Raw genomic sequence first — 115,343 nt, forward strand, 5'->3', positions numbered from 1 at the left:
AAAGACTTCCGCCGGGATTGGATCGAAGATCAAGAATAAGCGCCTTCATTCCTTTTGACCTCAGCTCAGTCATACCCTCGGTAAACTGCCCCGGTGTCACGGAATCGAATTCAGTAATGCCAAGATATCCTATATCGTCTTCGAGCATCGTGGTATTAACCGTCTGGGTCTCCAGCTTATCTCTTTCAACCTCGAATTCCAGATAATCCGGCTCTCCTTCGCGGTAAATGGTAATCTTTACCTTGGTGCCGATCTCGCCGCGTATAAGCTGTACTACTTCATTCAGAGTCAGTCCCTGTACGTTCTCTCCGGCAACCTTATAGATTACATCATTTGCTTTAATGCCGATCTTTTCGGCAGGTGAATCCTTAATTGTTCCTGTTACTCTCGGAAGATTGGTGTCCTTGTCCATGCTGACATAGGCACCTATACCATAGTAAACACCCTCTGTATCCGACATCAGGTCCTCGTACTCGGAAGTGGTATAGTACTCGGAATACGGATCCTGCAGTGACGCAACGACCCCCTTGTAAATAGCATCCGCTTCAGCGGCCCGGTCAACCTCGGTCTTGTAATAGTAATTATTTATTGTATCCTCTATGACCTTAACCTTATTGATGGTATCATCGCTCATAGCGGTATTGGTACTATCCTTTTTCGAACCGAAAATCGAAAAGCCCTTCGCCCTTATCACAAACAGTCCTGCAACTATCAACACAGCAGACAGAAGAAAACCTGCTGCAAGTCCAATAAAAAGCAGACTGATCTTATTTTCCTTTGGTTCCATAGTGGTACTTCCTTTCAGTCTCAGTCAGCTCCCATCAGAGGAGTGGCTGAATAAAAATGTATCATTTCAGATAATTCCACGGGCTTACATAACTTCCGTTAAGTCTTACTCCGAAATGAAGGTGCGGTCCCGTAGATCTGCCGGTCGAACCGACAGAGCCGATTCTCTGGCCCTTAGTCACCTCAGCTCCTGTTGAAACGCTGAGCGAGGATGCATGCATATAAATCGTATACAGTCCGCTTCCATGGGATATCATAACATAGTTTCCCATTGTCGAATTATAAGCAGCCGCCACAACCTTGCCGTCATAAGCCGCAAGTATGGCAGAACCGCTTGCTGCAGCGAGATCGATGCCGTTATGCATCTTCTGGATTCCCAGTGTGGGATGCATTCTCATACCATAGTTATCCGATATTCTTGTATATGAAGGACAGGGAAAAGTGAACATTCCTCCGTCATACTTTCTTGCATTCTGAGCCGCAAGCTCAGCCTTTTCTGCCTCAACAGCCTTCTCAAGAGCTGCGATTGTGGCATTTTCTTCCGCAATCTGTTTCTCATACTCCGCGATGGCAGCCTCTTTATCCTGAATGTTTGCGGAAAGCTTGGTTACTTCCGTATTCTTCTCAGCGATAAGAGTCTGAAGATTGCCTTCCTCTATGACAACCTCTGCCTTGGCTTCATCAAGAGTTTTCTTTTCCTCCTCAAGGGCCTCTTTTGTAAGAGTGGTGAGTTCCGTCTGTGCTATATACTCATCGAGCTTACCCTTGTCATAGGCTGACAGTTCCTCTATATACTCTACCTTATTAAGCATATCTGAAAAGGTCCCCGTCTCCAGTAAAAGCTGGAAGTAAAGTGTATCTCCCCTCTCATACATGAAACGGATTCGCTTTTTCATAGCTTCATACTGCTCGTTCTGGATTCTGATATCCTCCTCGAGCTCAGCCGTTGTCTCTTCTATATCTTTTTCTTTCTGTTCAATCTTATCACCGAGATCCTGTATCTTCTTCTGAATGTCATCAAGGCTTGCATCCAGCTTGGTGATATAGGAATTCAGATCCGACTTCTCTTTTTCAAGAGATTTCTTAACAGACTGCAAATCGGTGAGAGAGCTCTTCATGGAATCCCTCTCCTTCTTCGCATCTTTGATCTGTCCCTCTTTTTCCTTTATACTCTCCGCAGTTACAGCGGCGCGCACAGGTGTCCCCGCAAAAGAAACTGTGCCTGCAAGCAGGCACAGAACCAGAACTGACCCTGTTATTCTTTTCCCAAATGTCGTACTAATCAAAATCCGGCAGCCTCCCCATAAACTCCGTTGCTCTTATACATGAAGGTGTTTGCGTACAGTTGTAACACTTCCAAGGAAACCGATTCCCACTCCTATAAGAATTGAAATAGGTGTAAGAGCTTCAAAAATCTTTCCTACCGGAAGAATATCCAGTATTGAATTAAGCATTGAAAATCTGATTGCCAGGAATTCTTTTGCCTTATTGTAGATAAAATAAATTATCACAAGCGGAAAAAGTGAACCTATAAGTCCGATAATAATACCCTCTATGACAAAGGGCGCACGTACGAAAAAGTCCGTGGCACCGATGTACTTCATGATATTTATCTCTTCTTTTCTGACCGAAATTCCTATCGTAACCGTGTTGCTGATAAGGAAAATTGAAACCAGTAAAAGGATTCCGATTATTCCGAGTGATACATAAGCTATCAGGCTGTTGATTCCGCTCAGCGTGGAAGCCGTAACCTCAGATCTGTTGACCATCCTTACGCATTCTATCGATTCGAGATAGGTTACCAGCGCAGGCTGCATGGACACATCATTTAAGTAAATCTGAAGGTTCGCAGAATCCTCCAGCGGGTTCTCCGTAAAGCCGTCCGCATACTCTCCAAGGTAATCGGTTTTAAATCCCTCCCAGGCATCCAGAGCAGAAATATACTCAACCCTGCTGACCTCAGGTCTCTTTTCAATCAGAGATTTGGTCGCAAGGATTATATCCTCCGTCGTTCCCTCATTGAAAAATACCGTAACGGAAACTCCCTCCTCAGCTGTCTGAACCACATGCTGAAAATTGGTTACTATCGAATAAAATATACCAAAAAGGAACAGGCAGGCACTGATTGTTGCAATTGATGCAAGCGTATACCATCTGTTACGACCAAGGTTCCTAAAGCCCTGTCCTATTGTATAGAAAAAACTACTCATCCTCATCGTGATACTCACCCTCTTCTTCGTCGTGAATCACGACGCCTTTTTTCATAGTAATAACGCGCTTATGCATCGCGTTAACAATCTCCCTGTTGTGTGTAACAACAATTACCGTCGTCCCGTTAAGGTTGATCTGCTCCATGAGCTTCATGATCTCCCAGGTATTACCGGGATCGAGGTTACCCGTAGGCTCATCCGCAAGAAGTATCTCCGGCTTATTTACAATAGCTCTTGCAAGGGCAACTCTCTGCTGCTCTCCGCCTGCAAGCTGAGTTACCTTACTCTTGTATTTTCCTGCAAGTCCCACCATTGCGAGAACCGAAGGAACATTTCTCTTGATATCTCTGTTGGACTTCTGGATTATTCTCTGGGCAAAAGCGACATTTTCATAGACATTTCTGTCCTTCAGAAGTCGGAAATCCTGGAATACTATTCCAAGCTTTCTTCTGAACTTCGGGATGTTTCTGTGTCTCATTCTGCCAAGGTCCTGTCCCATAACGGTGATAGTTCCGTCAGAAGGAACAAGCTCCCTCAGAAGCAGCTTTATCAGGGTGGATTTACCCGATCCGCTGTCTCCTACTATAAAAACAAATTCACCCTTCTTTATGTGAAGGGTGACTCCATTTAAAGCTGGTGCTCCCGTAGAATAAGATTTTGTCACGTTATCGAGCGTGATGATCTCATCCTCCGAAACCGGTCCGGCGGCACGTTTTCTTCTGTAAACTTTTTCCATACTTATTACTCCTACTACTTAACTGTATCGCGATCCTACGGATTCTTAGTATCGCTCCATGTATTTCATGTATCGTACAACCATCAGTGCAATCTTGAATGTGATGGCGTCATCGAATACACGAAGATCAAGACCTGTGCTCTTTTGGAGCTTATCAAGTCTGTAAACCAGAGTGTTTCTGTGAATAAACAGCTGTCTGGAAGTCTCTGAAACATTGAGGTTATTTTCAAAGAACTTATCAATCGTCGCAAGTGTCTCCTGATCGAATCCATCGGGATTTTTACCGCCGAATATCTCACGGATAAACATCTTGCAAAGCGGGATGGGCAGCTGATATATAAGTCGTCCGATGCCAAGCTCCCCATAGCTTATAACCTTACGCTCATCGAAGAAAATTCTTCCTACGTCGAGCGCCATCTTGGCCTCTTTATATGAACGGCTGACTTCCTTAATCTCTCCTACAACAGTACCGATGGCAATATGAACATTGGTTATGCCAAGGGACTCAAGATGCTCCTGGAGCTCTCCCGCAGACTTTGAAATCTCTTCGGGTTTGCTGTATTCGGACACATCCTTAACGACAATAACATTGTCCTCATCCACTTCTGTCACAAAATCCCCGCCGTTACCGGTGCCATGAGTTCTTATAAGCTCAAGCACATTGTTCTCACGAACCTTATCCGCGGAAACAATCATGGTTACACGCTTGGAATCGGACGGAATGTGAAGTTTCTTAGCTCTACTATATATATCCACCAGAAGAAGGTTGTCAAGGAGCAGGTTCTTGATGAAATTGTCCTTATCAAACCTCTCTTTATAAGCAACAAGCAGTCCCTGGATCTGATATGCGATCATCTTGCCAATAGTATAGGTGCTCTCACCGCTTCCCGCAGCGATCAGTATATACTCGAGCTGCTGCTCATCATATACTTTAAAAAACTGATAGCCCTGCACTTCCTGAGAATCAGCAGGTGATCTGACAAAATCACGAACAGAATCACCCATGTTTGTAAAGTCGGGTCTTGTTGCGGCAACCTCGTTTCCATCTACGTCAAGTACGCATAAATCCACATGTGCTATGCCTTTTAAGCCGTCTATGGTATTTTGAAGGATCTGATTTGAAATCATAATTAATCTCCCAAAATTAATTTTTCATTGTTCTTATTTTATTCTACTCGATAAATGCATAAAAATCCACAAATTTTATCTGTTTTTTTGTTGATTTTCCATAATAATTTTTGAGAGTGTTTTTTCCGATATAAGAAATGGATAAGGATACATGTGCAGTGGTGTGATTTTACACCAAAGCAGTACCCAAAAATGCCTAAGGAGGTGCCTATGGACATACCTGAATTATCAATGGCATTATCGGCAAGCAAGCTTCAATCTGACTGGGGAACAGCTATGCTCTCCAAGAATCTTGACGCTCTGCAGGATGTCGGCAACACCATTGAAGAAATGATCGATGTGTCCGCCCTCGAAAGGTCAGTCAACCCGAACCTGGGTGGCACAATCGACATCCGGCTGTAAATTCAGCCACGAACGGACACCCCACACATATCATATTATTGTTTCAGCCTCGTTACGCAGAGCGTATAATCGGCTGAAAAATAACACGATATGTGTGGGGTGTCCTGTTTCTTGCCTTTATTATCCCCTCATCCTTATCTCATCTGTGCCAATCTCGATTCTGCCTTCCTTGAGGAGGTGGCCGATGGCGCGTTTGAATTCGTTCTTGCTCATGGACATTTCGTCGCGGATGAGTTGGGGGTCGGCTTTGTCGGTGAAAGGAAGGCGGCCGCCGTTTTCCTGCATAGCTTCGAGGATAGCCTCCGCATCAGAGCCGATCTGAAGATATGCTTTCTCGCGAACACTGAGAGTGAGCTTTCCGTCGTCGCGAACCTCTACCACTCTGGCGGTTATCTCATCGCCGATCTTGATATCTCCGTACAACTCCTTCTTGGGAATGAGAGCTGAGAAAATATCGTCAACAGCCACGAAAACTCCGAAGTTTGAACTGGTCTCATAGACCGTTCCGCGAACTCTGTCATCCTTGTGATAAGGGCTGTCGGTTCTAAGGAACTCATATACATTCATAGTAACCGCAAGTCTTCCGGATTTATCCACATAAAGGGCACAAAGAACACTCTCGCCCTTCTTCACTTTTCTGGTCTGCTCTCTGAAGGGAAGAAGCACGTCCTTCTCAAGTCCCCAATCCATAAATGCTCCGATTTTTCCTACATCGGTGACAGTGAGCATATTGACGTCGCCCAGCATGAGCTTGGGAGTCTTGGTCGTGGCGATAAGTCTGTCATCCGAATCCTTGTAAAGGAAAACGGTAAGCTTATCTCCTATCTCGGAGCCCTCGGGCACCTGCTTTTTTGGCAAAAGCACTTTGTCCTCGTCGCCCTGCTTCTCTGCAAGGTAAACTCCGAAATCCACCTGTTTAATAATTATCAGTTCCTGTTTTTCTCCGATTCTTAACATTTCTATAATCCTTTTATTTCTATTATTGCATATGGTTTGCCGGCATCATCGTTTATATACGTGAGATAGCTGTCTTCCCCCACATAAACCACCGGTTGTACCTCATCTCCCAGATGCGCCTGCTGCCTGTACTCCGCTCTTATCTGGATCTTTTCCCTACTCTTGGCGAGTTTACGAAGCTTATCAAGATCATTTTTCTCCGCCACATAATCGAAAGCCTGAAGCGCAATACGTATGTACTGCCCGTTGTTCACATGAAGGTTTGAATCAAGATGATGCATCCCGATTATCTTAGAAGGCGCCTTGAATATCTCTGCCCCCTCCACCGGGCGGATCTTTCTTGAAGCGTAGTCCATGGGGAGCTTCTCATCAAGAGGATAGGTAGCAATTATATCATCGTCTATCCTAACCGGTGTCCCTTTTTCCATATTTATCAGTGTCCACACGGAATTCGCAACCGCAAGCCTCTCGCCATCCTCGGTATCCATATAAAAATTTCTGAGTCCGAAAAATCCGTTAAGCTCATAGGGTACGGTACCCGTCACAACCCTTTCGCCAAGCCCCGGCAATCTGTTCACCACCACCTGCCAGCTGTTTAAAACCCAGGCCGTTCCCTTTTTTGCCATCTCCTCTATGGTCGCAGGGCCTTCCTGTGTCTGAAAAGTCGAGCAGTCCTGGAAATAATCTATAAGCGATTCAAATGTAAGATAATTTTCTATATCCGTTTCCGAATACCGTATTCTTGAATTAAATGAGTACATTTTTTTAAATCCTCTTCTTAATTATCATAGCACAAATCGCTGCCGTTAGCGGCATAAGCATCACGACGCAGTATTCGTACCTAAAGTCCACCACCGGAGCTGCTATAAGGAGCGTAAGCACAAGCGCTGCCTGCAGTATCACAAATACCGAAAGCTTTCCGCCCATAGTCTTTTTCTTCCAGAGCATCATAAAAAGAACAAAAACCACAAGCCATGTGTAAGCCCCGGCGCACCACAGCATCCCGTAAAGCGGCACAAAGCTTCCGAGCTTGATAAGAATTTCCTTTCCCTTTACAACCGCTTTTCCTCCTATAAGAGGCGTAGGCACAAGCCCATAGGAATTGCCCATTATGCCGTCGATATTTCCCACGTCATAGGAAACATCAGGATACACGTATCCGCCCTCAAGGTCAAACCAGGCTCTTATATAATGCGCGGGATGCACCAGTCCAAGCCGCATCCACAGCCCAAGATAGGCACCTTTGTTATTCTCGATAACCTCGGGATGCCCTGCCCTTACAAGTTCCTTGATATTATCCGCAAAATCCGGAGCATAAAGCTCATGGATATAGGTGGTATCTATGACCGCCTCCACCAGTTTCCTGTCACCGGAAGATAATTCCTCATCCTCCACCAGAACTCTCGCCACCTGCTGAAGAGGCAGTGATAGCGATTCCGTAAAATCTGGCTGCACAACACCTGCAGCATTCATAACAGGTCCCTTTATCAAAAGAGCAATCACCACTGCGGCTATTACAGAGACAAGCGCCTGCCTCATATTTTTCCTGAAACCATAGATGAAAAACGGCGCACATACCAAAAATGCATACCAACCGTTCGATCTGAAAACAGACATCAAAACCGAAAGAACTGCAAAACCGGCGAAATCCATGGCTCCCGGATTTTCCTTAAAGCTCATCTCACAGAGCCTGCATCCAAGCAGCATAACTATCCCCGCAAATGGAATGTCCTTCCAGATGGTAACTGAAAACACCGCATTAAACGGTACCAGTGCAAAGAATGCAAGAGATAAAAAAGCAGGGACAGCTTTTCCCGTAACCCTTTTTACCTGCACCACAACTCTCGAACAGCAAATAGCAAAAAAGATCATCTGTGCCACTGTATAGAAACTTATCGCTTTATTCACATCACCCGTGACCGACATGCCAAGCTTATAAAACAGTGCTATCAACATCGTATGCGCTATCGGATGATGATTGGAAAGTGGATTCACTCCGATAACCTGCTCATATTGCACGATGGAATCTGCGGTCATGATCCCGGGATATTCATATAGAAAGTATGGGAGCCAGCACAGAAAGCAAATCGCTGCGGCCAAAAAGAAAACTGCTGTGTCACTAAGAGTATTTACCCCGGTGCCTGCCTTTTCTGCAATCTCGTCATCACCTTTTGCAGGACCCTCTTTCGGAATAGGAAACGGATTCCCAACCTTCAAAACCAGCTGAAACACCCTGAAATACGAAAGGAAAATTCCCACCAGCATAATTGCAATTCCAAGAAGCCTGAACAGGGCACTGTCAAAACGAGCCACCGCTCTTTTCCCGTACAAAAATATCACTGCGGCCGTCAATATCGCGGACATCGCATATATAGGCAAAAAGAGCTTCCGCTTTCTGTTTTTCCTCGCCTTCACCCCCATCGCACAAAACAGCGCAAAAAAGACAAGTGTCAGCGGATTTCTGACTGTGATCCCCAGCATGAGCTGAAGTCCCCATGTACACAAAAATGCCACAAGAGCATTATTCAATTCTTTTTTCTCCAAAACTTCCATATCTGTTATAATCCTTGTAGAAATAGCGGGCCGAAAGGAACTACATTATCGCATGAACAGTCAAAACTTACCATCAGACAACACAATAAAAGTCCATGAGCTTATTTACTACATATATTTCCTTTTGCTTTTTGGCGCAAGAGCCATCGGACTCTATGACGGACAGCCCGTTTACAACGCCTGCCTTGTCCTTGGCATGCTCGCTTTTATCATCAAAATCGCGGCCACAAGGCATACACTTTACGAATACATCGCAGGAATTGCCTTTCTGGGAACCGGCGCACTGACCTACCTCTGCTCCGGGGAAAAAGGTCTCCTTATCTACTTTACCATGATGCTCGGCATGAAGGGTATACGTGAAAAAAAGGTTGCAAAGCTGGGGCTCATCATCCTTTCCGTCTCCTACTTTGTCCTCTACCTGCTCTCCGTCACCGGCATCATCTCCGAGCTAAATCACATGAACAAGCGCAGCGGCTACGGATTTCTCCTCCGTCATTCTTTGGGATACCCTTATCCCAATACTGCGCATACAACGCTTCTCATACTGATAATCTTCTTTTTCTATCTCTATGAAGCCAAAAATCTCAGAAGCCTCCTTAAGGCTTCTGTTATTGCTATGCTCCTTAACCTGTATGTGTATCTTTATACCGTAAGCCTCACCGGACTCATATCCATCAGCTTATATCTTATTATAAACATATATTTACAGCTTAGAAAAAATCGCACCAAAGCAGAAAATGCACTTATTTTACTTCTCTTTCCCGCGATAGTTATCTTCTCGATCGCAGGACCTCTCCTTGCAACCGGAAGTGCTTTCGAATTCATGAACAAACTCCTTCACAAGCGCTATGAATTCGCTCTGTATTTTCTGACCACTGAAAAGATAACACCCTTCGGTTCATATTTTAAAGCACCGCCCACCAACTGGTATATGCTCGACAACTCCTTCCTGTATCTGTTTTTGCAGCTTGGAGTGGTACCTTTCGCTCTGGTCTGCGCTCTCTATATTATGTGGATTGGAAATCTCGTAAAGGAAAACAAAACCCGCGAACTGGCGGTCATCATAACCTTCTGCTTTATCGGAATGAGTGATCCGTTCCTGTTTAACCTAAGCTTCAAGAATCTGACCTTCATATTCCTTGGCGCTTACCTTTATGATTCTCTGAAAAAAATGGAGAACACGCTTCCCGCCGCACTGAGCAAGGAAATAATTATCCTTCCGTTTGGCGAAAAAGAAATATCTGCTTTCAAAAACGGATTTGCCATCCCCGGAAAAATCCTGTCAAAAAGCTTTTATGAAATCAGCATACACCTCGTAAGGTATGCGCTCATTTTCGCAGTAATCGGGCTTATCGGGTGCGCTTTTTATGCAAAAACTCACACTGAGCCCAAGGTTCTGTATGTTGAAACCGAAATCGCAGATCCTTATTTCAATCACAAGAACATCGAAATGACTCAGGCCGACGTCGATGCCGCTCTTGCAGCCGGTGACCTCGTCGTAGGATATGACAGTGAAGATCCCACTATGTATGTGTTCAAGAAAAGTGCTCCGCATATGGAATATATACGAAGCACTCTGACCTTCGGTATCTGGGCCGGTCTTATTGCGGCTCTGATAATATCAGTTATCGGATCCGCCCGCAAACGATGAGATTTCTCTTACATACTCATCGTAGTCTCTAATGTATTCATTTGCGTCATAGTGCTCGCTTGCAAGGACAAGCAGCACGGAATCGGCGCTGAAATCGTACATCTCCTTCCAAACCATGTTAGGAAGATATATTCCGGTATTCGGTCTGTTCAGACAGAAAATCGTCTCATTCCCCGCTCCGTCCATAACCTTAACCTTACTGGTTCCCGCCACGTTTATAAGCACAAACTCAGTCCTCTTATTCGCGTGCTGACCGCGGACAACGGTTGCGTCACTTCCATACATATAGAAGGCTCTCTTTATATCGAAAGGGATATCCTTCCCACCTTCCACGATGACAAGCTGACCTCTCTCATCACCCATGTCCTTGAATTCTATCATCTTTACGCGGTCCATATGATTAAGCATAACTAAACTCCCACACGTCAATAATTGAACGAAACTTAATACTTTTTTAATTGAAAGACTCTTTATATAAGACTAAAATTATAAAAGAGGCTACGTTACATTATAAATTAAGATTGGGGGTTTGTGCAATTTAAGCACAAAGGACAGACATGAATTTCTTCAAAAAATGCATAAACCAGAAATGGTTTCCTTACACAGTGGCATCCTGTTCCGCAGTACTTGTTTATCTTGGCGTGTCACACATTAACCTGCTGTTTAAAGGAATAGCTGTACTCGGGAAATATTTTTCACCGGTAATAACTGGACTGATCCTGGCATATGTTCTGCATCCGCTTGTTGCCTTTTTCGAAAGGACTATCCTTTCAGGAATAAAACAAAACGGAATAAGAAGGTCTCTGGCAATACTTCTCTCTGTCATGGTTGTACTGTTGTTTATCGCAATACTGATGATTGCCCTGATTCCTCAGCTTGTAGACAGTATTACGACTTTTGTGTCAAACCTGGACAGCTATGCACGTTCGTTGGAAAACCTGCTCAATAACTTAAATGTCCAGGCAGGTAACTTCCATATCAACCTTTCCGGAATCATAGGCAAGATCAATACCTTCCTGTCGCAGTTTGCACAGAAGCTCCCTCAGGCCATGTCCCAGATAATAAATGTATCTGCCGGCATAGGTAAGGGATTCTTCAACTTTATCCTTGGCTCTATCCTCGCCCTGTACTTTCTTGCAGGCATGGAAAAGCTGCAGGCCGGAAGTGTCAGACTTATGAAGGCATTTATTCCTGACAGCTTTTATCAGAGAATGAGCACATTCTGGAGCACCTGCAACGATATCCTGAAGCGCTACATCGCAGGAGATCTTCTGGATGGACTCATCGTCGGAATAGTAAACTGGTTCTTCATGACAGTGACCGGCATGTCCTACTCAGTGCTGATCTCACTGTTTGTCGGAGTAACCAATCTCGCACCTACCTTCGGACCCATAGTCGGTGCCATTATAGGTGCTTTCATCCTGGTTTTGGTAAATCCTATACATGCACTTATCTTCCTCATCTTCACGATAGTGCTGCAGACAGTTGACGGATATATTATCAAACCCAAGCTTTTCGGAAATACACTTGGCGTCTCAGCCGTTTGGATACTTGTTACTTTGGTAGTCGGCGGGCGCATGTTCGGCGTTGCCGGAATCATGCTTGCCATTCCGTTTGCCGCTATCTTTAACTTTACATATCAGAATTGGATTCAGAAAAGAGAGGCTGCTCTTGCCGATAAAGCAGAACCCCCTGAAGAGGAATAATTATGAAGGTAGAGGAGTACACTTATCAGGAACTTAAGCACATGCTCGATTACATGAAGCGGATGTACGATACCGTCCGCCTCGTTGACCCTGTCGAATGCCGTGTGATCAGTGTGGACACCTCAGGAGAACTCCACTACGAAAAGGAGTGTTATTCCGCATGGAATGCCGCTTCCCGCTGTTCCAACTGCACCAGCTACAGAGCGGTTATGAGCAGTCAGCGCCAGACCAAGGAAGAGGTGTATGACGGTCACAGGTTCTTAGTACAGTCTATTCCGATAAAACTGGTACTCCCGGACAGAAATAATTTTTCCTGCGTAATGGAACTGATCACTGTCGATGACAAGGAAGGCGAGACATTACCGCCTACTCATCAGATATTAACCGGTGAGGATGAAAAACAGGTCTCCCAGGGCATGACAGAGACCGATTATCTCGTTACTCACGACCTTCTCACAAGACTCAATAACCTTGACGGAATCTGCCGCGAGGTCAGAAGAATTCTTGTGGAGGATCCGGATACCAGAAGAGTTCTTATCACGGGAGATATCCGTCACTTCCGCACCCTCAATGAACGCTACGGTGTTCAGAGAGGCAATGAAGTCCTGATTGCCATCGCTGATATGCTACGAAGAAACTGCGGCGAGGATACTGTTTACGGCAGAACCCACGCGGATCACTTTGTTCTTTGCATGCCTGAAGAACGATTCGATGAGGGCGTTTTTATGAACGCTGTGGAAGAAATAGGACAGATGATAGACACAGAGAATTATCACCTGTTTTTCCATCTCGGAGTTTTCAGGATTGATGATCCCGATATCCCGGTAACTGTTATGATAGAGCGTGCAGACCTTGCTCTTAAGTCCCTTCACGACAGAAGAGAAAACGTTCTGACTTTCTATACCAATAAGCTCCTTAAACAGGCTGAAAATGAAATAGAATTCCTGAACGCCTTCCCCAAAAATCTTGAGGACGGTCAATTCCATATTTTCCTTCAGCCGATTTTCGATCAGCAGCAGCGTGTAACAGGAGCCGAGGCTCTGACCAGATGGATAAAGCCCGATGGCTCGATTACTCCGTCGGATAAATATATTCATATCCTTGAAAAGAATGACAATATAGCAAAACTCGACTGCGAGAACTGGGAGCGCGTTATGAAACAGCTTCGCTCCTGGCAGGCCACGGTGAGAGACCACCTTGTTATCTCGGTGAATGTATCTCCGAAAGATCTCTTCTACATGGATGCGCTCAAAAAGGTCAAGGAACTGGTACATGCTTACAGCGTTGATCCTAACAAGCTTATCCTTGAGTTTTCAGAGAGAGATCTTATGAATGACACAGAGCTTCGACTTGAGATCCTGAACAAATTCAGGGCAGAAGGCTTTAAGGTAGCGATAGACAATTTTGGCGCAGGTGATTTCTCCATAAATATGTTAAAAGAGCTCCAAGCCGACTATGTAAAACTGGACAAGTCCTTCATCGACGATGCCTTAGCGAATCCCCGGAGCAAGATCGTACTTGAAGCCTGTGTAAAGCTTATCCATCAGCTTGGCATGAAGGTTGTGGCAGAGGGTGTTGAAACACAGATGCAGTTCGATTACCTGAAATCCATCGACTGCGATAGATTTCAAGGTTATTATTTTACCCCGGCCATTCCAATCCAGGAATTCGAAGAGAAGTATTAAAATGAAAACGCCCCGTGCATTGCACGGGGTTTACTATTACCGCAAGGAGATGCGGGCCACATCATAAATTATTAATGGCAGGTGCTGGTACATCATGAAGAGGATGTGCACCGTAATGGGTACGTATATGTTTCTGGTCCAGAAGAATGCTACTGCGTAGGGAAGGGCAAGCACCATGGCTTCCACAACACCAAGGGGCAGATAAGCATAACTGAAACCGCAAAGTATAAGTCCCAGTGAAAAGCTCACAAGAGCTGATGTACAGGAATCAAAATTCATTATTGCTTTTCTGAAGAACAGTTCCTCTGAAATAGGACAGAGAAAAAGAATTGTTATGGCATACAGGAATTCTCCGATATAGCTGTTTTCCCAGGTAATACCATAGGTTCCGTCCAGCGCTCCGATGAAACTGGGCTGGATGAGACGGAACTTTATCATGTAGCAAGCCTGCGCTGCTAAGACAGTAAGTGCAACGGGTATCCAGAATTTCTTGATACTCTTAAAATTTTGCGTATATTCTCTGATTGAAAAATCTCTGGCGAAATAAACAGCCAGTACCAGATAGAACACAAAAAATATGTAAAGCGTCTTAAACGGCTTTATTATACAAAATATGATAAAAAGCACTTCCCATATAATCGGAAAGGCCAAATTCTTAATCTGAGATTTCACAACCCACCTCTAAGTGTATAATATCTGATTGATTATACCACATTACTCCGAAGTCTGCTCAAATACGGTAAAAAAAATCCTCAGAGGAACTCTCTGAGGAAAAACTGGGCTAGTAGGATTCGAACCTACGAAATGACGGAGTCAGAGTCCGTTGCCTTACCGCTTGGCGATAGCCCACCGACAAGATTGTATTATACGTATGTTTATCCATTAATGCAAGCACTTTTTTTAAATTTTTATAATTTTATTTTTCGGTTTCCTAAAACACTATTCCATAAGCCAATTTTCGCATTATTTTCAAAAAAGGTGTTTGAAATTTAATTATACATGTATTATTATAATCCAGACGAGGACGTCAATTTTGACGCCCTCGTTTTTTTGTTTTTTCAGGAAAGGGTGATTCTTATGTTACGCGAAGCAAAATATGTAAATGCAATTTATAAAAGCGGAAGCTTTTCAAAGGCTGCTGCGGCTCTGTTTATTTCCCAACCCTCTCTCAGCGCCACTATAAGGAGGCTGGAAAATGAACTTGGGACCACCAGCTTTTATTGCTGCTATTCACTTCCGATACATCTCAATCCATTCCGCAGCAAGTATCCCAACATAAGTATCAACCTGAATGAAAATACCAGCAGTGAAGAGATGATCAAAACACTCCGCCTGGGCCAGATTGATTTTGCTTTGAGCAGTAATCCTGTAGGCTTTGAAGAATTCAAAAAACTCTTCTTTCTTAAGAAACAGCTTATTCTCGCTGTCCCCGGTGCCTGGGAGGTAAATGACAGCCTTATAGACTATCAGCTTTCCTTTAAGGATGTCCTTAACGGAAGGCAGCGAAGCCAGACCTGTCCCAAGGTATGGAATTGACAAGTGATATTCCCGATACTGCTTCCTCACCGGCTCCCGATACCATGATCATGTCTGCCATGCCTACCGTAACTGCCAGGAGCTGTTCTATTACCATCGGGATGATCAGCTTCATAAGTTTTTCTCTGCTAAACATTTCCTGCTCTCCTCCCTGTCAAACTTTCCGAATCTTTATAACAAAAAAGGCGCCGGATGTTTTATCTCCGACGCCGTTGTCTTTGCTATGGGTGTATTATATGGGCATCTGTTTTGTATGACAAATACCTGTTAATTTATACCTCATAACTATTTAGTTATAGGGTTCTGTCATTATCCGGGATGCGATATGTTTTATATCAGCCTTCAAAGAGAAGATCCGCATAGGTTGGGAACGGCCAGTCGTTCTTATCCACAAGCATTTCAAGCTTATCTGCGGGAGTTCTGAGCGCTGTCATTGCAGGAACTACCTTATCCTTGCAGTAATATGCTCTCTTTCTGGGTTCGGATATGCTTCTTGCCTTCTCCTCTTCCTTAATAAGCTTATCAAGAGCTTTCTTCATTGCTCCGAGCTGCTTTGTAACTTCTGTAAGTTCACTTGTCATAACCGAAACATCGCAGCCTGCTGTCTTAACTTCGTTGATATTTGAAGCAAGCCCGCCTGCGTACTTCATAACCGCAGGAATGATCTGCTTACTTGCCATATCAATCATGGTGAGTGCTTCGATATTGATAGTCTTGGAGTATGTCTCGAAAATAATCTCCTGACGTGCCTCCAACTCTGTTTTTGTAAATACGCCGAACTTCTTAAAGAGATCGATTGCCTTCTTTGTTGTGAGGACTTCAGCTGCCTCGATGGTTGAAGGGATGTTGGGAAGGCCTCTTCTCTCTGCCTCCTTCTTCCACTCCTCGGAGTAACCGTCGCCGTTGAAGATTACTCTCTGATGCTTTGTCAGGTACTCCTTGATAATATCGTGTACTTCCATATCAAAATCGGAAGCCTTCTCAAGTCTGTCTGCTGCCTCACTGAAAGCCTCTGCAACAATTGTATTAAGCGCTGTATTTGAGCTTGCCATAGAGTCGGAGGAACCAACCATACGGAACTCAAACTTATTTCCGGTAAAGGCGAAGGGTGAAGTACGGTTTCTGTCCGTAGCATCCTTCTCAAATTCGGGAAGGGTTGAAACACCTGTCTTGAGCTTTCCGCCGCGCTTGGATCTCTTGGCTTCACCTGTCTCAATAAGCTGGTGAACAACATCCTCAAGCTGCTCTCCAAGGAACATGGAAATAATAGCCGGAGGTGCCTCATCAGCGCCGAGGCGGTGGTCGTTTCCAACGTCGGATGCGCTCTGTCTAAGGATATCAGCATGTCTGTCGACAGCCTTAACTATGCAGGCAAGGACAAACAGGAACTGAATATTTTCATTTGGTGTATCACCGGGATCAAGAAGATTAACTCCTGTATCCGTGCAAAGTGACCAGTTGTCGTGCTTACCTGAACCATTAACGCCCTGGAACGGCTTTTCATGCAGAAGACATCTCATGTTGTGATGCTCCGCAACTCTCTTCATGGTCTCCATGATGATCTGGTTGTGATCTACTGCGATATTAGCTTCCTCATAAATCGGGGCAAGCTCGTGCTGTCCGGGAGCAACCTCGTTGTGCTGAGTTTTTCCGGGAACTCCGAGCTTCCAGAGCTCGTTGTTAAGATCCTTCATGAACTCTCCGACGCGCTCTCTGATTACGCCGAAGTAATGATCCTCCATCTCCTGTCCCTTGGGCGGCTGAGCTCCGAAAAGTGTACGGCCCGTGAAGATAAGGTCGGGGCGCTGCAGGCTCTTCTTCCAGTCCACAAGGAAGTACTCCTGCTCGGGACCAACTGATACATTTATTTTCTTTGCCTCGGTATTGCCGAAAAGATGAACGATCCTTAAAGCCTGCTCACTTACAGCCTGCATGGATCTAAGAAGGGGAGTCTTTTTATCAAGAGCCTCTCCGTTATAAGAACAAAATGCGGTGGGTATGCAGAGTGTTACGCCTGCACCTGTCTCCTTAAGGAAAGCGGGAGATGTGATATCCCAGGCTGTATAACCTCTTGCCTCAAAGGTTGCGCGAAGTCCTCCTGAAGGGAAGGACGAAGCATCCGGCTCGCCCTTAATGAGATCTTTTCCTGAAAAAGATGTCATCATGTGTCCGTCGCCTCTGGCGCTTGTGATAAATGCATCGTGCTTCTCGGCTGTAATACCGGTAAGCGGCTGGAACCAGTGAGTATAGTGCGTTGCACCGTGCTCCATCGCCCAGTTCTTCATCGCGTTTGCAACAGCATCCGCAGAAGCCAGTGAGAGATCTCCGCCCTTTTCCATGACCTGGATGACCTCTTTGTACACACTCTTGGGCAGACGCTCGCGCATTCTCTCAAGTGTGAACACATTTTTACCGAAAAGTTCCTCAACCATGACCTGTTCGCTCATATACACCTCATTTTCATTTTTTAATATTCAAGAGTATTTCGCCAATGATTGTACTATATTAGTTTGAATTACACAAATAAAAAGCCCCCACATTTTTCCATATCATATATAACTAATTGGCAGCGCAACAAGATTTTCCCTCAGATACATCTTTTTATCTGTCAGGCAGAGGACTACTCCCAATCCCCTCTTTTTATCAGGAATCTTATCAAGGACGACATTCGCTCCGCCCATGATTGCCTTGGGATTACCGGTCATTTTTATCTCAACAGGATAAAGAACTCCGTTTTCTTCGATAACCAGATCAATCTCATTTTCACGGCTGCTTGTTTTGTCCTTGCCTCTGTAATAAAAAATGCTGAATCTGTAGTCAATGCCCTCATTGGAATACGTCTTTAATATTTCGGAAACAACAAAAGTCTCAAACATATTTCCAGTAACAGCACTGTTCTTCAAGGCATCTGCCGTCAGCCAGCGCGTAAGATAGCAAGCAAGACCTGTATCCCTGAAGTAGATTTTGGGTGTCTTAATCGCTCTCGATAATGCACTTGAAGAATAAGGCTGCAGTAAAAATACAATGCCTGTTCTTTCAAGAATGGAAATCCAGTTTTTAATAGTTGGCTCTGATACTCCCACATCCGAAGCAATATTGGCATAGTTCAGTATCTCCCCGGTCCTGGCCGCAACCGCCGTCAAAAACTTGAAAAAAGTAATACTGTCAGCGGCTATAAGTTCATTGATATCTCTCTCCAGATACGTATCAACATATGAAGAATAGTAGTCCTGCCAATCCCTGTCCACATCGTACAACTCAGGATAAGAGCCCTTATGGATTATCTCCCATATGTCATCGTAATCCGCAAGTTCTTTCTCTCTTTCTTTCAGATATTCATCTGTAGGGACAAAATGCTTGTTAAAATGAACCCCCTTAATCTCACGAAGCGAAAGCCCGGATAATTCCATAACAGAAACTCTGCCGGCCAATGATTCACTCATTCCCTTCATCAGCTCCAGCTTCTGCGAACCCGAAAAAATGAACTGTCCTCTCTCCTCGGATTCATCTATGAGTAGCTTAACATCCTCAAGGATACTGTTTTCTTTTTGCACTTCATCTATAAAAAGCGGTCTGGGATTGTTTAAGAAAAACAGTTTAGGTTCCTCTTTCGCCTGCATCCGGGTCATCTTATCATCAAATGACACCCTGTTATAATCCGCAAACTGATGCTTAAGCAGCGTCGATTTTCCAACCTGCCTTGCTCCGGTGAGCAGCAAACACTTGCTTTCAGAAGCTCTTTTCTTAAGGATACTTGAAATAGCCCGTTCAATATATGCCATAGACGCCTCCCGACTAATCTAAAGTCTGATTTTATTTTAGTCGATGAGTGTTATCAAGTCAACGATGTACAGAAGGCCGATATTATAAAAAGAACTCCGGCATCTCTGTCGAAGTTCTTTTTTGATTTACTTAACTTTTGCGTTGGTTTGTTTTTTGATTTTCTTTATAAGAGTCTTCTTTTCGTTTTTCTTCAGGCCTTTAACCTTAATCACGCAGTTCTTATGCACTTCATCAACCGCCTTGGTTCCAATAGTCAATGAAGGATTGGCCTGTATTGTCATCTTCTTAAGTCTGTAGCAGTGATAGAATGCTTTTTCACCCAATTCTTCTATTGTTGAAGGAATCTTTACTGATTTAAGGTATTTCAAATCCTTAAACGCACCAGTACCTATTCTTGTCACAGTATACTTATCTCCTAAATACTCAACTGTTTTAGGAATTTTAAGTTTTTTAATAGATTTATTCTTGGTCCCCAAAATTGTCACAGTGGTATTACCATTTATATAATATGTAAAATCACCATTCTCAAATTTTTTGCCCACGTAAGGATTTGAAGCATTTTTCACATTTTCATCCTGTAGTGACGGCATATCGGGTATTTCCCATTTTGTCTGAGTATAGCTTATATCATCTGATGTATCTTCTGCTGAATCATCTTGAGCCGAACCAGAAGATCCCGCCTGTGGATTATATCTGACATAGTGATGAGAACCTGTCTGAGGCTCGATTGAATCTATAATTTTACCATCATCAGGCTTGCCATCGTTGTTGTCATCCATGAAAAACTTTCCACCAAGTTCCACCTTGGAAATGGCTCTGCCAAGCATTTTGGGACTCCAGAACTCCTGAAGTGAATCACAGTTTTGAAAGCTCACATAGCTTATTATCCAATTACTAAGATTAACACTTCTTAGGGATGAACATCCATAAAAAGTGAAACCATCCATATTCGCAGTATCAAAATGACTTACATCTATGCTTGTGAGTCGTTCACACGAAGCAAACATTCCACCCGCCCACTTTACTTTTGATGTATTAAATCCACTTACATCAATATCTGTTAGCGATGAGCAAAGCCAAAACATCGCATTCATGTCTTCTACATTAGAAGTATCAAAACGGCTTACATCAAGACTTGTTAATGCTTTACAGTTCTCAAACATGTGCCCCATACTCGTTACATTAGATGTATTAAAGTTCGAGCCCAGCTTTATGCTTTCTAATACATCACAATGTTCAAACATATAAGCCATATTTTCTACGTTAGAAGTATCAAAGCAAGTAATATCTAGATTTTTTACATGACGGCAGTCTTGAAACATACAAATCATATTCTGCACGCTAGATGTATTAAACCCTCTTCCAAAATGGATAGCAGTAGCCTGGCACCCCCTAAACATATAAGTCATATCTGTCGCATTAGATGTATCAAAATTTTCCAAATAAATATTTGTCGCACAAACACCATCAAATGCCCCAGACAAATTTGTGATTTTCGATATATCACAGTCATGAAATTTAGCAGTACCAACCCTTGAATTCGGTACAAAACAATCTGCATAAAATTTTTCGAATGATCCCGTCACATCTACTTCAATAATGTTTGCACGAATTCCTTCAGGAATATCATAAATCAACCCATGAGAGGAAGCATCTATATTCTCTCCCCACACCCATAATTTTCCCTGTGAATCCACCTTATAGTAAGCGTGAGATCTATTGTCATATGTTGCCGGCAACAGATCCCCTGTTGCCGATGCAGACAAGCTAAAGAATCCTCCAAACACTACTATGGCAAAGACCGCAACCATCATGGATAAAGCTAAAATTACCTTTTTTACACTACTTGTCATTTAAAACCTTTCCTTTCTCATAATCATAACAAAAAACGCCGGGCACAAATCAAATGCAAGAACTCAGATCCATCACCGATCCAATATCCTTGCAGCGTTATAATATGCCTGACGTTTAATAGCCATTAAAATATTTAATTATATAAACAACTAAACAGTCACTTACTCTGTTCTGTTCTATCAAAAGCATTGATTTTCGCCCCTCAAATGAAATCATCTTTTGTTAAAGTTCTTCTCAACAATTCAAGATGGTATCACATTTGTTTTTATAAATCAATATTTAATTTATTTTTGTTTATAAGTGTTCATTATGTTATTGTTACTACTTATTACAGGTTTTGTTTTCTATTACATCTTATTACTACTTATTACTACTTTCACTAACCCACACACATTTTTACATCCGACTATTATAGTTAAATTGTACCTCTTCGAGCCCGTTACACGATTTGTAAATGAGAAAGCGTTTATGCCACTTTGGTATACATTTTGAGACCTTTTTGCAGATTATTTCTCCGGAAAAGTAAATAGAATGGCGATTTTCCCGTTTTGGTATCCCTGTTTTGTAAATTCATGGATACCAAAGTCCCTAAAAAGCCTTTTTATTTACAAACACTTCTGTAAAGGTTCTGAAAAGCGCCGAAAAAGTATACCAAAATGGTGAAAACGGCTTTTTATTTACTTTTACTATAGCCTTTGGCCACGCCTAGCTAAAATACTACGGATACAGCCCCACCAACACAAAAACACCGACTAATCTAAATTTAGACTTTAGATTAGTCGGCAACTTTGATTCATATCCAGTTATATTTCTATTTTACTTCTTTTATTACTTCTTCAAAGTTTTCTACTTCCCATATATCAAAATATCAGCAGGAAATATTCTCGCTTGAGCCCGTATGTACTCTCAGGATATCGTACTTCTCAGTCTCCTGATCAAGCTTGATATAAAGTACCTGCTTGGGATGAGGGCAGCTCTCCATCTCATCGCCGTCTTCGTTAATGATGCCGAGGACTTTGGTCTCGATGTCGCGTCCGTCGGGCTTCATGATCTCAATGGTATCGCCCACGCAGAACTTGTTTCTCTGCTCGATTTTAGCAAGACCGCGTTCATTTACCTCACCTACGATACCAAGGTAGGTATACTCATTGACATAAGTATTTGCGTCATAAATCTGAGCATCGTCTGAGGGCTTGCCAAAATAGAAGCCTGTGGTGAACTGTCTGTAGGTACATCTTGAAATCTCATCAAGATACCAGGGCATGTTCTCACGGTATTTCTCCTCGGACTCAAAATAGTCATCAATAGCCTTGCGGTAGGTTCTGGCAACAGTTGCAACGTAAAGAGCAGTCTTCATGCGGCCCTCAATCTTGCAGCTGTCGACACCCGCATCCACAAGCTCCGGAATATGCTCAATCATGCACAGATCCTTGGAATTGAAAATGAAGGAGCCTCTCTCGTTCTCGTATACCGGAAGGTATTCTCCCGGTCTTGTCTCCTCAACCACCGCATATTTCCAGCGGCAGGGATGTGTACACTCGCCGTGGTTGGCATCGCGGCCCGTGAAATAGTTTGATAAAAGGCAGCGACCGGAATAGCTTATACACATTGCGCCGTGGATAAAACTCTCAATCTCAAGATCATCGGGGATATTTTCACGAATCTCCTTGATCTCTTTAAGTGAAAGTTCTCTTGCGGCAACTACTCTCTTTGCACCCTGGTCAGCCCAGAACTTGTATGTCTCGTAGTTTGTGTTATTTGCCTGAGTTGATACATGGATATCAATCTCCGGACAGATTCTTCTTGCCATCATGAACATGCCAGGATCTGCGATGATAAGTGCGTCAGGTCCAAGCTCCTTTAATTCATGAAAATATTCCTCTGCCCCTTTAAGGTCATCGTTGTGCGCAAGGATATTTGCTGTGACATGCACATGTACTCCATGCTCATGGGCAAACTTAATGCCCTCTGCCATATCGTCGTGGCTGAAGTTTTTAGCCTTTGCGCGAAGACCAAAGGAGTTCCCGCCGATGTATACGGCATCAGCTCCGAAAATTACTGCAGTTTTTAATACTTCAAGGCTGCTGGCAGGGATTAGCAGCTCTGGTTTGTGTTTGTTCATATATTACCTCACAGTTTCAGCGACATGGCCATGCCGTCGCCTACGTTCAAAATAACGCTTTGGAGCTCGGGATCGTGCTTGATTGCAAACAGGTACTCCCGCATTCTCTCGTGGATTGTGCGGTTGCGTCTGGTTACGGCGAACCTCGACTCCATCACATCTCCGTCCTGGAGCACGTTGTCGGACAAAAGGAGCCCTCCCTTTACGAGGAGTCTCTTGCAGTCCGGCAAAAAGTTGATATATTGACCCTTTGCGGCGTCCATAAAAATAAAATCATACTGCCCGGAAAGATCCGCTAAAATATCGGCTGCATCCCCCTCAAGCAGTGTGATTTTATGGTTTGTATCATATTTATCGAAGTTCGCATGAGCAACAGGTATGCGCTTTTCAAACTTCTCTATTGTGGTTATCTTTGTATCATCGTCTGAATAGGTCGCCATCAGAAGTGCGGAGAAACCCACCGCACAGCCGACTTCGAGAATATTCTTCGGATGATTCATCTGAAGGAGGAACCTTATAAGGCTCTGGGTATCCTTCCTTATTATCGGCACGTCATCCGCAAGAGATTTTCTCTCAAGCTCATCAAGAAAAGGGGCATTGCCCTGATCAAGCGAATTGATGAAGGTGCTTATTCTCTCATCACTGATCACCTGAATCCTCCTCGCTCTCTGCGATAGAAGATGCACTCATTATCCCTATAATCTCATCCGGCGTCATTGACGGGCTGAGTTCATAGGTACCGGGTGCTATCATTCCGTGATACTCCGAAAATCTCTCCTGAAGCCAAAACAGCTTACTGTTATTGATGATTCCCCTGTTTTCAAGGAGCTCCGCTATCTCTCCCACAGACATGCTGTCCGTTATCGATACCGACACTGTTCTGGTATCATACTTAGAAGCCGGAACCTGATTATAAATATTGTATCCGTATGTATAGGCCTCAGATGCATACTTACTTATCAGCATCACAGCAACTATTACAAGCAGAACCTTGACTAAAGTATCAAGAATTCCAAGTCCTATTCCCCTTGCGTCCATAGTTCCTCTTTTCTGTCATTAGTAGTTAGAATCCATGATAATAGGAAGAATCATGGGTCTTCTCTTTGTCTTCTTCCAGATAAAATCTGATAAAACATCTTTAACTATGTTCTTAAGCTTATTCCAGTCTGTAATATTTCTGTCGAGCGCCTCGGTGACCTCATCAAGCACAAGATCCGTTGCATCCTCGATCAGCTGATCGGACTCTCTAACATATACGAATCCCCTGGATACAATGCTGGGCCCTGATACGAGCTGCGCATTTTCTCTGTCTATTCCGAACACAACAATTACAATACCATCCTCTGCAAGTCTTTGTCTATCACGGAGAACCACATTTCCAACGTCTCCGACACCGAGACCGTCAACAAGAATAGTTCCTACAGGCACTTTTCCAACGACCTTAGCCTTCTCCTCAGTCAGCTCCAGAATATCTCCGGACTTTATTATGAAAATATCATCCTTATCCATTCCGAGGCCCATCGCAATGTTCTTCTGGGCTATCAGATGTTTGTACTCACCGTGAACGGGAATCGCGTACTTAGGATGTACAAGTGTGTAGATAAGCTTTATATCCTCCTGGCAGGCATGTCCGGAAACATGAACATCCTGGAAAATAACATCAGCGCCTCTCACAAGGAGGTCGTTTATGATATTTGTAACCGCCTTCTCATTACCCGGAATCGGATGTGATGAAAAGATGATCGTATCGCCGGGTCTGATGCTTATCTTCTTGTGCTGTCCGCTCGCCATACGGCTAAGGGCAGCCATGGATTCACCCTGGCTTCCCGTTGTGATAATAACTGTCTTGTTATCGGGATAATTGTTAAGCTGATCAATCTCAATCAGCGTATTGTCCGGTATCTTGATGCATTCGAGCTTCTGGGCAATATCGATGATATTGACCATACTTCTGCCCTCGACTACAACCTTCCTGCCGAATTTATAGGCAGTATTTATGATCTGCTGAACACGGTCAACGTTGGATGCAAAGGTTGCGACAATAATTCTCGAATCCGAATGCTCCTCAAAAAGTGAATCGAAGGTCTTACCCACGGTTCTCTCAGACGCCGTAAATCCGGGTCTCTCGGCATTGGTGGAATCACACATAAGTGCAAGAACGCCCTTTTTACCAATCTCCCCAAATCTCTGAAGATCAATGGGATCTCCGAAAACAGGAGTATAATCCACCTTGAAGTCACCGGTGTGAACCACGATTCCTGCAGGTGAATATATAGCAAGTGCAGCCGCATCAACAATCGAATGGTTGGTGCGAATAAACTCAACTCTGAAATCTCCAAGGTTGATGGACTGTCCGAATTTAACAACCTTTCTTCTGACCTTCTTTAAAAGTCCGTGCTCTTCAAGCTTATGCTCAATGATGCCCATTGTCAGCCTTGTGGCGTAAATCGGAACCCCTATCTCTTTAAGTACATAGGGAAGCGCACCGATATGATCCTCATGTCCGTGAGTTATCACAAAGCCCTTAATTTTATCAATGTTGTTCTTAAGATAAGTAATGTCGGGGATTACCAGGTCGATTCCCAGCATATCATCATCGGGGAATGACAAACCGCAATCCACTACAATAATACTGTCCTCATATCTGAAGGCAGTAATGTTCATTCCAATCTGCTCAAGGCCTCCAAGCGGTATAACCTGAAGCCCTGACGCGGATTTATTAGTATTCTTTTTATTCAATCAGTTTTCCTCCAAAATTGTTTCGATGGCCGAAAAGATAATCCCATGATCTGAGCCTGCCGGTCTTTTCCCCAGTCCTGAACTACCGGTATAAAGCGATTCACGGATTAAATCCCCGGATCAATCGAGTCCTATATCATCTTCTTCAAGAAGTTTTCTGAAAACAACAGCAACTGCTTCAAGCTCACTGTCATCATCTACAATTGTATAATTAGCCTCGGTTTCACCCTCAGCTGAATCATCACGAAGTATCAGCGCCTCGCCGTCCCCATCCTCGACATCAGTCACAAGAATGTAGGATTTGGCACCTATCACAGTCTGTTCCAAAACAAAAAAATCCACCGGCTCCTCGCCTTCGGGACGAAATGTTATTTTTTCCATTTATTACTCTTTTACCTCTTTATCCCTGTTATCAAGGTAGTCCTGCAAAATGATCTGAGCTGCGATCATATCCACATACTCCTTGCGGTCTGCTTTTTTAATTCCAACCTCGTCCATTATAGCGTCGGCTTCAACAGTAGTAAGCCTCTCATCCCACATGATCACGGGAAGAGATGTGCGTCTCTCGAGCTTCTCCTTAAACTCCAAGGATAAACCTGAGCGCACAGATTCAGACTGATCCATGTGCAAAGGCAACCCCAAAACTATAAGCTCAACCTTGTACTCCTGAATCAGCTCCTCAATTCTAGCCAGTGTTTTACGAAGCTTATTCTCTTCTTTTCTACGGATAATCTCTTTGGCCTGTGCCGTCATCAAAAGCTCATCACTAAGAGCAACGCCCACAGTCCTTGATCCGTAATCCAATCCCATTATTCGCATTATTTTCTGGACCAGTTATTATTCTTTATATACTCCGTGAGCATCTCTTCCACAAGCTCATCACGCTCAACCTTCATAATAAGACTTCTGGCGCCCATATGGCTCGTAATATATGTAGGATCTCCGGACATGATATATCCGACGATCTGGTTTACCGGATTGTACCCCTTCTCCAGAAGCGCCTCATATACAACGGAGAGAACCTTCTTGACCCCTGTCTCAGGATCAACATCTACTTTAAAAAATTGTGTATTTCCAAGATTAGTATCAGACATATAGCTATCCTCACATATTAAAAATTGCGCCTTTTTCTCCATCAATATCGGCACATACTTGATTTTATCATAACGCATAAAGCCTAAATAAGCAATGTATCGTCTCTTAAGAAACTATTAAACGTGTGCTCCGTTATATCTCCGGACTTTATTCCGAGCTCCTCAGCTTTATCCTTCGGCACCGCAATCCTGATGTATCTAGTGGTTAGACCTATCAGATATTCCTTGCCGTCAATGGTTTCAAAGTCCTCCCAGAGCACCTTCTCCGTAGCTCCTATGAAGCTCTCTCTGTAGCGTTTTGACTGCTCTTTCGTCATTGTGAGAAGAACATTACTTCTTGCGGTCTTTTCCCTGTCAGTCAGCTGATCCTCCATCTTGGCAGCCACTGTGCCCTTTCTCGGAGAGTATTTGAACACGTGCATCTCATAAAAATCGATATCCTCTGCGAACTTCCTGCTCTCCTCGAAGGTCTCCTCTGTTTCACCGGGGAATCCCACGATGATATCAGTCGTTATAGCAGGTTTATCATAGACCTTCCTCAAAAGACGTACGCTCTCGGCATATTCCTCAGCGCTGTAGTGTCTGTTCATGCGCTTAAGGGTGTCATTGCTGCCGCTTTGAAGTGAGAGGTGGAAATGCGGACAAACCTTGGGAAGTGCCGCCATACCCTCCGCCATCTCCTCAGTGATAATGCGGGGTTCAAGGGAACTAAGTCTTATTCTGTCGATACCTTCTATATCATTGAGCTTTTGTAAAAGTGAAAGCAGCGCAGATTCTCCCTTATCAAGGCCATAGGAGCTGATATGTATTCCGGTGAGAACTATCTCCCTACAGCCATCTGTCGCAAGCTTTCTTACTTCGCAGAGAATCTCAGCCTCATCCCTGCTCCTGATGCGCCCTCTTGCATAAGGAATTATGCAGTAGCTACAGAACTGGTTACAGCCATCCTGAATCTTGATATAGGCTCTTGTGTGCCCGGGCATGCTTTTTAATTCCATGCGCTCATATTCCTGCGCAGGATCGTTAATCTCAGTCATGCTCTCGCCGCCAAGAAGCTTATCCACCTTAAGACCGGTCTGTTCCTCTTTCTTATCAAAATAGTCCCTTAAAATCCCGACTATTTCTGCCTTCTTATTGTTTCCGACAATAAGATCGATGCTGTCATCGGCCTTCACACCCTCTTTATCAGTCTCAACATAGCATCCGCACGCCACAACCACAGCCTCAGGATTCTTCCTCTTAGCCCTGTGGAGCATCTGTCTGCTCTTATGGTCCGCGATAGAGGTAACAGAACAGGTATTGATGATATACACATCTGCCTTCTCATCAAATGCCACAATATTGTATCCGCTCTCTTGTAACTTTTGCCCCATAACATCTGTCTCATATCGGTTTACTTTACAACCGAGACTGTGTAAGGCGACACTTTTCATATTAAACCTCCGCTAATTTTGACGTATTATATCATTGACTTTTAACGTCCTTCCGTTTATCATGAAGAAAAGAAGGAGGTATTTGCGCAATGAAAACCGTAAAAATTTCTTTAAATTCTATCGATAAGGTTAAGTCTTTTGTAAACGATATTACAAAGTTCGATTATGATTTCGACCTTGTATCCGGTAGATATGTAATTGACGCAAAGTCCATCATGGGTATTTTCTCACTTGATCTTTCCAAGCCGATTGATCTTAACATCCATGCTGAAGACGGCGCCGATGAAGTGCTTTCAATCTTAAAGCCTTACATGATCTAATTTTAAAATCTACTGAAACCTGCGACAGCGTCGCAGGTTTTTTAGATTTCAGGCTTCCAACACAATAATCTCATCCGTATCCAGTGCAGTCTGCACCAGTTCATCAATCTTCTCATCAAGTCTGTGCTCATGAGCCCTGATAACCTCAAGCCTCGGCTTTGTTACGGGATGCTTTGCCACGAAAATTGTACAGCAATCCTCGTAAGGAAGTATCGAAGTCTCATAGGCATCAATTTTCAGTGAAATATCAACAATATCCTGCTTATCAAATGCGATCAAAGGTCTGTATACAGGCATATCCGTTACAACCTCGTTGGTCGCCATAAGGCTCTCCATAGTCTGTGATGCAACCTGTCCGATACTCTCACCGGTTACAAGTCCCATGCACTTATTCTGAGCTGCAATTGTATCTGCAATTCTCATCATATATCTGCGCATGATGATAGTAAGCTCATCGTGCGGACACTGCTTATAGATATACATCTGAATATCGGTAAAGTTGATAACGTGAAGTCTGACTTTCCCCGTAAATCTCGCGATAACCTTAGCAAGGTCAACAACCTTCTGCTTTGCTCTCTCACTTGTATAAGGCGGAGCATTGAAATAAACCGCCTCAATCTCGGCACCGCGCTTTGCGATCATGTAGCCCGCAACAGGAGAATCGATACCGCCTGAAAGAAGAAGGCAAGCCTTACCGCTGGTTCCTATCGGCATTCCGCCGGGACCGGGAATGATCTCGGAGTAGATGTTAACCTTCTCACGGATCTCAACACTTACGAGAATATCGGGCTCTCTGACATCAACCTTCATCTCCGGGAATGCATCAAGTACCTGCGCGCCGATCTCGGCTGCTGCCTCCATAGAATCAAGAGGATAAGTCTTATCCACTCGTCTGCACTTAATCTTGAAGGTCTTGTTTTTATCCGGATAAACTCCGTCAAGGAACTTTATAACCTCAGCTGACAAGCCGTTAATATCGGGAAGCTTTCCGTCTCCGTCCCTCTCAATGCATACAGCGGGACAAATTCCGGTGATTCCGAACACTGTCTGAAGAGCAGCCACGGTCTCATCGAAATCAAAGCCCTTCGCATTTAAGTAAATTCTTCCGGAAACCCTGAAAATGCTGAACTCACCCTCGCACTTTTCAAGAACGCGCTCCATCTGTTTTACCAGCGCCTCCTCGAAGAGGTATCTGTTCTTACCCTTAATTCCTATCTCTGCGTACTTAATTATAAATGCATGGTACTGCATGGTTTATCTCCTTGAAAACTGTCTGAGCATCGGCACTATCTCGGCAAATGCTTTCACTGTGGTATCAATCTCTTCCTTAGTCGTAAGTTCCGACATGCTGATTCTGACGGTGCTTCCGTAGAAATCCTTGGAAATCCCGATAGCCTTTAAGGTACCGGATACTGAAGGGTGACTTGACGAGCAGGCGCTTCCCGCTGATACGTAAATCTCCTTATCCTCCAGGGCATGGAGCAACACCTCTGCCCTCACGCCTTTAACAGACACGCTGATGATATGCGGAGCTGTCTTTCCTATAGCTTCTGTCAGCTCATCTTCTGAAAAATCGTAGATACTCTTTTCCGAAGTATCAAGTCCGTTAATCCTTATATCCTGAAGAGCCCCTGTAAGGCCTGCAATCAGCTGCTTTTTGCGAGCATAGAGAGTCTCTATTTTTTCATCAAAGCCCTCGTAAATCTCCTGCGCTGCTCTGCCAAGTCCGACAATTCCGGGAACGTTCAAAGTGCCCGAGCGCATGCCGCCCTGCTGGCCGCCGCCGTAGCTTATGGGAATAATTCGCACTCCGTCTCTTACATATAAAAAGCCGATGCCCTTGGGACCGTGTATCTTATGACCGCTGACGGACATCATATCTATTCCGAGGTTCTTGGGAATAATCATCTGTTTCCCGTATCCCTGAACGGCGTCCACATGGAATAGAATCTTGGGATTAGCCGCATGAATGATTTTTCCTGCTTCCTCAAGAGGCATCACTGAGCCAAGCTCATTGTTGACCGCCATGATTGAGACAAGGATGGTGTCCTCTCTGATTGCGTTCTTGAGCTCATCAAGGTCTATGACGCCCTTCTCATTGACGCCAAGGTAAGTCACCTCAAAGCCCTGATCCTCAAGATATTTCATGGAGTTCAGAATCGCCGGATGCTCAACGCTTGTGGTGATGAGGTGCTTTCCCTCTCTGTGATGAGCCATCGCTCCGCCGATTATGGCTGTATTATCGGACTCTGTGCCGCCTGAAGTGAAAAGTATTTCCTTCGGCTTCGCCTTGAGAGTCTTTGCAATTTTCTCTGTTGCTTCCTTTACAAATTGTTCTGCCACAACTCCCTTGTGATGCATGCTGGAAGGATTACCGTAATCCTCGGTCATCATTTGGAGAGTCAGCTTTGCCACGTCGTCATAAACGCGCGTAGTGGCGGAATTATCTAAATATATTTCCATTGTTTGCCTTTCATTCCCCTCATCCGTCAGCTTCGCTGACACCTTCTCCCTGGGAGAAGGCATAGCATTGTATTCAAACTTCAAGATTATACATTAACCATGCGAGCATTGTAAAGCCTGCGGTTTCTGTGCGCAAAATACGCTTGCCCATGGTGATGGTCTTAAAACCTGCCTCTCCGGCATAGCTTATCTCTTCATCGGCAAAGCCGCCCTCAGGTCCGACGAATATTCCGATGCTCTGCCCGGGCTCTATCGAATCAATAACTTCCCTGGTGTACTCCATACCCTCTGCCATCTCGTAGGGAAGGAGCTTCACATCAAGACTCTCCGCATATTTAACCGCTTCCTTGAAGGTCATGGGCGCTTTTACCCCGGGTATAACTCCGCGCTTACTTTGCTTCGCCGCGGCTTCCGATATGGCATTCCACCTCTTAATTTTATTCGCTGCACGCTTTTCATCGAGCTTCACAACGCTTCTTTTCATGGAAACCGGAATTATCTCAAAAGCTCCGAGCTCCACGGCCTTCTGGATTATGAGTTCCATCTTGTCCGCCTTGGGAAGTCCCTGGAACAGGTATATCTTTGATGGAAGCTCTGCGCCGGATTCCTTAATGAAGCGCAGTTCCCCGATAAGTTCGGTGTCGGAGATCGATTCAATGCCGAATCTGTATTCCTTCTGATCGGCGGTGTCCTCATCCATCAGGCTTACCGAGAATTCCTCGCCCGGTTTCATCCTAAGGACGTTAACCATGTGGTTGTAGTCATCGCCTGTGATTACTATTCTTTTTTGGTTGTCTATAAGTTGGGTGCTGCTTGCAAAAAAATGGTACATAGGCCCCTCAATTCTTCTTGGAAATTACGCTGACCCACTCGCCCTGCTTGCAGACCTCGATAATATCAAGGCCGGCGTCCTCGTGAGCCTTTCTGATAACATCTTCCTTGGCTTCAATGATTCCGGAGGTAATGTAAATGCCGCCGGTTTTCAGAAGGCCGGGAACGATGGGTGTGAGCGGAACAAGAACGTAGGGAAGGATATTGGCTACGACGATGTCATACTTCTCCTTGCCAACCTCTTCCTGAACCTTCTCATCATCTATAATGTTTCCGATTATAAGGTCAAAATCCTTATCTGCGATGTCATTGTTCTTCTTGTTGTCGTCAACTGCCGGCTCTGAGCAGGGATCAAGGTCTGTTCCGACGCAGTGTCCTGCTCCGAATTTCATCGCAAGAATGGAAAGCACGCCGCTTCCGGTTCCGATGTCGAGCACCTCTGCTCCGGGAGTCATGTATTTCCTAAGAGCCCTTATGCAAAGCTGAGTGGTCTCGTGCATTCCTGTACCAAACGCGGTTCCGGGATCAATATGAAGTGTGATGTTCGCTTTTTTCTTATCCTCCTCGTCGGGAGTCTCCCAGGAAGGAATTACCAGAACGTCATCCACCAGGAACTTATGGAAGTACTGCTTCCAGTTATTGATCCAGTCGATATCCTCAGTTACATCAACGGAAATCGTTCCGTCGCCTATATCGGAAAAGCTTGAAAGCTCATCGAGAACTCCCCTAATCTCCTGCTTTATCTGATCGGGAGTCTTCTTTATTTCAACCTCTTCACCGTTATCATCATACTCGTGGACGGTCAGCATATTGTCGTCGTCGACTTCGAGAAAAAAGTTCAGATATGCAACACCCTCCTCACCCGGAGCTATTACCGCGCAGCTGTCAACACCTGTCTCCTCATCATCCGCATCCTGAAGATCATCCGTAAACATCTGCTCCTTGTCGGCAGCTGTGAGAGGGGCATTATCCTCTATCTGCGCACCTTCAAGACCGATATCCATCATACTGCTGACAATGATATCCTCTGACTCTTCGTTTGTTCTGATTCTAAAACGCATCCACTTCATAGTTTTACTCCGTTTTTCTAATCTATTTTCAGGAAAAGTATATATAAGTACAATAACAGAAATAGCGGGGAGCTTGTACTCCCCGCTCTGTAATTATGTTTTATTTCTTCTTACCGAAAAATCCGCCCTTTTTCTTACCGCCATCATCATTTCCATCCTTATCTCCGGAAATGCTGTCGGCAGCATGCAAGCTGTCTCCGGTCTTCTCATCAAACTGCTTAAGGAGCTCCTTCGCTTCCTTGGAAAGCTTATCCGGAACCTGAACTACAAGAGTAACATAATGGTCACCTCTTACATCCTTGTTCCTGAGTGTCGGAACACCCTTTCCGCGAAGTCTTACTCTCGTATCTGTCTGAGTACCTGCCTTAACATCATAGAGCACCTTACCGTCAACGGTATCAATAGCAACCGTTCCGCCGAGTGCAGCTATTGCATAAGACATAGGAACTGTTGAGAAAATATCATAATCCTGTCTCTGGAAAATAGGATGATCCTGTACGATAACTTCTACAAGAAGATCTCCTCTGGGTCCACCGTTTCTGCCGGGCTCACCCTTTTCACGGATACGAACGCTCTGTCCGTTATCAATACCTGCGGGGATTGAAACCTGAATTCTCTTGTTGCTTGCAACATATCCTGTTCCGCCGCAATCGGTACACTTATCCTTAATTACCTTACCGCTCCCGTTACAGTCGGGACATGTCTGAACATTTCTGACTGTGCCGAAGAAGGACTGCTGTGTGAATACAACCTGACCTTTACCACCGCACTTGGGACACATCTGAGCTGTTGTTCCCGGCTTAGCACCGGTTCCCTTACAGGTCGGGCAGGGATCCTTAAGTCTAAGTTCCAGTTCCTTCTCACATCCGAAAACTGCTTCCTCAAAGGTTATACGAACGCTGGCACGAATATTTGCTCCCTTTGCGGGGCCGCTCCTCGCACCCTGGCTCCTTCTGCCGCCTCCGAAGAAATCTCCGAATATATCACCGAATATATCGCCAAAGTCTGCTCCACCGAAGTCGAATCCGCCATATCCGCCGGCACCGCCCTCAAATGCAGCGTGACCGAACTGATCATACTGACGTCTCTTCTCAGGATCGCTCAAAACCGCATACGCCTCGGATGCCTCCTTGAACTTGTCTGCTGCAGCTGCATCTCCGGGGTTCATATCCGGATGGTACTTCTTTGCAAGCACACGGTATGCTTTTTTTATTTCATCATCACTGGCTCCCTTGCTAACTCCAAGGACCTCGTAATAATCGCGCTTCTGATCTGCCATGTGTCTCTCCTAATTTACGCTAATTGCCCAATACATCTTATCTGATGTATTGGGCATTAGCAATATTTATATTATTAAAGTTTTATAAAACGGATTAAACCTCTCTGTAGTCGCCGTCAACTACGTCGTCTGCATTACCTGCATCTGAGCTCTGAGCTGAGCCGCCCATGCCGCTCATGTCAGGGCCTGCACCCTGAGCACCTGCTGCGCCCTGAGCACTCTCATAAACCTTAGCGAAGAGAGCCTGAGCATCAGTCATGAGTTTCTCCTTCTGGCTCTTGATTGTGTCGATCTCGCTGTCTGTAAGCTCACGATCCTTAGTCTGCTCAAGAGTATCCTTGAGAGCCTTGAGGTCATCCTCTACAGTCTGCTTCTGAGAAGGATCGATCTTGTCGCCAACTTCCTGGATAGCCTTCTCTGTCTGGAATACGAAGGAATCAGCTTCGTTTCTAGCGTCAATGCCTTCCTTACGCTTCTTATCCTGAGCTTCGTACTCAGCAGCTTCCTTGATAGCCTTATCGATATCTTCGTCAGACATGTTGGAGCCAGCTGTGATTGTGATGTGCTGCTCTTTACCTGTTCCAAGATCCTTAGCGGATACGTTAACGATACCGTTTGCATCGATATCAAATGTAACCTCGATCTGCGGAACACCTCTCATTGCCGGAGGGATTCCATCAAGACGGAACTGTCCGAGTGACTTGTTGTCCTTAGCGAACTGTCTCTCACCCTGAAGAACGTTGATATCAACGGCTGTCTGGTTATCAGCTGCAGTTGAGAATACCTGGCTCTTCTTTGTAGGAATAGTTGTGTTACGCTCGATAAGTCTTGTAGCAACACCACCCATTGTCTCGATTGAAAGTGAAAGAGGTGTTACATCAAGAAGAAGGATATCGCCTGCACCTGTATCGCCTGCAAGCTTACCACCCTGGATACCTGCACCTACTGCTACGCACTCATCGGGATTAAGGTTCTTTGAAGGCTCATGTCCTGTGAGCTGCTTAACCTTCTCAACTACGCAGGGAACACGTGTTGAACCACCTACAAGGAGAACTTTTCCAAGGTCTGAATAGTTAAGGCCTGCATCCTTCATAGCGTTCTGTACCGGAATAGCACTTCTCTCTACGAGGTCGTGGATAAGCTCCTCGAACTTAGCTCTTGTGAGATCCATATCAAAGTGCTTGGGGCCTTCTGCTGTAGCTGTAATGAAAGGAAGGTTGATGTTGGTTGTTGTAGAAGAAGAAAGTTCCTTCTTAGCCTTCTCAGCTGCTTCCTTAAGTCTCTGCATAGCCATCTTATCGCTTGAAAGGTCTACGCCTTCCTTAGCCTTGAACTCAGATACCATCCAGTCAATGATCTTCTGGTCAAAGTCGTCACCACCGAGGTGTGTGTCACCGTTTGTTGAAAGAACTTCGATAACACCGTCACCTATATCGATGATTGATACGTCGAAGGTACCACCACCAAGGTCGTATACCATGATCTTCTGCTCTTTTTCGTTATCAAGACCGTAAGCAAGAGCTGCTGCTGTAGGCTCGTTGATAATACGCTTTACTTCAAGACCTGCAATCTTACCTGCATCCTTTGTAGCCTGACGCTGTGCGTCATTGAAGTATGCGGGAACTGTGATTACTGCCTCTGTTACTTTTTCGCCGAGATACTGTTCTGCGTCTGCCTTCAGCTTCTGAAGGATCATAGCTGAAATCTGCTGAGGAGAATACTTCTTGCCGTCGATTGTGCGGCCGTTGTCTGTACCCATATCTCTCTTGATTGATGAGATTGTGTTCTCAGCGTTTGTTACTGCCTGACGCTTAGCGGGCTCACCTACGAGACGCTCGCCATTCTTTGTGAAAGCTACAATTGAAGGTGTTGTTCTTGCACCCTCAGCGTTAGCGATAACGGTGGGCTGACCACCTTCCATAACAGCTACGCAGCTGTTGGTTGTTCCTAAATCGATACCTATGATCTTACTCATTTTATTTTCCTCCGTTTAATTTCAAGACCCCTCATCCGGCACTTCGTGCCACCTTCTCCCAAGGGAGAAGGCTTATTTGAGGTGGCATTTCTTGTAAAATTGTTCTATATATTACTTCGCAACGGCAACCATGCTGTGTCTGAGCACTGTGTCGTGATACATATAACCCTTCTGAAGCTCCTGTGCCACGAATCCTTCCTCGACATCTTCGCTCTCAACCTGCATTACAGCGTTGTGGAAATTAGGATCAAATTCCTTTCCAACGGCTTCGATGGGAGTTACACCAAGATCCTCAATCTGCTTCATAAGCTGCTTGTATATCATATTCATTCCGTCTGCAAAAGCGGAATTCTTCTCTTCTTCAGGGACAGCAGCAAGTCCTCTTTCGAAGTTATCTACAACAGGGAGAATTTTCTCAAGTACACTGGATGCTCCCTGGTTGAACATCTGCGCCTTTTCTCTGTCGGTTCTTGTTCTGAAGTTCTCAAACTCAGCAAGCTGGCGCATGTATTTATCCTGCATCTCTTCGAACTTTTCTTTGTAAGGGTTCTTCTTTTCTTTTTTACCGAAAAGACCTTTCTTCTCACCCTCGGCGTTTTCAGTGTTCTCGGCACCTTCTACGTTCTCAGCGGCCTCTGCTACAGCTTCGGCAGCCTCTTCCTCTGCGGCCTCGGCAACCTTGTTTGCTGCATCAGCTACCTTTTTAGCCTTCTCGGCAACTTCCTGCTGAAGTTCCTTTGCAGTTTTCTTACCGGACACTGTATTTGTATCCTTCTTAACTTCCTTACTCACTTAAATACTCCTTATGGTTCTATTCTTTTTTATATAAATCATCCAGAGCTCTCATCATATTCTTAAGTGCTCCGACAACTTTGTCGTAATCCATTCGCTTAGGTCCGATAACTCCTACCGTTCCTCTCATGCCCTCTCCGAGATCGTAGGTCGCTGTTACAACGCTGCAATCCTTCATGGACTGAACCGGAGACTCATTACCGATGTAAACCTGTATACCTGTCTCCTCTGAGGAGGACTGAAGCGCATTCTCAACGATACTTGTAAGATCGCTCTTATCCTCAAAAGTGGTTATGAGGTCACTTGCTCTCTCCTTATCAGCAAGCTCGGGATATCTGAAAATGTTGTTCGCACCGCTGGTGTAAATCTGAAGGTCCTCATCCTCCGTAATGGCATCTCCGGCTGTATCGAGTATCTTGTCGATTATCTCGCTGTGGATACCCGCCTCCTGCTTCATCGCAGTTATAAGTCCGAGGTTAATGTCCTCTATGGAAAGTCCTGCAAGTCTGGTATTAAGCAGGATATTGAGCTTAAGCATATCCGCTTCGGAAAGCTCCTGCTCCACCTCAACCATTCGGTTCTTAATTACGTTTCCTTCTATTACTATAGTGGTAAGAATGTGTTCCTCATCCACTCTGGAAAGCTGTACGAATTTCAGCTTATTCCTTCTGATCATGGGTGCTGAGATCATTGAAGCGTAGTTGGTATCAACCGCCAGGGTCTTAGCAACCTGCTTAAGGAGCTTCTCAAGCTTCTCTTCTTTATCAAGAAGCATCTCCTTCATGTTCTCAACTTCCTGTTCCTTCTCAGCGAGCATCTCATCTACATAAACTCTGTAGCCCTGATCTGACGGAATACGTCCCGCGGAAGTATGAGGCTGCAATATAAGTCCCATCTCCTCAAGATCCGCCATCTCGTTTCTGATGGTAGCCGAACTGAGATTAAGATCCGTGTACTTGGAAATCGTCCTACTGCCCACTGGCTCGCCTGTCTCGAGGTAATTGCGAACAATTGCATGCAGTATTTTCTTTTTTCTGTCATCCAGTTGCATCACAAACCTCCTTTTTGATGTGTTAGCACTCAACGTCATTGAGTGCTAACATCTTCTGAGAATAAATTACCACTATAAATTATTAATGTCAATAAAAAACCCCAAGGATTTCTCCCTGGGGACGAATAATCTACATATATGTGATAAAGTCCCGGCCTGCAGCAAGCAAGCTTGCCAGGCCGGGACCTTCCATCCTTGTTTATCACATCCCAAAATCAGCATGAACCTCGCCGTTAACAACGAAGTATACTCTTTCCTCTTCGGGCTTTACATAAAGCTCAAGAGTCTTGATCTCGGAAACTTTTCTTCCCATATCATACTGCCATACATTCTTGGCATTCTCGATAAAGGTGTCATATGTAACGCTCTTATCAGCATACTGAAGAACGATATTTGTCTTTGTTGCAGGAGCCTTTGCAGCTGTTGTCTTCTTTGCTGCGGGCTTCTTAGCTGCTGTAGCCTTCTTTGCTGCAGGCTTCTTAGCTGCGGGCTTAGCTGCTGCCTTAGTCTCAGTCTTCTTGGCTGCTGCCTTGGTTGCTGTAGCCTTTTTAGCAGGTGCTGCCTTCTTTGCTGCAGGCTTCTTTGCTGCGGGCTTCTTCTCTTCCTTCTTATCAGCTGCCTTGGTCTCAGTCTTCTTAGCTGCTGTCTTAGTTGCTGTAGCCTTCTTTGCTGCGGGCTTCTTAGCTGCTGCCTTCTTTGCTGCGGGCTTCTTAGCTGCTGTAGCCTTCTTCTCCTCAGCCTTAGGTGCCTCTGCCTCAGCAGGCTTTACTTCATCCTTCTTTTCTGCAGCAATTACCGGTTTCTTGATAGTCGCAATCGGCTTTAAAGCTGCTTCTCTCAACTTGTCTTCAGCCATATCTCCCTCTCTTTCCGTAAGGAACGCGTGTTATGCGTTTTTGCAAATTTATCATTACGTTTTTGAGTTTAGTACATATTCTAAAAAAAGTCAACATTTATGCGCTTTTAGACCAGATTCTATTCTTGAAAGCGCCTTTTTAAGCACTTCCATGGAGGACGCAAACGAAATTCTCACGAATCCTGGGGCAAAATAAGCACTTCCGGGCATCATTGCAACACCATATTTTTCCAACAAATATTCGCATAATCGTGTATCGTCATCTATAATTCCGTAACCCTCGTATTCTTTTCCGAGAAAAGCACGGATATCGAAGAACGCATAGAAGGCTCCCTGGATCTCATGGCAGATGACACCGGGTATCTCACGCAGTTTTTCCTGAACAAAGTCTCTGCGCTTCTCAAACTCTGATCTCATGAGCTCGACAGAATCCTGGGGCCCACAAAGCGCCTCAACCGCCGCATACTGAGAAATGCTGGGAGGTGTGGTCGTTGTCTGGCTCTGCACCTTCACCGCTGCGCCAATGACATCGGCTCTGCCGCAGACGTATCCAAGTCTCCAGCCTGTCATGGAGTATGTCTTGGAAAAACCGTTAACCACGATAGTTCTGTCCTTCATCCCCTCAAACGCTGAAATGCTTTTGTGGCGATTCTCACCGTATATTATTTTTTCATAGATTTCATCGGAAATAACAAAGATATCCCTGCTGATCGCAAGGTCAGAGAGCCCCTTCAGCTCATCCTCGCCGTAAACCTTGCCGGTGGGATTGTCCGGGGTACATATTATAACAGCCTTGGTGTGCTCATTTATCGCACTCTCAATGGCTTCAAGATCAAGAGAAAAATCGTCCTTCCTCTTCACAAGAACGGGCTTTGCGCCTGCAAGAGCTACCATATCGGGATAGCTGACATAGCACGGAATGGGGATTATGACCTCATCACCCTCGCCCGCAGCAGCGCACAGCGCACCAAACAGCGCCTGCTTCGCACCGACGGTCACTGCCACCTCATTCATCTCATAGGTGACGCCGTTGTCCTTTTTCATCTTCTCGATTATCGCCTCCCGAAGCGATGCGATACCGTTTCCGGTGGTGTATTTGGTGAAATTCTCATTGATTGCCCGTATTCCCGCTTCTTTGATATTGTCCGGCGTGGGGAAATCGGGCTCGCCCACATTGAGAGAAACTATGTCCTCTCCCTTCCGCCTAAGCTCCTCCACCTTTCCGAAGAGAGCCGTGGTCGGGGACATTTTTACCGCCGCCATTCTCGTAGATAATGTTGTGCTCATACTTTTTTCATACTCCTCATCCGTCAGCTTCGCTGACACCTTCTCCATAAATGGAGAAGGCATAACTACTTGTTACTTTATAAGCATCCTTCTAATTTTATGGTACGCCTTCCTGATGAACCTTCCCACCGTAATATCCAGCTTATGATACAGCCTTGAAAAAGCTGTAATGGGTGGCATTACCAGATAATCATACTCTCCTATATGCTTAAGAAGGTACTCCGGATAACTTCCGTCGACCTCCGTACGCTCAAATCTCGCATCCCTTCCGAAGATGTCCCTGCCGAGCACCAGATTATCCATGGTCTCAGCCAGAATCTCGCGGTCGTTGTATTCCTGATGCGCAGCCGCTTTTACCTTGACGCCTATCCTCTCGACGGGATTGGTCTCGTGCCTTCCGCCCATGTAGCCGAAGTGCCAGCCGCCGTCAGCGACTCTGACAGACCTTTTATCGCAGGGTGACACCAGATCGCGTAGCCTTACGATTCCCTCGCGCGGAATATTATCTATGGAAGTAATCTTTGTTCCAAGCCACTTCCTGTCGCTCTCCGCAACCTCCGGGAACTCTCCGGTAATCGAGAGCAGCTTTCCTGACTTTTCTTCCATATTGAGGAACACATAAAAATTCCTCTGCGCCAGGTGGTAGACCTTCGTCTTATCAAAATTCTCTATGATTTTCGTAAGAACCTTGGGATTTGGAATCTCATCCACATCACCGAACAGGATTATGTCGTCGCTCGTCGCGCCGACTTTCTTCAGCCCCTCTATCAGACGGTTTTTCTGAAAATAATCCCTCTCGTGGGTCAACGCATCCACCGGCGAATCAGTGACCACCACATACTCTATGCGGTCAAGATAATCCTTGAAAAGATCTCTGTTCTTTTCAAAGCAAAGCTCCTTCTCTTCACCTGAGAAGGTCATTGTTGACTCTTCTATAATGAACTTATCCACGTATGGGCTAAGGATTTCTAACCTAAGCCTCAGGATGTCCACTTCATTAAAAAATGGAATGCAATCATATACCATTTTTTCTGATCCTCGCTTTAATCCGGGATTTCAGGCGCGTCTTCCTGCTAAGAAGCATCAGCCGCAAAACCGGCATACCCGCCACCTGATACCTGTAAACATACGCATCCTCCTCGGATGCCCAGGACGGAAGCTTGCCCTTCCCATACTCTTTATAAAAATCGGACCCCATCATCTCCTTCATCTTCCGCTTGATCTCGGAAAAAGGAAGGTCCGAATAGATAAGCTTTTTCATGCCTATCGTGCAGGTCAGGGTCTTGCGCTCGTTTATAACCTCAGTAAAACCACCCTTTGCCCACTTTTTCGCATAATCGTCCAAAACCTCGAAGGCCTTCTCCTGGTTCTCCATAAAGTTTTCATGATAACCGCCCGTAAGCCCCTCTTCGTTTATTCTGTAAAAATACAGTATCCTGTCGAGATATGCAATGCTTTTTGCTTTATCAATTATTTCAGCGGTCTGCAGAAGGTCCTCTCCGTAATTGAGCTTCCTGTTCACCGTCTCCTCGATGCGGCCCGCAAGCTCTTTTCCTATGCACTTGTTCCACATGGCATTTAGCATATCACCGGAGCACATTATTTCATAGAACTTCTTCTTGCCGTCGCCCGAATAAATCTTGCCCTCTTTAAAGGGAAAAGGAAACATCTTCGACTCCGGAGTGCTCATCTCGGCCGCGTTATACAGGATTATCTCAGGCCTCTTACCTTTTCTTTCATATTTAGAAGCCGCTTTCTGAAGCTCAGTGAATATCCCCGGAGCCACGGCGTCATCAGCATCCATGAAAACAAGATAATCTCCCGAAGCTCTCTTTATTCCCTCCTGCCTCGCATCGTAGGCGGACGCGGGTCCCATATGCACCGTCTTTACAAATGGAAAACGGTTTGCAAGTTCGCCGCATATATAGCCACTTCTGTCTGTGGAGCCGTTTTCAATAAGAAGAACCTCGATACTGTTCTCCATCCCCTCAGCGGCCTTTACTATAGAAGACGTCGCTTCACTTATGTACTTTTCAGCATTGTGAACAGGCACTATTACCGAAAACTTCATGTTATATTGTGCTCCCTCTTCCACTTTTCACTTCTTCTCCAGAACAGCAAGGGCCTTACGGCCATCTTGAATCTCTTCGCAGGGCTGTAGAAATGCGGATATCCCTCATTTTCTCCCCACCATTTATGAAAAACGAAAGGCTCCACTCCCTTGTTCTCGGGAAGCGGATGTTCTCTTCCAAACTTTACCGCGCTATCTAAATCAGCCCACTTAAGGCCGTCCTTTTCCATCTGATTTTTGCAGTGACAACAAAGGAAAATATCCTCGTTGTAAAAGCCGTCATATACCTTAACCCAGGGAAGGTCGTGCTCCTTAGGATAATCAAGAAGTCTCTTCGACCTTATGGATACGCTGTTTCCGACTCTGCAGATGTTGCCCTCGCTGTCCCTGTAGGCATAGTCATTCTTCGGAAGAGGCCAGGGAGAGCCTATATAATCGTAGTTAAGAAAGCTCTCGTCCCAGTTTTCCGGATGTATCACAAAGCCGTCCGCATGCACAATAAGAACAAAGTCCGTCTTAATGTGATCGCGAAGTTCATATACCATTTTGTAATTGAATTTGTCGATGTCATCGAGCTTTGATGTGTAGCTGAAGCGTATGTCCTTTGGAAGATAAAACGGCTTTTTATCCGTAATCAGGACCGCGTCGCCGAATTCGATATCGCGCATGCTGTACTTCATCGCCTGCACGGTCTCATATACATCTACACTTGTCATCGCTGCAATCGTGACTCTCGGAAGCTGCAGCTTCTTTGTATTATTCATATATCCTCTATTTATCCGAAGGTTTTTATTATTCCGGTTCTCCTTAATAAGGATCGCCACATTTTCTTAAAGAAGAACACTCCATACAAAAGTCTTCTCCTTATATTCTGGAAAAATTCCCTTACCGCTCCCGGCCTTACATTTCTTCTTGCATAAAGTGCTGAGTGCTTCTTGTATTCCGCCAGTTCAGCTCTGCATTCATCGGCGCTAAAGAGCCTTCCCTTTTTATCCTGATAGGTAAGGAAGCTGTAAATATTCTGCTCCGATGACCAGAAACCGTCGGAAATATTGTGTCTTGCCCAATACTTCGGAGCAATCGCGTATTTCAATTCAGTGCTCGACATAACTGGCATCATCGCAAAGGATGAATTCGAAAGAATAAGGTATCTCGCATTTTTTATGGTGACGTAGTCCTTGCCCATGTCGAAGTGGTGACACTCATACTCGGGAAGCACCTTCCTGGCAGCCTCCTCATCCTCGGTGATTATCATGAACCGCATATTCGGATTCACTTTTTTCATATTTTCGATGGCGTTTAACCAGTACTTTCTGTCGAGGAAAAGCTCCGGACAGCTCGTATACTCGCCGCCTCTCATATTGATGATGCAGAGGTCGTCCGCGGTGTATTCGTAGGACTCTGCCTCCTCCTTCACATGGAGCCAGTCCTTAATCTTATCGCGGTACTTCTCAAAATAGGACTGATCCTGGAGATTCCCGTATATAAGCGTGTTGTCTTCAATTTCAAAAAGCCTCAGGTCAGCCCCCGAAATATAGCAGCCATTGGTCATGTCATGAACCGAATTCCCCATGAAAAGTCTGTCATCCTGCTCATGGAAAATCGTGAATTTGTCCATATCTTCACGAGGGATCTCAGTTCCAAGATCTATGTCCATGAAATACATGCCTTTGTTAGAATGGAAAACGTTGCCGACCTGCCCCGGGTTCACAAACCCGAAGGGGACGCCCCGCTCCTCGGCCATGCATCTCGTGACTACATAGAAAAACAGCTGATTTCCAAGGCCGTAGCCCTTAATAAATTCTGCACCTATCATAAAAACTCTTCCTCATACCACTGTTGGAACATCAGGATGTACCAGATTTGGATCCTGTAGATGCCCCTCTCGGTAAAGTCTGTCCAGATTTTCTCGACAACCTCCGGGTCAAGAATACCCTGCTGCCTGATTTTTTCCTTATTAAGAAGGCCCTCGGCCCAGTCGCGGAGGTCGCTGTCAAGAAGCCACTTCTCAATCGGAATCGAAAAGCCCTTCTTCGGGCGCTCCATCATTTCCTTCGGAACGTAGCGGTAGAGCACGTCACGAAGAACCTTCTTACCCACCTTGTCGTCGCGAAGGTACTGAATCGGAAGGCTCCAGGCGAACTCAATCACATCCCTGTCAAGCATCGGCACACGCGTTTCAAGCGATACCGCCATCGCTGTTCTGTCCACCTTCACAAGGATATCGTCGGGGTGGTAGACCAGCATATCCATAAGCATGCACTGGTGATTCACTTCCTCAAGAAATCCGTTTGGAAGCTCCGTGTATTTATAGGGAATGGTTCCTCTCTTAAGCGCAATCCTCTTTGTAAGCGGATCCGTCTCATGCTCCATTCTGTGGATATCCACGGGTCCCTCGGCGCCAAGGAGTGTCCCCTTTATTCTGTAAATATCTTTATTTTTAAGGGGTGAATTCAAGACTATCGAGCTAGCAACCTTCCTTATAGGATAGGGCACGCCGTGCATCTTCCCCCAGATTCTGCTGATGGATTCATATGAAGTGTAGCCGCAGAACAGCTCATCTCCGCCGTCTCCGGAAAGGGATACGGTCACGTGATCCCTCGTCATCTTGCTCACAAGATATGTGGGAATCTGTGATGAATCTGCAAAAGGCTCGGCAAACATATGCGCAAGTCCGGGAATAACGGCCTTGGCATCTTTTTCCGTAATATAGAGCTCAGTGTGCTCGGTGCCGAGGTGCTTTGCAATCTCAGCTGCGTAAATCGCCTCGTTGTAGGCCTTATCCTCCATGCCGATGGTGAAGGTCTTAACCTTCCCGGGCTCAAGTGACTGCATAAGTGCCACCGTCGTGCTGGAGTCGATTCCCGCTGATAAAAAGGCTCCGACAGGAACATCCGCAACCATCTGGCCTTTTATTGATTCCTTCAGAAGTCTTTCAAGCTCGTTCGCCGCTTCCTCGCTGCTGCCGGTAAACGGATTTTCCTGACCTCTCTTGGCGGTCTCCTTCATAGACCAGTAGGTAGTGGTCTGTGTACCGAGGTCCTTTAAGCTGACTGTCATGAAAGTTCCGGCCTCAAGCTTGTTTATTCCTTTATAAATAGTGTAAGGTGCAGGGATATAGCCCTCCACAAAATAGATATCAAGAACGTCAGTGTTTATGGCATTGTCGAAGCCATCCACAACCCTGAGGCACCCCAGATCGGAAGCAAAAGCGAAGGCTCCCGCAACTTTTCCATAATATAAAGGCTTCTCTCCGACTCTGTCTCTGGCAAGAGTAACTGTCTCATTTCTCTTATCATAAACCGCGATGCCGAACATGCCCTTGCACATTGAAAGGGCTTCCTTCATTCCGTAGTGCTCGATCGCCTCAAGAAGAACCTCTGTGTCCGAGCTTCCCCTGAAATCTCCCGCCGCTGCAAAACCGTCATCCAGGAGCTTTTTCTTTACATCTTTGTTGTTATATATCTCGCCGTTGTAGACCATCACAAGGTTCCCGGAATGGCTGACCATAGGCTGGGCACCGTTCTTGGAAAGGTCCACAATAGAAAGGCGCCTGTGTCCAAGCGCCACTTCACTATTTTCACTTACATAAATCCCATCATCATCAGGTCCTCTGTGAATCATGCGGTCATTCATCTTCTGGATATTCGCGCGCGCATCACCTGAGAACTTCAAAAGTCCTGATATTCCACACATATGTAGATGTCCTCATTCCTAGTGCTAACTTTTCCCTAATAGTACCATATATTCGGGGATAATGAAATTTTAATTTGTTCGCGATGCCGCTTGCCTCCTGACTTTTATGCAGTTCCCGTGAAGTAAGGCAGACGTGGTTTTAGCTATTGCAATGTAATTCGCAGAGAAATTGTAGTAGTATGAAGATGAGATGCAATAAATGATTCAAGCTCAAAAGGAAGCCAGATCTATATGAGTGGTAATGAGAAAAAGATCATTATAATTTTGATAATAACCAGTATCATTGCAATCATTGGGGCGCAGATTTATAAGACAGCAACAGTCTTCAAATATGAGGACCATCTTGATGAAGTTATAATTTCCGTGGACGATAACAGTCTGACACTGCGTGAATTTGGCTATTACATATATACGACTGAAGAGTTCGTCCAAAAACAGGCTGTTTTATATGATCCCGAGGACCCGCTGCATTGGTGGAACACGCATTTTTCTGCCGGACTAGATTCACAGTTTGTCAGTGAACTGGCTATGAAAACGGCTATCAATACGTATTTGTCACATGCAATCTATTACGCCGAAGCACAAAAGGCCGGTATGGCATTAAGCTCCTCTGAGGAAGAAGCTGCACAGTCAGAAGCAGATGAAATGTATCAGAAAATGAGTCCTCTTCAGCTTAAGAAAACAGGGCTTAATGAGTCGCTTATTTATTTTGCATTGTGCAGGAAAAAACTTGCATCAAAATATGCCGAAGATTTGGCGACGAATATCGATTTTTCAGGATATGAAGATGATCTGGGATCCCTGCTTAGCGGAGACGGGGATTATTTTCAGCATGTTATCCTGCCGCAGCACAACGTGGTGATAAATGAAAAGCTTATGAAAAATATAAAGATTGGAAGAATTACTGTAAACAACACATGAACTGCTCTCCTCGTAAGACAAACTGCCAAGTTATCGTTCTGATTTATTCTGAAATTTAATCACAAATTTGAATTTATATAAGCGTATAACCTCTGAACCCGCGCACGGAATAGTACGAATCCGCCCCGTTATGGAATGTGAAAACCCTTCCGTAACGTCGTTCGCAGAACAATGCACCGCCCTTGTCGCGAATATCATCCGGCGTAGTGATCCAACTTGACGTTTTCAAATCAAATTCCCCGAGACTTTGCAGTCGGCGATAGAGTTCCTCCGTCATGATCAAAACGCCGATTTCTTTTGCTTTCCATTCGGCGCTGCCTGACGGCGGGTTTTTAGCACGCCCCTGTAATGCCTTTTCGTCATAGCACAGGCTTCTGCGCCCAGAAGGGGACTCCTTTGCGCAGTCGCAGAAAATTAGCTTTCCCGTCTTTTCGTCATAGCCGATGGTATCCGGTTCTCCGCCGCTCTCCTCCATCCTTCTCAAAACATCCATGGAGCCCTGATGCTCAAGCAAACGTTTCTCTACGTCAAGCCAACTCAGTTCCATATGAAGATTCTTATTATCCTGAAACCTCGCTTTTAATATTTCTAACATGGTTTACCCCTCCAATCTCCGATTGGGAATGAACCATTCCCAAGGATTTTATAACTCGTTACAATTTATTATTTCATCATCCGCAAACCCATGTAAATACTAAATTTGCGGTTGTTTACCTTTCCCTTATGATTTCCCTTGTGTTATATAGTCCCATAGTACTTTACAAGTGTTGATAAGGAAAAAAACACGGATTTTTTCTTCTTCCCGTTAGGCTTTCTTTCGGCATTTTGCCGTCTTGCTTCTTCCTGTGCTTCTTTGAGCATGGTCGACATCCCTGTCTCCCGGTACAAACTGTTCCGAAGAAGGCTGAGCCCGAGGTCAGAAGGATAACAGAATTCGATATGATTATTTTATCCTTTTTTAATTTGTTTTTAGAGGAGATGGAATAGATAATAATTATTAGAGGAATGTTATATGACGTATTGTGTTATTGATGTGTTTTTGGTGAAAATCTTATAGAGTATTGTTCTTCACACCTTAAGGAAGTGATTTCTTAGGGTGTGTTTTTTATTGGTACTGAATTGTAGATATATAGTTATGAAGCCTCAATTTAGCCGGCATATTTATGCTATACGTGATAAAAAGGAGAGTGGGCAGATTTGAAAACAAACAATACAACTAAACACTCCATTATATGGAAATCATATGTGAGACTTGCTCTGGTGAATATGGTGGCTTATGTAGTTTCGAATATCTGCTGCTTTATCGATAATATCGTGATTGGCAGATTTCTTGGCGAGCATGCTCTGGCAGCGGTAGGTCTGTTCTCGCCGGTGCTGGTACTTTCGGGACTGGCATTTGTAATAATTGCAGGAGCAGAAATACTGATAGGCACACTTATTGGAGCTGGTAAGCAGGATAAAGTTACTTCACTTTTTACAAGCTCTTTTATAACAATTGCCTTTATCTGGGCTGCTATTTCTATTGCGCTTTTAATTGCAAGAATTCCTCTTGCTGGATTGCTGGGCGCAAGAGGAGAGTCAAAAGAACTTCTTGAACAGTATATTGCCGGATATTCATTTAACTTATTGTTTGCTGCCCTCAGCTCTCTTCTTATTTCAGTTGCTTCTTTTAATAATGCGATTAAAAGGTCCTATATAGCTACAACTGCGCTGTTCTTTTGCGATGTCGTTTTTGATGTCCTTTTTGTTAATATCCTTGGGATATTCGGGGTAGGACTTGCATCTACCCTGAGCAGTCTTGTTGCTTTTCTTATACTTTTACCTGCTTATACGAATAAGGAGAAGACTGTTCACATTGAAAAGACAGCGTTTGATAAAGAATTATTGGCAGAGGCTGTAAGAAGAGGGGCTCCCACTCTTCTGTTTAATATCGGGATTTTTGTCAAAAACAGTCTCATAAATTATTCATTGCTTAGATATGTGGGCGTGGAGAGCATAGCTGTTGCAAGTGTTTTAGTTGCCATGTGTGGTTTGGTGGGGGCTGTCACAGTAGGCTGTTACAGTGCGCATTCTGCGCTTACCAGCCTTTACTATGGTGAAGAGGACCGTGAAGGGTTCATTGATGTGTTTAAGACTGCTTTAGTGGCTGGTGTAGCATGTACTACGCTTGTGGTGACATTTTTGGCTGTCTTTTCATCTCGGCTTTCAGATATTTTCTTCAGTCCGGGTACCGAAATATATGAAATGGGAAGGACTATGTTTACTATAGGTTTCTGGTTTTCCCTGTTTAATGTATTCCTGAACCTTCTTATGAATTCATATAAAATCCAGGGAAGAATGAAGCTTGTAAATATCATCTCTTTTGCTGAGGTGGCCATGATAGGCATTTTAACGCTTCTGACAGTTCCTTTATGGGGAAGCAATGGAGCATGGCTTGCCAATATGTGGAGTGATATTCTTTCAATTATCATTGTGATCATTTCGGTATTTGCATATACAGGCAGTGCCGACTTAAGCATCCCGTCATTATTAAAGCTTCCGCCGGACTTTGGTGCTTCCAAAGAGGAATTTGAGGAATATTCCGTACAAACGAAGGAAGAAGTGTCAGAGATCTCACAGAAAGTGATTGATTTTTGTCGCTCAAGGGATATTGACCATAAAAAGGCGCTATGGGTCGGTTTATGTATTGAAGAGCTTGCTGTAAACATTATTGATCACGGCGGATTTAAGCGTGGGCATAACAGCATAGCAATAAGGGTCGTAAATAAAGAGAAAGGTGAGCTTACAGTAAGGATACAGGACGATTGCATTAGATTTGACCCTAGAAGCTATCTGAATATGTTCAACACCGATTCACCTGAGGAGCATATTGGACTTCGCATGGTAGCAAAGCTGGTAGATAGCATCAATTACTATAACAATGCCGGTATTAACACTTTAATAATGAAATTATAAAGTGCCGATACTAAATCAAAGATATGATCTCCTTATCCGGTTTATCACCAGGCGATAACCTGATATTAACCTATGAAACAAAGGACTGTCCTCTTGATATCAGTTATGTTCAGGGAGTAATCAATTTGTATTTCGGACCATTGGAAAATTGACTGCATAATCAATTCATTTATCTGATATAATATGTAGTAGATGTAATTGTTTTAGCGACTAATAAATATCTGTTTTCAGAAAAGTGTTTGGTCGCGCTAACGGTGCCGGCAATACAGGAGGGGGTATTATGTATATTGCGATGCATTGTATTAATGCAAACAATTCCGAACTGGATGAGATTTGCAAGTTTTACGGAATTCACTACGACAACATGTACAAATCATGTGTGATATCTACCGATCATCAGCATCATGATTTTGTAGTATCTATGCTTGAAGAAGATTACAAGGACTTCTATCGCCAGGTTCTTACGGCGCTTGCAGCTGAGGGCGGTCAGGTAATGGAGATTACCAAGGGCAAGGTTTTCAGGTGCAGGAAAAATGAAATCAGGCACGGTGAGAATCAAAAGTGCGAAATTAAAAGATTGTAATTCATTTTAAAATGAGATCGAAAAGATCACTGAAAGAGACCGAAAAAAGGTCTCTTTTTCTTTGTCTTTTTATTGAATGAAAAAAGGCGTTGTGCTAGAATTTCCAAATGAGGGAGCTAATTTAAAAGACTTTTTACTGTCATGGGGAAATCTAATCTATATATTTCCGGGCATTCGTCCGCTCTTTTCCTTGTCAGCAAAAAGCAAAATGTTTTGTGGAGGAAATTTTAAGATGTATGAAAAAAGATTTGATCCTATGACAGGAAAACCGCTTAACCCGGATTCTGTCAATCAGCAGGCTGAAAATCAACAGCCTGTCAATCAGCAACCAAACAATCAACAGACTTACGGAACACAGCAGACCTATGGACCCCAGCAGACTTACGGAATGCCGCAGAATAATGCTACCCAGCAGACCTACAGTGCGCCGCAGAATTACACATACGATCCTGCAGCAATCGAGAAGGCACAGTCAGATAAGAACAAGAAGCTTGCTTATGTGCTTCTTGGAGTTTGCGCAGTTTTATTTATGGTCGTTCTTGGCTTTGGTGCGTTTACTGTCATGAAGTTTTTTGCTAAGAATTCTTCCGGCAGCGATGCAGATCAGAGAATAGAAGCAGCGGCAGAGGAGTCGGAAACAAGCGAATTTGCTTTTGATGAAGAAGGCACTACAGAGGAAGTTACAGATGAAGATGCGGCTGATGAAGCAGCTGTAGAAGAAATCCCCGGACTTCAAATGATAGAGGAACCTAACGCTGAAGATTTCCTGAGTGAAGATACGGATTCTTATACAGAAGAGGATTATACCCAGGCTGGTTCTGCAGCGGAGGCTGTTCCGGAAAATATCTACAATCTGTATACTGTTCAGTTGGGAGATGATACCTACCATATTCCTGCTAAATTGACTGATTTTCTTGAAAAGGGCTGGACTCTCCCGGATGAGAAGACAGCACAGGAGGTCCTTGCCAATCGTGAGATGGCCTCTGTTGAACTGTATTCTCCCGACGGCAGTAACAACTACTTAGATGTGGACGTTACGAATTTTGATGTTAATTCGCAGGCACTCAGAGACTGCTATGTTTCAAAAATAAGTCTTGATGACTATGTAACTGAAAAAACAGGCATAGAATTTAAATCCTATAATGGTGACTTGGTAGTTGGTAAGAGTACCAGGGATGACATAATTGCTGCCGCGGGAGAGCCGAGTGACGTAATAGATAGCGCTGGCCATATATCGCTTTTCTATGAAGGAATAGCTGAAACATATCTTGGATCAGAGGTTATATATTATCTGGATGAAAACGATGTGCTGGACTATGTTGTTGTTCGAAGCGATAATGCTCCGGAAGATTTCGTAGCTACTGAGATAAGTGATGAAGCACCTGCTTATCTTGACCAGTATGTGGCACCTACATCTCTTGGAAATGATCCTTTCTCAGGTAATTACAAGCTTGATGGAGTACTTTACAATCTTCCGACTCCTTTCTATGAGATCACTAATAATGGATGGGATTATCCCGGAAATCCTGATGAAATAGTTGAAGCGGGCCAGATGTACAGTGTTCGTTTCGACAAAGGTGACAGGAGCCTTTATGCAACGGTTTACAATCCCTCTGAAGAGGCTACATATCTTAAGTATTCGATGATCATCAGTGTCAGTGACCCTAGAGGTCTTAGTGCTAACGATTTAGAGTTCCCGGGAGGACTGTCCGGATCCATAACAGAGGGACAGCTTCTGACATATTTGGATAAAAACGGAATCACTAACTATGACTATAACAAGGGACCCGGATGCTACCATATATATTTCGATCAGACCGGAAATGACAGAAGTATGGCAAATGACTGGTATCAGATTTTTGCAGACGGAAATGAAATAATCGACATTGAAATGCAGAACTACGGCTGGCTGAAATAAGAGCATTAAGGAAGAGACTCATACTATAAATGGTATGGGTCTCTTTTTTACATTTTATGCAAGCGTCCCCGCGAACAAATCAAACATCACTCCAGATTCTCTGCGAAGTTGCCGAAAATCCTTATGTCGGTTACGGTGCACATCAGCGCCTCCATAACTCTGTTCATGTCCTCCATCATAAGGTCTCCCGTGAATTCCGCAAAAAACATATACTGCCACTTCTGCTCGGGAATCGGGCGGGACTCAAGCCTTACAAGGTTTAGACCGTAGATTCTGAAAACCGTGAGCGCCTCGTGAAGTGCACCGGCCTTGTGCTCGGTTCTAAAGCTAATACAGATCTTGTTTCTGCCCTCGCGAAGCTCCATTCTGGGAGATACAACCACAAATCTTGTGGTGTTGGTGCGGTTAGTATTGATTCCTTCCTTGATGATCTTAAGGCCATAGATCTCTGCGGCACGCGATGAGCAGATTGCAGCTTTGGTCTTATCACCAAGCTCGGCAACCATTCTCGCACTGCCTGCGGTGTCAGCCTGCGGCACGCGAACCCAGTCCCTGTGCTCATTTAAAAACTGCTCGCACTGGAATATTCCCTGCTCATGTGAGAAAACCGTCTGAATATCAGACATCTCAGCATCCGGAAGAACCATCAGACTGTGCTTTACTCTGACTGTGGTTTCGCCCACCATGTAGCACTCGTACTGCGCAAGCAGGTCATACACCTGGCGGATTGCACCGGTCGAAGAATTCTCTATAGGAAGAACCGCGTAGTCAGCCGCTCCGCTCTTCAATGCTTCAAAGGTGTCCTCAAAGTGCACGAGTCCTTCGCTGTTTACATCTTTTCCAAAGAAATCAATTGCAGCCATCTCGCTATAGGCACCGGGCTCACCCTGGTAGACTACCTTGGGGTTCTGCACAGGCTCCCTGACACCGGCAAGTGCGCTGTCCAAAAGTTCGCAGGCGCCGTCGCTCTCGCCGAGCTTTCGCTCCACGCGCTCGCGGAGCTGGGTTATGTATTTTTCGTTGATTATCTGAATCTCGTCCATCATACCTCCGACAAAACTTCCATCTTCTCCACAATCTCCTCCACATCCAAAAGCAGCTGTTTCTCGGCCTGCTTGGGATTGTTGTCCTTCACATACTTATACAAGAACAGCGAATAGGATGCAGGGCGGAAGGTAATCTTACCCTCGCAGCTCTCGATAAATGCGGGTATATTCTCCGCCTTAAGTCTCGCATTGTTGTTCATCTTGATGGCAACCTCCCCGTTGCCGCCCTTAATCTCAAGGATGTAGAGTTTGTGCGCCTTCTCGCGGACAAGCGATATCCTGATCAGATTGTCCACCGACTCAGGCAGCTCGCCGAAGCGATCCCTCAGCTCATCGCGCATATCATCGCGGTCGCCCTCGTTCTCGATCCCGGCAATTCTCTTGTATATCTCGAGCTTCTGCTCTTCATTAACAATATACTCACTCGGAATGAATGCATCAACATCGATATCGACACTTGTGGAAAAATCTTCCAGAAGGGCATCCTTCTCTTCGCCCTTCTTGCGTCTGACTGCCTCTCCGAGCATTTTGCAGTAAAGGTCATATCCGACTGAAGCCATGTGTCCCGACTGGCTCTTTCCGAGAAGATTTCCCGCGCCTCTGATTTCAAGGTCTCGCATCGCAATCTTAAAGCCGGAGCCGAGATCCGTGAACTCACGAATTGCAGATAGCCTCTTTTCCGCAACCTCTCTCAGCATCTTGTTTCTCTTGTACATAAGAAAAGCGTAGGCGGTTCTTTTTGATCTTCCGACACGGCCTCTTAGCTGATAGAGCTGGGAAAGGCCCATCTGGTCGGAGTCGTGGATAATCATCGTGTTTGCATTGGAGATATCAAGTCCCGTCTCAATAATCGTCGTCGAAACCAGCACATTTATCTCGCCGTCTATAAAGTCGTACATGATTCGCTCAAGCTCCGACTCCTTCATCTGGCCGTGTGCAAAGGATACATTCACCTCAGGCACCAGCTTCTGAATTCTCGCCGCAACATCCGCGATGTCATTTACACGGTTGTAAACATAGTAGACCTGACCGCCGCGCGCAACCTCTCGGGCAATCGCCTCGCGCACCATCTCGTCGTTGTACTCACAGACGAAGGTCTGAATCGGCTGTCTGTCCATCGGCGCTTCCTCAAGTACGCTCATGTCCCTGATTCCAACCAGTGACATGTGAAGAGTTCTCGGAATTGGCGTTGCGGACAATGTCAGCACATCCACATTTTCCTTGAGCTTCTTTATCTTTTCCTTATGAGTTACGCCAAATCTCTGCTCCTCATCAACGACCAGGAGTCCCAAATCCTTGTAGACCACATCCTTTGATAAAAGTCTGTGCGTTCCGATAACGACATCCACGAGACCTTTTCGCAGGTCTTCCACAGTCTTCTTCTGCTCGGACGCCGTCCTGAACCTGGACATCATGTCGACCCTCACAGGGAAATCCTTCATTCTCTCCGTGAAGGTGTTGTAATGCTGCTGTGCCAAAATTGTTGTGGGAACAAGTATCGCCACCTGTTTTCCGTCCTGCACCGCTTTGAAAGCTGCTCGGATAGCAATCTCCGTCTTGCCGAATCCAACGTCTCCGCAGATAAGTCTGTCCATGATTCGCTCGGATTCCATGTCGGCTTTGGTGTCCGATATAGCGGTCAGCTGATCTTCTGTCTCATCAAAAGGAAAGGCCTCCTCAAACTCCTGCTGCCATACAGTGTCGGAGCTGAACTGATATCCGCTGCTGTTCTGCCTCTTTGCATAGAGCTCTACCAGATCGTCCGCAATCTCCTCAACTGCAGTCCTTACCTTATTCTTCGTGCGCTTCCAGTCGCCGGTTCCAAGCTTGTTGAGCTTCGGCTTTCTCGCCTTCCCATCGGCTCCGACATCGCCGCTCGCGTACTTCTGTATTACATTGAGGCCTGTCGCAAGCACGTAGAGATTGCCGCCGTCAGCATAGCTGATCTTGATGTAATCCCTGACCACCTTGTCGGTCTCAATCTTCTCTATTCCCTTGTAAATTCCAAGTCCATGATCCTCGTGAACCACATAGTCGCCCACCGTCAGATCCGAGAAGCCTGAAATCTTCTCGCCGCTGTACTTCGACTTGGAATGCTTTCTCTTTTTCTTCTTATGCTCCGTGAAAATATCGCTCTCTGAAATCACCGCGAATTTCAGGTCGGTGTATTCAAACCCCTTGAGGATTCTGCCGTAATAGGTCATAATCTCCCCGGGCTGGAGCTCGCGCATCGGATTCTCGCTGTAAAAAGCGGTAACGCTCTGGTCGCGAAGATCCTCGACAATTCTCTTGGCTCTCGTTCGGGATCCCGAAAGGATAAGCACCCGGTAACCATTTTTCACAAAGCCCTTGAGGTCGTGTACCAGCGATTCGAAGCTGTTGTTGTAGGGCGCAATGCTCCTTGCGTGCACCTCGGTGCTGATGTCGGGCTCAAACTCGTTTAGCCCCTTGGGAGCTGCGAGCGCCGAGAGCATTATGCGTCTCGTGCTCTTCATCCTCGCAATGCACTCGTCCTTCGAGTACAGAAGGTCCATCTGAGACGGCAGCGCATAGCCATTCTCTGACCTGTGGATCATGCTCTCCCTGAATTCGTTCTCCACCGCCGATGCGTGCTCAAGCACATGGAGCGGCTCATCTATGAAAACACAGGATTTTCCTGCAGGGAAAAGCTCCAGGAAGGTCACGGTCTCATCGTAAAAATATCTTATATAACTCTCGAGATTCACCTCGAGTTCAAGCTCTGTCAGTTCTTCCTTAAGTTCCTCGAAGGAAGTCTTTATGCGGTGCGCCGCCTCGGTCTTAAACTCTTCGCGAAGCTTTTCATAGACGAGCTTCGTCTCGGCCTCCATCTTTTTAAGACCCTTCGTCTTCTCATCATCCGTCAGGATAATCTCAGCCGCAGGATAAATCTCAATCGATTCGAGCTTGTCTATCGACCTCTGTGTCATAATGTCGAAGCTTCGGATGTTCTCAACTTCGTCGCCCCAGAGCTCGATTCTGTAGGGATTCTCTTCTGTCAGATCGAACACGTCGATGATATCGCCCCTTACGGAAAATTCGCCCGGAGCTCCCACCTGATAGACGCGGTTGTATCCGATCCTTGTGAGGATCTTCGCAACCTCGCGCTCATTGACGGGTTTTCTCTTATCTATTTTCAGAATGTTATTTTTAATTATGTCTATGGGAATCTGCGGCGTCATCAGACTTGAGAAGGTTGTGACCACAGTAACGGGACGCCCTTCGATGAGGCGCCTCAAACATTTTATCCTCTCCCTTACGATTTCATTGGAGTGGACATCTGCCTGGTAGAATATCAGATCCTTTGCGGGATAAACAGTGACGTTTCGGTCGTAAAATCTGTAGTCCTCACAGATCTCCTTAACCCGAAGGTCGCTGTAGGTCACAATTATCCTGTACTTGAAATCCTGCGCAAGTCCGCTGATGAAATGGAGTTTCTGAGAATCCATACAGCCGGAGACCTCCGCGCAGGCAAAAGGCTTTTCCAGGTACTTATTTAGTTTGGTAAATGCCTCCAGTTCTGAAAGAGGCGCTTCGATTGCTCGCATGGGGCTCCCTCATCCGTCAGCTTCGCTGACACCTTCCCCCAGTGGGGGAAGGCTTATATCATTCTCTCCCCCAAGGGGAAGGTATTATTTACTCTGGTTTGTATCCGTTCCACTTGTTCATGGCGGAGTTGACGCCATCTTCCATGATAACTCGAACGGCGTCGGCTGCGTGGTCCATTGCTTCCATAACAAGAGCTGTGTCCTCGTCGTCGAAGTGTCCGAGGACCCAGTCTGCAAGGTCTATGCGGGGCGGCTTCTTGCCAACTCCGACTCTGACTCGTGCGAACTCGTCGTGGCCAAGCTGCGCGATTATATTCTTAAGACCGTTGTGGCCACCGGCGCTTCCGCTGGGACGAACTCTGATTCGACCGGGATCAAGATCGATATCGTCGGAGAGCACGATGAGCTCAGTCTTCGTATCAATCTTGAAGTAGTCCGCGACGGGCCTTATGGATTCTCCGCTGAGATTCATGTAGGTCAGCGGCTTAAGGAGGATTACCTTTTCGGAGCCGATCCTGCCCTTTCCATACATACCCTTGAACTTCATCTCGGTCAGGTCTATATCATATTTTTCTGATAAAACATCTATTACGCCAAAGCCAACGTTGTGGCGGGTGGCGTTGTATTTTCGCTCGGGGTTTCCGAGGCCTGCGATTAAGTACATATGAGTCCCCTCATCCGGCGCTTCGCGCCACCTTGTCTACGCTCCGCTTCGGTCCGCGCTGGACCGACGTCCCCCGGACGTCGAGCGCCCCCCAGGGGGGGGGGAAGGCTTTATTTTAATTAAATAGGGAGCAACGAATTCGTCGCTCCCCATATATTAGCACAATTATTCTTTTTGTAGTATAAAAACCCGCTTAGAAAAGACTTCCCACTCCTGTAGGTGCGGCTTCGGTCTCAACCGGTCTTGAGTCGATCACTTCGTCTGAAGCCTCGTCGTAAGCCTTCAAAATGGTATCCTGAAGCAGCCTTCTCGTATCTGAATTAATCGGATGAGCGATGTCACGATACTCTCCATCGACTGACTTTTTGCTGGGCATTGCGATAAACAAACCCTTGTCGCCCTCGATCACCTTGATGTCATGAACAACGAACTCATTGTCAATGGTGATTGAAACGATGGCACGCATTTTGCCCTGCTTTGCAACTTTTCTAACACGAACATCTGTAATATTCATCCTGCTTTGTCCCCCTTTTAGAAATGTAAAAAATGAATACTTAGATTACATACCTCTCATTGTTTTCTACTACTATTTTTATACCGTTCTCTCCCTTGTAATAGGAGTTCGCCTGGATGGTTCCATGGCTCTCGACGATACAATTCTCAATGTGCGTGTTATCTCCGATGTAAACATCATTCAGAATAATCGAATTCTTGATGTAGCAGTTATTTCCGATGAATGCACCCTTGAAAATAACCGAATCCTCAACCATTCCGTTTACGATACAACCGCTGGAGATAAGACTGTTGGCAACCTTGACTCCCACGTTGTACTTTGCGGGAGGAAGGTCCACAACCTTTGTGTAAACACCCGGGTACTCGTTGAAGAAATAATTTCTAACTTCAGGCTTCAGGAAATCCATGTTGGTTCTGAAGTAATCCTCAACGGAAGCGATGTTGTTCCAATAGGACTTAAGCTTGTAACCGTAGATTCTCTTCATATCCTTGTAACGAACCAGGATATCCCTAACGAAATCGAATCTCTCCTCGGTCTGAGCTTTTTCTATGAGCTCTATGAGCTGACGTCTTCTGATGACGTATATACCGCAGGAAATCGTGTTGGATCTCGCCACTACCGGCTTCTCCTCGAACTCCTCGATACGGCTCTCCTCATTCATACGAATGGTTCCGAATCTCTCGGTATCGATGTCTGCCGGCACATCCTTGCATACAACAGTGATGTCAGCCTGCTTATCGATGTGGTACTCAAGGAGCTTGTTGTAATCCATCTTGTACACGCAGTCACCGGAGGTGATAACCACATAGGGTTCATGACAGCTCTTTAAAAAGCTGAGGTTCTGCGCAATGGCATCCGCCGTTCCTCTGTACCAGAGATTTCCGTTTGCCTTGGCTGCGGGAGTGAATACGTAAAGACCTCCCTGCTTACGTCCGAAGTCCCACCACTTCGATGATGACAGGTGTGTGTTAAGGCTTCCTGCATTGTACTGCGTGAAAACCGCCACCGTCTGAATGTGGGAGTTCGTCATATTACTAAGTGCAAAATCTATGCTTCTGTAAAATCCGGCCACTGGCATAGCACAAACTGCTCTGTTCTTAGAAAGCTCGTGCATGCGGTTACTTCCACCACCGGCAAGAATAATTCCAATCGCTCTCACTACCTATCACCTGCCTTATCCAATGTTCTTCCGCTATCCAAACTTCCGTCAGGATAGTCCTTTTCGGTAGTTACTCCGGAGATCATCGTGTTCTTTCCTACGGATACACCGCTGGGAACCACTGACTTCTCTCCGATTGTTACGATTCCGTCTCTGTAAATTCCGGGCTTGGTCTCGTTCTGAACTTCATCACCCTCACCGAGTCTTACGTTGTTACCAATATCAACATGCTCGGCAATTACAGCCTTCTCAATATTACAATTTTCACCGATGACGGTTCCGTTCATAATGATGGAATGGCTTACAATCGTGCCTCTTCCAATCTTAACTCCGCATCCTATTACGGAGTTGTGTACCTCTCCGTAGATCTCCGATCCCTCGCCGATGATACTTCTTGAGGTAGAACTCTCGGGGCCAAGGTACTGCGGAGGCTGAACATCGTTTCTGGTGTATATCTTCCAATACTCCTCGTAGAGGTTGAACTCCGGAACGATGTCGATGAGTTCCATGTTGGCCTCCCAGTATGATGTAAGAGTTCCTACATCCTTCCAGTAGCCGTCGAATTCATATGCGTAAAGGGACTGACCCTTCTCCTTACAATAAGGAATGATGTGCTTACCAAAATCCAGGCCGGGCTGATCCTGATTGGTAATAAGCGCTTCCTTCAGCGACTCCCATGAGAAAATATAGATACCCATAGAAGCAAGGTTTGATCTGGGCTTCTCGGGTTTCTCCTCAAAGTCCACAATTTTCCTGTCCTCATCGGTAATCATAATACCGAATCTGCTGGCCTCCTCGATCGGCACAGGCATAACCGCGATAGTAACATCTGCGCCGTTAGCCTTATGAAAATCGAGCATTGTCTCATAATCCATCTTATAGATATGATCTCCCGAAAGAATGAGAACATAATCCGGATGGTAATTCTCCATATACTCAAGATTCTGGAAAATAGCATTCGCAGTACCTGTATACCACTCACTGTTCGCACTCTTCTCGTACGGAGGCAGAATGGTAACGCCACCTATATTACGGTCAAGATCCCACGGAATACCGATTCCGATATGCGAATTAAGACGCAGCGGTCTGTACTGTGTAAGTACGCCCACTGTATCTACACCTGAATTAATGCAATTACTGAGTGGAAAATCAATGATGCGGTATTTACCGCCAAATGAAACTGCCGGTTTCGCCATCTTGGATGTAAGTACACCAAGTCGGCTGCCCTGTCCGCCTGCCAGTAGCATGGCAATCATCTCTTTTTTTATCATGTTAAGACCTCGTTGTCATAAAAAATGTAGAATTTCCTATGAAGTAATATAGTTCCCGCGGTCTATGATCGTGGCTTTTCTATGCCCCCACATAAACCACCATTTAAAGTATATCACACTAATTATTTAAAGGGAACGAGTTTACAAAAATCATGGCGAGTTTTTCGTAAGATTTGGGAGGTATTTCGGGGGAAGGATTTTGACACTTCTTCCTATTAGATGTATTTTTATAGAAAAGAGGAATCCCCTCATCCGCCCTTCGGGCACCTTCCCCCCAAGGGGAAGGCTATATGATTTCTTGCCTTCCCCCTCTGGGGGAAGGTGGCGCGCAGCGCCGGATGAGGGGACACGAAAGGACGCATATGTATCAGATAAGCTTTGATAACCCAATAAACGTATATTTCATCGGTATCGGCGGCATCTCAATGAGCGGCCTCGCCATGGTACTTGCCGACAGAGGTTTCAAGGTCAGCGGCTCAGACAGAGCCGAGTCTGACGTAACAGAGAATCTCAAGAAGGCCGGAATTAAAGTCTACATCGGACAAAAGGCAGATAACCTCACCGCAGGCGATAAGCCTGAGCTCGTGGTTTACACAGCTGCCATTCATCCCGATAATCCCGAGTTTGCAAAGTCAAAGGAGCTCGGAATCCCGATGCTGACAAGAGCTGAGCTTCTCGGTCAGATAATGAAGCACTACTACCTTCCTATTAATGTTGCGGGAACCCATGGTAAGACCACCACAACCGCGATGGTCTCCAAGATACTTCTTGAGAATAACATGGATCCCACCATTTCAATCGGAGGAAATTTAAAGGACATTGGCGGCAACATCAGAATCGGTGCTTCCAAATACTTCGTAACCGAGGCCTGCGAATACACCAACAGCTTCCTCAGCTTTTTCCCGGGAGTTGGAATTATTCTGAACGTGGATGCGGATCACCTCGACTTCTTCAAGGACCTTGATGACATCAGGAACTCCTTCCACAAGTTTGCAGAGCTCATCCCCGAGGACGGAACTCTTGTTATAAACGGAGAGATCCCGAACCTGTCAGAACTTACAGACGGCTTAAAGTGTGGCATAAAAACCTACGGTTTTACCGATGAATTCGACTACTATCCTACAGATATAACCTACGATGATTTCGGCAACGCTTCTTTCACTATTAATAGAAGAGACGGATCATCCTTCGGTGTAAGTCTCAAGGTTCCCGGAAAGCACAACGTAGGTAACGCCCTCGCTGCTGCTGCTGCAGCCGACGTTTTTGATGTTCCCGAGGCAGAGATCGCCGCTGGTCTTACATCCTTTACAGGAACCGGAAGGCGCTTCGAATACAGAGGATGTGTGGACGGTCTCACCATCATCGACGACTATGCTCATCATCCGACAGAGATAGCTGCGACACTCAGTGCTGCAAAAAATTATCCGCACAAAACTCTCTGGGTGGTTTTCCAGCCTCACACCTTTACACGGACAAAGGCGCTAATGGACGAGTTCGCAAATGCCCTTCTGCCTGCGGATAAGCTCATCATCGCTGACATCTACGCGGCCAGAGAGACCGACAATCTGGGCATCAGCTCCAGAACCCTGAAGGAGAAAATCGAATCCCTCGGACATGAATGTTTCTATTTTCCGTCCTTTGATGAGATAGAAAAATTTCTTCTACAAAATTGCACGAAGGATGACATGTTGATAACCATGGGGGCAGGGAATGTGGTAGATATCGCCAATGACCTTTTGGGTCTTTGATTTTCCACTCTATCCACTTACACCTTATACAATTTAATCGAAATACCATGTGGATAACATCCGCTGACATCATCTGGTCGCCGCCTCTTGATTCAGCGGATTTTTATAAAAAATTTATAAAATAATCCACGTTATCCACAATGTCCACAAGGGTTCGAAAATGTTTAAGCTCAGTCCCCACCTGACATTTCTTCGTCACTTTTCCCATTTGCAGCCGGCCCTCTTCGGTGTATAATTCAAAACGAATTAAGAGAAAAAATATGAAAAAAGTGGGTGAAGCAACACATGATGGGGCGAGTAACTATCAATCAAAATTCTATGATGTCAACGACATCACTTTCCAACATTTTTATAGATGAATATCTTGCGGATGCTAATGATGCTCAGATAAAGGTCTATCTTTATCTGCTTCGTATGATGTGCTCAGGCATGGCTACAAGTGTTTGTGACCTTGCCGATAAATTTAACTACACTGAGAAGGATGTTCAGCGAGCCCTCAGGTATTGGGAGGAGCTGGGGCTTATATCCCTCGAGCTCGACGGTTCAGGCATGCTCGTTGGGATTCATATGCAGGACATTTTTCCCAAAAAAGCTGCAAAGATCACAGGTCTGCATTCTGTACGCACACCTGAGCACGAAGCACCATCAAGATATTCTGTAGTGAAAAAAACACCGGAGAAAAAAGCACCTCATAAGGACAATCCTCAGATGCTTTTCGTAGCTGAACAGTATTTTGGAAGAACACTCAACAGTAGCGAAGTCAAGACAATCTACTATATTCAGGATACCCTTGAATTCTCCGAGGACCTTCTTGACTACCTACTTCAGCACTGCGTAGGCAAAGGGAAGACAGATTTCGACTACGTACGCAAGGTAGCTATGGCTTGGCATGAAAAAGGCATCACATCTCCCGAGCAGGCAGCTCTCGAGGTCACAGCCACCAGAACCGCGTATCAGATAATGAAGGAGCTCGGAATGCAGAACGCTCCGACTCCGACAGAGCTTCAGTACTTCGACAGATGGCAGGCTGAATACGGCTTTTCCCTCACCATCATCACAGAGGCTTGCAGACGCACCGTGCTTCAGACACAGGTTAAGCGCGTTCAGTACTGCGACGGCATCCTGAAGAGCTGGTTCAAGGCAGGAGTTAAGGCACTCTCCGATGTAAAGGCACTCGACGGAGCCTTCGGCAAAGAGACAGCCCGCAAAGAGAGCTCCCGCAAGGCAGAAGCCGTAAAAACCAATAACCGTTTTCATCAATTCAAACAAAATGATTATGATCTATCCAGTCTTGAGAATCAGTTACTTGATAATTAATCAGGAAGGTAGGGCAGAATTATGGCATTAACAAATACTCAGTACGACGAAATAATGCACGATTATGAGACGCTTCGCACCATCAAGCGCCGCGAGCTCACCAAGCGCATCAAGTACGTAGAGCAGCATGTTCCCGGATATCTTGTACTCGAGCAGGAAACAGGCAAGAGAAGCGCCGCCTTCGGCCGCAGACTTTTAAATGGCGAGAAGCTGGACAGATCCGAGCTCCACAGACAGCTCGTTGAAGTCTCCGAGCAGAAAAAGAGCCTTCTTCGCGAGGCCAATCTGCCCGTAGATTACCTTGAGATGCAGTATGAGTGTCCCCTTTGCAAGGACACCGGCTATGTTGGCAGTGAAAAATGCTCCTGTTTTAAGCAGAGAGTTATAGAGCGTCTCTATGCCCAGTCGAATATCAACAGACTCGCTGAGGACGCCAATTTTGACCTCATGTCCGAGGAATATTACACGGGCGAGGACCTGGATCACTTCCGCGGAGCTGTTAAAACTTCCAAAGAATTTATTAAGAATTTTGAAACTTTATACCCAAATCTGCTCTTTTATGGTACAGTTGGTACTGGTAAATCGTTCCTTTCAATTTGTATAGCCAAGGAGATACTGGATATGGGGCATTCCGTGCTGTATTTCAGCGCTGCTTCCCTGTTCTCGCTTTTGCAGACCAACTCCTTCGATTTCAAGAAATCGGATGAGCTGCGCACTCTCCTGGATGACCTGTACAACACAGAGCTGCTCATAATCGATGATCTCGGAACCGAGCATGTTACCAATAACTCGATTCCGCAGCTTTTCACTTGTATTAATGAGAGACTTATCAGGAACAGATCTACCATTATCACTACTAATTTTTCATTGGACGATATCAAGTCCATGTATTCTGAGCGTGTATCTTCGAGAATTGCGAGCACGTATCATCTGTGCAAGCTTACAGGCAGGGATATACGCATCATGAAAAAGGTCCAGAACAGAAAGTGAGGAATTTTGGCAATGCCAAGACGTGAAGAAAAACGTAACCTTGAAACAATCCCCGTTGGTTCTCTGGGAATTATCCCACTCAAGGGGTGCAAGACACTGGGGGAGAAGGTTGACTACTATCTTGTGAAGTGGCGCCAGGAGCGCGAAAACGAGCACAAGGGCAGCCTTGCATTTACAGGTTATGAGCGCCCGTCCTATCTTCTTAAGGCCGAGGTTCCGAGATTCGGAAGCGGCGAGGCCAAGGGTGTTATCAAGCAGTCAGTCAGAGGTGATGACCTCTACATCATGGTCGATGTATGTAACCATTCATTAACTTATTCACTTTTTGGAAAAGAAAATCATATGTCTCCTGACGATCACTATCAGGATCTCAAGAGAATTATCGCAGCCGTAGGCGGTAAGGCGAGAAGAATCACAGTTATCATGCCTTTCCTCTACGAGAGCCGCCAGCATAAGCGCTCCTCAAGAGAATCTCTTGACTGCGCAATCGCTCTTCAGGAGCTTGTGAGCATGGGTGTTGATAACATAATCACCTTCGACGCTCACGATCCCAGAGTACAGAACGCAATCCCGCTCAACGGATTCGAGACAGTTCGTACCACTTATCAGTTTATTAAAGCACTTTTGAGAAATATCAAGGATCTCAAGATTGATTCAGATCACATGATGGTCATCTCCCCTGATGAGGGTGGAATGGGCCGTGCAATCTATCTTGCAAGTGTTATGGGTCTCGATGTCGGAATGTTCTACAAGCGCCGTGACTACACTCAGGTTGTGGACGGACGTAACCCCATCGTATCACACGAGTTCCTCGGCACCTCCGTTGAGGGCAAGGATGTTATCATTGTAGATGACATGATTTCCTCAGGTGAGAGCCTCATCGATGTAGCCAAAGCCCTTAAGCAGAGAAAAGCAGCTCACATCTACGCTTTCTCAACCTTCGGCCTCTTCACCAGCGGTCTTGAGAGATTCGACGAAGCCTACAACGAAGGCCTCATCGACAGAATCCTCACCACCAACCTGATCTACCAGACTCCCGAGCTTCTCTCCAGAGAATGGTACATCAGCTGCGATATGAGTAAGTACATCGCTTACCTCATCGATACACTCAACCACGACGCATCCATCAGCGACCTGCTTAATCCGGTTGAGAGAATTAATAGCATCATTGCCAGATATAATAATGGCGAACTTGATAATTAAAAAGGAAGGCCTGCGAGCGTTGCTCGCAGGCCTTTGAATTTAAAGCCTTCCCCTCCGGGGGAAGGCTTTTATTAATTCTCTAATCCCGGTAAGTAGGTGACGAAGTGATTTCCGTTGTTCTCAAACAAGTTGTTGGAGTCTTCTCTTCCGAACTTGTAGACTCTTCCGGTGGTGGGTTCCATGAGAACCGTGTTCATCTCATTGAAGCCGATGATAAGGAGACTGCTGCCGTCGTTTAAGGTTGCCATGACGGGGATGTCCTGATTTACATAATAGAGCATCGCTTCCATCTTGCAGCCATCGAGTTCGAGAACCTTGGCATTCACGAGACTTTCACTCAAAATATCAACAACAGTTTTGCCCTGTTCCAGCATAGAATCAACGTTAACATTGATTCCTCTGTGCTGGAGGATCATATCAAGGCAGACACTTGTTGAATTCTCGGCGGTCATATTCTCTCTGGTCTCAGCCAGATTGGTTATATACATAATCTGATTTGAAGTCAGCAGGTTACCTCTAACCCAGACATACTGGTTGATGTCGTTTACTACAACTCCGGCAGCGTCATAGGCATCGTTAACTGCTTCGGCAGGGTTGTCATAGATACTCTTTAAACCGCTTAGACCGTAGACAAAATAGTAGGGATTTTCATCCATGCTCCTGTCAGAATCTATCTGCACATCACGACTTCCCTCGAACAGAGTCATATTGGGAGTCTGGAGAATAAGTGACTTCTTCTTAACATTACTCTTGACGTTGATCTGTGTGATATTCTTGTAATTCTCGGTTGCAGCAACAGATATGAAATTACTTCCAACCTCTTTTTTCAGAGTACTCATGATCTGGTCGTCTATGAGCTCATCGTAAAGCTGGCTGCCATCGTTCCACTGTGCACGGGAAAGCCTTATGACATTATCTTCGATCCTGACACCGGTCACAACGCCCTGGTCGGGGCTGTAATTTTCCAGAATATTACCATCGCTGTCTACGATGTGAATGCTGTGCATTCCATATACCGTGCTTCCCATACGGTCGCTGTGCACATCATATTCATGTGCCATACCGTACACGAGATCCTCGCCCATAAAGCCCAGAACCTTCACGAAATCACCGCTCTCAGCTTCAATATCGGAAGTAACCTGGGTGCTGAGATTCATGATCTGCACCGTCTTTTTATCTTCTGAATGCCATGCAATAATACTTCCCGACTCAGAGATGCAGTATCTGTCCTCAGACAGATTTTCGATGAGCTTCTTCTGGCTTCTGGAATCCAGGTCGATCATATACACATCACCATCGAGCTTTATGAAAAGCGCACCGCTTGTACTTATATAGAGCACCTTCTCGGAGTAGGACCTTATGATATCCTGATGAAGTTTGGATGAGATAAACGCCATCTCCTCAATAGTATTTAGCTGTGAATCATACTTATAAACAGCATTACCCACATAACCCTCATGGTCTCCGCGGTTCATATAGCCCGAAACCACGAATTCCACATTTCCGGCCTCATCCACGCTCAGAATATGAATCGTATTGCCCATAAAGGTCGCGCGGTCATCAGTATATTCATCATTGTAAAAACCGAATACCAGCGCAATCTTGTTACCGGTACCGTTGTAAACATAGAGCCTGTCCTCACTTACAAAAGCGAAAACACCGCCGCCATCGCTCTCCTTCACGGTAACGTTCGGATCGGTGATCCACAGACTGATAACATTGTCCGTAATATCCGAAGTGTCCGCATTGAACACATAATTCATCGTTCTGTCAAAATTGAGGAGGTAAATTCTATCGGAAGTATATCTGATTCTGTAAGCCTCTTCTACGTTATAGAGCTTCTCTGTGCCGTCCTCGATTTTCTGAGTTACCTGATAATCAAGCACAATTATGGAAGTCTGGGGATGCACATCCCTCACAAAAACCTTGGGATCTGTACGTGCTACAATGTTAAGACCACCCCAAGTCACCTGCTCGTAGCTGCTGTTGATCGTCACATGGCTAAAGGAAGTATTGTCCCCATCCGCATTTGACTCCAGATACTTTGCCAGTTCCTCCGAGTGCTCCGCATTATTAAAAGTCATATTCGAGAAATTCAGCGCAAAATCAACGATTTCTCTGGTATGATAAGCGTTATCCTCTTCGGTCCAGATAACCCTCTCATAATATCTTGCAGTTTTGCCGTTTACATTTGCCAGAATAACAAGTATGTACTCTTTTCCCGGATCAATTAGATCCTTCATCTGGAATTTTCCCTTGATAATCTCCCCGTCCTGCGAATAATCGGTGATATCCGAGTTCTCAACCAGACTGTTACCGGAGACCTGTCTGACCTCAAATTTCAAATCAGAGATGCTCTCACCATAGGTGTTCATCTGAAAAGAAATCGTTCTCTGGGCATCGGTGGGCATAATCTCCCCGTGCATGTGCGCAACATCCATCTCCTGCGCATAGCCGTGGAGCATATTTATCTGTTTTCCACCCGATTCAAAGGTCACTGTGGGAAAAGTGGGCGCACCCATCCTGGCAGTCATATCAACTGTCTCAACATTGGTGAAATGCCCAATAAGAAGAAGTGAAACAATAAAAACAACGATTGTATATATAATCTTGATGATTGTTTTTTTCATTATAAATCCTTATGCCTTAATTCCATTGACTTCTTACACTCATCGCGGTAATATTTTTCTAACTTAAAAACGTCAGATAAAAGCGCAAGTGCGCAGATAGGGGGAATCATGAGTTACCCTGTTCTATATCGTAAACGTATTATTCCGAATGAATGCATTCTGCTAAAGGACGACCGTATCCTGCAATGTGATGATAACACCATTGTCACAGCGTGGGAAGCGATACACCCACGGTCCGATTTGTCACACGGCTATTCCTGTTATTATTTAAAACGCGGTTATAAGATCAGCAAGTTTTATCGTGCTGACTCCAGTCTCATGTACTGGTACTGCGATATAGTCGAATATCAGCAGGGTCCCGAGGAAAATTCCATCGTAACCCTGGATCTTCTCGCCGACGTAGTCATCTACCCCGACGGCAAAATCCGCATCCTCGACCTGGATGAACTGGCTGAGGCCTTCGAGCAGAAGCTTATTGATGAAAAACAGCTCAAGACCGCGCTTCATTCATTGGGGAATCTGATGGATGCGATTTATGAAAATACAATTTCGGCCTTGGAGTCTCCTATAATTAAGGCTCTGCGTTAAGAGCCCCTCATCCGGTCCTTCGGACCACCTTCCCCCCAAGGGGAAGGCTTTAATAGAACACATGCCCGCCGATATTGATTCCGGTAAGCCCCGGAATCGGAGTTCTGAAATAAACGCAGTTTCCTACGTTTGTTGCGCCGCTCATAGCGGCATCTGCTGCCAGATAGCAGGCCTCGTTTGCATCTCCGTTTGCAAGCGCAAGCGCGAGTCTTCCGCTACCCACGGGTGAAAACTGTGCATTCTGGTAAATAACACCTACAACTGTATCAGGATAAACAGAGCTAAGCACTCTGTTGATAACAACCGCTCCAACGGCGACTTTTCCCTCGTAGGGTTCTCCACCCGCCTCGCAATATATCAGATTTGCCAGAAGATATCTGTCTCCTTCCGCAAACTGAACATCCGAAATATTTCTCCACTTTGACTTAGCCGCCAATTTTGACAAACGAATTTCCTCAGCGAGCTTCGCCTCAAGAGCCTTTACATCGGCATTCTGCTCAGCTACCTGATTTTCATACTCCTTCGCCTTGCTCTCGATATTCTTGGCTTCTTCCTCTGCGGTCGAGATATTCTTCTTGTATTCACTTATGCTGCCACTGGTCTTGCTGACAAGCCCCGATACGCGGCTCTGCTCAGCCTCAACTTCAACCTTACACTGATCGAGCTCAGTCTTCTCTGACTGAAGAGTCTTCTCTTTCTCATCGATCTGCGCACAGGTCTGCTTGTACTGATCAAGCATCTTCCTGTCATAGGAAGAAAGGGACGCAACATAGCTGCTGTGATTAAGAAAATCCGCAAAGCTGCCCACATCTGTCAGCATATCCATGAGCATGAAGCTCTCCTTTTCATAGATAAACTGCACACGCTTCTTCATCGCTGCGTACTGGGCATCCTTAGTGCTGATTGCGGCCTCAAGCTCAGCCTGGGTCGTGTTGATCTCATCGGTCTTGGCATCGATCTGATTTTCAAGATCCGAAAGATTGTTGCTAACCTCCGTAAGCTGACTGTTCAGGTCGTCGAGCTTATTCTCAAGAACGCTCTTTTCCTGATGCAGATTAGAAATATCTTCCTTCTTGTCATCGAGCTGATCCTGAGTCTCACTCAGCTGTCCCTTGGTCTCATTGAGTTTGTCCTTTGCTTCCCGCAAAGCTTTCTTAGTCTCCTCGGTCGCCTTAACTGTAGTTCCCGCACTCCCCCAATTTATGCACAGAACTATCGCCATTGTTACTGCGACGAGCCGCATGACTCTACCCCAATAACTTTTCACTGGTTTTCCTCTGATTATATTTCTATGTGTATGTTCTTACCTGACCTGCTATAAGGATAATACTTCACTCCCGCCGCATCGAACATCTTCTTGGATGCTCTTGTTGCAGCTGAGGTGCTGTATTTATCGCTGTCATACACGACAGTCCTTATGCCGGCCTGAATTATTGCCTTTGCGCATTCATTACAGGGAAAAAGAGATACATAAAGCTTAGCCCCTTCAAGGCTGCCGCCTCTGTAATTTAAGATGGCATTGAGCTCACTATGGGTTACGAAGGGATATTTTGTGGCAAGCTCATCCTCCCCGTCCCTCTCCCACGGAAAATCATCATCATCACAGCCAATCGGGAAACCGTTGTAGCCCATGGATAAAATCTTGTTATCCTCGCTGACAATACAAGTTCCCACCTGCGTGTTGGGATCCTTGGAGCGCATAGCTGCAAGCTTTGCAACGCCCATGAAATACTCGTCCCAGGAAATGTAATCTTCTCGTTTCATACTCTTCCTCCTTTTCCCCTCATCCGGATGAGGGGATTTACGCCTCCGCGTCCGTGATCTCCCCAATTCTTCTCACATGCTTCTCAAGTCCTGAAAACTCTGTGTCCAGGAATGTATCCACAATATCAATTGCCATATCGGGGCCGATAAGCGCTCCTCCCATGGCAAGTACATTCGCATCGTTGTGCTCACGTGTGAGCCTCGCTGAATGAGGCTCTGAGCAAAGAGCGCATCTGATGCCCTTTACCTTGTTGGCGATAATTGAGATACCGATACCTGTTGTGCAGATAACGATTCCCTTCTCACACTCGCCGCTTGCAACAGCCTCTGCTGCCGCCTTTCCGAAAATCGGATAATCACAGGAGTTCTTATCATAGGTACCAAAATCCTTGTACTCTATGCCCCTCTCCTTAAGATGCTCGATTACCACCTGCTTGATGTCAAATCCGCCGTGGTCACTTCCAAGTGCTATCATTTTTTCATTCTCCTCTTCTTTAATTTTTTCCCCTCATCCGTCAGCTTCGCTGACACCTTCCCCCGGAGGGGGAAGGCTTTTATTATTCTTGCCTTCCCCTTGGGGGGAAGGTGGCGCGTAGCGCCGGATGAGGGGCCAGCTTTACACCCTCACTACCTTATGTCCAGCTGCCTTCAGCAGTCTGTTCATTATTGCCTGTCCGAGTCCCGTATCATCAAAAGCCTCGGAATACATGCATTTTACATCCTCATCGTCGAACTGCCGCAGAATACTGAAAAGATTTCTTGCAATCTCTTCCTCGTCCTCTCGGCTTCCCGCGCATTTTACGACGTCGGCTCTGTATTTATCACGAGTCTCATCTGTTGCGATGACACCGGTTCGTTCTCCGTTTTTGCTGTGCTCCAAGATCTTCTCGTTGATGTATGCCGTAACCTTATCAGGTTCGCCTTCAACTATAGTAAGATCGCCTTTGGGAGCATAATGTCTGTACTTCATCCCGGGAGCCTTGGGCTTAACACCGCTGTCGGCACTGAGAATTGTCTTATCAATGCTAACATCCCCGAGAATATCGGAAAGCATCTTCTGCGTCACATATCCCGGGCGCAGAATCATGGGCGTATCCGAAGTTAAGTCTATTATAGTAGATTCCAGGCCGATTCCAACCTGTCCTCCGTCAATTATCATATCAACTCTGCCGTCTAAGTCCTCGATGCAGTACTTTGCTTCGGTGGGACTTGGTCTTCCCGAGAGATTTGCGCTAGGTGCCGCGATATATCCGCCCGACTGTCTGATCAGCTCAGCTGCGATTTTATTGCTGGGCATCCTTATCGCAACGGTTTCCAGACCTCCTGTCGTCTCATAGGGAACTACCTGCGATTTTTCCATTATCATAGTAAGGGGTCCCGGCCAAAGCACCTCAGCAAGCTTGTATGCCGCCTCCGGAAGCTTTTTTACTATCTTTTCGATTGACTCCATGTCCGCAACGTGCACTATCAGCGGATTGTCTGAGGGCCTGCCCTTCGCGGAATATATCTTCATGGAAGACTTCGGATTAAGTGCATCTCCGCCAAGACCGTAGACCGTCTCTGTGGGAAAAGCGACAAGACCGCCGTTTTTTAGGATTGTGCCGGCTCGCTGCAAGGCCGCAAGGGCGGCGGCATCTATGTTATTTTCGTTAATTTGAATTAATTCAGTGTTCATGGTTTCCTTTGGTATATCTTTATTCCCCCCAAGGGGACGGCTTATTTACTCATATACTCCGCAATTACATCCCAAACATCTGCGGTTTCGAACCCGAGGGCCCACTCCGCAACTCCGGCGATGCCGGCGCTCTGCATTACATTCAGCTTAGCCTCAAGGGATCTCGCGTCTTCGTTCCATATCTGATAGAAATCGCCGTTTTCAGCGGTTGCTTCGCCGTAGTACTGGCATGTGTTCTCATCCCACTTAAGCTCGATTCCCTTTTCGGAAATCACATTTGCTACGCCGTCCATATGAAAAGCCTTACTTGAAAGCTCTCCGCCGCTGGTTGTCCACAATCTTGTATAGAAAGGCACGGAATTTACAAGCTTCTCTGCCGGAACCTGCTCGAGCGCTTTTTGTATACCGCTCTCAACATATCCGATGGATGCGACAGAGCCTGCCTCGGACGAACCGGAATAATGCTCGTCATATCCCATTATAATTACGTAATCGCAGACAATTCCCTGCTCGGTAAGGTCATAATGATCATTAAAATCCATCGGCACATAGTCATCGACAGACAAAACAATCTGATTCTGACGGCATGCCACCGACAGCTCTCTCAAAAACTCCAGATAAGAACGGCTATAGCTCTCATCGATAAGCTCGAAGTCCACATTTATTCCGTCAAAGCCAAACTCAGCCTGCTGCGCCATGAGGTTTGCGATAAGATTCGCTCTGAAAGCCGCATGTGAAACAACAGCCTCGGTATCACAGCCATTCGGATTATTGAAATTATCAACAGCCGCCCAGACCTGCACTCCTGCCGCATGCGCTGCAGTTACATAATCATGAGTTGCATAGCTTGAGATATTTCCTTCATTTCCATCAAGCGAAAACCAGGTGGGTGAAATGACGTTCAAGGATTTAGCCTGCGCAAGAATACCGGAAACCGTCTCATTTCCCTGGATGCCGCCTATCGGATGGAATCCCATGTTAACTTTTGATCCAAGTGACATAGAAGTATACTCTCCAAGGGCAACTTTTCCCTCACCGTCGTCCACGCTCACTACTACGGGCGCAATATCCTTGATATGCTTGTTCTCTACATATCCGATATGACCGTTGGATGAGATGACTCTGGACCACTCCTCCATCTCCTCGATCACAGTAACCGTGCCGGCAGGAGCCTCGGTTACAACCTCACTCTTCCTACCGCCAAGCTTCCTGATAGCAATATCCTTCTTAAGGGTTCCGTTCTGGCTCTCCCCGGCAGCCGCCGTATAAATCCTGATTCTGGCAGGGCCTTCATCAGCGAAACTCTCATATTTCATGGAAGCGAATTTTTTCAGATAATCCACAGACACATAGAGCTTATCACCCTCAAGCAGAGATGCCGGAAAGCCCAGATCCTCGCTGTCTCCCGCGGAAGAGGTGATGGTGCTCTCACCGACCGTGGCAGTATAAATCGCATTCGGACCTGTATAAATCAAAATCCCGTCATCAGCGCCGTAGTAGAATCTGTTGCTTATATCTGTCTGGACGAGGTCATAGTCCAGGTAATATCTATCATTGTAATATCCGGCCTTCTCCTCCATGAGCTTGTCATTTAGAATCAAAACAGCCTGCGTAGGGTCAGTAAGGCCATAGTATTCATTAAGGTCCACCCGCTCCTTCGTATAGGAAAAACGCTCGAAGGCAAGCTGACCCGCATATATAAGTCCAAATAATATAATAAGAGCGATTATGAAAATCACCGGTTTAATCTTTTTCTTCATCTGTGACTCCTTCCAATCGCTTATTATACCATATTATGTAGTTTAATTGCCATTTTGCCGGCGGCTCTGTAATCCGCACCCCGCATACCGAATTTGACACATTTTATTTGTCTTAATTATGCGTGTCGTAACCGGTGGTGGGGCCTCCAGTCAATATTTATCAACTAAAATTCGAATATCAAAGGTTAGATTCCAAAAGAAGGCTCAAAAGTTAGATGTAACATAAGTGATAGTTTCCTTAACCGCTTTCGAAATCCAAAAGTAATTGCTTACAATTTTTGATATGCGAAGTGGGATTACGAGCCGAGGCGTTTGGCACTGGTGCCTCTTCTCGTATCACAATTCATTCCTATAGTAAAAATTCATTTCTATAGTTAAAACAATTCCTGCAAGTTAATACTTTGTTGTAAGTTTGTACTAATTAAAAAATAATTTACAGGGATTTGATTTCTTCCGATGATTCTCGGATGAACTTGTAAGACATTCCGTCAAGAACGACGGAACAATCGTAATATTCAAATGTTGTGTACCATGCCTCCTCTCCGATACGTACTCTCAGAGGCACCACGAGTATGTAATATACACGACCAGAATCATATTGTCAACACCTAATTTCAATTTTATATTTTTTTATAATTCTAACCTATATATTAAATTACTAAACATGTCGATAGAAGTATTGACACATGCAGTTGTTTCCTATAACATTTAATAACTATATATACATATGTAACAACCTTTTTTATGGAGGGCATCGCATGAAAATCGAGCGAGTTAATGATTGCCAAATCCGATGCACACTTACTAAGGAAGATCTTGCAAGCAGACAGCTGAAAATCAGCGAACTTGCATACGGAACCGAGAAGGCGAAGGACCTGTTTCGCGACATGATGCAGCAGGCCAATTACCAGTTTGGCTTCGACGCGGAGGACATTCCGCTTATGATTGAAGCAGTTCCGATCAATTCCGAATGCATCATTTTAATAATAACAAAAGTTGAAGATCCCGAGGAACTGGACACCAGATTTGCCAATTTCTCACCTTCAATACAAAGTGAAGTCTCAGGTACAGATAACGAAGCTGCTGAGGAAGAAGACGTCATGGATCTGTTCCAGCGTCTGAAAAATGAATCAACTTCCGATTCAGATGAGATAGACCGCGTTCTGAACACCGCAAAGAAGGAAGCTCCGCAGAGACCTTCTTCCAATGCCGGTAAAGCTGCAGTCGATCCGTTCTTCCTGTTCTCTTTTGCAACAATGCATGATGTGATGAAGTTCGCACAGCTGAACAGAACCAGTGCTTCTGTTCGCAACACCTTGTACAAGAGCGACAGCAACGGAAGACTCTACCTACTGATTCACCCGGGTAACGAATCCGCTTCAGTTTTGCAGAAGCTCTGCTCAATCCTGTCCGAGTACGGCAGATCCGAGTCAGCAAGTTCTATCAGTGAACAGTATCTGGATGAGCATTATCAGGTGATAATTAAGGATAATGCAATTCAGAAATTATCTGAAATTTAATAAGATTTATAAGGAAACTTCCCCTGACTGGGGAAGTTTTTTATTTATACCTTCCCCCTCCGGGGGAAGGTGTCGGCGTAGCCGACGGATGAGGGGATATAAAAAGGCTTCGGATTTCTCCGAAGCCTTTCCTTGTTTATTAGTTAATTACTTTGAATAAAGTGTAACCAACTTATTCAGATACTCAAGACGCTCCTGTGCATTCTCCTTTGACTTAGCATAGAGCTTCTGTGCTCTCTCAGGATTCTTAAGCTTAAGTGAAAGATATCTAACCTCACCGTCAAGGAAGTCCTGATACTCCTCTGTAGGAGCCTTGCTGTCAAGAGTGAACTTCTGCTCAGCAGCAGGATTGAATCTGAACATATGCCAGTAACCTGTTGCTACTGCCTTCTTCTCTTCGTCCATAACCTTGTTCATACCGGACTTGAGACCCTGGTTGATACAAGGAGCATAAGCGATGATGAGTGAAGGTCCCGGATATGCCTCTGCCTCAGCGATTGCCTTAAGTGTCTGGTTCATATCAGCACCCATAGCGATCTGAGCAACATATACATAACCATAGCTCATTGCGATAGAAGCGAGATCCTTCTGCTTGATCTCCTTACCGCCTGCAGCGAACTGTGCAACAGCACCTGTAGGTGTGGCCTTAGAAGACTGTCCGCCTGTATTTGAGTAAACCTCAGTGTTAACAACGAGAACGTTTACATCCTTACCGGAAGCAAGTACGTGATCGAGACCACCGAATCCGATATCGAATGCCCATCCGTCACCACCGAAGATCCACTGTGACTTCTTAGCTGCGAAGTCCTTATTCTTAAGAACATACTTAGCAGCATCTGAGCTGTCGCCAGAAAGTGCAGCTACGAGCTCTTCTGTAGCAGCTGTGTTTGTAGCGCCGTTTGAGAATGTGTCGAGCCACTTCTGAGCTGCGTCCTTAGCGGAACCGCTGCCAGCTGCGATCTCTTCTACCTTCTCCTTGATAGCGTCACGGAGTGCGTTCTGTGCAAGAACCATACCGAAACCAAACTCAGCATTATCCTCGAACAGGGAGTTATCCCATGCAGGACCCTGGCCCTTTTCGTTTACTGTGTAAGGTGTTGAAGGTGAGGAGTTACCCCAGATTGATGTACATCCTGTAGCGTTAGCAACGTACATTCTGTCACCAAAGAGCTGAGTAACAAGCTTAACATAAGGTGTCTCACCACAACCTGCGCAAGCGCCTGAGAACTCAAGGAGAGGCTGCTTGAACTGTGAACCTCTGATTGTTGTCTCTTTAAGCTTCTCAACAACTTCTGTCTTAACAGGAGTCTTAACAGCATAATCGAAGTACTTCTGCTCATCCTTATTATCAGCGATAGCGCCCATCTTAAGAGTCTCGCCTGCCTTGTTACCTACGCAGACATTAGCACATGAGCCGCATCCTGTACAATCGAGTGCAGAGATAACAACTGAGAACTTGTATCCGGGAACTCCGTTGAGATCCTTTGTCTGAAGTCCTTCAGGAGCCTTAGCAACTTCGTCGTCTGTAAGAGCAACTGTTCTGATTGCAGCGTGAGGACAAACGAGTGAGCAGAATCCACACTCTACGCACTTTGTAGCATCCCACTTCGGAACGTTAACTGCAATACCTCTCTTCTCGAATGCAGCAGAACCACTAGGTGTGGAACCATCAACATAAGGAAGGAGATCGGAAACCTTAAGGGTGTTACCTTCCTGAGAATTAACCTTAGCCTGAATGTTGTTAACGAAATCAACAACGTCCTTACGATCGCCCTTAGCCTCTGTGAACTCAAGACCTTCGTCCTTAGCGTCCTTCCAGCTCTCAGGGATCTCAACCTTGATAAGGTTCTTCGGATCTGCACCGGCATCGATAGCATCCCAGTTCTTCTTAACGACATCTTCACCCTTACGGCCGTATGTCTTCTGAGCAGCATCCTTCATGAACTTGATAGCCTGATCTTCAGGAATGATCTTTGTGATATTGAAAAATGCAGACTGAAGGATTGTGTTAATTCTTGTAGGACCCATACCTACTTCTACACCGATCTTGGAACCGTTCATGATATAGAAGTTGATCTTGTGGTCATACATGAACTTCTTAACCTGGCCGGGGATCTCAGCCTCAAGCTGATCTACTGTCCAAGGGCAGTTAAGAAGGAATGATCCACCGTCAACAAGCTCCTGAGCCATGTTGAACTTGCGGATGTATGAAGGATTGTGGCAAGCTACGAAGTCTGCCTTCTTGATGAGGTAAGTTGACTTGATAGGAGTCTTACCAAATCTAAGGTGAGACATTGTAACACCACCTGACTTCTTAGAGTCATAATCGAAGTATGCCTGAGCATACATGTCTGTGTTGTCACCGATGATCTTGATGGAGTTCTTGTTAGCACCAACAGTACCGTCAGCACCAAGACCCCAGAACTTACAGTTGGTTGTTCCCTCGGGAGTTGTAACAAGGGGCTCACCAGCATCAAGTGAAAGATGTGTAACATCATCATTGATACCGATTGTGAACTGCTCTTTGTCTGTGTTGTTGAATACAGCAACGATCTGCTCAGGAGTTGTATCCTTGGAACCAAGACCGTAACGTCCGCACATAACCGGAACAGACTCGAACTTAGTGCCCTTAAGAGCAGCGATAACATCAAGAGCAAGAGGCTCACGGTAAGAACCGGGCTCCTTAGTTCTGTCAAGAACTGCAATTCTCTTAACGCTTGCAGGGATAGCGCTGGCAAGTGCCTTAGCATCGAAAGGACGATAAAGTCTAACCTTAACTACGCCGACCTTCTGACCCTTCTTAGCAAGGTAGTCGATTGTCTCCTCGATTGTATCGTTTACAGAACCCATAGCGATGATGATTGTCTCAGCATCTGCAGCTCCGTAGTAGTTGAAGAGCTTGTAATCTGTGCCAAGCTTAGCATTAACCTTGTCCATGTACTTCTGAACAATTGCAGGAAGCTCGTCGTAACCTGTGTTGCAAGCCTCTCTAGCCTGGAAGAAGATATCAGGGTTCTGAGCTGAACCCATCTGACGAGGGTGATTCGGGTTAAGGGCGTTAGCCTTGAACTCGTCAATAGCCTCATGATTAACCATCTCATCGAGATCCTTGTAATCCCAAACCTCGATCTTCTGGATTTCGTGTGATGTACGGAAACCATCAAAGAAATTAATGAAAGGAAGTTTTCCTTCGATTGCAGACATGTAAGATACAGGTGTAAGATCCATAACCTCCTGTACGCTTGAGCTACAAAGCATTGCAGCACCTGTCTGACGGCATGCATAAACATCAGAATGATCACCGAAAATGTTCAGAGCGTGTGAAGCTACACAACGAGCTGATACATTGAACACGCCGGGGAGTCTCTCACCTGCTACCTTATAGATATCAGGGATCATAAGAAGAAGTCCCTGTGATGCAGTGTAAGTAGATGTAAGTGCACCTGCTACAAGAGATCCGTGTACAGCACCTGCTGCACCTGCCTCTGACTGCATCTCTGTGATCTGTACTGTACGGCCGAAGATGTTCTTCTTTCCGGCAGTTGCCCACTCATCAACATGCTCAGGCATAACTGATGAAGGAGTGATCGGGTACATGGCAGCAACTTCGGTAAACGCATATGAAGCATATGCAGCAGCCTCGTTACCGTCCATGGTTTTCATGTTTCTTGCCATTTCTATTCCTCCTACCTTTAATAAGATTAATATGGATTTTCAGGATAGGCATGTTAAGCTTTTACACACCTATGCCGTAAAATCGCTAATGTACGCACTACGCGCAATTTAAATTCTAACATTGTAAAATCCCAAAGTCAACGGAAATAAGCCATTTCTCGGCACATCCCCTGATAATTTTTCTAAACAAAATAACGAAAATCTAAAAATAATAAATCTTTTATAAACTATTATTTTATAGATAAAAGTTATCGTTAAATTGCTTGCGTAAAACAGACAATTATATTATCATATCCTTTGTAGTAGGTAATATTGATTGGAAGTGGCTTTCCGATCGCCAAGATATTACAAACTTTTTTCAGGAAGGAGATTTTTGATATGGCATACGTTATTAGTGATTCTTGCATCAGCTGCGGATCATGCGCAGGTCAGTGCCCTGTTTCTGCTATTTCTCAGGGAGACTCACAGTTCAACATCGATCCTGATACATGCATCGATTGCGGTTCTTGCGCAGCTCAGTGCCCTGTTTCAGCTATCTCTCAGGGCTAATAGCAAATTTAGAAAAAGGAAACTCCGAAGCGATTGCTTCGGAGTTTTTTATTTGCCCCTCATCCGGTCCTTCGGACCACCTTCCCCCGGAGGGGGAAGGCTTTTATTCCTGCATACTTCTTCTCGACGGTTCGAGGTTCGCGAACTTGGTGAATTCAGGAAGCCATGCCAGCTCAACCGTACCGATCGGGCCGTTTCTTTGCTTTGCTATAATAATCTCGGAGACACCCTTGCGCTCGGTATCCTTATTGTAGTAATCATCACGATAGATGAACATAACCATATCCGCATCCTGCTCGATCGCGCCGGACTCACGAAGGTCGGACATCATCGGCCTGTGGTCGGGTCTCTGCTCAACCGCACGGGAAAGCTGTGACAGCGCAACAACAGGCACGTTCAGCTCACGGGCAAGAGCCTTGAGCGCTCTTGAAATCTCAGATACCTCCTGCTGTCTAGACTCGGAGGAACGCTTACCGCTGCCGCTCATCAGCTGCAGGTAGTCGATCATAATAATATGGAGATTGTGCTCCATCTTGTATTTTCTGCACTTCGACTGGAGCTCCTGGATGGAGATACCGGGCGTATCATCGATGATAAGATGCGACCTGCCGATCAGATCCGCACTCTCAATCAAGTTTTCCCAGTCCATATCCGTCATGTTACCTGTCCTTATGTGCTGCGAATCAACATGGGATTCCATGGACATCAGACGGTTAACCAGCTGCTCCTTTGACATTTCCAGAGAGAAAACCGCAACGGTTTTATCCTGATGAAAAGCCATATACTGAGCAATATTCAAAACAAACGCAGTCTTACCCATTGAAGGACGGGCTGCGATCAGAATCAGATCAGAAGGCTGGAAGCCCGCGGTTTTATAATCAAGATCCGTAAAACCTGTTGCAAGACCGGTAACCGTGCCCTGCATCTTACTTGCCATCTCGATCTTGTTGAGGGCATTCATAACGATCTCACTGATCGGAACGAACTCGCCGCTGTTTTTAAGCTGCGTAATGCGAAAAATCTCCTTCTCCACATCCGTCATCAGATCCGGCAGGTCCTTATTCTCGCTGTAACACTCATTTATGATGTCGCCGCAGGAATGAATAAGCTCGCGGAGCTTACTCTTTTCATTGACGATCTCAGCGTAGAACTTCACATTCGCGGACGTCGGCACGGAGCTCGCCATCCCCAGAATATAATTCATATCGTAGACCTGCGGAGGTGCATTCTTTTCCTTCAGATGATTCTGCAGCGTCACCCCGTCGACCGGAGTGCCCACCTGATGCAGCTCAACCATCGCCTCGAAGAGCATCCCCAGCTGCCTGTTGTAAAAATCGTCCGCTGTGATTATCTCCGACGCGATCTGAATCGCATCCTTATCAATTAGCATGGCGCCGACCACCGACTGCTCAGCCTCGAGGCTGTTCGGCATCGTGCGCTGGATTACATTTTCTTCGGGCATATCAAGCCTCCGTAACAGAAACTCTGAGTGTTGCGGTGACCTGAGGATGAAGCTTTACAGGAACCTCAGTGGTACCGAAGTTTCTGATGGGCTCTGAAAGCTGAATCTTTTTCTTATCGATATCAAAACCGCACTGCTTCTTTGCCTCTGTAGCAATTTCCTTCGAAGAAACAGAACCGAAAACTCTTCCGCCCTCGCCTGCCTTCATTGTGAGATGCACGGTCGCCTTCTCGATCTCCTTCGCATACTCCTGCATCTTCTCAAGAAGAGCCTGCGCATCGCGCGCATCCTTCGCCTTATGATTTTTCAAGTTTGTGAGATTGGCCTTTGTAGCCTCAACTCCAAGCTTTTTAGGTAAAATAAAATTCGAAGCGTAACCGTCGCTCACCTTAACGACATCGCCTTTTTTTCCAAGTGATTTAACGTCTTCAAGTAAAATTACTTCCATAACATCCTCCATATATTTTATGCCTTCCCCTCATCCGTCAGCTTCGCTGACACCTTCTCCCCTAGGAGAAGGCGAAGGTTGTTGTGCCTTCCCCCTACGGGGGAAGGTGGCGCGTAGCGCCGGATGAGGGGCCTACATCAACTCCCCGGCCTCGATCATAATATCGATCTGCCCCTTGATTTTTCCGATCGCCTCGTCGATTCCAATGCCCTCAAACTGGCATCCCGCTGAACTTATATGTCCGCCGCCGCCGAGCTTCTCCATAATAATCTGAACATTAACCTCGTCAATCGACCTCGCACTGACATATATCTGATTCTGATACTGCGTGAACGTAAAGCTCGCCTTAACACCCTTGATATTCAGAAGCTCGTTTGCCGCCTGAGCCGCAACGATAGTGGGACTCTGAACCTCATCCGCGCTGCAGACCGAAATCGCATAAGCACCGCGGTAGATCTCAGCCTGACCGACAGCATCCGCTTTTGCCTTATATTCCGTCGCATCCTCTCTGAAGAGCTTACGAACTCTCGTCACATCCGCGCCGTTTCTTCTAAGGAACGCTGCCGCCTCGAAAGTTCTGACACCGGCCTTGTTCATGAAATTATTTGTATCCACAACAATTCCCGAGTACATACTGTCAGCCTCTTCCGGCCTTATCTTAACAGTCTCGTCTATGTACTGCAGAACCTCGGAAACCATCTCGCACGCACTCGACGCATAGGGCTCAACATAGGAAAGCGTCGCATTTTCCACAACCTCGGCGCCCTGCCTGTGGTGATCGAGCACCACAATCGTCTTACAGAACTTCAGGAGCTCCGGACACTCAGTAATACTCGGCCTGTTGACATCCACAACCACCAGAACCACGTTGTTGCCTGCGATATCAATCGCCTGCTGATTACTGATAATCATATCCGACTCGTACTCCGGATTATCTTTGAAAAGATCGACCAAAGGCTTCATCGAATTGGTAACATCGTTCAAAACTATATGGCACCTTCTGTCGAGCGTCTTGGCAATTCTGTAAATGCCGACCGAAGCACCGAAACTGTCAACGTCACCGAGCCTGTGACCCATAACGATAACAGTATCTTTTCCATTAATAATCTCCTTAAGGGCATGCGCCTTAACTCTCGCCTTAACCCTCGTAGATTTCTCGACTTTCTGACTCTTACCACCGAAATACATGATCTCGTCCGGAGTTTTCACAACCGCCTGATCACCGCCTCGGCCAAGCGCCACATCAATCGCATTCCTTGCAAACTCGTAGTTCTGCGCATAGGACAAACCGTCAATTCCGACACCGATACTGAGCGTAACCGCCATCTCATTACCGATATTAACAGTCTTAACATCCTCCAGAATATCGAAGCGCACTTCCTTCAGATACTGCGCCGACTTCTTCGGCATTACCACGAAATACTTATCTTTCTCAATTTTCTTCGCAATACCATCACAGGTCGCGATATACTTGTTGATCTTTCTATCGATAAGCGCCGTCAGGAGCGACCTTCTGACCTCCTCGACACTCTCAAGAGCCTCATCATAGTTATCAATGTAAATCAGCCCCGCTGCCAGACTCTGGGAATCGACCTCATTTATAGCCAGTTTTAACGCAGTCTCATCAAACAGATAAACTGCAACCAGATAGCCCTCGTAGCCGTCCGACTCGATGATATCGCTGTTCGCCGCCATCTCATCAAGCGAGATCTTCTTCATCTTCAGCGTGAAATAATTGCCGTCGTACTCAACATCCTGGTGCGTCTCTTCATCGCCCGTCGGGAACTTCTCAGGAGTTATCCCCGGGAAAAGCACGGAAATCGACTTATGAAAACCCTTCTCCTGGTGCAGCGCCCTCTCAAAGGCCGCATTTGTCCACACAACTTTTCCGGTATCATCCAAAAGCGCATGCGGAAGATCCAGCTCGCGAAGGAGCTTTTTCTGAATCTGCCCATACTCCGTGGCGAAACTCACCAGCTCGTTCATTATTATCGGCTTATTATAAAAATCGAGATAAATTACAGCCATCAGATACAGCGCCGCGAACGCAGCAACTATAAGCCCTGCCCTGAAATCCACGGTAAACACCGCAATCGTAACAAACGCTAACAGAATCCCCAGATATATGAAAATTCTAAGAAAAGTCTTGAGCTTTCCCTTTAACCTTATCCTAGTCTTCGGCATAACCGCTTTCTCCATCCCCTTGAAGTTTTTAACATCCTCCAGGCAAATGAGCCCGCTTATATATCATATAATTTTAGCATAAACCTTGAGGAAAAGTCATCTTCTCAATCCTGCACTCATGCTTCTTGGTCTTGGAATTATAATTTATCCCACACAAGACAACTTCGCCCTTTATATTTTCAAATACCTTAGGATATTTCCTATCCTTAATCGGCCCAATGGCGCCTTCCGAACTATCATCCATTTTCAACTCTATCAGAAGCACCGGCAGCATCTCACCCGGACGAGGAATATACACAATATCTGCAAATCCTCTCCCCGAAGGAAGCTCCTCCACCTTAATATAATTATTTGCGCAGCTTATATATGCAAACTTAACCACTGACCTCAGCGCCTGCTCATCATTATAAAAAAGCGGAGAAATCCCAAATGTTCCTGCAGAATGTACTTCCTCCAAAGCCTTGGCAACTGCATCCTCATTTCCATCAATAGTATCCGCAATCAACTGATCAGAATTCCTAATAATTCTGCTTGTAGCCTCATGGTTACCGGTACGAACCATACTGACAAACTCTCGTCTGATCTCCTCGTTAGGAATCCTTGCCTTATCTGTCTTCGAATCATATGCCAGATAGCCCAAATGAATTAGAAGCGAAAGGACATCATCACGATTTTGAACAGAAGTCATATCATTCTGGAAAGTAGCTGTGTCTACCGGCATCTCATTTCCACCGATCATCTGGATAATATCAGCCTGTAAACCATCCTTATCCAAATTTATATACTCGAGAAGCGCCCCAAAAGTCTCCGTTTTGGACCAATAAGAATCATAAACAGAAGTTCTCACAGCCTGGCATACGGAATTAGGATTATAAACATCCCCATTACATTCCTGATTTAGTAAAGAAAAATCGAACACCTCATCTACACTCATTAAGCATACTACATTACCGCCTTCCAATAAAGCCTTCCCCCTTCGGGGGAAGGTGGCGCGCAGCGCCGGATGAGGGGGGGCCTCACCCCACCAACCTGAATACTCTCAAAAACACCCCATCAAGTCTCAATCTCCTCAGCATCACAAATACAAAAACCGCTCTGCGGACGCCTGCTCTCTCCCCCATAGGACTGTTCCATCCAATAAGGCGATTACCGGTAATCCCCGGCATCTTCCGCTCTAACCAATCAAAAATATCCGAGCGATACTCTAGCAGCTTCCCCGCAGGCGTACCCTTCGCCGCATACAGCACATGGAAAATACCGGTCTTCAGCATAAAGTACCTGAACTGCTCGTCCTTCATCCACTCACCGGCGCTGTCCATCCCCGCAAGCGCATCGAAAAGCCGCAGCACATCCGCCTCCTCGCTGACAGACCTGTGCACCGTATTGGACACCGAACTCTCATTTATAACCCACTGATATCCCACATACTCCGTATACGACACCTTCCGCGTGTGCGAATAACAAAGCACATTAAAATAAATATCCTCACCCAGCGGCACCGGCAGGAACTTAATCCCCTCGCGCACCACAAAATCCCTGCGGTAAATCTTACCCCAGGGCGTAATATTCATAAACCTGCACCACTCGTTATTTTCAAGCTCCACATGCTCGCGAACCTCGCCGCCCGCCGTCACATGCTCATAGCCGGAGATCACAATATCGCTTCCATCCCGCTCAGCAACCTCCAAGAGCTGCTCGATATAGTCCTCCCTGATATGATCATCCTGATCCATGAAAAGAAGATAATCCCCACTCGCTTCTGCGATTCCGCGATTTCGCGCACCTCCCTGACCGGTATTCTCCTGGGAGATAAGCCTGAAGACTATGCCATCACCTTCAAACTCCGCAATCTTCTCACGAATCACTCTCCCCGAATCATCCGTCGACCCGTCGTCAACAAGCAGCACCTCAAGCTCCCTATAAGTCTGAGCACATATCTGCCTGAAAATCACATATATGTAATTTGCACCATTATAAACCGGAATTATAACCGAAACTTTCTTCAAAACGCCCTCTTATTTACAAAATATCCCCAATTATCACCTATCCAAAAATAAGGTATGAAGCACAAGCCGCATACCTTATCTTCTCTGACATTCTTTACATTTTTAGAACTTATAAATAATTAAAACACAACATGTATCAATATTGACAAGATGAAACTGATAACAGGCACCGCCCAAACAATTTTATTCTTTGAATTATTAATCAAAGCATCTACAAGCGCTAACAAAATGCCGACTGAGCCTATTGTAACCAGATTAAGAACCAGTAAATATTTTGTATCAAATCCTTGGCCAGCAAAAGAAACATTAAGATTGATCAAGCTGAAAACACCAACAAATATCGCCATAATTGTAAGGACATTCCCATATATATGCTTTTCAACTTCTTTTAGATCCTTAATCTTATTATCTATCTCGTCAAGTTCTCTGTTATATACAGACGAATAATCCCCCATTCCCCTATAATCAAACTCGCTTTGGAAAGTCCCGGAATATCCTTTTTCTACATCTCCGTCAAGTTCTTCAAAAATAATTGTTGCAAAATCATCTAAGTCGGTTAAGTTCATTTCCTTATCCGAAAAATTTGTTATTCTAAAGAAAATTTTAGTCTTATGCCCCGGTTGATAAATCGGCGCATCTATAGATAATCCTTGCCTGATTCTACTATTTCTTAGAACCACCTTTGCTAAAATATTTTGAGGTAATTCTATGCTTTCCTTGCTCATGACAAACGCAGAATCATGGGGCTGTAATTTAACGCTTGTACTTTCTTTATTATTTCCAAGTGTATATTTTTCAGTGGAAATATCATAACCGATATTAGTAATCTTATCTTTGTCAAAAGGAGTAATAATCTCACTTCCACATGACATTAACTTTTTATCATACAGCAACATATGCTCACCCCCGTTTCATGCCTGATAAATCGTATACATTATACACCTATTTGAGCAAACTATACTACCTTTATAATACACGTTTATGGCAATCGCATCCATCCCCTGCTCTCATCTCCCCCTGCCCATCAAAAACATGATCCGCAGCGCGACTTCGCCGCCGACAGAAGGCCTGAGCCTATGCCCCCAGCACAGCCTCTTAAAATACCTGGCAAAAGTCATCCGTCCCCCGGAGAGCAAAAGCCAGCTTCTGCAAACACGCTTCTCAGAGGGCCTAATCTCCTTAAGCGACAGGAAAATCCTGATCCGCCTGCACTTCAGCAAAAACTCATCACCGAAAATCTCACGCCTTAGCCAATTGGAAACAAGCGTCCCCACGCCATTCCCGTACTCAGTGTAAGTCGCCTCATGGCGGCGATACTTCGTAAGATTCCTATCATCGTACAAGATTTTTCCATGAAAAAATGCGGTCCAGATGCACAACTCATCATGATACATCGCCTTCCCAACAAGATTCTGGCGAAGCAGTAAATCCCGCAAAGCATTATTTATAACCATGCAAAAACCGGACGCGTAGGTATAGAACAAGATACTCATCTCATCAAGCACCGCCACATCTCCAAGACAGTGCCTACTGATCAAACCAAGCTCCCCATCACAGTTATCATAATCATGAATATAGAGCACCGGCCTAGCTTCATCCCCCATCTTCTCCGCCGCGTACTCCAGCTTGTGCTCATCCCACACATCATCCTGGTCGCTGAACGCATAGTAATCCGCGCTCTCGCACTTCTGAAGGACATCCCAGAAACAATCCGGATACCCCAGATGCGAAGCCCCGGACACCACCTTCACCTTCTCCGGGAACCTCTTCACATACTCATCCACGATCAGCATAGTAGAATCCGTCGAACCATCATCCCTGATATACAGCCGAAAATCCCGGTAAGTCTGCGCCATTATCGAATCCAGCTGCTGCCTTATATACTTTTCACCGTTATAGGTGCACATCAAAACGTTAATCATACCAAATACTTATCTCACAACCTTCTCAAAATCCGCCTTCGGATGCTTACAGATAGGACAGATGAAATCATCCGGAAGTTCCTCGCCTACCCACTCATAACCGCAAATCCTGCAGCGCCACACCGTCTCACCCTTCGGAGTCGTGCCGACCGCCTCGGGCTTTGGCTTAATATTATTCTGATAATACTCGTAGGTGCAGGACGACGTATCGGACAGCACCTCCATCGCAGTGGGCTCACATATGAAAAGAGTATGCGATCCAAGATCCACCGTCTGCTCCACTTTCAAGGAAAAATATGCGTTGGTACCGGTTGTAATATAAGGAACCCCGTTCTCAGCGATCTTATAAGAAATCTTCCCATCAGCAACCTTCATCTCACCGGATGCATCCGCAAACTTATCTACATCCCTTCCCGACTGGAACCCGAAATGCTTGAAAATATCGAAAGTACCATCATTACTGATAACAGAGACATTGCACAGACCTGTCTCTTTTATCATGTCATGCGTGTAGTTAGCCTTGTTAACCGCTATGGAAATACGATTCGGCTCCGACGCCACCTGAATAGCGGTGTTGATGATGCAGCCGTTCTTCTTCCCACCCTGCACAACCGTGCAAACGAAAAGCCCATAAGATAACTTAAACATTGCCTTTGTGTTCATCTCTGCCATAATAATCTCCTTTCTGCAAACAACTCATCTATACAAAAATATTAACACTCGCGCCATATTCATATTTGACGCACATCAAATACAATCTTGAATACGTATTAAGGTTTCATCTCCCACCACTACTGTTTCTACAAATCACTAAAGTATTTGCCTAATATTTTCTTAATATTTCGACCTTATGTCTTCAACTATAACCTTATCATTTTGAGAAAGGCTATATTCTCCCTTTAGCTTATCCCCATACATCTTTTTTATGCTATTGTATGTCTTTCCAAGTTCTCCATACTTTCTGCCTGAAGTCTTTACTTCATAAATAGCGTCAACGCTATAAGGAATATTATACAAATTATTTCTGGTCGCTATCACAAAGTAATTATCACTATGTTCTATACATTCAGCAAATTCTTCACTGGCAACATATCTTTCACCTTCATCGATAAATATGATACTGTCAGTAATATCGTCCAGATAATTTCTCCATGCATCACCTAATCCAACCATAGCCACACATCTTTTGTCGCATACCAGCCTTACACCACTGGCTTTACCCTGACTCTGGTAATTTGCTATCAGGCTAATAAGTGATGTTTTACCCGTTCCGCTATCGCCACGGATTATACTTATATTCCTTTCAATTTCAAACTTAAATTGTACGGATCTATTTTCTACTAATACGCTATACTTTCCAATCATTATTTGCCCCTGCAAAATTCATCTGCACAAATATATAATTCTTCCATAGAGTTAATGACTTTATCATTATTCACTATATATGCTTTAAAACTCTTTCCGGGAAAATTCATTGCATGATATAAATTGATAACAAAATCCTTCTGCTCTGCAAACTTCGATATCCATTTTGCGCAGTTATCTCCACATGTCGAAGCATTAAAAACCATATCCGGATTATTATAAATAAGCATTAGTGTCTTAACCCCACCGGAAAGCTTCTCTACAGGCATTAGTCCAAATACCGGGCTTTTAATAACGTTTTCATCGAGCACTTCAGATTTATCAACATCCTTAATTATTTGCTTTACAAGATCGTCACTAAGCCAGTGTTTATTATACGTATTATTAAAATACATATCTGTATTATAAATTGATGCTTCATAGTCCCCAAAGGCTATGCAAAGGCCCGGGTATTCGATTTTGTTTTTATTGCAATACGCTCTTAAAAGATGCAAGATCTTCTCAATAGTCTCTGCATTCTGATTTTCAATTAGCCAAAGCCTGAATTTATGTATACTGCTAAAATCTATATAATCAGAATCTTTGCGTTTCAGATAATACATTCTAACTGTGTTTCCTGAATTAAATGCCGAAATCATCTTGCTAAACATGTCTTTAATTTCAGTTTCAGCAACTATTTTAATATCATCATCATTTGAGCCTTTTAAAATACATCTTGCAGCATCTATGAATCCTGATTTATAGATTATGCATTCTTCATTTACGACATTAACTATGTTAAACACTAGTATCTCCTTCAATCTATATGCTTCCGGTAATCACCATTCATCCCCAGTCGCACATCCATTTTCATGCGCATATGGTTGACCCTTTGCATAAACATAATATACCTTTCCTTATCCGTACACTATACCACGTTTAATTAAATCCCGTATTTTCTCTTCTTCCATCCCAAATCTGCTTAAAATTGCTGTATGAACTTATACAGATTCACGTATTCATACTTTCCCCATGTTATACTTCACCCGGATTCCATCTCTTTATTTCAAAATACACCTTTAGAACACTATCCTTCAGATCAAGTATCCCTACAGAATTGTTATATGTGATATACGGACTACTACTGTTTTAGACGATAATAAAGCTTGACCGACTGCAATAATTGCTCTTTTTAAGCTTCCTCTTGCTTCTCTTCATCATCGCTGAGCCTTACAAGAATATCGTCTATGGCACCGATCAATGTGTCTTTTGCACATTGATCAGTAATTCCATCACTCAGGAAATCCCCTTCTTTTATTTTTTGATTCAATTCTTCCAGATATACCCTATCTTGTTTAAAAATATCGCTAACGTCAGCAAAATTGTATATCTCTTTTATCCCTTGAGTAATCTTATATATCTCCTCTCTGCTGGATTTTTTTATCATTTCCACTATCATATCGACGCCAACGTATCCCACAAAGCACTTTTCTTCAGCAAAGAATTGCTTCTGCCTACTACAATAGTCCCTAAAAGACTGTGCATCATCAAACTTTTTCGCTATATTATCCTTCCCCAATGACAAGTTATGTTGCTTTGCTTCTTCCTCCAGTGGTTTATAAATCCTTAAAAACTCAGCCCTATCATCTTCTTCAACAAATTCCCTGCTAATAGTATTAAACTCTATCTCATCTTCACATGTTAATAATTGATCATGCATGTATTTTCCTACTTCATTCAGATTTCCATCGTATAGCCCAAGCCTCTTGAAAAATATCAAATCTTCTAATATCTGAGGAAAATCATAGAACGAATATAATCCTTCCGCCAATTCGCTTATTACTTCGGAAATAAAAGTTTTAACTTCATCGTCAGATAACGAGCGCCATTCAGCCAACTTACGTAGATGTTTTCGCTCATCTAACTCATACTGTTTCAATAATTCCTCGTTTCTTTTGAACGCTTCAATTAGTTCCTTACTGGATTGATAAAATGCAATTTTATTCCATCTGGAACCAATTACCCATTCATCTATAAAGCGATGCGCCAGAATCTTATCAAAGGGAGATTTCTTTCTCACTATTCTCTTAGCATACGAGTTGGGTTCCCAACCTGTTGCAAAAGAAATATTGTTCATATCCATGCATATGCAATAAATACTATAAATTAGATAATTATCAAGTATGCTATCATAATACACATGGGAATTATATTCTCTGTGCAATTCATCATATATTTTTTTAAATTTTCTAATCCAACAACCTACGATTCTGTAGTTAATATCGTTCCCACATAGCAGAAATTTATCAAGAATAAACTTTTGCTTTGCAATAAGGCAATTTTTGTAATCACCTTTACTAATAGCACAAAACAAATCATTAAGAGTCTCTTCTGTACTTGGCGTATAATAAAGTGTATTACCTATTACCTTTTCTTTAATATCTCTATAAATATAATTTTCCGAATATACTTCTTCACATAATTTTTTTAATCCTTCAAAAGTCAGGCATTCTTTCGATATATTAGTTTTGTCTTCATCTTTAGTGATTACTTTCCTACCACCACTCAAAACCGTTAGATACTTATTCTCTAAATTTGTATTCGCATACATCTTGCCAATATTCTTCTCATCAGCAAGTAAAATGACCTTGCAATTGCAATGTTCAGTTAAATTATCAATAAACCCAAACAACTCATTTATCTGAATATTTGATCTTTCCAAATCATCAAAACAGATTACCATATCTCCGGCTTTGAGCATCTTCCTTATTTTTCCAAAGAGGTCCTCTAACTTAACGCCCACTCCGTTGGATGAAAAAGAAATTGACTTGCTCAATATACTGGCAACTCCATCTGCTGTCTTTATCACTTGTTTGGCATTCTTCTCATTATTCCATTCTGAAGTCATAAAGCTGATTATTACTTCTTTGGATAAATCTTCAACAGATTTTATTCCATATAACGAAATATAGAAATTTTTTCTTCTCTTGTTTTTCCCTGCCTCCAGCTTAGTAATTTCATCAGCCAAATAATGCTTATAAAGGTGAGTCTTACCACATCCCCATATTCCACTTATCATTATTGCACTATTTGAAGTATCGTCCTGTAAATATTCTATTACCTGACTTATTATCTCGTCTCTGTTCATACCTCTTATTCCCCCAAAATTATTAAAATAGTATTTTTATCTCCATGCCGTTCCATCTCCATATGTCCTAAAGCACACGGCATGTGCAACCGCGCCACCAGCTTTAATTCCGCACAGCTTTGCCACGCCCTCTCTTATCGCTTTTGTGGGATATCAGAAATATCAGATGGGAGTACCGAACTACCGACTTGAAAAGCACTTTGAACGTAAAGGAATACTCATATCAAGGGCTTGTATGGCAAGCTGGCTCATATGGACCGCTGAAACCTAAAGTCCCGTCATTTTATACCAAGGATTATGTCGGGACAGGTACTTCCATAAGCTCATAGAGCTTACGTTGTTTATTAGTTATTTCAGACAGATGATGGGCTTTGCCGGGCTGCTGGTAGTATTCGATGACATCCAGCTCGTCAAGCAGTGGCTGCATTGTGTAGTCGCTGAACAGGCCATTTTCATCCATCTGCTTTTTGATATAAGACATCAGCTGTAGTGCTATGAACTGCACGAAGAGCTTGCCTTCAAAGTTTTCCTCTGATGCGACAGACATCCTGCGCATTGAAAAACAGTGGTGCCTGTCACCGTGAAAATTTTGCTTTTTCTGTTTAACCAATGAATTGTAAACCATTGAATATAATGATGCAAGCCGATGTAAGAACCAGTTGTTCTCTTGAGGTGTATCGACTGCTTTGTGCTAATCTCAAGAACGGTACTTACTTTTTTTTCATATGTTAACAGAAAGCGAAGCACTGTCTATTTGATTATTATGATATGTTTAATATGATATAATACTTCCTAACAATGCCTAAATGTATAATCTGCCGCATAATAGCGACTACAATATTGGAGTGTTGATAACTATGAGGTTTGAGAACAAAACAACCAACAAATCATTCTTGATCATACTTTCGTTATGTCTTTTAATCCTACTATATGGCTATGTTGGGTTTAACAGCTATGGTTATGATGATGAGTTTTATACTATTGCTGATGTCGAATCATATCCCACGATAATTGAACAGATTCAGATTAATAACTCGGTGGATATTCATCCCCCGGGGAGTTACATTGTGTGCTTGATACTTTGGAAGATGACAAACAATTGGCATTTGGTGCGTTTGATCAGTGGAGTGATAAATGCTATTGCTATATGGGCATTTTGGAGGTTGGTGATCTGTGGTAGGGTGATCAGCAAGAATGGTGATTCCATTGCTATCATTTATTCTTATATTGTAACCTGTCTTAATCCGTCAATTTTAATGTGGGGGACAAGTATAAGGTGGTTTACATACGTGATACCTTGCGTATGTCTGTTGGGGATACTATTTTGCTATCCGCCTCGCAGTAGTGCTGTTTTCTGGGCGATGAATTTCGGTATATATCTGTGGATGTTTTATCTTGAAAACACTACAGCAATAATTATTGTGACTTCTTTTCTTATAACACTGTACCACAGAAGGGATTTGTTTGCGCGGGAGCTTAAGATAATTGCTGGATTTGGGGCAATCACGCTGATATTGGCGCTTCATCAGATATATATTTTCTTTACAGTAAGAATTGGTAATTTCGGAGTTGACAGGGCTCAAAGTGGGATTATCAGTGGGATCATTTATGGTGCGGAGAATATCTTGTGCGGACAGGCGGTTATGCCGGTTTCATTTTGGGGTATTGTTTTAATTCTTGCGAATCTTATTCTGTTTACTGTATTTATTATTAACGTCAAAAATGTTCTAGCCAATGATTTGGATAAGACTTTTTTGGCGTCATACTTGTGCTATATGGTTACGGGGCTGGGTGCGCTGCGAAATTATTCCAGTTTGTTTTCGCTTCAGGGTTATTTCATGTCAGATGTGTTCTGTAAGATTAAGAAGAATTGGGTAAGGTATTGTGTACTGTTTCTGACCATAGTGGGTACTTGTGGCGGTATATACAATGCAGCGTTTCATGTTAATACCACTAAGAAGCAATGGAACATGCCATTTGGTGAGGCTATAGATTACATTCACGAGAATACTGATTCCATAGAGAACACCCTAGTTCTATCAAAAGATTCTGTATTGCTCTATTACCTGAGAGAAGAAGGTTATAATACGGTATTATTTGAAGGGTACCAGCAGTTTGAGCAGCAGAGGCTGAATCCGGATTGGGAAAATGTGTTTGATGATTGGAATGGGACAATAATAGCTGTTAAGACATTTGAGCCCTCCGGTCGCCATGATCCGTATTATGAAAGGTATCTGGAGAAGATTGCAGAGTTGGAAGGCTCTGCAGAGTGTGTTCAGCTTGGGAACGATAAATTTGCCTGGTTTAAGAAGTTGATGGATCCGAATATTGAGGATTGGGAGATGAAGATATATACGTTTAGCGTTCAGGAATGATGATATTTTCATCAATATTTTATGTGTGGCTTTTGGTTAGCTTGTAACCTTCAGTCAATCCCTAGGAATTCGCTGATCTGCCTCTTCGTAAACTCATACATATCTTCACCACCATTCCAAGCTTTATACCAAGCAACTGTCTGAGCGATAGCGTTGTCCACATGCCATACTGGCTCCCAGCCAAAGGTTGCTCTTGCCTTTGCACAATCAAGCTTAAGGAAGCTCGCTTCATGGAACAGTGGTGCCTGTCACCGCTCAAAATCAATCATCTGTGTATGGAACTGATAAGCCCCTGATCCTGTATGAGTACCAACCATCACGCGGAGGCTATAACTGCCGCAACTTCCTTGGAGCAGATTTCTCAGGATACCTGATGACTGACGGCTTCTCCGGATACAATAAGATGGAGAATGCAAAACGGCTTACATGTGCAGACCACGTGAGACGGAAGTGGTTCGAAGCGATCAGAAATAAATCCGGGCCTCTGAACTATGAATAGTACCATTGTATACTTTACAATAATTTTCATTTATAAAATCTCACAACGTGATCCATATATTTTTCAACAACTGTCTTTAACCCGCAAGTATACAGCCCTGCCATCCCATCATCTGAGTAGTAACCACCCTCAACCTGATCAAACTTGACTTTACAAAACCATGCCTGGTCTTTGAACATCAACTCAGTAAATATCGTCATCTCTGGCGGACTAAATGGGGGTTCTATCATCGGCTGCCAATCATTTTCATTTGCTTTCGTAATCAAAAGCACTTTCCTTTGATCAAAATTCTCACATTGATATCTCCAAAGCATACTATTAACATACTTGTCCAGAAAACCATATCCAACAATCAGCAATTTATCATTTGAAGTCAAAGCTTTATAAAAATGATGCTCATATTCCATAAGTGGGTTCCATAGAAGCTTATCCGTCTTCATTAAGCCCGTGATAATGTTGGCTCTGATAAGAGACTCGCCAGCTTGGTTGGCTGAATTTGACTTTGCAGATCTTAATCTATAGCCACTTGCAGCATTATAATCCAAATACTTATATAAGCATTCCTGGTCATCCGTATATGCAAAGCGATTCACCTCACCACGCTTAAAGTCTGCATCTCCCATGAGAACGGAACCATGCAAATGTGCTATAGTATTCTTGCCCTTCTCACAAGCTTTCCTATAATCATCTATAGAAAACCGTTGCAATTTGTCGTATCCGGATACTAGTCTAAAACCATCTTCATATGATTTCAAACTTTGTTCACACCATGTATCATAGTTCAGGTTAAAGATATTGAGTGTATATTCCTTTTCTAATTCCTGCAAGAAATCTTTAAAATATCCAGACTTCTCATCAAACTGTTCACAGTACTCAGCAATTATATCGTTAATCACATTTATCATCTTATTTGCCGAAGATATAATACTCAGATAATCAATATCAGAAAACCTATTCTTAAACTTTGTAAATACCTTATAGGCTGATGTATATCGCTTAACTGATGAATCCAATGTATATCCTGCCAATAATTCCAGAACATGAAATATATCCTCAAAATTCACATAATTTGTTATAACGTTTAAGTTGGCTTTGCTGTACACTTTATAGTTTGGATCGTTCTTTCCAAACCTCTCCCAATAAAACTTGCAGATATAATCTACTACAGATTGACTTTTATCCGGAGCGATCTTATACCTTTTACACTCCTTAATTACTCGCCGTGTTATAGAACTCGTTGACAATCTTGTCGCTTCAAACACAGCTCCTGCACCTAAAAGAATTGTTATTCTTTGCTTACTCATATTACTACACTCTCTAATATCAATTAGCTACCCACACCATTCAAGATTTTTAGTGCATATCCAGCAATCAGATGTTTTTCAGCCAATTCTATACATGGCTAAATCGCTTCAATAATTATGAGATTGATCACTTTGTCTACTAATCTTTATTATCATAGTAATATATATCAATTACTTTTGATTTCTCAATAAGTAACTTCAGAACATCCCTAACTGTTATAACCCTATAAACTCCCTGATCTGCTTCTTTGTGAACTCCTTCATATTCTCGCCATTATTCCATGCCTTGTACCATGCAACAGTCTCGCGGATGGCTTCATCAACGTGCCATACAGGCTCCCATCCGAATGTAGAACGAGCCTTGGAACAATCAAGTTTAAGAAAACTTGCCTCGTGAGGAGCGTTCTCTTCTGCCATATTTTTCCAGTTAGCTGTATCTCCCCAATATTTAACAAATGAATCAGCAAGTACACCTGTATTTATACAATCTTCATCACGAGGTCCAATATTGTAATAATCTGCATACTTCTTATCTTCTGCCTGTTCCATGGCAATCATAAGGTAAGCAGCAAGTGGCTCAAGTACATGCTGATAAGGCCTTGTGGAATAAGGATTACGCACAATTATACTCTCACCTTTTATTGTTGCACGAACACAGTCAGGAACTATACGGTCATTTGCAAAGTCTCCGCCACCAATTACATTTCCTGCACGGGTAGTAGAAATTGCCGGAGAATCTGCCTCAGAGAAAAATGATTTTTTATATGAATGAGTCACAAGTTCCGAGCAACTCTTCGAATTTGAATAAGGATCATAACCATCAAGCTTCTCATCTTCTTTAAAGCCATGATTCTCAAGGTCATTATTCTCATAAACCTTATCTGTAGTAACATTCAAGAATGAAATAGCACCGGGGTGCTTACGAAGACACTCAAGTATGTTCACGGTTCCCATCACGTTGGTCTCATATGTATATCGAGGTTCCTTGTATGAATCACGAACAATTGGCTGAGCCGCCAGATGAAGAACAACATCAGGATTTGCCTCTTCATAAGCTTTCTCGAGCGCATCAATCTCTCTAATATCACCTATAACATGATGCACATCATCTGCAAGCCCGAGTATCTCAAAAAGATCCGGATGTGTATTAGGTTCAAGTGAATATCCATATACATCTGCACCAAGCATCTGTAACATTACACATAGCCAGCTTCCCTTAAATCCGGTGTGACCTGTAAGAAAAACTCTCTTTCCATTATAGAAACTCTTCATCTTGTTAAATTCCATCTCTATCTCTCCTTCAAAAATACTATTTCTCTGCCTTAAATGCCCAAAACTTGTTAATAATGAAATTAACCGGCACACTTATTAACAGATTGATAATCGGTGCTATAAATTCAGACACATGAAATACTTGAACCCATAAAACCATCAAAATGCTGTTTAAAAATAATCCGGTAAATGAATATGAAATATATGTCTTAACAAGAGCTTTCCATATATTTCTGCTTTGCCCTTCCTCTATAACAAACACCATCTTGTTGTTCCAGTAAAAAGACCAAAGTACACTCAAAACAAATGCTATTACTGTTGCTATAAGATAATCGTACCCTGCAAATATACCTAGCACTCTCATTGCAAGTAATGAAAATGTGTAAAGCAGATAAGAAATAACCGTGTTGCTCACACCAACTATTCCAAATTTCACGAATTGCATAAGCGTTTCATGAATTGAATCGGTATATTCCTTACCCACAATCTTAAATAAAAATCGGAACACTGCACCCGTTATTATCTCAATTATATTCCAAATAATATTGCTTTCCTTGTTCACAAATAAACTCTCTATACTTTCCTAAAACTCACACAAAGTCTCTATATTCAAGGCTCACTACTTATAAAATGCATTTCCTCATAAACACACTTTAAGGTCAGGCACATAATGCCTGACCTTATTATCTTATAACAGAGCCAAAACCAAATTACTTTATAGCCTCAAGAATCGTCTTAGCCATATATGAAAGCTTTTCATCAGTCATTCCGGGATATACACCTACCCAAAAGCTGTTTGCCATGATACGGTCTGTATTCTCAAGGTCTCCTACTACTCTGAATCCCTCGCCGGTTGCACGCATCTCATCAAAGCAAGGATGCTTAATAAGATTACCTGCAAAAAGCATACGAGTCTGAATTCCATGGCTCTCTACATAATCAACAACCTTATTTCTATCAACACCATCCTTGCAGGTCATGATAAATCCGAACCAGCTGGGATCTGCATTCTCTGTAGCAACAGGAAGAATAAGCTTGTCCTCTGCACCTCCCTTAACCAGAAGATCTTTTAAGAAGTTGAAGTTATACTTTCTTCTCTCAACAAATGAAGGGAACTTATCGAGCTGAGCACAACCAATTGAAGCCTGAAGGTCTGTAGCCTTAAGGTTATATCCAAAGTGTGAATATACATACTTATGGTCATAACCAAGAGGAAGTTCTCCATACTGTTTATCAAAACGATGTCCGCAAAGATTATCGCAGCCTGAAGGACATACACAATCGCGTCCCCAATCACGGAAGGATCTTGCAATCTTGTTAAGAAGGGGATTATCTGTATAAACCGCACCACCTTCGCCCATCGTCATATGGTGCGGAGGATAGAAACTGCTTGTACCGATGTCACCAATTGTACCGGTAAACTTCTTTACTCCATTAATCTCATACTGACTGCCAAGAGCGTCACAGTTATCCTCTATGAGCCATAAATTATGTTTATCACAGAACTCCTTAACAGCCTTAAGATCAAAAGGATTGCCAAGAGTATGAGCTATCATTATAGCCTTTGTCTTATCTGAAAGTGCCTTTTCAAGCTCATTAACATCGATATTGTAACCAGGGATAGTAACGTCCACAAACACCGGAACAGCACCATACTGAATAATAGGTGTAACAGTAGTGGGAAAACCAGCCGCAACAGTTATAACCTCATCACCTCTATTAACTCTTCTGTCTCCCAGAAGAGGAGAAGTAAGCGTCATAAATGCCACAAGGTTTGCAGATGAACCGGAATTAACCAATGAGCAGAACTTTACTCCAAGATACTTTGCAAGCTTTGCCTCAAACTCATCTGTGTATCTTCCGGATGTAAGCCAAAATTCAAGCGCACTATCCACAAGATTTACCATTTCCTTTTCATCATAAACACGTGACGCGTAAGAAATGCGATCACCCTCATGAAACTCTTTGTTCTGATTATGGTAGTTCTTAGCATAATCTGCTACCAAATCAAGTATTTGTTTCTTAGCTTCTTCCTGTGTTGACATTAAAATCTCCTTATCAAAATAAATCTCAAATATTACTTTACCAGAACTTCTTTATAACATATTTGCTTTTAAAAGTCACTCATGGGATTCTGTTCATACTCTGCAATACTCATAAGTGCCATATCCCTATTTGAATGTATAGCTACATCCTCATGAACCGGCCAAGTGATACCAATAGCATGCTCATCAAATCTTATTCCTGTATCAGTTGCTGCATCATATGCACCATCGCACTGATACATCATGATTGTGCCATCCTCAAGAGATGCAAAACCATGACCAAATCCCCTCGGAACATACACAGCCTTATGATTCTCAGCACTCAATTCCACCGCTTCCCATTTCTTGTATGTCGGACTACCAATCCTAAGATCCACTATTACATCCCATGCTCTTCCGGCGACTACCGTTACCAGCTTAGCCTGCGGATTATGTGTCTGAAAATGTAATCCTCTTATTACATTCTTAGCAGAAGTTGAGACAAATGTTTCATTTAATAAAAACTCAATTCCTGCCTCCTCATAAATATCTTTCTCAAAAGTCTTGGTAAACCCTCCGCGAAGATCTCCCACAGAAAAAGCTTCAATACAAAAAGCTCCTTCCAAGCTCATGGGAACAAATTTAAAACCACTCATAAATTGTCTGCCTCCTTAATCCAAGCAGCTGTATTCTTAATTCCCTCCGTAAAAGACACAGAAGGCACAAATCCCGTGTCATTTTTTATGGCATAGATATCAAACTCATCATATCCAAGTGATACTCCACCAAATGGAATATCTCCAAGCCCAATCTCTGCAGTAGGATCAACCGCATCTCTAAGCTCTATTAAAAACTCCTTCAGAGGCTTTGGTGAAAGGCTTCCGACGTAGTATGTACCATTATTCTTGCCTTTTTCTCCTATTGCCACAAACGCTTTCACAGCATCATCAATATAGATAAAATCATACATCTGTTCTCCAGGAGAAAATGCACAATGCTCTTTTCTTAACAGCTTTCTAATACTTGTATTAACAAGTCTGGGGCTTGTTTCACCCGGACCGTAAATATTTGAAATAACAGTCCTCATGTACTCAACATCTAAACTTGCTGCTATAGTTCTAGCCATATAATCGGCAGCTATTTTAGCGCTGGAATAAAGCGTATTGATTCCCGGACTATCCATAGTCTCCATCAGAGCCGATATCTCGTATTCCATAATGCTTGATGCAAAAATGAATCTCTTACAACTCATATCACTGCATGCACGCACGGTATCACAAGTGTATCTAACATTATTCACCTGCACTACATCATCACCTCTAAGCGGTCCTGCACTTCCAACCCAGGCAAGATGATAAAAGGCATCCACATCTCTATCTTCAACATAATCTGCCAAATTCCTAAAATCCGAAAGATCACAATACACAATCTTTAATCCCGGCAAATCCTTAATAGCAGTTATATTCTCTTCTTCGTTCCTGATAATAGCTATTACTTCAATTCCCTGTGATGTAAGTTCTTCACATAACTTACTACCAATGAAACCATTTGCTCCTGTCACAATTACTTTACGTAAACTCAATTCTTATTCCTCCCACAACTTCCAGGGTGCTTTTCCTTCATCCCAAAGCTTTTCTATCTGCTGCTTTTCTCTAAGAGTATCCATACACTGCCAATATCCCTTGTGGACATATCCTGCAAGCTGTTTATCTCTAACAAGGCCTTCCAAAGGAGCCTTCTCGAAAGGAGTAGTATCCCCATCGATATAATCAAATATCTTCGGCTCCATAACCATAAATCCTATATTTATATAATCGCCATCTGACTGTGATTTCTCTCTGAAAGAATCAATTATTCCATCATTTCCAAGTTCAACGACACCCTTATTCTGTCCAAAATTGTACATAGATATTGTGCCTATCTTACCCTGTTTTTTATGGAATTCCAAAAGCTTATTGATATCAACATCACCTACAGCATCTCCATATGTGAGCATAAAAGGCTCATCACCGACAAAACTCTTTATACGTTTTATGCGTCCACCGGTCTGAGTGTTAAGTCCTGTATCAACTACAGTAATTTTCCAATCTTCTGTTCTTCTTTTATGAACAATTATATCTGACTTGCCATCTGTATAGTCAAATGTAATATCTGATGTATGAAGGAAATAATCAGCAAACCATTCCTTTATGACGTGCTGCTTATATCCTGCACATATGATAAATTCATTAAAACCAAATGAACTGTATATTTTCATAATATGCCAAAGCATCGGCTTTCCGCCAATTTCAATCATCGGCTTAGGCTTAAACTCAGACTCTTCTGCAATTCTTGTTCCAAAACCACCTGCTAAAATAACTACTTTCATAAAAAAAATCCCTCTCTGTAATTTCTTAATTGAGTGTCATACAAACCAATACTTATCTGCTCTTCATTCGCATATATAGATATCTTGCAACATTTCTACCGGTCAACATACCTTTATGCACAACTTCGTCAAAAATATTTATATCTATCAGTCCGCTTTCTTTCAGATTCTTTATCATCTGATCATCATCATTCATAATCTTTGAGAGCTTGGTTCGTGCAGTTACATTATTCATAGAAATCCTGTACTTTGTAAGAGGCTCATAAATATATGCCACCTTTCCAAATACAGCAAGACGCACCCAAAATTCCCAGTCTGTCACATAATACAGATTTGTAGAAAATTCTCCGGCCTTTTCAAGCAAAGATCTCTTAAACATAATATTCGAGGGCTCTCCAAAAATATTTCCTCTATGAAGCGACTTTTTGGCATACCTTCTTCCATCAAGGACAACATTTCTCCAAAACCTGTTTCTTCTCATTACTAGCTCGTCATTCTCGTTTATTATATCTGTAGAGCTAGTTACCAGAACAATATCCTTTTTAGATTCAACAGCCTTCATCTTCTTTTCTACACAACTTCGCCTAAGCTTATCATCAGCACAAAGAAAATGTATGTATTCTCCCTTGGCTTTCTTCAAGCACTCGTTCCAGTTACCAGCCATACCAAGATTTGTCTCATTCTCGTACAGTACTATCCTATCATCATTAATTCCCTTAACAATATCTACTGTCTTATCTGTGGAATGGTTGTCAATAACTACTATCTCGATATCCTGATAAGTCTGATTTAGCGCAGACTGTATTGTATCCCTTATAGTATCTTCGCCATTAAAAACAGGAATACATATCGAAACCTTACTCATCTGCTTCTCCGTTCTGCCTCTCATCACCAATATATTTCTCAACGATATATCTTGGTCTATGCTTAGTCTCTAAATATATCTTACCAACATATTCCCCAATAACACCCAGTGAGATCATTACGAGGCCACCAATTGCCCAAACTGAAACAACGGTTGTTGTCCATCCGGGAATAGTTTTTCCTAAAAAATTGCCAATAATACAATACACCAAAACTACAATACTTACAAAAAATATAATAAAACCGGTCATCGATATCATCTTTATCGGTTTTGTACTTAACGATGTAATTCCCTCCATAGCAAAATGGAGCATTTTCTTCAATGGATATTTACTCTCACCGGCAAATCTCTCCGCACGGTCATAATAAACTTTGTCTGTCTTGTACCCAACCAATGGAACAAGTCCTCTTAAAAACAAATTCACTTCTTTAAACTCTGCAAGTGCGTCCAAAGCACGCTTACTCATCAGTCTATAGTCTGCATGATTATATTCTATATCCGCGCCAAACAAGCTCATCATCTTATAAAAGCTCTGTGCAGTAAACCTCTTAAAAAAAGTATCTGTTTTTCTCTCTGCACGAACTCCATACACGATGTCTGCACCTTGTTCATATTTTTCAAGCATCTCATCTATGGCATCTATATCATCCTGAAGATCTACATCCATGGAAATCACAGCATCGCCTATCTGACGAGCAATCATAAGCCCTGCCAAAAGAGCATTCTGATGTCCCATGTTTTTCGAAAGACAAAGTCCTTGAAATAATGGATTCTCATTATGTAGCGCAGCGATAATATCCCAAGTAGAATCCTTGGAACCATCATTAACAAAAAGTATTCTGCTATCCCCTGAAATTTTTTCAGTTCTACAAAGAAATTCCATCTTTTCCTTTAATCGTTTTGCTGTCTCCGGAAGAACCTCTTCCTCGTTATAACACGGTAGTACACACACTAATCTATCCATCATAACCCCACTTTAATAATCCTATTGACTTGAAAGGATCTCACTTACATCTTTCCATACAATTTTTACATCTGCCGGAATATTATAATACTCTTTCATCCAAACGTCAGTATTCTCAAATCCCTCATCACACGACATCATACCTCGTCCCAGTTGATTATCATAATTCAACAAATATATCTCATCTGAATTACCATTATAGTTCCTCAGAATACTCCTATTCATCGAATCCGCAAAAAAGTTTTTCTCATACTTATAATACACACTGGCCATGTTTCGTAATCCCACAATAAGCGCAATTGTCACAACGCAGAAAAGTACCTGTTTTACTACCTTGGTATTCCTTATTAAAATTTGAAATAAGAGATTAATAAAAAGCACTGACAAAAAAACATACGGGATGCATTGTCTAAGCGAAAATGTAGGCGCTATCAGCAAGCAATATACCGAAGATATAGCTGCCATCATAATCGGTATAAACTCAGGAATTTTATAAATTAAGAAAACTTCTACGATAACGACGCACAGCACAACATGGAATACGAAAAAAGATGACAAAACTATTTTTTTATCTATCACAATATTCGTAAATGCTTCAATTATCTTTACTACCACGCAAGGTGCCATGAGAAATAATTCGATAGCCCATGCTACAACATTCATTTTATTAACCAGAGAAAAAAGTGCCACCATTCCAAAAATAGCTAGCAGTAAATTAAACCAAAGCATATCTCCATGGTTTAATAACTTTAGCAATAAATCAAAACTGTGCCCGATTCTTTCCACAAAAGGCAACTCCACATATTCAGTATTCGTACCCATACGCGCAAAATTGCCCGGAGCTAATATCATCAATGCTAGCAGCAGCAGAGAAGAGACTATAATAAATATATTTCCTTTCCACTTGGTTCCCCAAATAAGGTCCACACCTGCTCTAAACAACACCCATACGAAAAAACCTCCTCCAAGCTGTTCTTGAGATAGTATCGTCAACGGTAAAAATATTATCAGCATCCACCAATCCTTAAAGGTAATCGTATCTCCACTCTGCACTTTTCTTATAAGTAATTCATAAAAATATACAGAGCAAACGAACGGAAGTAAGGGCCACACATAAAGCACCGAAGCAGATGCCCAATAATACCCATTTGATAATGTATCACCCTTTATAAGCCCATATCCTGCGATAAAAACCAAGGCTGCCAGAATTTTATTTGTCTCTTTATAATATAGTTTTAACAGCTTAACAGAAACTATATAGGTAAGAATAATAATAACAGCCTGTACTAACATAAACAGATGCGGGCCATTCTTTTGGAGCGGAATCAGCATAAGCGCATAAATAACCCTTCCACTCCAGTTTTTATAAATAAATGCAGCCCATTGCAAAATATCTTTTACACTATAGTTTGTACCTTCAATATTACTTGAATCATATGCATAACTTAGAGAAGAATTACCAAAATCATCAAAATACATTCCTACCAAATGATGCTGCATAATCAAATAAAAAAGGAACAAACTAAAAATGACAATAACACAAGCATTATCACAAATATATTTCTTTACCTTATTTACACATCTCTTATCATCTAATTTCATATCATAATACTCCAACCCTTTAGAGACAAATATATCACATACAACCATTAGAATTTAACATATATAAACGGATTATACGAAAGCCCGGCTAGATAAATAATGCTTATTCCAAACAAAATCAAATAGCCTCCATACGCAATTACCTTAGGAATCCTGCATCCCATAATCTTTTTATATACAGGACATGAAAAAGTAAGTGCTATTATAACCATAACGTAATACCATGAATTAAGTTTCAATATAACAGGTTCTACTGCAAAATTTTCAAAGTTGAATGAAAACATATTTTTAATGTAGTTAATAGCAATGCCTATATTATCTGCTCTGAAAAACACCCATCCAATAATAACCACTATTAGCGAGTAAACATGTCCTATTACGCATGGTACTTTCTTCAGTAACTTGCCAAATCCAAGTCTTTCTATGAACATGAAAAAACCATGGTACAAGCCCCATATAATAAATTGCCATGCCGATCCATGCCATATTCCGGTTAATAAAAAAATAACCCATAAATTGAGATATGTTCTTGCTTTTCCTTTTCTATTGCCGCCAAGAGGAATATACACATAATCTCTAAACCATGTAGAAAGTGATATATGCCATCTTCTCCAAAACTCCTGGATACTTGATGAAATATAAGGATAATTGAAATTCTCATTAAAGTGGAAACCGAATATCAATCCAAGTCCAATTGCCATATCTGAATATCCGGAAAAATCATAATAAATCTGTAAAGTATATGATACAGCCCCAAGCCAGGCATATGCCGAATTAAAAATTCCCGGCAATCCAAACACTGCATCAGCCATTTCTCCCATAGCACTTGCCAAAAATACTTTTTTGGCAAAACCTATTATAAATCTTTTTACACCCTCTTCAGCCATTTCCAGTGTTGTGCTTCTATTTTCAATTTCTATATTTACATCACTATACCTAACAATAGGCCCAGCCATCATTCGAGGAAACATCATTACATACAATGCAAATCTAAAAATATTCTTTTGGGGAATAACCTGCCCCCTATATACATCAATAACATATGACATTATCTGAAAGGTAAAAAACGATATTCCTATCGGAAGTGCAATTGAGGGTAAACCAAACGAGAACTCATTTCCGCTCGTCTTCGTTATCATGCCTTCTATACTGGATGCTAAAAAATTCAAGTATTTAAAAAATACAAGATTCAGCAAATCCAAAACAAGTGCAATCAAAAACCAAACTCTCTTTTTCCCTAATTGTTTCGAGCCTTCACAATCACCTATCATCAAACCACAAAAGTAATTAACAGCAATCAGAAGAATAAGGAGAAAAAGATATCCAAATCCTCCCCATGAATAAAACACTATTGATGATACAAGTACTATGCCATTCTTTAAACTAATATTATCTTTCCTCTCTGCAAAAAAATACAGTATTAGAGTGATTGGCAAAAAATAAAAAATAAACGTTATAGACGAGAAGACCATATAATTATTTCCTCAAATACAATCTCAATATTTTGATATTTCTTTCCCACAGTTAATTAGCTTGTTCTATTTTTTAATAACTGCTGATTATCCAACAAGTAATCAATGAATCCCCAACTCATATTGGGTGTAGCAGCCTCATTTACTTCCAAAATCAAAATATCTGCCTGACCTAAATACTCTCCCATACTCTCGAATTCCTCATACGAATCAAACGCAGAGAAATTCATCGTCTTAGAATAATTATCTACAAAGCAGTAATTATTTTCAAAGTGTGCAGCTGTATCCCAAGCTCCCGCATTTCCAATTGCTCTCAGGCTCTGTCCCATAAAGCTGCCGCCACGTAAAAACACTTTGGGACAATCACTTTCACTTTCTAATGTAATCCTTGAGTCATAGTAAATATCATTATTGGGTTTAGCAAACAAATTCAAGCTATTATATAAATCCGCATCCGGATGATCCGGTTTTTTAGTCTCTTTTCTACTTATTTCTTGCGAGAAATTACCAAGGCAATATCTACTATTTAATGATATATATTTTGCAAACTCAATCGCGCACTTATTCCCCCAAGGATGTGACCAATGTATTCCAGTCGAATAAAAAACAGGGGCCTCTATCTCATTTTTATGCTCTTCAATATAAGCATGTGAATCGAAATACTTTAAATTTCTTTCCTGAATATGCCTAATAAACTTTTGATAATTTGTCTCTTCGTCATTACCAAGTTCAAAATACTTGCGCGGAATCATATCTTTACAAAAATAGGCCTTGCTAGGAGTTACAAAAACAAACAACTCTTTTCCATTCTCTTCACATATATTCTGAATCTCTTCTAGTTTGTCCATTAACTCATCAAAATACTCATCTCCGGCAGGTTGATATATATTTAACTCTTTATATATATACTCCGGTTCAAACAAAAATCTGTTGCTGCCTATGACAACATTTTTATTAGGAGAAATGCCAAATCCAGAGTACAACAATTGAGAACGCAATTTTATTAGTAAACTGCGTCCTCCAAAATTGTTCTCTATATATGTATTCAAATTAGTCTGTGTTTCGCCATTCAGTATTTCTGAAATAGTCCCACCGCTAAAACTCGATGTACCTGTAACCCCATTTAGCTTAACAAATCTGTCTGTAATACGACCGTATAACGAGAATAAAAGTATCATTATAAATAGGGCAACAAATAATCTCCCTCTTTTCATTTCAAGTCTCACTTTCATAAATCACTCCGGAATCATTCAAATTTCTTAATATTTCCCAAAAAGATTCCGATTGTAGTAAATAATAAAAAACACATATTGGGCCAATACTGCATATCTACAAAAGCGCTTGCAAACATGACATAAACCACCAATACAGCCTCTTTCCAAATATCTTTATGCCTATATTTCCATATAGTAATCAGTGCCTTGATAAACGTACCTAAATATAGCACAAAAGCTGCTATTCCATAATCATAAAGCAGCGATACAAAGGTATTCTCCACAGGACCTATCTGAGTAGCAAATTCAGCAAATGGCTCCGCATAATCTATCAACCTGTAATACCCTTGCATGCATCCCCGTCCAAATAGTATATCACACATGTTTCCGTCAGGAACAAAACTCAGAACAGACTGTAATGCAAATAGTCTATAAGCTGAACTTACATCATTACTAGTTACATCAACCACTCTCTGAGCAACTCCCAACATAAGTAAATAGACTGTATTATGTAAAACAACCAATGCTATGATTATCATAGTGCCTGCAAATGCAGCTATAATCTTTGCCTTCTTTGGATTACCCTTAATTACCTTCGCTATTTCTTGTCTTCGTAAAAATAGCACTACCACAAGTATAACCAATAGCTCAACTAACGTCATCCTGTTACCGGTAAGAATGACCATCATAAACGAAACACCAAAAGCCAGTAATTTTGCCCTGCCTTCGTCTATAAAAAGCACTGCTAGTAAAAGCATATATATTACAGCATCACCCTCCAAGATGGCATTCATATACGCAAATGAAACCCTCTGTCCCGGCACATAAGATATCACTCCATTAACAACTGCACACATTTCAAAAAAGAGTAATACCCAAAATAGTATCTTTCTGGAATCGCATAATATTTCCTGCCCTTTGTTCACCAGAGTATATCCCAGAAATACCATAAAATATATAGCGAAGGGTATTCTGTTTGCCTTAAAGTACAATTGATCTGTATTTATGCTGAAATACACAGTATAAGCAATTGTTATTATGGCATATACATAGGAATGTTTATTAAACTCAATAAAATCATCTTTGATATCTTTAGGTCCGGCAATTACCATAAAGAGTATCCCCAAAACAATAAAAAACATTCCATCTCTGGATATATCTATAGCAGACAAAAATATTGCCAGAAAACTCCCTAATGCCAAATACATCTTCCATATTATTTTTTGGTTTTCTTTTATTTCATATATTTTACTCACTCGCAGAATTCTCCAGTATACCAAACCCCTATCCGTATAGCATTATCAGGAAAAAAAACATAATTATTGTGCTTCTAGTTCTACTGATATTATAGTGGTCCTCAACCATATCTTTCTTCATGAAAAAGCATCAATATAGTACTTGGAATATTTACCGGTCTCTTCATTTACATAATCATATCCTAATTCTTCAGCCAATGTTTTCTTATCAGAAAAAGCATTTGTACCCAACCCAAGCTTATCATCCGGAATAGTGTACCCCATAGCACTAAGAATAGATGGAAACAAATCCATTGTTAGTAATTCTCTATTATATCTATTAACATTATTTACATTACATTTCCCATTGATAAAGCAATTGTATACCGTTCTATCATAATAGATTAAATCGCCGACTAAGGACGTATCCATTCTGGGATGATCTCCCTGAATCACAATAACAGTATTATCATACCAAGGCTGCTCTTCACACCATAAAATAAAATCATATATCTGATTATCCGCACATTTTACAACATTAGCGAGTTGCTCTGAATATTCATTGCCACACAAGTCACACACCCACCCATCAACATGATGAGTATCTACTGTCAGCATTGTAAGATTAAAGGGCTTGTCAAGCGCAGACATCCTTGTCAGTTCATCCTTTGCTATCTTATAAAGATTTTTATCTTCCAATCCCCACCAAACAAACTCATCCTCTGAAACATATCCTTTATTAACAGCCTCGTACCAATCAAAAATCTCAAACCCTCCATGCTGCTCATAAAAAGCCCGTCTTCCACCAAAAGTAGCATCTGACCCACACAAAAACTCCTGATAATATCCTTTACTTTCAAGAATATCACCAAGACTAACAACGCCTGCAGCAAACGCTTCTCTATTACCAAAATCCTCATTTCCCTCTATTGGAAAACAAAATGGAAGTCCTGTCTCAGATGCAAACAAAGCAACCGCGGTCCATCCGGTTCCTGTACTACAATGGAACCCACCTAGTTTATCATCATTAGAAAATGAAATATTTTCATTGGCAAGTTTAGTTAAATTAGGAATGTAATTAACAGATTTTTGTTTACCTCCAACTTCTTCTGAAGCATAGGTCGTTTCCATACTCTCTACATAAATATGAATTAGATTCATTCTTTTATCAGATATTATTTCCGTTTCATCGGGAGCTACATAATAATCCTCATAAATATGAGTTTCATGTTTCTTAGCTTCCAAAAACTCTGAAACCTGAAGTACACCATCTGCCTTCCCTAACACAAACAAGGCATATAAAAATGATGCAACAAACGCACTGGTCAGAACCCCCCACTCTATAACCGTAACAATTGTCCGCCTGACCTCATTTTGCTCATCACCCATGATCTGTTTACGAAGAAATTGCTTGTATATGTACAGAACAACGGCAATAAATATCACAATTAGAATTGCGGGCATAGCAGATAACACCGCATTTTGTAAAAAATGTGTATCCGCACCTTTAAGTGGTGATTTAATTGTATATATAATTTCTCTGAAGGTAACACCAAATGTCTCTTTATACCAAGATAATAATCCATCTCCTACGAAACCTATCAACAAAAGCGTGACAAATATATGGTAAATCAAAATCCATATTATTCTTTTAACAATCTTTATTATTCTACACATAAAATTCTAGGATCTCTTTCAGTGGATTCTGTCGTCCAAGCTTATTCTTGCCATGATATCAGCCCTCCCGCTCTGCATTGGTCTTAAGAGCCACATTCTTCCTGGCATAAATCAACACTCCAACATATAATTAGTCAACTTCAAAATTGTATCGTGTTCTTTCAATTACAATCGGATGCTGCATAGTTCTTATATTGATGTTTGAAATATATTCTCCTAGCATTCCCAAAAAGACAAGAATTATTCCGCCTATAAAGTATACTCCAAATAAAATCGCAGCATTTCCAATAGGATATTCTATACACCCACTGATTTTAAGGATTATAGTAATAATAGCTATGACAAAACTCGCAAATGATGCCAATACTCCAAGAACAGTAGCTACCCTCATCAACGCCTTTGAATACGAAGTGATTCCAAGCATCGCCAAGTCATACAATCCCCAAAATCTAAACGCTGACTTCCCATGTTCTCGCTTCTTTTGTGTGTAGAAAACCCGTTGTGGCTCTGGTGCTAATTCAGCAACAATTCCACGTAAATAAGGCATTGGATCATTTAAGCTTTTAAATGTATCCAATACACTCTTATCATATAAACCAAATCCCGTAAATTGTTCGATATGTCCAACGCTAGTTATTTTTTTCATTATTTTGTAATATAGCTTCCTAAAAGCATAAACCACTTTGCTTTCTTTGCTTTTATTCTTAATACCCACAACCACATTACTGCCTTTTTCCCATTCTTTCACAAAATCAACAATTAGTTCTGGCGGATCTTGTAAATCTGCAAACAGTAAGATTCCACAATCACCATCAGCCTGGGTCAGCCCATAGAAAGTAGATTTTGAAAAACCAAAATTTTTTACATAAAAAATATATTGAACTCGCTTATCATTATTCGCCATTTCCCTGACAATTTGTTGTGTATTGTCTGTAGAACAATTATCACAAAACTGCAGATGAAAATCATAATTGGTAAGTTGCTCATCAAATATTTTTTTAATCCTATCGTACACTAACTGCACGTTATCTTCTTCATTATAAGTTGGTACTACTATACTAATAATTTTCATGCACTACTCCCATCTGCAATCTTCAACTTCATTCACGATTCGAGTGTAACTTTCTACATGAAGGTAGCGTGATAACATCATTTGCTTTTCTCATAAAAATAATGAAAAAGCAGAACATTCCTGCCTGTGATATGGTGTGTAAAATAGAAATCCATTTCACGCCTTCTCCAATAGCATTCATCTTATCGCCTATAAGTGTAAACAGTGGAGTCAGACCCACAAAGCGTAATGAAGCTGTTATATCTCCTTCTCGAGCAAACATATAGGCAGAAGCCATAATAACTCCCAAAAAAGCACAAATAAAAGATTGAAATAAATCTTCTGAATCAGCATACAATAATACAAACGCACCAGTAGTCAAAATATAGAATGCAGGAGTTGGCAAAATAGAGAAAGAAAATGCACATACTATAGCTGCCATTACATAAATAACATTTCTTATGATATTTTCATTCTTAATTGACATTCGATATGAATAAACTCCCAAAACAAAACATAGAACAAGCATAAAAATCGATAAGTACAGGTAGACAGCATTATCTATATATGTTATTGTAGTCCACCATGCTCGCTGTGCTTGCGGTAATTTATGGAAAGCCCTTGCTATAGGCGTATCCAAAACTTTGGGAATTACATACATTTCGCCATACAATATAATAAATAAAAGTATGAATAGAATATTATTTTTCCTTTGCTTCACTTCTTTTAACGCAAAGAGGATAAAAGCAACTAAAATAGTTGGTATGAAAAAAAGCATCGTATCCTTTGTTGCTAATCCAAAGGCAAGAAGTATTGCAGCCATAACTTTATTATCTTTTCGGAACATAAGCAAAACTGCTAGTGTTATCAAATACGCCGGTAAGATATCAAATTGAATAAACCATATTGCAACATAAAATGAGAGTGGATTAAAAACAGAAAAGTAATAGACTCGTTTTACCTTGCCTTTATCCAATAAATCACTATCAATTAAAAAACTAATTATTGATAGAACTAGCAAATTGCAAAGAATCATATTAAATGTCTTGTATTCAATAACCTGAATCCAGTGATATCCTGCTGACGGATTGTACCACTGTAATAATGGGTAAAAAAGCCTTGACCATAAATTATATCCCGCAAGCATAGCACCATTATATTGCCACATGAATAGTTCTACTCCTTTATCCTTATTTAACGCAGCAAATAACTGATAAATATCAATTCCTTTTTCATGAAGTATTATTGTTTCTGAAATAACCGTTAAATCGCATCCAATATATAGCACTAAACTTAGCGCAGCCACTAAAAATGAAACTATAACAGGCTTTTTGCCCAAGTACCTATATGCACTATTTGAAAACGTAAAAATACCAGTATACTTTCCGTTATTATCAATAACTTCCCTTGATGCTAATAAAAACACAGCAATCAGTACAATTGACAGCTGAATAAAAACAAAATATCTTAATGGCAGAAAATCCCTCACCGGAATACAATATGTATTAGCATAAAACATGTTACTCGTATATTCTGATATTGGAATACAGTCACTTTCTATTCCATTAATTCTACATAAAATATCATTGTCTTCGCCTATTTCAATAGCTACTTCATATTTATTACCCGCATAATCTAATGAATATTTATATAGTCCGCTTTCATCTGGTGCTACAATTTCCTTACCAAGATTATATCTATAAAATGCAACTGTCCCATTCGCAGATAGTTCTTCCATATCAAAAAAAAGTTGTAATCGAGGAATAACTATACCAGAAAAAAAGTATGCCAAATAAACCGCCAGCAGAACACTTGCAATCCTAATAATATTCTTCTTCATTTCTATTATTTCCCTCATTATAGTTTTTAACCCAACAAAATCTTACAGATTTCTTAATGCATTCCTTATCGGTGCAGGAATGTAACGTTTCGTCTTATTAACAAAATTTGCCACCGGTCTAAACAGCTTCATATATTCAAGAGCATTAAGATAGTCCTGCATAACAGTATAGTCCTCAAAATAGAACCTGCTCATCATGGCAAGTTTTTCCTGAAGATTATCCTCTTTAGGTTTTGAAAGTTCCATAACAGCATCATAAAATCTGTCAGATGAAGTTTCCCAATCTATCCAGTTATTTGCCGTATCTAAAGCACCTTTTTTCAAATTATTCAAGTACTCAGAATCTTCCTTTAATCTATTTAGATACTCTACAACCTTATCATCGTCATCACGGTGAACAACAAGTCCGTTAACTCCATTAACAATATACTCATCATGACCGGTAACATCGTATGTAATAGCTGTTCCCCCACAATGGAACATCTCAAGAGGAGGACCAAACATACCCTCTACATAGCTTAGCTTAACAATAACATCACACGATCTGTATATTTTTGCTGCCTCCCAGATAGGAACACGCGAAAACACCTTGTCCACACCCTTATACTTGGAAATCTCGCTTGATGTCATCAGCCATATTTCATCTGCTTTTGATTTCTGGCACAATTTAATCGTTTTGGGAACATTTTTGAAATCTACGTCTACCGGACCTTCTACCAACACGCGTAGCTTATTGGGATCTCTTTTTTCTATTACTTCACCATCAGGGAAATAAATATCCTTTCTGATACCATTATGAACCAATATTGGATGTTTCAGATAATTCTTTTCCAAATATTCTTTAATCCAAGTTGCCTCAGTAATTATCTCCATTGGCATCATATAGGTGGATTCAGCATATCTGCGGGTAGGTTTTTCTTTTTCTGGAGCAAATCTGGATTCTATAGACTGAACAAAATAAAGATACTGCTTACCCTTTACTTTG

100 protein-coding genes and 1 tRNA gene (2 of these 101 cut by a window edge) are annotated in these 115,343 nt (G+C 43.3%); 20 read left to right on the forward strand and 81 right to left on the reverse strand.

What is annotated here, in order from left to right; genetic code table 11:
• The 5 genes from G596_RS20645 to G596_RS0102925 form a co-directional block, all read right to left on the reverse strand.
• Positions 1 to 787, reverse strand: the 5' portion of a protein-coding gene (locus G596_RS20645; RefSeq protein WP_022760336.1) for a S41 family peptidase. The gene continues 461 nt to the left of window position 1, outside the view; the window shows 787 of its 1,248 coding nt (coding positions 1-787); the start codon lies at positions 785 to 787; its stop codon lies off the left edge, out of view.
• A gap of 61 nt (positions 788 to 848) precedes the next feature.
• Complete coding sequence (locus G596_RS0102910; protein ID WP_022760337.1) at positions 849 to 2,072, reverse strand: murein hydrolase activator EnvC family protein; 1,224 nt, start codon at positions 2,070 to 2,072, stop codon at positions 849 to 851.
• Positions 2,073 to 2,105: 33 nt separating this feature from the next.
• The gene (ftsX, locus tag G596_RS0102915; protein ID WP_022760338.1) at positions 2,106 to 3,002 is read right to left on the reverse strand and encodes a permease-like cell division protein FtsX; all 897 of its coding nucleotides are present in this window, start codon (positions 3,000 to 3,002) and stop codon (positions 2,106 to 2,108) included.
• A complete protein-coding gene (gene ftsE, locus G596_RS0102920; RefSeq protein WP_026498326.1) occupies positions 2,989 to 3,678 on the reverse strand; it encodes a cell division ATP-binding protein FtsE in 690 nt (229 codons plus the stop codon). Before ftsE ends, ftsX begins: the two co-directional genes overlap by 14 nt.
• Before the next feature lie 99 nt (positions 3,679 to 3,777).
• The gene (locus G596_RS0102925; protein ID WP_022760340.1) at positions 3,778 to 4,860 is read right to left on the reverse strand and encodes a PucR family transcriptional regulator; all 1,083 of its coding nucleotides are present in this window, start codon (positions 4,858 to 4,860) and stop codon (positions 3,778 to 3,780) included.
• A 210-nt stretch (positions 4,861 to 5,070) separates the two neighbouring features.
• On the opposite strand from G596_RS0102925, the gene G596_RS0102930 reads away from it, so the two are divergent.
• The gene (locus G596_RS0102930) at positions 5,071 to 5,262 is read left to right on the forward strand and encodes a YjfB family protein (RefSeq protein WP_022760341.1); all 192 of its coding nucleotides are present in this window, start codon (positions 5,071 to 5,073) and stop codon (positions 5,260 to 5,262) included.
• A gap of 120 nt (positions 5,263 to 5,382) precedes the next feature.
• On the opposite strand, the gene G596_RS0102935 is transcribed toward G596_RS0102930, so the two are convergent.
• Genes G596_RS0102935 through G596_RS0102945 form a run of 3 tightly spaced genes read right to left on the reverse strand, consistent with a single transcriptional unit; the run spans position 5,383 to position 8,772 of the window.
• The gene (locus G596_RS0102935; protein WP_022760342.1) at positions 5,383 to 6,219 is read right to left on the reverse strand and encodes a CvfB family protein; all 837 of its coding nucleotides are present in this window, start codon (positions 6,217 to 6,219) and stop codon (positions 5,383 to 5,385) included.
• A gap of 2 nt (positions 6,220 to 6,221) precedes the next feature.
• Positions 6,222 to 6,980: an acyl-[acyl-carrier-protein] thioesterase gene (locus G596_RS0102940; protein WP_022760343.1), complete on the reverse strand. Its 759-nt coding sequence runs from the start codon at positions 6,978 to 6,980 to the stop codon at positions 6,222 to 6,224.
• Between the two features lie 4 nt (positions 6,981 to 6,984).
• Positions 6,985 to 8,772 (reverse strand): DUF6020 family protein, encoded by a 1,788-nt coding sequence (locus tag G596_RS0102945; RefSeq protein ID WP_022760344.1) that lies wholly within the window; start codon positions 8,770 to 8,772, stop codon positions 6,985 to 6,987.
• 52 nt (positions 8,773 to 8,824) lie between these two features.
• On the opposite strand from G596_RS0102945, the gene G596_RS0102950 reads away from it, so the two are divergent.
• The gene (locus G596_RS0102950; protein ID WP_022760345.1) at positions 8,825 to 10,423 is read left to right on the forward strand and encodes a hypothetical protein; all 1,599 of its coding nucleotides are present in this window, start codon (positions 8,825 to 8,827) and stop codon (positions 10,421 to 10,423) included.
• Here G596_RS0102950 and G596_RS0102955 read toward each other — a convergent pair.
• Positions 10,394 to 10,831 (reverse strand): sugar 3,4-ketoisomerase, encoded by a 438-nt coding sequence (locus G596_RS0102955; RefSeq protein ID WP_022760346.1) that lies wholly within the window; start codon positions 10,829 to 10,831, stop codon positions 10,394 to 10,396. The two genes, G596_RS0102950 and G596_RS0102955, sit on opposite strands and share 30 nt — an antisense overlap.
• A gap of 149 nt (positions 10,832 to 10,980) precedes the next feature.
• Between G596_RS0102955 and G596_RS20650 the strand changes: the two genes are divergently transcribed.
• Entirely contained in the window at positions 10,981 to 12,129 is a 1,149-nt protein-coding gene (locus tag G596_RS20650) for an AI-2E family transporter (protein WP_022760347.1), read from the forward strand.
• A 2-nt stretch (positions 12,130 to 12,131) separates the two neighbouring features.
• Entirely contained in the window at positions 12,132 to 13,814 is a 1,683-nt protein-coding gene (locus G596_RS0102965; RefSeq protein ID WP_022760348.1) for an EAL domain-containing protein, read from the forward strand.
• A 36-nt stretch (positions 13,815 to 13,850) separates the two neighbouring features.
• On the opposite strand, the gene G596_RS0102970 is transcribed toward G596_RS0102965, so the two are convergent.
• Positions 13,851 to 14,384, reverse strand: coding sequence for a CPBP family intramembrane glutamic endopeptidase (locus G596_RS0102970; protein WP_155829103.1), 534 nt, complete (start codon positions 14,382 to 14,384; stop codon positions 13,851 to 13,853).
• A gap of 206 nt (positions 14,385 to 14,590) precedes the next feature.
• Positions 14,591 to 14,663: transfer RNA gene (locus G596_RS0102975), tRNA-Gln, on the reverse strand.
• A 228-nt stretch (positions 14,664 to 14,891) separates the two neighbouring features.
• On the opposite strand from G596_RS0102975, the gene G596_RS0102980 reads away from it, so the two are divergent.
• The gene (locus G596_RS0102980) at positions 14,892 to 15,350 is read left to right on the forward strand and encodes a LysR family transcriptional regulator (RefSeq protein WP_026671166.1); all 459 of its coding nucleotides are present in this window, start codon (positions 14,892 to 14,894) and stop codon (positions 15,348 to 15,350) included.
• Here the strand turns inward: G596_RS0102980 and G596_RS24675 are convergent.
• The 12 genes from G596_RS24675 to mtaB form a co-directional block, all read right to left on the reverse strand.
• Positions 15,304 to 15,486 carry an MATE family efflux transporter gene (locus G596_RS24675; protein WP_155829106.1) on the reverse strand — a complete coding sequence of 61 codons (183 nt, stop codon included), beginning with the start codon at positions 15,484 to 15,486 and terminating at the stop codon, positions 15,304 to 15,306. The two genes, G596_RS0102980 and G596_RS24675, sit on opposite strands and share 47 nt — an antisense overlap.
• A gap of 199 nt (positions 15,487 to 15,685) precedes the next feature.
• Complete coding sequence (locus G596_RS0102985) at positions 15,686 to 17,797, reverse strand: glutamine synthetase III family protein (RefSeq protein WP_022760351.1); 2,112 nt, start codon at positions 17,795 to 17,797, stop codon at positions 15,686 to 15,688.
• A 102-nt stretch (positions 17,798 to 17,899) separates the two neighbouring features.
• Positions 17,900 to 19,132, reverse strand: a complete 1,233-nt coding sequence (locus G596_RS0102990) for an ATP-binding protein (protein ID WP_022760352.1) — start codon at positions 19,130 to 19,132, stop codon at positions 17,900 to 17,902.
• A 126-nt stretch (positions 19,133 to 19,258) separates the two neighbouring features.
• Positions 19,259 to 20,986 (reverse strand): BspA family leucine-rich repeat surface protein, encoded by a 1,728-nt coding sequence (locus G596_RS23400; RefSeq protein WP_022760353.1) that lies wholly within the window; start codon positions 20,984 to 20,986, stop codon positions 19,259 to 19,261.
• A gap of 869 nt (positions 20,987 to 21,855) precedes the next feature.
• Positions 21,856 to 23,109 carry a peptidase U32 family protein gene (locus tag G596_RS0103000; protein ID WP_022760354.1) on the reverse strand — a complete coding sequence of 418 codons (1,254 nt, stop codon included), beginning with the start codon at positions 23,107 to 23,109 and terminating at the stop codon, positions 21,856 to 21,858.
• 8 nt (positions 23,110 to 23,117) lie between these two features.
• Complete coding sequence (locus G596_RS0103005) at positions 23,118 to 23,759, reverse strand: O-methyltransferase (RefSeq protein ID WP_022760355.1); 642 nt, start codon at positions 23,757 to 23,759, stop codon at positions 23,118 to 23,120.
• Positions 23,749 to 24,147, reverse strand: coding sequence for an endolytic transglycosylase MltG (locus tag G596_RS20660; RefSeq protein WP_022760356.1), 399 nt, complete (start codon positions 24,145 to 24,147; stop codon positions 23,749 to 23,751). Before G596_RS20660 ends, G596_RS0103005 begins: the two co-directional genes overlap by 11 nt.
• An 18-nt stretch (positions 24,148 to 24,165) precedes the next feature.
• Entirely contained in the window at positions 24,166 to 25,848 is a 1,683-nt protein-coding gene (locus tag G596_RS0103015; RefSeq protein ID WP_022760357.1) for a ribonuclease J, read from the reverse strand.
• 120 nt (positions 25,849 to 25,968) lie between these two features.
• A complete protein-coding gene (locus G596_RS0103020; protein ID WP_022760358.1) occupies positions 25,969 to 26,229 on the reverse strand; it encodes a DUF1292 domain-containing protein in 261 nt (86 codons plus the stop codon).
• Positions 26,230 to 26,232: 3 nt separating this feature from the next.
• On the reverse strand, positions 26,233 to 26,667 hold the full coding sequence (ruvX, locus tag G596_RS0103025; RefSeq protein ID WP_022760359.1) for a Holliday junction resolvase RuvX: 435 nt from the start codon (positions 26,665 to 26,667) through the stop codon (positions 26,233 to 26,235).
• Complete coding sequence (locus G596_RS0103030) at positions 26,667 to 26,942, reverse strand: IreB family regulatory phosphoprotein (RefSeq protein WP_026498337.1); 276 nt, start codon at positions 26,940 to 26,942, stop codon at positions 26,667 to 26,669. Before G596_RS0103030 ends, ruvX begins: the two co-directional genes overlap by 1 nt.
• 83 nt (positions 26,943 to 27,025) lie before the next feature.
• Positions 27,026 to 28,375 carry a tRNA (N(6)-L-threonylcarbamoyladenosine(37)-C(2))-methylthiotransferase MtaB gene (mtaB, locus tag G596_RS0103035; protein WP_022760361.1) on the reverse strand — a complete coding sequence of 450 codons (1,350 nt, stop codon included), beginning with the start codon at positions 28,373 to 28,375 and terminating at the stop codon, positions 27,026 to 27,028.
• 89 nt (positions 28,376 to 28,464) lie between these two features.
• Between mtaB and G596_RS0103040 the strand changes: the two genes are divergently transcribed.
• The gene (locus tag G596_RS0103040; protein WP_022760362.1) at positions 28,465 to 28,695 is read left to right on the forward strand and encodes an HPr family phosphocarrier protein; all 231 of its coding nucleotides are present in this window, start codon (positions 28,465 to 28,467) and stop codon (positions 28,693 to 28,695) included.
• Positions 28,696 to 28,743: 48 nt separating this feature from the next.
• Here the strand turns inward: G596_RS0103040 and thiI are convergent, their stop codons facing one another.
• The 15 genes from thiI to asnB form a co-directional block, all read right to left on the reverse strand.
• The gene (gene thiI, locus G596_RS0103045; RefSeq protein ID WP_022760363.1) at positions 28,744 to 29,946 is read right to left on the reverse strand and encodes a tRNA uracil 4-sulfurtransferase ThiI; all 1,203 of its coding nucleotides are present in this window, start codon (positions 29,944 to 29,946) and stop codon (positions 28,744 to 28,746) included.
• Between the two features lie 3 nt (positions 29,947 to 29,949).
• A complete protein-coding gene (locus G596_RS0103050; protein WP_026671167.1) occupies positions 29,950 to 31,158 on the reverse strand; it encodes a cysteine desulfurase family protein in 1,209 nt (402 codons plus the stop codon).
• Between the two features lie 73 nt (positions 31,159 to 31,231).
• Complete coding sequence (locus G596_RS0103055; protein ID WP_022760365.1) at positions 31,232 to 31,990, reverse strand: RsmE family RNA methyltransferase; 759 nt, start codon at positions 31,988 to 31,990, stop codon at positions 31,232 to 31,234.
• Between the two features lie 7 nt (positions 31,991 to 31,997).
• Positions 31,998 to 33,059: a 50S ribosomal protein L11 methyltransferase gene (locus G596_RS0103060; protein WP_022760366.1), complete on the reverse strand. Its 1,062-nt coding sequence runs from the start codon at positions 33,057 to 33,059 to the stop codon at positions 31,998 to 32,000.
• Between the two features lie 100 nt (positions 33,060 to 33,159).
• The gene (gene dnaJ / locus G596_RS0103065; protein ID WP_022760367.1) at positions 33,160 to 34,338 is read right to left on the reverse strand and encodes a molecular chaperone DnaJ; all 1,179 of its coding nucleotides are present in this window, start codon (positions 34,336 to 34,338) and stop codon (positions 33,160 to 33,162) included.
• Positions 34,339 to 34,432: 94 nt separating this feature from the next.
• Positions 34,433 to 36,313: a molecular chaperone DnaK gene (gene dnaK, locus G596_RS0103070; protein WP_022760368.1), complete on the reverse strand. Its 1,881-nt coding sequence runs from the start codon at positions 36,311 to 36,313 to the stop codon at positions 34,433 to 34,435.
• A 111-nt stretch (positions 36,314 to 36,424) separates the two neighbouring features.
• Positions 36,425 to 37,105, reverse strand: coding sequence for a nucleotide exchange factor GrpE (gene grpE / locus G596_RS0103075; RefSeq protein ID WP_022760369.1), 681 nt, complete (start codon positions 37,103 to 37,105; stop codon positions 36,425 to 36,427).
• Between the two features lie 19 nt (positions 37,106 to 37,124).
• Positions 37,125 to 38,156, reverse strand: coding sequence for a heat-inducible transcriptional repressor HrcA (hrcA, locus tag G596_RS0103080; RefSeq protein ID WP_022760370.1), 1,032 nt, complete (start codon positions 38,154 to 38,156; stop codon positions 37,125 to 37,127).
• A gap of 202 nt (positions 38,157 to 38,358) precedes the next feature.
• Positions 38,359 to 39,012 carry a DUF6465 family protein gene (locus G596_RS25155; protein WP_022760371.1) on the reverse strand — a complete coding sequence of 218 codons (654 nt, stop codon included), beginning with the start codon at positions 39,010 to 39,012 and terminating at the stop codon, positions 38,359 to 38,361.
• Between the two features lie 90 nt (positions 39,013 to 39,102).
• The gene (locus G596_RS0103090; protein ID WP_081646625.1) at positions 39,103 to 40,347 is read right to left on the reverse strand and encodes a pyridoxal phosphate-dependent aminotransferase; all 1,245 of its coding nucleotides are present in this window, start codon (positions 40,345 to 40,347) and stop codon (positions 39,103 to 39,105) included.
• Between the two features lie 24 nt (positions 40,348 to 40,371).
• The gene (locus G596_RS0103095) at positions 40,372 to 41,325 is read right to left on the reverse strand and encodes a hypothetical protein (RefSeq protein WP_022760373.1); all 954 of its coding nucleotides are present in this window, start codon (positions 41,323 to 41,325) and stop codon (positions 40,372 to 40,374) included.
• Positions 41,315 to 42,370: a glycosyltransferase family 2 protein gene (locus G596_RS0103100; RefSeq protein ID WP_022760374.1), complete on the reverse strand. Its 1,056-nt coding sequence runs from the start codon at positions 42,368 to 42,370 to the stop codon at positions 41,315 to 41,317. Before G596_RS0103100 ends, G596_RS0103095 begins: the two co-directional genes overlap by 11 nt.
• Positions 42,367 to 43,134, reverse strand: coding sequence for a DUF5672 family protein (locus tag G596_RS0103105; RefSeq protein WP_022760375.1), 768 nt, complete (start codon positions 43,132 to 43,134; stop codon positions 42,367 to 42,369). The genes G596_RS0103100 and G596_RS0103105 overlap by 4 nt, the downstream gene beginning before the upstream one ends.
• Positions 43,135 to 43,145: 11 nt before the next feature.
• On the reverse strand, positions 43,146 to 44,186 hold the full coding sequence (locus tag G596_RS0103110) for a glycosyl transferase (protein WP_022760376.1): 1,041 nt from the start codon (positions 44,184 to 44,186) through the stop codon (positions 43,146 to 43,148).
• A complete protein-coding gene (gene asnB / locus G596_RS0103115; protein ID WP_022760377.1) occupies positions 44,183 to 46,066 on the reverse strand; it encodes an asparagine synthase (glutamine-hydrolyzing) in 1,884 nt (627 codons plus the stop codon). Before asnB ends, G596_RS0103110 begins: the two co-directional genes overlap by 4 nt.
• A gap of 231 nt (positions 46,067 to 46,297) precedes the next feature.
• On the opposite strand from asnB, the gene G596_RS0103120 reads away from it, so the two are divergent.
• Positions 46,298 to 46,987: a hypothetical protein gene (locus tag G596_RS0103120; protein ID WP_022760378.1), complete on the forward strand. Its 690-nt coding sequence runs from the start codon at positions 46,298 to 46,300 to the stop codon at positions 46,985 to 46,987.
• A gap of 73 nt (positions 46,988 to 47,060) precedes the next feature.
• On the opposite strand, the gene G596_RS0103125 is transcribed toward G596_RS0103120, so the two are convergent.
• On the reverse strand, positions 47,061 to 47,582 hold the full coding sequence (locus G596_RS0103125; protein ID WP_022760379.1) for a DUF4256 domain-containing protein: 522 nt from the start codon (positions 47,580 to 47,582) through the stop codon (positions 47,061 to 47,063).
• 602 nt (positions 47,583 to 48,184) lie between these two features.
• Here G596_RS0103125 and G596_RS0103135 point away from each other — a divergent pair.
• The 3 genes from G596_RS0103135 to G596_RS0103145 all read left to right on the forward strand — a co-directional run bounded on the left by G596_RS0103135 (position 48,185) and on the right by G596_RS0103145 (position 52,443).
• Positions 48,185 to 49,942, forward strand: coding sequence for an MATE family efflux transporter (locus G596_RS0103135; RefSeq protein WP_022760381.1), 1,758 nt, complete (start codon positions 48,185 to 48,187; stop codon positions 49,940 to 49,942).
• 280 nt (positions 49,943 to 50,222) lie between these two features.
• Complete coding sequence (locus tag G596_RS0103140) at positions 50,223 to 50,525, forward strand: hypothetical protein (RefSeq protein WP_022760382.1); 303 nt, start codon at positions 50,223 to 50,225, stop codon at positions 50,523 to 50,525.
• A gap of 232 nt (positions 50,526 to 50,757) precedes the next feature.
• Complete coding sequence (locus G596_RS0103145) at positions 50,758 to 52,443, forward strand: hypothetical protein (RefSeq protein ID WP_022760383.1); 1,686 nt, start codon at positions 50,758 to 50,760, stop codon at positions 52,441 to 52,443.
• A gap of 86 nt (positions 52,444 to 52,529) precedes the next feature.
• Here G596_RS0103145 and G596_RS20670 read toward each other — a convergent pair whose 3' ends face one another.
• The 6 genes from G596_RS20670 to G596_RS0103175 form a co-directional block, all read right to left on the reverse strand.
• Positions 52,530 to 53,489: a prephenate dehydratase gene (locus G596_RS20670; RefSeq protein ID WP_022760384.1), complete on the reverse strand. Its 960-nt coding sequence runs from the start codon at positions 53,487 to 53,489 to the stop codon at positions 52,530 to 52,532.
• A complete protein-coding gene (gene mfd / locus G596_RS0103155; RefSeq protein ID WP_022760385.1) occupies positions 53,486 to 57,055 on the reverse strand; it encodes a transcription-repair coupling factor in 3,570 nt (1,189 codons plus the stop codon). Before mfd ends, G596_RS20670 begins: the two co-directional genes overlap by 4 nt.
• Before the next feature lie 88 nt (positions 57,056 to 57,143).
• On the reverse strand, positions 57,144 to 57,719 hold the full coding sequence (pth, locus tag G596_RS0103160) for an aminoacyl-tRNA hydrolase (RefSeq protein ID WP_022760386.1): 576 nt from the start codon (positions 57,717 to 57,719) through the stop codon (positions 57,144 to 57,146).
• 193 nt (positions 57,720 to 57,912) lie between these two features.
• Positions 57,913 to 58,233, reverse strand: coding sequence for a septation regulator SpoVG (gene spoVG, locus G596_RS0103165; RefSeq protein ID WP_022760387.1), 321 nt, complete (start codon positions 58,231 to 58,233; stop codon positions 57,913 to 57,915).
• Positions 58,234 to 58,273: 40 nt separating this feature from the next.
• On the reverse strand, positions 58,274 to 59,392 hold the full coding sequence (gene glgD, locus G596_RS0103170; RefSeq protein ID WP_022760388.1) for a glucose-1-phosphate adenylyltransferase subunit GlgD: 1,119 nt from the start codon (positions 59,390 to 59,392) through the stop codon (positions 58,274 to 58,276).
• A complete protein-coding gene (locus G596_RS0103175) occupies positions 59,392 to 60,663 on the reverse strand; it encodes a glucose-1-phosphate adenylyltransferase (RefSeq protein ID WP_022760389.1) in 1,272 nt (423 codons plus the stop codon). Before G596_RS0103175 ends, glgD begins: the two co-directional genes overlap by 1 nt.
• A gap of 362 nt (positions 60,664 to 61,025) precedes the next feature.
• Between G596_RS0103175 and murC the strand changes: the two genes are divergently transcribed.
• From murC to G596_RS0103200, 4 genes are all read left to right on the forward strand, one after another.
• The gene (murC, locus tag G596_RS0103180; protein ID WP_026671172.1) at positions 61,026 to 62,411 is read left to right on the forward strand and encodes a UDP-N-acetylmuramate--L-alanine ligase; all 1,386 of its coding nucleotides are present in this window, start codon (positions 61,026 to 61,028) and stop codon (positions 62,409 to 62,411) included.
• 318 nt (positions 62,412 to 62,729) lie between these two features.
• Positions 62,730 to 63,728 (forward strand): DnaD domain protein, encoded by a 999-nt coding sequence (locus tag G596_RS0103190; protein WP_022760392.1) that lies wholly within the window; start codon positions 62,730 to 62,732, stop codon positions 63,726 to 63,728.
• 21 nt (positions 63,729 to 63,749) lie between these two features.
• Entirely contained in the window at positions 63,750 to 64,718 is a 969-nt protein-coding gene (locus G596_RS0103195) for an ATP-binding protein (protein ID WP_022760393.1), read from the forward strand.
• 12 nt (positions 64,719 to 64,730) lie between these two features.
• On the forward strand, positions 64,731 to 65,921 hold the full coding sequence (locus G596_RS0103200; protein WP_022760394.1) for a ribose-phosphate pyrophosphokinase: 1,191 nt from the start codon (positions 64,731 to 64,733) through the stop codon (positions 65,919 to 65,921).
• 71 nt (positions 65,922 to 65,992) lie between these two features.
• On the opposite strand, the gene G596_RS0103205 is transcribed toward G596_RS0103200, so the two are convergent.
• Entirely contained in the window at positions 65,993 to 68,551 is a 2,559-nt protein-coding gene (locus tag G596_RS0103205; protein WP_022760395.1) for a hypothetical protein, read from the reverse strand.
• Positions 68,552 to 68,659: 108 nt separating this feature from the next.
• Between G596_RS0103205 and G596_RS0103210 the strand changes: the two genes are divergently transcribed.
• A complete protein-coding gene (locus tag G596_RS0103210; protein ID WP_022760396.1) occupies positions 68,660 to 69,139 on the forward strand; it encodes a DUF402 domain-containing protein in 480 nt (159 codons plus the stop codon).
• Between the two features lie 49 nt (positions 69,140 to 69,188).
• Here the strand turns inward: G596_RS0103210 and G596_RS0103215 are convergent, their stop codons facing one another.
• The 5 genes from G596_RS0103215 to G596_RS0103235 form a co-directional block, all read right to left on the reverse strand.
• A complete protein-coding gene (locus tag G596_RS0103215; RefSeq protein WP_026671174.1) occupies positions 69,189 to 70,406 on the reverse strand; it encodes a cell wall hydrolase in 1,218 nt (405 codons plus the stop codon).
• Between the two features lie 14 nt (positions 70,407 to 70,420).
• Positions 70,421 to 70,903, reverse strand: coding sequence for a deoxycytidylate deaminase (locus tag G596_RS0103220; RefSeq protein WP_022760398.1), 483 nt, complete (start codon positions 70,901 to 70,903; stop codon positions 70,421 to 70,423).
• Positions 70,904 to 70,940: 37 nt separating this feature from the next.
• A complete protein-coding gene (rpiB, locus tag G596_RS0103225) occupies positions 70,941 to 71,378 on the reverse strand; it encodes a ribose 5-phosphate isomerase B (RefSeq protein ID WP_022760399.1) in 438 nt (145 codons plus the stop codon).
• A gap of 141 nt (positions 71,379 to 71,519) precedes the next feature.
• On the reverse strand, positions 71,520 to 72,578 hold the full coding sequence (locus G596_RS0103230; protein WP_022760400.1) for an L-threonylcarbamoyladenylate synthase: 1,059 nt from the start codon (positions 72,576 to 72,578) through the stop codon (positions 71,520 to 71,522).
• A gap of 41 nt (positions 72,579 to 72,619) precedes the next feature.
• A complete protein-coding gene (locus G596_RS0103235) occupies positions 72,620 to 74,338 on the reverse strand; it encodes a glycosyl hydrolase family 18 protein (protein ID WP_022760401.1) in 1,719 nt (572 codons plus the stop codon).
• A gap of 758 nt (positions 74,339 to 75,096) precedes the next feature.
• Between G596_RS0103235 and G596_RS0103240 the strand changes: the two genes are divergently transcribed.
• The gene (locus G596_RS0103240) at positions 75,097 to 75,858 is read left to right on the forward strand and encodes an adaptor protein MecA (RefSeq protein WP_022760402.1); all 762 of its coding nucleotides are present in this window, start codon (positions 75,097 to 75,099) and stop codon (positions 75,856 to 75,858) included.
• 147 nt (positions 75,859 to 76,005) lie between these two features.
• On the opposite strand, the gene nifJ is transcribed toward G596_RS0103240, so the two are convergent.
• The gene (gene nifJ, locus G596_RS0103245) at positions 76,006 to 79,533 is read right to left on the reverse strand and encodes a pyruvate:ferredoxin (flavodoxin) oxidoreductase (RefSeq protein WP_022760403.1); all 3,528 of its coding nucleotides are present in this window, start codon (positions 79,531 to 79,533) and stop codon (positions 76,006 to 76,008) included.
• Between the two features lie 378 nt (positions 79,534 to 79,911).
• Between nifJ and G596_RS0103250 the strand changes: the two genes are divergently transcribed.
• A complete protein-coding gene (locus G596_RS0103250) occupies positions 79,912 to 80,082 on the forward strand; it encodes a DUF362 domain-containing protein (RefSeq protein ID WP_022760404.1) in 171 nt (56 codons plus the stop codon).
• Between the two features lie 103 nt (positions 80,083 to 80,185).
• Here G596_RS0103250 and dnaB read toward each other — a convergent pair whose 3' ends face one another.
• From dnaB to G596_RS0103305, 11 genes are all read right to left on the reverse strand, one after another.
• Positions 80,186 to 81,544 carry a replicative DNA helicase gene (gene dnaB, locus G596_RS0103255; RefSeq protein ID WP_022760405.1) on the reverse strand — a complete coding sequence of 453 codons (1,359 nt, stop codon included), beginning with the start codon at positions 81,542 to 81,544 and terminating at the stop codon, positions 80,186 to 80,188.
• Between the two features lies 1 nt (position 81,545).
• The gene (gene rplI / locus G596_RS0103260) at positions 81,546 to 81,992 is read right to left on the reverse strand and encodes a 50S ribosomal protein L9 (RefSeq protein ID WP_026498362.1); all 447 of its coding nucleotides are present in this window, start codon (positions 81,990 to 81,992) and stop codon (positions 81,546 to 81,548) included.
• 132 nt (positions 81,993 to 82,124) lie between these two features.
• A complete protein-coding gene (locus tag G596_RS0103265; RefSeq protein ID WP_026498363.1) occupies positions 82,125 to 84,176 on the reverse strand; it encodes a DHH family phosphoesterase in 2,052 nt (683 codons plus the stop codon).
• A gap of 73 nt (positions 84,177 to 84,249) precedes the next feature.
• Entirely contained in the window at positions 84,250 to 85,110 is an 861-nt protein-coding gene (locus G596_RS20675; RefSeq protein WP_196805181.1) for a hypothetical protein, read from the reverse strand.
• A gap of 82 nt (positions 85,111 to 85,192) precedes the next feature.
• Entirely contained in the window at positions 85,193 to 86,182 is a 990-nt protein-coding gene (locus tag G596_RS0103275; protein WP_022760409.1) for a glycosyltransferase family 2 protein, read from the reverse strand.
• A gap of 119 nt (positions 86,183 to 86,301) precedes the next feature.
• A complete protein-coding gene (locus G596_RS0103280) occupies positions 86,302 to 87,078 on the reverse strand; it encodes a dCTP deaminase domain-containing protein (RefSeq protein WP_022760410.1) in 777 nt (258 codons plus the stop codon).
• 111 nt (positions 87,079 to 87,189) lie between these two features.
• Positions 87,190 to 88,104 carry a glycosyltransferase gene (locus tag G596_RS23405; protein WP_022760411.1) on the reverse strand — a complete coding sequence of 305 codons (915 nt, stop codon included), beginning with the start codon at positions 88,102 to 88,104 and terminating at the stop codon, positions 87,190 to 87,192.
• A gap of 9 nt (positions 88,105 to 88,113) precedes the next feature.
• Positions 88,114 to 88,767 carry a flavin reductase gene (locus tag G596_RS0103290; RefSeq protein WP_026671175.1) on the reverse strand — a complete coding sequence of 218 codons (654 nt, stop codon included), beginning with the start codon at positions 88,765 to 88,767 and terminating at the stop codon, positions 88,114 to 88,116.
• 171 nt (positions 88,768 to 88,938) lie between these two features.
• A complete protein-coding gene (locus tag G596_RS20685; RefSeq protein ID WP_022760413.1) occupies positions 88,939 to 89,469 on the reverse strand; it encodes an ATP-binding protein in 531 nt (176 codons plus the stop codon).
• On the reverse strand, positions 89,469 to 90,254 hold the full coding sequence (locus G596_RS25840; protein ID WP_022760414.1) for a DUF4869 domain-containing protein: 786 nt from the start codon (positions 90,252 to 90,254) through the stop codon (positions 89,469 to 89,471). Before G596_RS25840 ends, G596_RS20685 begins: the two co-directional genes overlap by 1 nt.
• Positions 90,255 to 90,640: 386 nt before the next feature.
• Complete coding sequence (locus tag G596_RS0103305; protein ID WP_022760415.1) at positions 90,641 to 92,596, reverse strand: P-loop NTPase fold protein; 1,956 nt, start codon at positions 92,594 to 92,596, stop codon at positions 90,641 to 90,643.
• Between the two features lie 106 nt (positions 92,597 to 92,702).
• Between G596_RS0103305 and G596_RS26055 the strand changes: the two genes are divergently transcribed.
• Positions 92,703 to 92,867, forward strand: coding sequence for an IS66 family transposase (locus tag G596_RS26055; protein ID WP_081646620.1), 165 nt, complete (start codon positions 92,703 to 92,705; stop codon positions 92,865 to 92,867).
• A gap of 24 nt (positions 92,868 to 92,891) precedes the next feature.
• Here G596_RS26055 and G596_RS20690 read toward each other — a convergent pair whose 3' ends face one another.
• The gene (locus G596_RS20690) at positions 92,892 to 93,143 is read right to left on the reverse strand and encodes a hypothetical protein (protein ID WP_049944837.1); all 252 of its coding nucleotides are present in this window, start codon (positions 93,141 to 93,143) and stop codon (positions 92,892 to 92,894) included.
• A gap of 814 nt (positions 93,144 to 93,957) precedes the next feature.
• On the opposite strand from G596_RS20690, the gene G596_RS0103315 reads away from it, so the two are divergent.
• A complete protein-coding gene (locus G596_RS0103315) occupies positions 93,958 to 94,971 on the forward strand; it encodes a hypothetical protein (protein WP_155829109.1) in 1,014 nt (337 codons plus the stop codon).
• A 271-nt stretch (positions 94,972 to 95,242) separates the two neighbouring features.
• Positions 95,243 to 95,470 (forward strand): IS66 family transposase, encoded by a 228-nt coding sequence (locus G596_RS26060; RefSeq protein ID WP_196805183.1) that lies wholly within the window; start codon positions 95,243 to 95,245, stop codon positions 95,468 to 95,470.
• A gap of 26 nt (positions 95,471 to 95,496) precedes the next feature.
• Here the strand turns inward: G596_RS26060 and G596_RS0103325 are convergent, their stop codons facing one another.
• From G596_RS0103325 to G596_RS20705, 17 genes are all read right to left on the reverse strand, one after another.
• Positions 95,497 to 96,774, reverse strand: coding sequence for an SIR2 family protein (locus G596_RS0103325; RefSeq protein ID WP_022760419.1), 1,278 nt, complete (start codon positions 96,772 to 96,774; stop codon positions 95,497 to 95,499).
• A 216-nt stretch (positions 96,775 to 96,990) separates the two neighbouring features.
• Positions 96,991 to 98,061, reverse strand: a complete 1,071-nt coding sequence (gene rfbG / locus G596_RS0103330; protein WP_022760420.1) for a CDP-glucose 4,6-dehydratase — start codon at positions 98,059 to 98,061, stop codon at positions 96,991 to 96,993.
• Positions 98,062 to 98,083: 22 nt separating this feature from the next.
• Positions 98,084 to 98,608: a GtrA family protein gene (locus G596_RS20695; protein WP_022760421.1), complete on the reverse strand. Its 525-nt coding sequence runs from the start codon at positions 98,606 to 98,608 to the stop codon at positions 98,084 to 98,086.
• Positions 98,609 to 98,756: 148 nt separating this feature from the next.
• A complete protein-coding gene (gene rfbH, locus G596_RS0103340; protein ID WP_022760422.1) occupies positions 98,757 to 100,091 on the reverse strand; it encodes a lipopolysaccharide biosynthesis protein RfbH in 1,335 nt (444 codons plus the stop codon).
• A gap of 68 nt (positions 100,092 to 100,159) precedes the next feature.
• Positions 100,160 to 100,726, reverse strand: coding sequence for a dTDP-4-dehydrorhamnose 3,5-epimerase (gene rfbC, locus G596_RS20700; RefSeq protein ID WP_022760423.1), 567 nt, complete (start codon positions 100,724 to 100,726; stop codon positions 100,160 to 100,162).
• The gene (locus G596_RS0103350; protein ID WP_022760424.1) at positions 100,723 to 101,652 is read right to left on the reverse strand and encodes an NAD-dependent epimerase/dehydratase family protein; all 930 of its coding nucleotides are present in this window, start codon (positions 101,650 to 101,652) and stop codon (positions 100,723 to 100,725) included. Before G596_RS0103350 ends, rfbC begins: the two co-directional genes overlap by 4 nt.
• Positions 101,653 to 101,655: 3 nt before the next feature.
• On the reverse strand, positions 101,656 to 102,438 hold the full coding sequence (rfbF, locus tag G596_RS0103355; RefSeq protein WP_022760425.1) for a glucose-1-phosphate cytidylyltransferase: 783 nt from the start codon (positions 102,436 to 102,438) through the stop codon (positions 101,656 to 101,658).
• A gap of 52 nt (positions 102,439 to 102,490) precedes the next feature.
• On the reverse strand, positions 102,491 to 103,303 hold the full coding sequence (locus tag G596_RS0103360) for a glycosyltransferase (RefSeq protein ID WP_022760426.1): 813 nt from the start codon (positions 103,301 to 103,303) through the stop codon (positions 102,491 to 102,493).
• Positions 103,296 to 104,270, reverse strand: a complete 975-nt coding sequence (locus tag G596_RS0103365) for a glycosyltransferase family 2 protein (RefSeq protein WP_026671178.1) — start codon at positions 104,268 to 104,270, stop codon at positions 103,296 to 103,298. The genes G596_RS0103360 and G596_RS0103365 overlap by 8 nt, the downstream gene beginning before the upstream one ends.
• 18 nt (positions 104,271 to 104,288) lie before the next feature.
• Complete coding sequence (locus G596_RS0103370) at positions 104,289 to 105,869, reverse strand: DUF6056 family protein (RefSeq protein ID WP_022760428.1); 1,581 nt, start codon at positions 105,867 to 105,869, stop codon at positions 104,289 to 104,291.
• Between the two features lie 47 nt (positions 105,870 to 105,916).
• The gene (locus G596_RS0103375; RefSeq protein ID WP_242829162.1) at positions 105,917 to 107,086 is read right to left on the reverse strand and encodes an MBOAT family O-acyltransferase; all 1,170 of its coding nucleotides are present in this window, start codon (positions 107,084 to 107,086) and stop codon (positions 105,917 to 105,919) included.
• A gap of 311 nt (positions 107,087 to 107,397) precedes the next feature.
• Positions 107,398 to 108,573 carry an alginate O-acetyltransferase AlgX-related protein gene (locus G596_RS0103380; protein WP_022760430.1) on the reverse strand — a complete coding sequence of 392 codons (1,176 nt, stop codon included), beginning with the start codon at positions 108,571 to 108,573 and terminating at the stop codon, positions 107,398 to 107,400.
• A 14-nt stretch (positions 108,574 to 108,587) separates the two neighbouring features.
• Positions 108,588 to 109,811 carry an O-antigen ligase family protein gene (locus G596_RS0103385; RefSeq protein WP_022760431.1) on the reverse strand — a complete coding sequence of 408 codons (1,224 nt, stop codon included), beginning with the start codon at positions 109,809 to 109,811 and terminating at the stop codon, positions 108,588 to 108,590.
• A 117-nt stretch (positions 109,812 to 109,928) separates the two neighbouring features.
• A complete protein-coding gene (locus tag G596_RS0103390; protein ID WP_022760432.1) occupies positions 109,929 to 111,467 on the reverse strand; it encodes an LTA synthase family protein in 1,539 nt (512 codons plus the stop codon).
• A 130-nt stretch (positions 111,468 to 111,597) separates the two neighbouring features.
• The gene (locus G596_RS0103395) at positions 111,598 to 112,539 is read right to left on the reverse strand and encodes a glycosyltransferase family 2 protein (protein ID WP_022760433.1); all 942 of its coding nucleotides are present in this window, start codon (positions 112,537 to 112,539) and stop codon (positions 111,598 to 111,600) included.
• Between the two features lie 28 nt (positions 112,540 to 112,567).
• The gene (locus tag G596_RS0103400) at positions 112,568 to 114,358 is read right to left on the reverse strand and encodes a hypothetical protein (protein WP_022760434.1); all 1,791 of its coding nucleotides are present in this window, start codon (positions 114,356 to 114,358) and stop codon (positions 112,568 to 112,570) included.
• Positions 114,359 to 114,400: 42 nt separating this feature from the next.
• Positions 114,401 to 115,343, reverse strand: partial view of a glycosyltransferase family 4 protein gene (locus G596_RS20705; RefSeq protein WP_022760435.1) — the 3' portion only. Its footprint extends 248 nt past the window's final position; the window shows 943 of its 1,191 coding nt (coding positions 249-1,191); the start codon falls outside the window, past its right edge; the stop codon is at positions 114,401 to 114,403.

Origin of the sequence: Butyrivibrio sp. AD3002 (assembly GCF_000420905.1) — a bacterium.
Lineage (GTDB): Bacteria > Bacillota > Clostridia > Lachnospirales > Lachnospiraceae > Butyrivibrio.

Excerpts from the sequence above, each read along its gene's own strand:
- ftsX (WP_022760338.1), bottom strand. The coding sequence starts at position 3,002 with ATGAGGATGAGTAGTTTTTTCTATACAATAGGACAGGGCTTTAGGAAC.
- G596_RS0102925 (WP_022760340.1), bottom strand. The coding sequence starts at position 4,860 with ATGATTTCAAATCAGATCCTTCAAAATACCATAGACGGCTTAAAAGGC.
- G596_RS0102930 (WP_022760341.1), top strand. The coding sequence starts at position 5,071 with ATGGACATACCTGAATTATCAATGGCATTATCGGCAAGCAAGCTTCAA.
- G596_RS0102935 (WP_022760342.1), bottom strand. The coding sequence starts at position 6,219 with ATGTTAAGAATCGGAGAAAAACAGGAACTGATAATTATTAAACAGGTG.
- G596_RS0102940 (WP_022760343.1), bottom strand. The coding sequence starts at position 6,980 with ATGTACTCATTTAATTCAAGAATACGGTATTCGGAAACGGATATAGAA.
- G596_RS0102945 (WP_022760344.1), bottom strand. The coding sequence starts at position 8,772 with ATGGAAGTTTTGGAGAAAAAAGAATTGAATAATGCTCTTGTGGCATTT.
- G596_RS0102950 (WP_022760345.1), top strand. The coding sequence starts at position 8,825 with ATGAACAGTCAAAACTTACCATCAGACAACACAATAAAAGTCCATGAG.
- G596_RS0102955 (WP_022760346.1), bottom strand. The coding sequence starts at position 10,831 with ATGCTTAATCATATGGACCGCGTAAAGATGATAGAATTCAAGGACATG.
- G596_RS20650 (WP_022760347.1), top strand. The coding sequence starts at position 10,981 with ATGAATTTCTTCAAAAAATGCATAAACCAGAAATGGTTTCCTTACACA.
- G596_RS0102965 (WP_022760348.1), top strand. The coding sequence starts at position 12,132 with ATGAAGGTAGAGGAGTACACTTATCAGGAACTTAAGCACATGCTCGAT.
- G596_RS0102980 (WP_026671166.1), top strand. The coding sequence starts at position 14,892 with ATGTTACGCGAAGCAAAATATGTAAATGCAATTTATAAAAGCGGAAGC.
- G596_RS24675 (WP_155829106.1), bottom strand. The coding sequence starts at position 15,486 with ATGTTTAGCAGAGAAAAACTTATGAAGCTGATCATCCCGATGGTAATA.
- G596_RS0102985 (WP_022760351.1), bottom strand. The coding sequence starts at position 17,797 with ATGAGCGAACAGGTCATGGTTGAGGAACTTTTCGGTAAAAATGTGTTC.
- G596_RS0102990 (WP_022760352.1), bottom strand. The coding sequence starts at position 19,132 with ATGGCATATATTGAACGGGCTATTTCAAGTATCCTTAAGAAAAGAGCT.
- G596_RS23400 (WP_022760353.1), bottom strand. The coding sequence starts at position 20,986 with ATGACAAGTAGTGTAAAAAAGGTAATTTTAGCTTTATCCATGATGGTT.
- G596_RS0103000 (WP_022760354.1), bottom strand. The coding sequence starts at position 23,109 with ATGAACAAACACAAACCAGAGCTGCTAATCCCTGCCAGCAGCCTTGAA.
- G596_RS20660 (WP_022760356.1), bottom strand. The coding sequence starts at position 24,147 with ATGGACGCAAGGGGAATAGGACTTGGAATTCTTGATACTTTAGTCAAG.
- G596_RS0103020 (WP_022760358.1), bottom strand. The coding sequence starts at position 26,229 with ATGGAAAAAATAACATTTCGTCCCGAAGGCGAGGAGCCGGTGGATTTT.
- ruvX (WP_022760359.1), bottom strand. The coding sequence starts at position 26,667 with ATGCGAATAATGGGATTGGATTACGGATCAAGGACTGTGGGCGTTGCT.
- G596_RS0103030 (WP_026498337.1), bottom strand. The coding sequence starts at position 26,942 with ATGTCTGATACTAATCTTGGAAATACACAATTTTTTAAAGTAGATGTT.
- mtaB (WP_022760361.1), bottom strand. The coding sequence starts at position 28,375 with ATGAAAAGTGTCGCCTTACACAGTCTCGGTTGTAAAGTAAACCGATAT.
- G596_RS0103040 (WP_022760362.1), top strand. The coding sequence starts at position 28,465 with ATGAAAACCGTAAAAATTTCTTTAAATTCTATCGATAAGGTTAAGTCT.
- thiI (WP_022760363.1), bottom strand. The coding sequence starts at position 29,946 with ATGCAGTACCATGCATTTATAATTAAGTACGCAGAGATAGGAATTAAG.
- G596_RS0103050 (WP_026671167.1), bottom strand. The coding sequence starts at position 31,158 with ATGGAAATATATTTAGATAATTCCGCCACTACGCGCGTTTATGACGAC.
- G596_RS0103055 (WP_022760365.1), bottom strand. The coding sequence starts at position 31,990 with ATGTACCATTTTTTTGCAAGCAGCACCCAACTTATAGACAACCAAAAA.
- G596_RS0103060 (WP_022760366.1), bottom strand. The coding sequence starts at position 33,059 with ATGAAGTGGATGCGTTTTAGAATCAGAACAAACGAAGAGTCAGAGGAT.
- dnaJ (WP_022760367.1), bottom strand. The coding sequence starts at position 34,338 with ATGGCAGATCAGAAGCGCGATTATTACGAGGTCCTTGGAGTTAGCAAG.
- dnaK (WP_022760368.1), bottom strand. The coding sequence starts at position 36,313 with ATGAGTAAGATCATAGGTATCGATTTAGGAACAACCAACAGCTGCGTA.
- hrcA (WP_022760370.1), bottom strand. The coding sequence starts at position 38,156 with ATGCAACTGGATGACAGAAAAAAGAAAATACTGCATGCAATTGTTCGC.
- G596_RS25155 (WP_022760371.1), bottom strand. The coding sequence starts at position 39,012 with ATGGCTGAAGACAAGTTGAGAGAAGCAGCTTTAAAGCCGATTGCGACT.
- G596_RS0103090 (WP_081646625.1), bottom strand. The coding sequence starts at position 40,347 with ATGGAGAAGGTGTCAGCGAAGCTGACGGATGAGGAGTATGAAAAAAGT.
- G596_RS0103095 (WP_022760373.1), bottom strand. The coding sequence starts at position 41,325 with ATGGTATATGATTGCATTCCATTTTTTAATGAAGTGGACATCCTGAGG.
- G596_RS0103100 (WP_022760374.1), bottom strand. The coding sequence starts at position 42,370 with ATGAAGTTTTCGGTAATAGTGCCTGTTCACAATGCTGAAAAGTACATA.
- G596_RS0103105 (WP_022760375.1), bottom strand. The coding sequence starts at position 43,134 with ATGAATAATACAAAGAAGCTGCAGCTTCCGAGAGTCACGATTGCAGCG.
- G596_RS0103110 (WP_022760376.1), bottom strand. The coding sequence starts at position 44,186 with ATGATAGGTGCAGAATTTATTAAGGGCTACGGCCTTGGAAATCAGCTG.
- asnB (WP_022760377.1), bottom strand. The coding sequence starts at position 46,066 with ATGTGTGGAATATCAGGACTTTTGAAGTTCTCAGGTGATGCGCGCGCG.
- G596_RS0103120 (WP_022760378.1), top strand. The coding sequence starts at position 46,298 with ATGAGTGGTAATGAGAAAAAGATCATTATAATTTTGATAATAACCAGT.
- G596_RS0103125 (WP_022760379.1), bottom strand. The coding sequence starts at position 47,582 with ATGTTAGAAATATTAAAAGCGAGGTTTCAGGATAATAAGAATCTTCAT.
- G596_RS0103140 (WP_022760382.1), top strand. The coding sequence starts at position 50,223 with ATGTATATTGCGATGCATTGTATTAATGCAAACAATTCCGAACTGGAT.
- G596_RS0103145 (WP_022760383.1), top strand. The coding sequence starts at position 50,758 with ATGTATGAAAAAAGATTTGATCCTATGACAGGAAAACCGCTTAACCCG.
- G596_RS20670 (WP_022760384.1), bottom strand. The coding sequence starts at position 53,489 with ATGATGGACGAGATTCAGATAATCAACGAAAAATACATAACCCAGCTC.
- mfd (WP_022760385.1), bottom strand. The coding sequence starts at position 57,055 with ATGCGAGCAATCGAAGCGCCTCTTTCAGAACTGGAGGCATTTACCAAA.
- pth (WP_022760386.1), bottom strand. The coding sequence starts at position 57,719 with ATGTACTTAATCGCAGGCCTCGGAAACCCCGAGCGAAAATACAACGCC.
- spoVG (WP_022760387.1), bottom strand. The coding sequence starts at position 58,233 with ATGAATATTACAGATGTTCGTGTTAGAAAAGTTGCAAAGCAGGGCAAA.
- G596_RS0103175 (WP_022760389.1), bottom strand. The coding sequence starts at position 60,663 with ATGATAAAAAAAGAGATGATTGCCATGCTACTGGCAGGCGGACAGGGC.
- murC (WP_026671172.1), top strand. The coding sequence starts at position 61,026 with ATGTATCAGATAAGCTTTGATAACCCAATAAACGTATATTTCATCGGT.
- G596_RS0103190 (WP_022760392.1), top strand. The coding sequence starts at position 62,730 with ATGATGTCAACGACATCACTTTCCAACATTTTTATAGATGAATATCTT.
- G596_RS0103195 (WP_022760393.1), top strand. The coding sequence starts at position 63,750 with ATGGCATTAACAAATACTCAGTACGACGAAATAATGCACGATTATGAG.
- G596_RS0103200 (WP_022760394.1), top strand. The coding sequence starts at position 64,731 with ATGCCAAGACGTGAAGAAAAACGTAACCTTGAAACAATCCCCGTTGGT.
- G596_RS0103205 (WP_022760395.1), bottom strand. The coding sequence starts at position 68,551 with ATGAAAAAAACAATCATCAAGATTATATATACAATCGTTGTTTTTATT.
- G596_RS0103210 (WP_022760396.1), top strand. The coding sequence starts at position 68,660 with ATGAGTTACCCTGTTCTATATCGTAAACGTATTATTCCGAATGAATGC.
- G596_RS0103220 (WP_022760398.1), bottom strand. The coding sequence starts at position 70,903 with ATGAAACGAGAAGATTACATTTCCTGGGACGAGTATTTCATGGGCGTT.
- rpiB (WP_022760399.1), bottom strand. The coding sequence starts at position 71,378 with ATGATAGCACTTGGAAGTGACCACGGCGGATTTGACATCAAGCAGGTG.
- G596_RS0103230 (WP_022760400.1), bottom strand. The coding sequence starts at position 72,578 with ATGAACACTGAATTAATTCAAATTAACGAAAATAACATAGATGCCGCC.
- G596_RS0103235 (WP_022760401.1), bottom strand. The coding sequence starts at position 74,338 with ATGAAGAAAAAGATTAAACCGGTGATTTTCATAATCGCTCTTATTATA.
- G596_RS0103240 (WP_022760402.1), top strand. The coding sequence starts at position 75,097 with ATGAAAATCGAGCGAGTTAATGATTGCCAAATCCGATGCACACTTACT.
- nifJ (WP_022760403.1), bottom strand. The coding sequence starts at position 79,533 with ATGGCAAGAAACATGAAAACCATGGACGGTAACGAGGCTGCTGCATAT.
- G596_RS0103250 (WP_022760404.1), top strand. The coding sequence starts at position 79,912 with ATGGCATACGTTATTAGTGATTCTTGCATCAGCTGCGGATCATGCGCA.
- dnaB (WP_022760405.1), bottom strand. The coding sequence starts at position 81,544 with ATGCCCGAAGAAAATGTAATCCAGCGCACGATGCCGAACAGCCTCGAG.
- rplI (WP_026498362.1), bottom strand. The coding sequence starts at position 81,992 with ATGGAAGTAATTTTACTTGAAGACGTTAAATCACTTGGAAAAAAAGGC.
- G596_RS0103265 (WP_026498363.1), bottom strand. The coding sequence starts at position 84,176 with ATGCCGAAGACTAGGATAAGGTTAAAGGGAAAGCTCAAGACTTTTCTT.
- G596_RS20675 (WP_196805181.1), bottom strand. The coding sequence starts at position 85,110 with ATGAGTGTAGATGAGGTGTTCGATTTTTCTTTACTAAATCAGGAATGT.
- G596_RS0103280 (WP_022760410.1), bottom strand. The coding sequence starts at position 87,078 with ATGTTGCTGTATGATAAAAAGTTAATGTCATGTGGAAGTGAGATTATT.
- G596_RS23405 (WP_022760411.1), bottom strand. The coding sequence starts at position 88,104 with ATGATTAACGTTTTGATGTGCACCTATAACGGTGAAAAGTATATAAGG.
- G596_RS0103290 (WP_026671175.1), bottom strand. The coding sequence starts at position 88,767 with ATGAACACAAAGGCAATGTTTAAGTTATCTTATGGGCTTTTCGTTTGC.
- G596_RS20685 (WP_022760413.1), bottom strand. The coding sequence starts at position 89,469 with ATGATTGGAAAGTATAGCGTATTAGTAGAAAATAGATCCGTACAATTT.
- G596_RS0103305 (WP_022760415.1), bottom strand. The coding sequence starts at position 92,596 with ATGAACAGAGACGAGATAATAAGTCAGGTAATAGAATATTTACAGGAC.
- G596_RS20690 (WP_049944837.1), bottom strand. The coding sequence starts at position 93,143 with ATGTCTGTCGCATCAGAGGAAAACTTTGAAGGCAAGCTCTTCGTGCAG.
- G596_RS0103315 (WP_155829109.1), top strand. The coding sequence starts at position 93,958 with ATGAATTTCGGTATATATCTGTGGATGTTTTATCTTGAAAACACTACA.
- G596_RS0103325 (WP_022760419.1), bottom strand. The coding sequence starts at position 96,774 with ATGAGTAAGCAAAGAATAACAATTCTTTTAGGTGCAGGAGCTGTGTTT.
- rfbG (WP_022760420.1), bottom strand. The coding sequence starts at position 98,061 with ATGGAATTTAACAAGATGAAGAGTTTCTATAATGGAAAGAGAGTTTTT.
- rfbH (WP_022760422.1), bottom strand. The coding sequence starts at position 100,091 with ATGTCAACACAGGAAGAAGCTAAGAAACAAATACTTGATTTGGTAGCA.
- rfbC (WP_022760423.1), bottom strand. The coding sequence starts at position 100,726 with ATGAGTGGTTTTAAATTTGTTCCCATGAGCTTGGAAGGAGCTTTTTGT.
- rfbF (WP_022760425.1), bottom strand. The coding sequence starts at position 102,438 with ATGAAAGTAGTTATTTTAGCAGGTGGTTTTGGAACAAGAATTGCAGAA.
- G596_RS0103360 (WP_022760426.1), bottom strand. The coding sequence starts at position 103,303 with ATGAGTAAGGTTTCGATATGTATTCCTGTTTTTAATGGCGAAGATACT.
- G596_RS0103365 (WP_026671178.1), bottom strand. The coding sequence starts at position 104,270 with ATGATGGATAGATTAGTGTGTGTACTACCGTGTTATAACGAGGAAGAG.
- G596_RS0103370 (WP_022760428.1), bottom strand. The coding sequence starts at position 105,869 with ATGAAATTAGATGATAAGAGATGTGTAAATAAGGTAAAGAAATATATT.
- G596_RS0103380 (WP_022760430.1), bottom strand. The coding sequence starts at position 108,573 with ATGAAAGTGAGACTTGAAATGAAAAGAGGGAGATTATTTGTTGCCCTA.
- G596_RS0103390 (WP_022760432.1), bottom strand. The coding sequence starts at position 111,467 with ATGTGTAGAATAATAAAGATTGTTAAAAGAATAATATGGATTTTGATT.
- G596_RS0103395 (WP_022760433.1), bottom strand. The coding sequence starts at position 112,539 with ATGAAAATTATTAGTATAGTAGTACCAACTTATAATGAAGAAGATAAC.
- G596_RS0103400 (WP_022760434.1), bottom strand. The coding sequence starts at position 114,358 with ATGAAGAAGAATATTATTAGGATTGCAAGTGTTCTGCTGGCGGTTTAT.